Raw genomic sequence first — 115,343 nt, 5'->3', positions numbered from 1 at the left:
ATCGAGAAGACGGGCAAGATCGGCGACTACCTCCAGGTCGGACAGCAGATCATGGTCCAGGTGGCCAAGGAGGCCATTTCGACCAAGGGGCCGCGTCTGACGTCGGACATCTCGCTGGCGGGCCGCAACGTGGTGCTGGTTCCCTTCTCGTCGAAGGTCTACCTCTCGCAGAAGATCCGCTCGGCCGAGGAGAAGCGCCGTCTGAAGCGCATCGCCACGGAGGTGCTGCCGAAAAACTTCGGCGTCATCATCCGCACGGCGGCCATGGAGGCCAAGGACGAGGATGTTGCCCACGACATCCAGACCCAGATCGACCGCTGGCGCAAGACCTGCGGGGCGATCAAGCGCTGCGCGGCACAGGCTCCGGCCCAGCTGATGAACGAGATGAACCGCGCCAACACGATCATCCGCGACTCGCTGAACGGCTCCTTTTCGCAGATCGCCGTCAACGACGAGGCGATGTACAAGGAGATCCGCAACTACATCCATGAGATTGATCCCGAAAAGGAGAAGATCGTCAAACTCTACAAGGGGACGGTTCCGATCTTCGACAACTTCGACATCTCGAAACAGATCAAGTCGCTGTTTGCCAAGTACGTGTCGCTGAAGCGCGGCGCCTACCTCATCATCGAGCACACGGAGGCGATGAACGTCATCGACGTCAACTCGGGCAACCGCACCAAGGCCGAGGACAACCAGGAACAGACGGCCATGGACGTGAACCTGGCCGCCGCCAAGGAGATTGCGCGCCAGCTGCGTCTGCGCGACCTGGGCGGTATCGTCATCATCGACTTTATCGACCTGCACAAGGCGCAGAACAAGCAGGCGTTGTTCGACGAGATGGTCAAGCTCATGGCGACGGACAAGGCCAAGCATACGGTGCTGCCGCTGACGAAGTTCGGACTGATGCAGATCACGCGTCAGCGGGTGCGCCCGGTGGCCGTGGAGAATGTCTCGGATGTCTGCCCGACGTGCAACGGTACGGGGCGGATCGAGCCGACGGTGCTGCTGGACAAGAAGATCGAGAACCAGATCTCGTTCCTCACGGAGGATCGCGGCCACAAGTTCATCAAGCTGGTTGTCAGCCCCTACGTGGCTTCGTACCTGCGCAAGGGCTTCTGGTCGCTGCGCCGCCGCTGGGAGTGGAAATACAAGGTGCGGCTGAAGATCGTCGAGGATCAGAGCACCGGCATCGTCGATGTCCACTACCACGACCGCAAGGACAACGATCTGATCGAGAAATAAGGCATGGCAACCCCTCGCGAGCAGTTGGCACAGTTCGCCGCCGGATCAAAAAAACTCGACGCCCTGTGCCGCGAATACCGGAAACGGAGCACCACCGTCCATCTCCAGGAGTTGGTCGGCGGGGCTCTGTCGTTTTATGCGGCAGCGGCCATAGCCCGCTGCGGCGGCGTGCACCTCTTCGTGGCCGAGGACCGCGATGCGGCCGCCTATCTGCTCAATGACTTCTACAACCTGCTCGACGAAGAGCGGGTCTGCTTCTTTCCGTCGTCGTACAAGCACTCGGCGGCCAACGGCGCCGAGGATGCCCAGGGGGTGGTGCAGCGCACGGCCACGATGAATGCCCTGCGGGCCTTCGGCGGCGCAAAGGGGGAGTATCTGGTGGTCTGCACCTATCCCGAGGCGCTGGCCGAACGGGTGGCCGATGCCGAGGTGCTGCAGCGCAAGACGATTGCGGTGCGGGTCGGAGCCCGGATTTCGATCGAGGTGCTCGAACAGGAGCTCGTCGACGGGGGCTTTACCCGCGTCGACTTTGTCTACGAACCGGGCCAGTATTCGCTGCGCGGCGGCATCGTCGACGTCTTCTCCTACTCGGAGAGCAAACCCTACCGTCTGGATTTCTTCGGCGACGAGGTCGACTCGATCCGGCGGTTCAACATCTCGAGCCAGCTGTCGGCCGACAAGCTCGACCGCGTGGAGATCATCCCTGACCTGAACAGCGGCGAGACGGCTGCGGCACGGGTTTCGCTGGCGCGTTTTGCGGGGGCCGATGCGGCGTGGTGGTTCTACGACGCGGATTTCGTGCTGCGCCGGGTGAACGACGTGCGGCGCAAGACGCTGGGCGATCTGGAAGAGCCCGGGCTGATCGACCGGCTGCTGACGAGCCGCAACGGCCTGCTGGAGGATCTGCAGCAGAACCGGCTGTTCGTCCTGCGCGACAACCTGCCCGAACGGCCCGTGACGTCGGGTGTGAAGTTCTCGACCTCGCCGCAGCCGAAGTTCAACAAGAACTTCGAGTTGCTGGCCGACGACATGATCCGCAACGCGCTGCGGGGTTACGAGACGTGGATCCTTTCGGAAAACCGGGCGCAGGTCGAACGCCTCGAGAACATCTTCCACCAGATCGGCCGCGGACAGGCCGTCGTGCGGTCGCTGGCCGTGACGCTGCACGAGGGTTTCGTGGACAACGATCTGAAACTCTGCCTCTATACCGACCACCAGATCTTCGACCGCTATCAGCGCTACCGGATCAACGGCGAGATCCGCCGCGACGAGCAGATGACCGTGGCGGAGCTGAACCAGCTGCGTCCGGGCGACTACGTGGTCCACATCGACCACGGCGTGGGTCGTTTCGACGGACTGGTGAAGATCAACGAGGGGGGCAAGACCCACGAGGCGATCAAGCTGGTCTACAAGGATGGCGACGTGCTGTTCGTCAACGTCCACTCGCTGCACCGCATCTCGCGCTACAAGTCGGGCGACGGCGAGCCGCCGAAGATCTACAAGCTGGGGACCGGCGCCTGGCAGAAGCTGAAGAATGCCACGAAGAAGGCTGTCAAGGACATTTCGCGCCAGCTGATCGCCCTCTACGCCAAGCGCAAGGCCTCGAAGGGCTTTGCCTTCTCGCCGGACAGCTACCTGCAGCATGAGCTGGAGGCTTCGTTCCTCTGGGAGGATACGCCCGACCAGCAGGCGGCCACCGAGGCCGTCAAGCGTGACATGGAGTCCGACCAGCCGATGGACCGGCTGGTGTGCGGCGACGTGGGCTTCGGCAAGACCGAGGTGGCCATCCGTGCGGCCTTCAAGGCGGCGTGCGACGGCAAGCAGGTGGCCGTGCTGGTGCCGACGACGATCCTGGCGCTGCAGCACTACCGCTCGTTCAGCGAGCGGCTGCGCGACTTCCCGGTGCGGGTCGAGTATCTCAACCGTACGAAATCCGCCAAGGAGGTCCGGCAGATCTGCGCCGATCTGGCCTCGGGGAAGATCGACATCCTGATCGGCACGCACAAGATGCTGGGCAAACAGGTCGTTTTCCACGATCTGGGGCTGCTGATCATCGACGAGGAGCAGAAGTTCGGCGTGGCGGCCAAGGAGAAACTCACGGAGATGAGCGTCTCGGTCGATACGCTGACGCTGACGGCGACGCCCATCCCGCGTACGCTGCAGTTCTCGCTCATGGGTTCGCGCGACCTGTCGGTCATCTCGACGCCGCCGCCCAACCGACAGCCGATCATCACCGAATCGCACGTCTTCTCGGAGGAGATCATCCGCGACGCCATCGAGACGGAGCTTGCGCGCGGCGGCCAGGTCTACTTCGTCCACAACCGTGTGGAGGATCTGCCGACGCTGCAGGGGATGATCACGCGCCTCTGCCCGAAGGCCCGCGTCGGGGTGGGACACGGCAAGATGCCGGCCGAACAGCTCGAGAAGCTCATCATGGACTTCATCTACGGGGAGTTCGACGTGCTGCTGTCGACGACCATCGTCGAGAACGGCATCGACATCCCGAACGCCAATACGATCATCGTCAACAACGCCCAGCACTTCGGACTGAGCGACCTGCACCAGCTGCGCGGCCGCGTGGGACGTTCGAACCAGAAGGCCTACTGCTACCTGCTCACCCCGCCGGACGAGCTGCTGACGCCTGATGCACGGCGCCGTCTGCGGGCCATCGAGGAGTTCTCGGACCTAGGTTCGGGCTTCAATATCGCCATGCAGGACCTTGACATCCGCGGTGCGGGCAACCTGCTGGGAGCCGAACAGAGCGGCTTCATCGCCGATATCGGCTTCGAAACCTACCAGAAGATCATGAACGAGGCGATTGCCGAACTGCGCGCCGAGGGACTCCAGATGCCCGATCTGGGCCAGGAGGAGCAGCAGGTCGTCGGCCGCATGAACTTCATCGACGACGCCCACATCGACATCGAGGTCGAGGCGTCGCTGCCGGACGACTACGTTTCGCAGCAGGCCGAGCGTCTGAAGCTCTATCGCGAGCTGGACTCGACGAAGGACGAAGCGGCGCTCGAGGCCTTCGAGAGCCGGCTGGTGGACCGCTTCGGACCGCTGCCGCGTGCCGCGCGTGAGCTGCTGAATGTCGTGCGGCTGCGCTGGGAGGCCATCCGCCTGGGCATGGAGCGTGTCAAGGTCAAGAACGGCCTGATGATCGTGCAGTTCGTGGGCGAAGAGAATTCACCTTATTATAAAAGCGAAACCTTCATGACGCTGCTGCAGCGGGTGACGCAACATCCCGACCGTTTTGTGCTCAAGCAGCACAATAATCGGCTGGCGATGACCGTTAGGAATATCAAAGACGTGGAGGACGCATACAAAACCTTGCAAGAGCTTTGAATCTGCTTGTGGACATAGGCAATTCGCTGGTCAAGCTCGCCGCGTTCGACGGGGGACGGCTCATTGCCCAGACCAGTACGCGATACCTTCAGCCGTCGGTTTTCGAGGAGATCCTGCCGGGACACCGGGCCGAACGCGCCATCGTGGAGTCGACACGGGGCGATGCCGACGAGATCCTCTCACAGGTGCACGAACACGCGGATTACGTGCTGGAATTCACGCCTCAGACGCCGGTTCCGATCGCCAACGCCTACCGTACGCCCGAGACACTGGGCCGCGACCGGCTGGCGGCCGCCGTGGGTGCCACGGTGCTCTATCCGGGTCGCAACGTGCTGATCGTCGACTTCGGGACAGCCGTAACGATCGACCTGGTGACGGCTGACGCCACCTTCCGCGGCGGGTGTATTTCGCCGGGCATGCGGACCCGTTTCCGGGCGCTGCACGACTATACGGCCAAGCTGCCTCTCTGTTCGGCGACCGGGAGCGAGGAGCTGCAGGGCCTCTCCACCGAGGAGGCCATCCGGCTGGGGGTGATGAACTCGCTGACCTTCGAAATCGAGGGCTATATGAGCCGGATGCGGGAAAAAATCGACGATTTGTGCGTAATTTTTACCGGAGGAGACGCGAAATACTTTGCGAAAAGAATTAAAAACACGATATTTGCAAATTGTAATCTGGTCTTTTGCGGATTGGATCGAATTTTAGAGTACAATGCCAGTGAAGAACACCTTGAGTAAGCTACTTGTCGCAGCAGCGGCGCTGTTCCCTGTTGCCGTCGCGGCCCAGACAAGCAGTATCAATGCCTTCTCGCCCTATACGATGTACGGAATCGGTGAGGTGAATACCCCCGGAACGCTCCCGATGCGGTCGATGGGCGGCGTGGGCGTGGCCATGCGTTCGACGGGCGTGGTGAATCTGCTCAATCCCGCGGGATTCAGCGCCGCCCCGCAGAAGACCTTCCTCTTCAACTTCGGTCTCGAGGGCCAGAACTACTACAATTCGCAGAAGGTCGCCGGCGAGGCGAAGAGCACGGTTTACAATACGTTCAATTTCCACGATATCGCCTTTCAGCTGCCGGTGGCCAAGCGGCTGGGCCTGGGCTTCAGCCTGACGCCCTACAGCTCGGTGGGCTACCGCACGAAATACTACCACGAGTACGACCCGACGGATCCCGTCTACGGCAACGTGGGCAACATCCAGTACAACTACCAGGGCGACGGCGACATCACGGAGGTGAAGGTCGGTCTGGGCTGGGAGGTCTTCAAGAACTTCTCGATAGGCGTGGCCGCCCAGTACTACTGGGGCTCGATCAACCGTTCGTTCGTGATGACCCCGACGGCCATCACCGGTGACGGGACCTACGTTTCGTCGGTGGGCAGCGACGTCTACAGCGTCTCGAGCATCAAGGGACAGGTGGGCGTACAGTGGAGCCCGATTCTGAATCAGAAGCGGATCCTGACCGTGGGCGCGGCGTTCGACTTCGGCGGCGACCTGAACCCGGAGGTGACCAAGAAGATCTACGTCGGCGACCTCTACAACACGACGGTCAAGGGCGATACGACGCATCTGAAGCTGGTGCTGCCGCATCAGTTGGCCGTGGGCCTCTATTACCAGACGGCCAAATGGGCCATGGGCGTGGATTACGTCTACCAGAACTGGGGCGGACGCAACATGGCTTCTGAAATGACGGGTATGAGCGGTACGGGCGAAAACCGTACGTCGTATCTGGTCGAGTATGTCAATACGAGTACGATCAAACTGGGCGTGGAGTTTACGCCCAACCGGTATGATATTCGAAATTTCCTGCGGCGGTGGTCCTACCGTGCGGGCTTCCGCTACGGGACCTACAACCAGTCCTTCAACGGCGAACGCCTCGGACAGTGGGCCGTGACGGCGGGCTTCGGTATTCCGGTGAAGTTGTGGGCCGTATCGTCGGTCGATGTGGGGGTTGAGTACGGACGCCGCGCCTACAACGTCGCCGAACGGCTGGGACTGGTCCGTCAGCAGTATTTCAAGATTGCGGTGGGCTTCACGCTCTTCGCCGGCCAGGAGAACGGCGAGTACTGGTTCATGCGGCCCAAGTACGATTAATCCCCGGACAAAGACTCCAAAAACGATAAAGGCAAACGACAATACAACAAAAATAATCTGACCAATGAAAAACGTAAAATTCCTGCTCACCGCTGCATGCTCGCTCTTCGCGTTCGCGGCGCTGGCTCAAGATTTCAGTGATCCGAAGTACGCGATCTGGGGTGATACGCCCGAGGAGCGTCAGCAGAACATTCTGAACAGCAACTTCCTCAAGGAGTCGTGCGACAACAAGGACTACAATGCCGCCGCCCACTATCTGAAAGAGCTGCTTGACAAGTGCCCGAAGGCCTCGGAGAATACCTTCGTGCGTGGAATTACGCTTTACAAGAACAAGATCAACCGCGCCAAATCGCTTGACGAGAAGAACATGTATGTCGACTCGCTGATGCTGATCTACGATCTGCGCAACAAGTATTTCGGCGACCATCCGAAGCGCGGTACGGCCTATATCCTCGACCGCAAGGCCCGTGAATATCTGACCTACAAGCCGAGCGACCGTGCCGGTATCCGTGAGGCCTTCCGCGAGGCCATTGCCGCCGGTGGCGACAACACCGATCCGGAGACTGTCGTGGCCTATTTCTCGAACCTCTGCGACGACTACAAGAATACGGACGAGGTGATGCCGGACGAGGTGCTTGCGGAGTACGAGCGTCTGGAGCCCTTCTTCGCAAAGCATCCCGAGGCTGCCGAGTACAAGGCGCAGTTCGATGCCGCGTTCGGACTGAGCGGTGCGGCCAGCTGCGACAACCTCGAGAAGCTCTACCGGGCGAAGATCGAGGCTGCACCCGACGACGAGGCCCTGCTGGCCCAGGCCGTGGGGATGATGTCGCGGGCCAAGTGCGACGGCGACTTCTACTTCACGATCGCCGAGAAGTACTATCAGATGAAGCCCTCGTCGGAGACGGCCATGTTCCTGGCCCAGGCCTTCCAGAACAAGGGTGACTATGCCAAGGCCATGACCTACCTGAACGAGGCGCTGGCCGTCGAGCAGAATCCGACCGAGCGTCAGAAACTCCTTGTGCGCATCGCTCTGGTGGGTCTGGTTGCCAACGATATTTCGGAGGCCGCTTCGGCCGCCCGTCAGGCCCGCGATCTGAATCCGGAGGATGGCGTACCCTATTTCGTGCTGGCACAGTGCTATGCTTCGTCGGCGGCCGCCTGCGGCGGATTCGCCGGTCAGGCTACCTTCTGGGCCGCCTACGACACGATGGCCAAGGCCGTCGAGCTGCTGCCGAGCGACTCGGAGTACCTCGAGCATGCCAAGACCTCGCTTTCGGCATTCCGCAGCCGCTTCCCCAACTCGGAGGAGTGCTTCTTCAACGAGCTGCAGGAGGGTGCCCGCTATACGGTGATCTGCGGTACGGCAGCCGGCGTCACGACGACGGTCCGCACCCGCTAATTCCGCTCCGGGAGCACGAAACGCATTTCCATGAGGAAACGCATCACTCGATACGCACAGGTAGCACTCTCCGTGGTGGGGAGTGCTATCTTGCTATTCTCGTGTTCGGGCGAGGCGCAGGATACGAAGTCGGCGGCCGAAGAGGCGATGATGACCGAATACAGCGAGGATCTGTCGATTATCAATTCGCAGAACGGACGGCGTTCGTACCATTTCGTCACGCCGCTGCTCGAGGGTTATACGCTGGCGCGGGAACCCTACCGGGAGTTCCGCAAGGGAATCAAGATCACGACCTACCAGGATGATTCGCTCTCGTCGGTCGATGCGGTGCTGACGGCCAACTATGCCATCTACTACCAGAATCGCGAACTGTGGGAGGCCAAGGGCAATGTCGTGGTGGAGAAGTCCGACGGCAAGACGCTCTATACGCAGCAGCTCTTCTGGAATGCGCGTACGGGGAAGATCTATTCGAACGTCGATTCGAAAATCGTGCAGAACAACGGTCGCGACGTCTTCATCGGCGAGGGATTCGAATCGGACGAGGAGTTCAAGGACTGGCGTTTCCGCAGGATGAAGGGACGCATGGAGGTGGAGATGAAGCAGCGTGCCGATTCGACATCGGCGGACTCTTCGGCGGTACGGCCTGCGGCCGGGCGTCCGGCTCCGACTCCGGTGAAGCCCGTTCCGGAGTCGAACCCCGTCCCATCGGCCAAACCGGCTCCGGCCGGCTCCGCAGTGGAGGCTCCGCGCCCCGTGCGAAACATCAAGGCCGAATGACTACACAGAAAAGTGGAAAGCTATGGTGCAATCGCTCATACTGATCGTGGTCATGCTGCTGCTGTCGGCCTTCTTCTCGGGGATGGAGATCGCCTTTACGAGCAAGAACCGGCTCAAGCTGGAGATCGACCGCAAGCAGAACCGGATGTTTGACCGCATAGCAGAGGTCTTCGCCCGCCATCCGGGGCAGTACATCACGACGATTCTGGTCGGCAACAACATTGCGCTGGTGGTCTATTCACTGGCCATGTCAATGCTCCTGCGGGAGCTCTATGCGGCCTTCGGGTGGGAGGAGCTGGCCCGCGAGGGGTCGGTGGCCATTGATACGGCCGTTTCGACGCTGATCATCATCTTTTTTGCGGAGTTCCTGCCCAAGTCGGTTTTCCGCAACGACCCGAATTTCTACTATCGGGCACTGGCTCCGGTGATCTACTTCTTCTACATCGTGCTCTATCCCATAGCCCGTTTCACGACGCTTTTGTCGCACGGAATTCTGTGGCTTATGGGGCGACGGGTCGAGGAGAAGAACATAGCTCCGGGTTTTGACCGCGAGGATCTGGCCTCGCTGCTCGAGGCCGGGGGGCAGGAGACCCACACCGAACCCGATGCCGAACTGAAACTCTTCCAGAATGCGCTGGATTTTGCCGACCTGCGGGTACGGGACTGCATGGTGCCGCGCGTGGATGTCGAGGCTGTGGATATCGACGAGACGACGATCGACCAGCTGGCCGACCGTTTCATCGAGACGAAGTATTCGCGTATCTTCGTCTGGCGGAAGTCGATCGACAACATCATCGGATATGTCAATTCGAAGAGTCTTTTCACGCGTCCGGAACAGATCTCGGATGTGATGATGGAGGTCAATTTCGTGCCGGAGACCATGCCGCTGCAACTCGTGCTGGAGAATTTCATCAAGCACCGGACGAACATTGCCGTGGTGATTGACGAGTTCGGCGGTACGGCGGGCATCATCTCGCTGGAGGACGTGCTGGAGCAGATCTTCGGCGAGATCGAGGACGAACACGATGTGCCGGATCTGGTCGAGAAACAGGTCGGACCGGACGAATATGTCCTCTCGTGCCGTCTGGAGGTGAAGTATCTCAACGAACGCTACGGTCTGGGCATCGAGGAGAGCCGCGAATACGATACGCTGGCGGGTTTCATCATCTACAATTACGAGGGGATTCCGGCCGCCGGCGAGACGATCGTCGTCGACGGTCTCCAGGTTCGGATTCTCCGCACGACGCGTTCCCGTCTCGAACTGGCGCGGGTGAAAAAATTGTAACGCATACAGGCCTCTATTTGCGAATATTTTACTACCTTTGGCTGATCTAACGAAACAATACGAATAATTAACATTTATATGGCAAGTTTAAACACCTTACGTACCAAGTTCGGCGTCGTGCTTTCGATCATCATCGCATTCGCCCTCTTGGCCTTTATCCTCTCCCTGAAGACCGAAATGGGCTTCTCGGGCAATGATCCCCGTGTCGGCGTGATCGACGGCGAGAAGATCAACTATTCGGAGTATTACGACCAGTACGAGCAGATCAAGGCTCAGAACAACGTGCAGGAGAGCGACGAACAGCAGTCGGCCATGCTGGCCAACGCCGTCTGGCAGTCGCTGATCGCCAAGTATGTCTACACGCCGGGTTTCGAGCGTCTGGGACTGCGTGTGACCGAGTCCGAGCGTATGGCCATGGCCAGCGGTCAGCAGCCTTCGCAGACCTTCTACAACGCCTTCACCGATCCGCGTACGGGACAGTACAGCGTAGATGCCATCAACCAGTTCCTGGCCCAGGCCGAGACCAATCCGCAGGCTGCCCAGATGTGGTCGCAGCTCAACGAACAGGCCTGCATGGAGCGTGAGATGCAAAAGTTCTTCGGGCTGATCAAGGGAGGTGTTTACGTCAATTCGCTGGAGGTGGCTCAGGGTGTCAAGGGCGCCAACGAGACCTTCTCGGGCAAGTGGATCGGCAAGAAGTTCGCTTCGGTGCCCGATTCGCTGGTGTCGGTTTCGTCGAGCGACCTGAAGGCCTACTACAACAGCCACAAGGATCAGTTCAAACAGACGCCGTCGCGGACGCTGTCGTATGTCGTGTTCGAGGTTTCGCCTACGGATGACGACCTGCTGGCTCTGGAGAAGAACGCTGCGGAGGTGGGCAGGAATTTTGCCGTCGCCGAGGATGTGAAGGCCTTCGTGCGGGGCAATCGCAACGGACATGTTGCCGAGAATTACGTAACCGCCGCCCAGCTTTCCGATGAGGAGGCCAAGGCTCTGATGGCCGGTGAGATGTACGGACCGGTGCTGAAGAACAACGAGTGGACGATGGCCCGTGTGCTGGAGTCGAAAGTGGCTCCCGACTCGATCGGTATCCGCCACATCGTGCTGCCCTATACGCAGGAGGCGCTGGCCGACAGCTTGCTGACGGTGGCCCGTCAGGGCGGTGATTTTGCCGCGTTGGCTTCGCAGTACTCGGTCTATGACGCTACGGCCGCCAATGGCGGAGACGTAGGGGTGCTTCCCTTCTCGTCCTTTACGGGTGAATTCGTCGAGAAACTGGCCGGCGTGAAGACGGGTGATATCTTCAAGATCGCCTCGGGCGACGCCATCCAGCTGATGCAGATCTACCGTACCGGCAAACCCACGAAGCATCTCCAGGTGGCATCGATCACCTATCCGGTGGAGGCTTCGGCAGCAACGCGCCGTGACATCCACAACCAGGCCGGATCGTTCATGGTCAATGCCAAGGGGTCATCGGAGGCCTTTGCCGATGCCGCTTCGGAGGCTGCCGTGACGCCGCGTGTGGCTACGCTGACTCAGGGCGATCGGACGATCCGCGGTCTGGACGACTCGCGTGACGTGGCCCGCTGGGCATACGGTGCCAAGAAGGGCGATGTTTCGGAGATCTTCTCCGTAGGCAAGGATTACGTGATTGCCATGCTGACCGATATTGACGACGATGATTATGCTTCGCTGCAGAAGGTTGCGGCTCAGGTTCGGGCCCAGGTGCTGCGCGACAAGAAGTACGACTATATCCTCAACGAGCTTTCGGGCTCGACGCTCGACGAGCAGGCCAAGAGCCTCGGCTCGGAGGTCGGCGACTTCTCGGGTGTGGCTTACGGAGCATTCTATATCGACGGCATCGGTGTTGAGCCGCGTCTGGTTGGCGCGATTGCCTCTTCGGAGAAGGGTGCCTTGTCGGCACCTGTGAAGGGCCTGTCGGGTCTCTATATCTTCCAGGTGGATGATATCCAGACCTCGGAGAAGCAGACCGCCGAAGGTGAGAAGGTTCGTGCACAGGCAATGGCCGAAGGAATGGCCCAGCAGTTTGCTCTGCCGGCCGTTCAGCAGATGGCCGATATTCAGGATCTGCGCGGCAAGTACTTCTAACTGCCTGGACCGCAGAAGCCCGGGGCTGTAAAGGGGCTGCGGTAAATGGTCCGGTAACCGGGGGTGCAGTAACCGGGGCTGTAGTAATCGGGTCGCTGAAACCGGGGTGCATAAATGGTACGGTAACCGGGGCTGTAGTTATTGGGTCGCTGAAACCGGGGTGCATAAATAGTACGGTAGCGGAGGCAGTAACCGGGTCGCTGGAAACGGGCAGTAACCGGAGCCATAGTAGCTAAGACTGCCGTAAACAATACGGTAATCGGGGCGTGGTAACCGTGCAGTACCCCGAGAACTCAAATAACCGGAGAAAGGCGGGTGCGAAATCCTGTCGCTCGGTGATCCCTGAGTGGTTGGTTTGCGGGAAGAGGCATTGCCTCTTCCCGCTCTTTTATTGCCTGTATTCCAGGTATCTTTCCCGTTTCAACTATGCATCCTCGGTCCGTACCTTGACTCCTGCCACCGACGCCCTTTGTTCCTGCCACCAATGCGTTTACTCCTGTCTCGGATGTGCTCTGCACCCGTTGCCTCACCCCTATGGCCTTCTCGTCCTGCCTACAGGCGGCAGATCTCTTTTCCGGCCGCCTTTACGGACCGTTCCCGTTTGGACAGACTCTTTCCCGACCGGTTCTATGCCCGGTTGTCTGCGCGTCGCATCGTTCGGCTGCGTGGCGCCTTTCTTACGTAATCTTGCGAAAATTTGTTATCTTTGTAACAACAAACCCTCTTTTGTTATGAACAATTTCATCTATCAGAATCCGACCAAACTGGTCTTCGGCAAGGGGCAGATTGCCCGTCTTCCGGAACTCATCCCGGCCGACCGTCGTATCATGATCACCTTCGGCGGCGGAAGCGTTAAACGCAACGGCGTCTATGACCAGGTTGTCAAGGCCCTTGAAGGGCGTGATTTCATCGAATTCTGGGGAATCGAGGCCAATCCTTCGGTGGAGACGCTGCGCAAGGCCATCGCCCTTGGAAAGGAGAAGAAGGTTGACTTCCTGCTGGCTGTAGGCGGAGGATCGGTCATCGACGGTACGAAACTTGTCTCGGCGGGACTGCTCTACGATGGCGATGCTTGGGATCTCGTCCTCAAGGGCAGTTATTCGAAGACCGTGCCGCTGGCTACTGTTCTGACGATGGCCGCTACAGGCTCCGAGATGAACAGCGGTGCTGTCATTTCGCGCTACGAGACCAAGGAGAAATACGCCTTCTACAGCCACTATCCGGTCTTTTCGATTCTCGATCCCGAGACACTCTTCTCGCTTCCGAAGAGACAGATTGCCTGCGGACTGGCCGATACATTCGTGCATGTGCTCGAGCAGTATATGACCACGCCGGGTCAGTCGCTGTTGATGGACCGCTGGGCTGAGGGAATCCTCCATACGGTCGTAGAGACGGCTCCGAAGGCCCTCTCCGACGAGCGTGATTACGACACGATGTCCGAGTACATGCTCTCGGCGACGTTGGCTCTGAATGACATGATCCGCATGGGTGTGACGCAGGACTGGGCAACGCACATGATCGGCCACGAACTGACGGCCCTGCACGGGCTGACCCACGGTGCTACGCTGGCCATCGTCATCAACGGAACGCTGCGTGTGCTGCGCGACCAGAAGCACGGCAAGTTGTTGCAGTTTGGTGAGCGGATCTGGGGTATTACGGGCGGCAGCGATGAGGAGCGTATTGACCGGACACTGGTCCGTACCGAGGAGTTTTTCCGTTCGCTGGGACTCTCGACGCACCTCTCGGAGGAGGGGATCGGCCAGGAGACAATTGCCGAGGTCGAGCGCCGGTTCAATGCTTCGGGCGTCCACTACGGTGAGGCCGGGAACGTCGACGGAGCGATGGCCCGCCGCATCCTCGAGGCCTGCCTCTGACACCTCTTGTTCCTGATCCGATACCATCCCGTACGACCGCGAGTCGTGCGGGATTTTTTATCGGTGTTTCCCAAAAACACTTTCCGATTCGCCGAGCCGTCGTTCTCCTCACCGCCACAGTGGCGTCTTTCTCTGCACCAACCTTTCACGTGCCATCCTTCCCGGCGGCGTCCTTTCCCGCGTTAATCTACCCGGGAGTTTCTCTTCACAAATCCTCCCCACCTCACGAAAAATCCCCTCCGGCCGAGGGGCCGAAGGGGATCGGAAAGTCAATTCAGGGAGAAGTTACTCGCCCAGCAGGATCTCGAGGATCTTGATGGCAGCCGTGGCGATCGGCGTGCCGGGGCCGAAGATGGCGGCGGCACCGTCGCGGTAGAGCTCATCGTAATCCTGGTGAGGAATCACACCGCCGACGATGACGACGATATCCTCACGTCCGAGTTTCTTCAGCTCGGCGATGATCTGCGGCACGAGGGTGAGGTGACCGGCGGCCAGCGACGATACGCCCACTACGTGGACGTCGTTCTCGACGGCCTGCTTGGCAGCCTCCTCCGGAGTCTGGAACAGCGGACCCATGTCGACGTCGAAGCCGATGTCGGCATAACCCGTAGCAACGACCTTGGCACCGCGGTCGTGTCCGTCCTGGCCGAGCTTGGCGATCATGATACGCGGCTGACGGCCCTCTTTCTTGGCAAATTCGGCGCACAGCTCCTTGGCGTGCTCGAAGTTCTTGTCGTTTTTCACTTCCGAAGAGTAAACACCTGAGATGGAACGGATAACAGCTTTGTAGCGGCCTACGACAACCTCGCAGGCATCGGAGATCTCACCCAGCGTAGCGCGGACCTTGGCGGCCTCGACGGCCAGCTCGAGCAGGTTGCCCTGCTTGGTCTTCACGCACTCGGTGATGGCGGCCAGGGCCTTCTTCACGGCCTCGTTGTCACGCGTGGCGCGCAGCTCCTTCAGACGCTTGATCTGGCTTTCGCGCACGGCGGTGTTGTCCACAGCCAGGATGTCGATCGGGGCCTCCTTCTCCAGACGGTACTCGTTCAGACCGATAATCTTCTCCTCGCCGGAGTCGATACGGGCCTGCTTGCGGGCCGAAGCCTCCTCGATACGCATCTTCGGAATACCGGTCTCGATGGCCTTGGCCATACCGCCCAGCTTCTCGATCTCCTGGATGTGCTCCCAGGCCTTGTGCGCGATCTCGTTGGTGAGGGTCTCGACGTAGTAGGAACCTGCCCACGGATCGACCTCGCGGCAGATCGAGGTCTCCTCCTGGATGTAGATCTGCGTGTTGCGGGCGATACGTGCCGAGAAGTCGGTCGGCAGGGCGATGGCCTCGTCCAGGGCGTTGGTGTGCAGCGACTGGGTGTGTCCCAGGGCGGCGCCCATGGCCTCGATGGCCGTACGGGCCACGTTGTTGAACGGATCCTGCTCCGTGAGCGACCAGCCCGAAGTCTGCGAGTGGGTACGCAGGGCCAGCGACTTGGGGTTCTTCGGGTTGAACTGCTTGACGATCTTGGCCCACAGCATACGTGCGGCGCGCATCTTGGCGATCTCCATGAAATGATTCATGCCGATGGCCCAGAAGAACGACAGACGCGGTGCGAAGGCGTCGATCGACATGCCGGCATTGATACCGGCGCGCAGATACTCCAGACCGTCGGCCAGCGTGTAGGCCAACTCGATGTCAGCCGTAGCACCGGCCTCCTGCATGTGGTAGCCCGAGATCGAGATCGAGTTGAACTTCGGCATGTTCTTCGACGTATACTCGAAGATGTCGGCGATGATCCGCATCGAGAACTCGGGGGGATAGATATAGGTGTTGCGCACCATGAACTCCTTGAGGATGTCGTTCTGGATCGTACCCGAGAGCTGATCCAGCGTGCAACCCTGTTCGAGACCCGTGACGATGTAGAAGGCCAGAATGGGCAGCACGGCGCCATTCATGGTCATCGACACGGACATCTTGTCCAGCGGAATGCCGTTGAAGAGGACCTTCATGTCCTCGACGGAGCAGATCGAGACACCGGCCTTGCCGACGTCGCCTACGACACGCGGGTGATCGGCGTCATAGCCGCGGTGCGTAGCCAGGTCGAAGGCCACCGACAGACCCTTCTGACCGGCGGCGAGGTTGCGGCGGTAGAAGGCGTTGGACTCCTCGGCGGTCGAGAATCCGGCGTACTGACGGATCGTCCACGGACGCATCACGTACATCGTCGAATAGGGACCGCGCAGGAACGGTGCGATACCGGCGGCATAGTTCAGGTGCTCCATGCCTTCGAGGTCTTCGGCCGTATAGGTTCCCTTGACGGGAATGCGCTCGGCCGTAAGCCACGGCTCCACCTGACCGCAGCCTTTCGAGGCGCAGCAGCTCTTCTGCTGGGCGCCTTCGTATTTGAGTTCTGAAAATTTAGCTCTCATCGTTAGATTCCCATCTCTTTAAGGTAAAACTTCAGCGTTTCGAGGACATTGGACTTCACGTTGATGAAGTTCTTGATGCCCTTCTCCTCGAGTTCGGGCATGCAGGCCGGGGCACCGGCAACCACCAGGATGGCCTTGCCGCCGAGCAGTTCCTTGACTTTCGGGGCAACCTCGGCGTAGTCGTCGTCCGAAGCGCAGACCACGACGATTTCGGCTTTCGACTCGAGAGCGGCCTTGACGCCCTCCTCCACCGATTTGAAGAAGGTGTTGTCAATTACGCGGATACCGGCGCAGCCGAAGAAGTTGCACGAGAACTGGGCGCGGGCGCGGGCCATGGCCAGGCTGCCGCAGGTGAGCATGAAGGCCTTGGGCTGCTTGCCCGAGCGGTCGACGTGCAGACGCATGGCCTCGAAAGCCATGGCGCCGCGGTAGGGAGCCAGCGTGTTGCCTTCGGCCATGTGGCGCGTAACGGCCTCCTGGGTGATCTCCTTTCCGGCGACCTCCGTGAAGTTGGGGTACTGGTTGGCGCCCAGCAGGATCTGGCGGCGCGTAGCGATGGCCTTGTCCTTGGCTGCGGCCGAGGCCTCGATGCGCTCCTTGATGTAGCCGGCCTTGTAGGCTTCGGTATAACCGCCCTTCTCCTCGAGTTCGAGGAAGAGCTTCCAGGCCTCGTTGGCGATCGACTGGGTGAGGTTCTCGACGTAGTACGAACCGCCGGCCGGGTCAACGACCTGGTCGAAGTGGGCCTCGTGCTTGAGCAGCAGTTCGACGTTGCGGGCGATGCGCTTCGAGAATTCGGTAGGATCCTCGAACGAGGCGTCGAACGGCGTAACCTCGAGCGAGTGAACGCCGGCGATAGCGGCGGACATGGCCTCGGTCGTACCGCGGAGCATGTTGACATAGGGGTCGTAAACCGTCTGGTTCCAGTCGGCCGTGCGGGCGTGGATCATCATCTTGCCGGCGCACTCCTTGGCGGGGTTGTATCCCTTGACGATGTTGGCCCAGAGCATGCGGGCGGCGCGGAACTTGGCGATCTCCATGAAGTAGTTCGACGTGACGGCGAACGAGAAGCGGAGCTTGCGGGCTGCGGTGTCGGCATCCAGACCGGCGTCGGTCAGACGGGCCATGTAGTCGTTGCCGGCCGAGAGGGCGAAGGCGAGCTCCTCGACGATCGTCGAACCGGAGTTGGCGAAGATGCCGGCCGAGACGGTGACGATGCGGATATGCTTGTATTCACGGGTGCGCTCGATGAGCGACTTGATCTTGGCGAAGCACTTTTCGCCGTTGGGCGAGCAGAAGTCGCCCTTCTGGGAGAGACCCTTGACGATGGGGTCGATGCAGAAGGCGACGTTGGCCTCGGCGGCGATGCCCTCCTTTTCGAGTTTGTCGATCACCAGGCCGGCGATGCGACCGGTGTGCATGCCGCAGAAGGTGATCTCGATGGCCGGGATGTGGATTTCGGCGAGCAGCTGATCGAGGTCAGCGGCCGAGAAGTCCTCCCTGGCGATGGAGAAGCCCAGCGAGTCGACGCCCGAGTTGAGGAGCTTGAGCGCCTCGGCGTTGGCCTCCTTGGGGCACTTGACCTCGATGGTCTGATGCACGTGCCAGTGGTTGTTGGCGCGCGTACCTCTCACGTAGGGGAACTCGCCTGCCTGCGAGCCCAGGAACCGGATGCCCTCGAGGTTTTCGGCACGGTAGTAGGGGCGGACGTTGAATCCCTCGCCCGTACGCCATACCAGTTTACGCTCGTAATCGGCACCTTTCAGGTCGGCTGCGATCGCCGCTTCCCATACTTCGGTCGGGACCGGGGGGAACTCGGTGAACAGCTTTTCACGTTTGGTATTTGCCATAACTGTTTAGAGATTAGTATGAGTGTTCTTGCTCTTAGTTTCAAATTTGCACGTAAAGGTACGAAATAATTGGGGATTTGTAACAAGAAATTGTTAACAAAATAACATCACAATTGTCTCCTTATTAAATAGAGTTATGTTGCCGAAGGGGGAGGATCGGTCTTGCATCGGTGGGGGAGGAGCTTGATTGAGGAGCTTAATGGTTGAATAATGTTCTTTATATCCTCGAATTCGAGAAAAAATCAAAAAGTGCTGATTTTGGCTGTTTGTCGATTTTTTGAGGCTGTTTTTCGGAAAACTGCCCTCAAAAAACGAGTATTGCTCTGAAAAATGGGGTTATTTTCCGGAAAAATGCCTTAAAAAATGCAATTTTCTCGAAAAAATACATTTTTTGAAAAATAACGTAACGGAAATATTTTTACATTTGCATCCAGAACAACCGATATACCGGAGCGGGAGAATGCCCGGGTTAGTTAGGTCGGTGATTTCTGCCGGGAGGCAGTGGTCCGGAAAATTTCAGGTTAGGTTTTAGTTTGCAATTATCGCGTCTTTCTTCCGCTCCGTTTTTTTGAGAAAACCCATTTAAACAGATAGGTATATGTCATCATTGCTCAGATTCAAAATGGTCGATGCGGCGATCAACCATACCGCCGTTGAGGTGAAGGCCCCGGAGGGCCGTCCCTCGGACTACTTCGGAGAGAAGGTCTTCGGACGTGCCGCCATGCGCAAGTACCTCGACAAGCGGACCTACGCCGCTCTGCTCGACACGATGGAGAACCGCACGCCGCTGACGCGTGAGGTCGCCGACAGCATTGCCGCCGGTATGCGGCAGTGGGCCCTGGAGCACGGCGCCGACCACTATACGCACTGGTTCCAGCCGCTGACGGGCGGTACGGCCGAGAAACACGATGCCTTCGCCGAGCCCGACGGCAACGGAGGCGTACTGGAGGAGTTCTCCGGCAAACTGCTCGTGCAGCAGGAGCCCGATGCCTCGTCGTTCCCCAACGGAGGTATCCGCAATACGTTCGAGGCCCGCGGCTATTCGGCCTGGGATCCCACCTCGCCGGCCTTCATCGTCGACACGACGCTCTGCATCCCGACCGTCTTCATCGCCTATACGGGCGAGGCGCTCGATTACAAGGTGCCCCTGTTGCGTTCGCTGACGGCCGTCGGAACGGCTGCCACGGAGGTCTGCCACTACTTTGACAAGAATGTCGAGAAGGTCTTCTCGTATCTGGGCTGGGAGCAGGAGTATTTCCTCGTCGACGAGAGCCTGTGGGCCGTTCGTCCCGATCTGGTGCTGACGGGCCGCACGCTGATGGGCCACGAGTCGGCCAAGAACCAGCAGCTCGAAGACCACTATTTCGGCGCCATTCCGGCCCGTGTGATGGCCTTCATGAAGGATCTCGAGTATGAGTGCCTGAAGCTGGGTATTCCGGTCAAGACGCGTCATAACGAGGTGGCTCCCAATCAGTTCGAGCTGGCTCCGGTCTACGAGGAGGTCAACCTGGCCAACGACCACAACCAGCTGCTGATGACCATCATGGACAAGATTGCCCGCCGTCACCAGTTCCGCGTGCTGCTGCACGAGAAGCCCTTCAAGGGAATCAACGGTTCGGGCAAGCACAACAACTGGTCGCTCGGCACCGATACGGGTGTCAACCTGCTGGGGCCTGGCAAGACGGCCGGTGAGAATCTGCAGTTCATCACTTTTCTGGTGAATGCCATTTCGGCCGTCTACAAGCACAACGGACTGTTGAAGGCTTCGATCATGAGCGCCACGAATGCCCACCGTCTGGGCGCCAACGAGGCACCCCCGGCCATCATCTCGACCTTCCTCGGAACGCAGGTTTCGGCCGTGCTGGACAAGCTGGAGGCCTCGAAGAGCGACGACGCCATCCGTTTCGATGCGAAGAACGTCTTCAAGATGAGCGGCATTTCGCACATCCCGACGCTGCTGATCGACAATACCGACCGTAACCGCACCTCGCCGTTCGCCTTCACGGGTAACCGCTTCGAGTTCCGTGCCGTAGGTTCGTCGGACAACTGCGCCGAGGCGATGATTGTCCTCAATACGGCCATGGCCAACGAACTGACGGAGTTCAAGAAGAAGGTTGACGCCAAGATCGAAGGCGGCATGAAGAAGGAGAAGGCTATCTACGAGGTGCTCAAGGAGATGATCAAGGCCTGCAAGGCGATCCGCTTCGACGGCAACGGCTACTCGGACGAATGGAAGGAGGAGGCCGCCCGCCGCGGTCTGGACTGCGAGACCTCAACGCCCCTGATCTTCGACCGCTACCTGGATGCCGAGAGTCTGAAGATGTTCGCCGACATGGGTGTCTTCTCGAAGGTTGAACTCGAGGCCCGCACCGAGGTGAAGTGGGAGACCTATACGAAGAAGATCCAGATCGAGGGACGTGTGCTGGGCGACCTGGCGATGAACCACATCGTGCCGATCGCTTCGAAATACGAGGCCGAACTGCTGGACAAGGTCTACAAGATGTCGCAGATCCCGGGTCTGAATGCGGAACCGGACATCCGTCTGATCAAGAAGATTCAGGACCATACGGCCGAGATTCAGCGTCTGACGGGCGAGATGATCGACGCCCGCAAGGTGGCCAACAAGATCGAGGATCAGCGCGAAAAGGCGATTGCCTACCACGACACGGTATCGGTCTATTTCGATCAGATTCGTCGCCACATCGACAAATTGGAGGAGATCGTCGACGATCAGATCTGGCCGCTTCCGAAATATCGCGAACTGCTGTTCATCCGGTAATTTGCCGCAGATGGATTTTGGATCGGGTCCGGTGCTTGCACCGGGCCCTTTTTTGTGGCCGCGCGGGGACCGTGCGAAAAAGAGGCCGGCGGTGTGATGCGATGGGGACGGTGTGAAACGGTGAAGGCGGTACAAGGTGGCGGCGGGCCGTGCACAAAAAAAGGAGGGTGCAATGCCCTCCCCCCCCCGGATAAAAAAGAGGGGGGGGATGATTTTTTTCTCCCCCCCCCTGTCTCGTTGCCGAGTGCTTAATCCTGGTCGCGGTACATGTGCTCGACGTAAATGGCGTGCTGCATCGCCTCGCGCTTGGCCACCGAAGGTTTGGTGAAGTACTGGCGACGACGGAGCTCCTTGAGGACACCCGTACGCTCGTATTTACGTTTGAACTTCTTCAGGGCGCGCTCGATGTTTTCGCCCTCTTTTACCGGCATGATGATCATAGTATTCTGTGTTTTTTTGTTGTTGTAATCGTTTTTGGTCCGGCCGTTGCCGTTCCGTGTCTGTTGGTTCTGCGGGGGACGTATCCTCGATGCGTTTTTTTTTTTTCCCCCCCCCTCCCCGATGGGTTGTCTACTTGTCGGCTGATCCGCTGTGCGACCCGAATTGCAGATAGGGAGCCAGCCGTGCTGCCTCCTCGCGGGTCAATATGTTCTGTTCGATCAATTCTTCAGCGGTACTCCAACCTCCTTTCAACTGTCTTTGCTTGAGTAGTCTTCTCAACGTCTGCGGTGCGATGTAGGGATGGCGTCCCAACGTTTTCGGACTTGCAAAGTTAATATCAATTTTCCGAATTTTGCAACTGTCGCAGTAAATTTGTTTCAAAATTTTTTCGTAATTGCTCTCCGTGACTCCCGGAACCTCTGCGAGTTGCTCGACACGGACGAATCCGCCGAGGCGTTCGCGGTAGCGCATGATGGTTTCGACGGTGCGCGAGCCGATCCCCACGACGGAGCGCAGCGTGGCCGAATCGGCCGAATTGATCTCGATGGGTTCTTCGATGGGCGGGGCCTTCCGTTCGGGGAAGATGACGTAGGGCTCCAGCGCCTCGGCGACCGAATCGCTGACGACGAAGCATTCGCGCAGCTCCTCCATGTCGTAGATGCCGTGCAGATCGCGCCAGCGGATGAACGTCTCGGCCTGCCGTTTCGACAGGGCGCCGATGGCCCTCAGGTAGCGGGCCGAGACGGTGTCAATGCGGAAGGGGACGGGAGCCAGCGGTTCGGGGAGAATGCGCCCGCTGCGGAACTCCTGCGGGGCGATGGCGTATTTGCGGCCGATGCGGATCCAGGGGCGGAGCCGGCGGTAGAGCGAGTCGTTGATCCCGTAGCAGAGGGTCAGATCCTCGGGGATGCGGAAGACCTTGCCGGCGGCGCGGTACTTGAGCAGGCTTACGGCCTCGTATTTCGAGAGTCCGAGAGCGAGCAGCTCGTCGAACGAGGCCGTGTTGGGATCGAAGTGGCGCATGACGATGCTGTCGGTCGTCTGCTGCCGTTTCTCGTATTCGCGTTCGATGCGCCGGGCGGCCTCCGGATCGGCCTTCGGGCGGATCAGCACCACGGCCGCAATGACGAGGACGGCCAGCGGCAGAAAGACGGCTACGGCGCGGATCTCACGTTCGGAAAAGAATCTGGGCATGTTTGTCTCTTTTTATCGGGATTTCAGCTCTTCGATCGCGCGTTTGACCGATCCCCATCGGAGCAGTGCCCCGCGTGCCTCCTCTTCCGGAAGGCCGGTGGTTTGGGCGACCATGCGGGTTCCGCGGTCGACGAGCTTGTTGTTCGTGAGCTGCATGTTGACCATGCGGTTTCCCTCGACCCGCCCCAGGCGGATCATCACCGTGGTCGACAGCATGTTGAGCATCATTTTCTGTGCCGTTCCGGCCTTCATGCGGGTCGAGCCGGTGACGAATTCGGGCCCGACGACCGCTTCCAGCGCGTAGTCGGCCTCGGCGGCGACGGGCGAGCGAGGGTTGCAGACGACGGCTCCGGTCAGCAGGCCGTGACGCCGCGCCTCGCGAAGTCCGCCGATGACGTAGGGGGTGGTTCCCGAGGCGGCGATGCCGACGAGCGCATCGTCGGCCGTGGGGTGGTAGGGGGTCATGTCGCGCCAGGCGCCCTGCAGGTCGTCTTCGGCGTGCTCGACGGCGCGGCGCAGGGCTCCGTCGCCTCCGGCGATCAGCCCGATCACCCGATCGAACGGTATGCCGAACGTCGGCGGCAGCTCCGAGGCATCGGTTACGCCGAGACGCCCGCTCGTCCCGGCGCCGATGTAGAAGAGCCTCCCGCCGCGGCGCATCCGTTCGACGATGCGCTCGACGAGCTGCTCCATCGTGGGGATGGCCTTCCGTACGGCCTCATGCACGTGGGCATCCTCGCGGTTGATGGCGACCAGCAGGTCGTGGGTCGACATCTCCGGCAGGTTATCGTATTCCGAACTCTGTTCCGTAATTCGCTTCTCCATGGTGATAGCGGATGAGCCCTTCTGCGGGCGATTCGACAATGGTTCCGACGCGAAGACCCTCGTCGGCGAGCGCCTCGCGCAGCGGTTGCTCGAAATGGGCGGCGATGCCTCCGAGACACGCGACGGTGAGCCCTGCGGGGTAGCGTTTGAGGTTTCGGCGGGCAAACTCGCGGAATGTCTGGCTGACCATTTCCCGTATCTCGGGACACTCCATCCGGCTGTGGACAAAGGGGGCCAGCGAGGCGAGGAAACGGTTGGCCGAGGGTTCGCGGTAGACGCGGCTGATGATCTCCTCGTAGGTGAGGCGGCTCTCGGCCAGGAACTCTTCGCGCAGCGGAATGTGCCCCTTGAAGAGTCCGTTGAGCAGGGCACGCCCAAGGGCCGAGCCGCTTCCTTCGTCGCCGAGGATGTATCCGAGCGGGGGCACCTGGTTCAGGATCACTCCGTTGCGACAATGGCAGGAGTTCGATCCGGTTCCGAGGATGCAGGCGATTCCCTCGCCGTCTCCCCACAGGGCGCGGGCCGCGGCGGTCAGATCCGATTCGATCGTGATGTCGGAGATGCCGAAGCGTCGCTCCAGCTCGCGGCGGAGGCGTTGCGAGGCCTCCGGAAACGAGGCGCCGCAACCGGCGCCGTAGAAGCGGATGCCGTGCAGCGCCCCGAAGTCGGGCAGCTCGTCGAGGATGCTGCGGATCTGCACGTCGGAGTACTGTACGGCATTGATTCCGTGCGTGCGTATCTCGTACGTGCGGAGGCCGTCATCGGCAATCCACGTGCATTTGGTCGAACCGCTGTCTGCAAGAAGTATCATCGTTCGTTGGAATTCGGGCCGTAAATATCCCCGCCCGGTCCTGCAAGCGACCTTTCGGGGGCTTTTCCGCTCCTCCGTCCATCGAACAAAGATACATATATTCCATGGATTCCGGAAGAAAATGCGAAATAACTAAATTTTTTAGTTGAATAACTATAAAATATAGTTGCATGTGAATATTTTTTAGTTACCTTTGTGAAGAGGGCGGAACGGAATTGCCCGCCAACGAAACGAAGGATTGAAAAAAACAACGACCATGGAACGCTTGACACGACGTGAAGAGGAGCTGATGCACTGCTTCTGGGCCCACGGGCCGCTTTTCGTCCGGGAGCTGGTCGACCTGGCCCCCGAACCCAAACCGCACTTCAATACCTTGTCGACGATGGTCCGCGCCCTGGAGGCGAAGGGCTACGTCGGCCACCGGACATTCGGCAACACCTATCAGTATTACCCGCAGGTGAGCGAAGCGGAGTTTTCGCGACGCACGTTGGGTGGCGTGATCGACCGCTATTTCGGCCGTTCATACCTGGGGGCCGTTTCGGCGCTGGTCGAGGAGGAGAAGATCTCGGTCGAGGAGCTGCGCGAACTGATCGACCGCATCGAACGACAAAATCCGAAACAGCCATGAGCTACGCACTTCTGATCTACAGCCTCAAGGTCGGGGCGTGTCTGGCGGTATTCTACCTCTTTTTCCGGTTGCTGCTGAGCCGTGAGACTTTCCACGCTTTCAACCGTCTCGTTCTGTTGGGCGGAGTGGCCGTATCGTTTCTGCTGCCGTTGTGCGTGATCACCGTATGGCGGGAGTTGCCGCCGCTGCCGGCCGATTGGTTCACCGGGACGCTCCCCGCAGCGGAGACTCCGCAGACGCCTGGGGCGTTTGACTGGCGGAAGCTGTCGGGTGGGATTTATGCCGCCGGAGTTGTCGTAACCCTGTTGCGGATTTTGTGGTCGCTGGCTGCCGTGCGGCGGCTGATCCGTCGGGGACGCTGCGAACGACTCGATGACGGTACGATTCTCGTCCATGAGACGGAGGGCATGACACCCTTCAGCTGGGGGCATTGGGTGGTTGTTTCGGAGGAGGATCTGACCGGAGACGGCGCTGCGATTCTGGCCCACGAACGGGCCCATGTGCGTCTGCACCACACGGCAGACCTGCTTCTGATCGACCTGGCCGGCTGTCTGCAGTGGTTCAATCCGGCCGTCTGGCTGCTGCGGCGCGAACTGCGCACGATCCACGAATACGAAGCCGACGAAGCCGTGCTCCGCAGCGGAGTTGATCTGCGGAGCTACCAGCTGCTGCTGGTCCGCAGGGCTGCCGGCGGAAGAGAACTCCCGATTGCCAACCATTTCAACCCCGGTAAACTTAAAAAACGTATTGCCATGATGTTGCAAAAGAGATCGTCGCGGCGGGCTCGGGCACGCATCCTGCTGCTCCTGCCGCTTGTGGGTCTGGCATTGGGCGCCTTTGCCCGGACCCGTTATGTCATTCCGGATGAAAAAGAGACGAAAGAAGTCCGGACAGTCCGCATCGAAGGGTCGCGGATCTCAACCTCGGGGATCGAGGGACATCCGCTGATTCTGGTCGATGGCGAGCGCGTCGGTTCACTCGACTCGATCCCTCCCGGGCAGATTGTTTCGGTGACCGTCCGCAAGGACTCGCTGGCCCGGGCGACCTATGGTGAGGAGGCCCGTGACGGCGTGATCCTCGTCACGCTCCGCAAGTCCGGCAAAGAGGCTACGGGAGCTGCGGCCGACAGTCTTGCCGGCGCCCATACGTGGATAGAGAGCTCGTCCGACGGCACGACACGCCGGATCACGCTTTCGGGATCGCCGTCGACCCTCTCCGGCTCGACCTCCGCATCCGAAGGCCAACCGACGGTTCTCGTCGACGGCAAACCCTTCCACGGGGATCTCAACACCCTCTCGCCGGATCGGATCGCTCGCATAACGGTCTACAAGGGGGCGAATGTTCCGGAGGAGTATCGCCGGTACGTCGGCACCGGGACTCAGGACCTGATCGTCATCGAGATCAAATCCTCGGAGCCGTACAGCTTCGACGACGGCTACTTCCGGAGTGATGCCTGGAAGCGGGCGCAGAAGCGGTTGTCCGATCTGGAGAACTACTTCGAGAGCGATGCCTGGCAGGAGGCGCAGAAGCGCCTCTCCGAACTGGACGCGGATGACGCGGAGTGGAAGGAGGTCCAGAAGCGTCTCTCCGAACTGAATCCCGACAATGCGGAGTGGAAGGAGGCCCAGAAACGCCTCTCCGAGCTCGGAACCTATTTCCAGAGTGACGAGTGGCAGGAGGCGCAGCGCAGATTGCGTCAACTTCCCGATCGGATGCTGCCTCCTTCGGAGAGCGCTGCTCCCGGGACGGAGCCCGATTCCCGGGTTTCGTACAATACGATTGTCGGCGGTCGCGGCGGCATGGTGGTTACGGGTCCGGAGGTGATGTCGAAGAGCTGTACCGAAGAGGGCCGTTCGGTCTCGATTGCCCGCGGTCGTGTGACGGCCGACTTCTCGGAGATCGACGAGGCGGATTACCGCATCGAGATCGACGGCCGTCCTGCTACGATGGCCGATCTCGAAAGGATCGAACCCGGCAAGATCCGGCGTGTGGAGTCGACCTCGCCGGATGCGGCTTCCAACCGGAAGGGCCTTTTGCGGGTGCGGACCCGCAAGTGACGGTTGCCCGGAGAAACAAGGAGGGGGCGGAGAGATCCGTTCCCCTCGTTTTTTTGCGGACGGATGCGATGCGAAGACTCCTGCCGCCTCTACTCGAATTCCACGATTTCGGGGCGTGTCGGACGGTAGCGGTAGGGTTCGACGCGGGTATAGTTCGAGAGACGGACATATTCGCTGTCGACGGGACCGTTTTTGCCGAAGGCGATTCCCAACCGGATCTGGATCGTGTTGAAGACGAGCCGCTCGTTTCGCAGACGCACTCCGAGACCGAACGACGTGTAGAACTCGTTCTTGAAGATGTTGGGCGAATAGCCGAGCAGGCCGAAATCGGCAAATCCGAAGAAGGCGATGCGGAATCCGAGGGGCTGATAGGGGGAGAAGAGGACGGTTTCGGTGTTGAGGATCATGCGGTTGGTGCCGATGGCGTATTCATTGAGCGCCTGCAGCCCGTTCATGCGGGTGAACCGGATGCTTTCGTCGCTACCCTCCCAGCGGTTCCATCCCTGGGTGTAGTTGAACGCGAGGAACTGCCGGATCTGGCTGCGGCGCAGAAGAAAGAGGTTCGAGAACCAGCGCAGGTCGATATCGACGGCGCTGCGCTGCCACATGCCGTTGTCCGGTTCGATGTAACTGCCGAGCGTGGCGCCGCCCATGACGTAACCCAGGGAACAAAAGCCTCCAGCTTCGAAACTCAGTCCCAGATAGGCGTCGTCGCTGAACTCTCCCCAGGAGTATCCCGCCACGGCCTCGGCCTTGAATCCGGCGGCAAGGTACTCGCGGCTTCCGAATCCGTAGATCATGTTGGCGGTATAGAAGTTCTCGCGGTAGAGTCCCAGTCCGACCAGCAGCGCATCCTGATCGTGAAGGGCCGGATTGTAGCGGGGACCGACCTCGGGACGTCGGCTGACGCGGTTGTAGTTGTAGCGTCCGGTGATGTAGATGCTCGCGTTGATTCGTCGCAGGAAGTGCGAATATCCGCCCCAGGCATCGAGGTTTCGCTCCTTGACGAGCAGCGAGGTGTCCTGCTCGATCATGTAGCGTTTGTCCTTGATGTCGTTGTATGTCAGACCGATTTCGTAGTCCGTGGGACGGATGAACTCCTTGCGGATCCCCAGGTCGAGGGTCGAACTGTAGAAACTGCGCCCGGCATTGAATGAGGCCGTGTAGAAGCTCCCCAGCACGTTGGGGATCTCGTACTCGACCATGTTGCCGCCGTAGGAGAAGTCCTGGCGGTTGAAGTTGGTGATGAACTTGAGTTTGTTTCCCGTTCCGAGGATGTTGGCGTCGGACAGGGCAACCATCGTGCGGCCTTCGGAGTGAAGGGCGCCGTCGGCCGTGATGGTCCAGGCGTCGCGGGTGCGGATGACGAGGTTTACGCAGGTGGAGTCGAGAGAATCGGGCCGTACGTCGATATCGATATCCGAGACGTAGTCGCGCGAACGGATCAACTGTTTGGTGCGGACAATGGTCTGCGGGTCGAATTCATCCCCGGGTTTGAAGAGCAGGTCGCGGCGGATGACCTGTTCGCGGGTGATCATGTGCAGTTTGTTGCCGGTGCGCTCCAGCCAGTTTCCGTTTTCGTCGAAGGGTTCCTGACGGCTGATCTCGATTCCGGAGATGGTCTTGCCGGCGAAGGGCATCAGTGCGCGGGTTTCATCGAGGAACTGTCCGTTTTCGGTCGTGTCGAGTACGGGCTTGACGAAGAGCAGGTTGTAGAGCATGCGCGGAACGGCGCGGCGGCTGGTTTTCGATTCGATGCTGTCGTACAAGCGTTTATTTCGGGCCCGGGCTTTGGAATTTCGGATTCGGGCGCTGTCGGGGGTGAATCGTTCCGGGGTGTGTCTGTCCGGCCCGGCAACAGGGGTTGCCGGGTGTGCGGAGGCCAGCAGTCCCGCCAAGGCCAGAATCAGGACCAGGATGGATATGCGCAACCCGAGGAACATGTTTCAAAGATAACGTAAAAATCCCGGAAAACGTATTTGAAAAGCCTTGGAGAGGGCTTGGCGGATAGAAAAAAGGTCCACCCCGATATGGGTGAACCTTTTTTCCGGTATTGCCGGTGCGGTTGTCGGGCGGGTAGCGGATTTTTACCCTCTTGCCGTTTAGAGCGGATTGGTTTTCGGATCCTTGCTTCTCGGCCCTTGCTTCTCGGCCCTTGCTCCTTGGACCCTTTGCTTCTCGGCCCCTTGCTTCTCGGCCCCTTGCTTCTCGGCCCTTGCTTCTCACCCCCCCCCTCTCTGCGGCCCCGGGTTATTTGCGGCGCTCCTTGGCTTCGATGCATTCGGTGGCGTGGGGCACCTTCATCAGCCGCTCCTTGGGAATCAGCTTGCCGGTGGTTTTGCAGATTCCGTAGGTTTTGTTCTCGATGCGCACGAGGGCCATTTCGAGATTGCGGATGAATTTCATCTGGTGAGCCGCCAGTCGGCCACTCTCCTCCTTGGAGAGGGTTGTAGCGCCTTCTTCCAGCACCTTGAAGGTCGGCGACGTATCTTCGGTGTCGTTGTCGGCCGTGTGGGTAATCGTGGCGCGCAGCAGTTCGTAATCCGCACGCGCGTTCTCAAGCTTTTTCAGAATAAGCTGCTTGAACTCTTCGAGTTCGGCATCGCTGTATCGGGTTCTTTCGTCTGCCATAAGTCAGTCCTCTCTATTTGGTTTTATGTAAAATTAAACAAAAATTCCGATATCACCAAATTTTCCCGATCACAGATGGACTTTTATATCCTCGAAACGGCAATCTGCAGCGGCTCGTCGTCAATGTCGGAATTGACCACTACGGCACCTTGGGGTTGCGGAGCGGTGCGGACCTCGACGGCAAGGGTCTGCGAGGCGATGTAGTCGGCATAGTGGGCGATGGCATCGGCCACGAGGGGCTTCTGCTCGATCTCGACGCGGATCTTGTCGGTGACCTCGAATCCGGAATCCTTGCGGATGTTCTGGATGCGGTTGATCAATTCGCGTGCCACACCCTCGGCGCGGAGTTCGTCCGTGAGGGTGATGTCGAGGGCCACGGTGAGCTTGCCTTCCGAGGCGACGAGCCATCCGGGCATATCCTCCGAGGTGATCTCGAAGTCGGCGGGCGTGACGGTGATCTTCTCGCCGCCGACCTCCAGCGTCGATTCGGGTGCAGCCTCGATGGCGGCGATCTGCTCCTGCGAAAATCCGGCCACCAGTGCGGCGATCTGCTTCATCTGCTTGCCGTAGCGCGGGCCGAGGGTCTTGAAGTTGGGCTTGATGCGCTTGGTGATGATGCCGGTGGTCTTCTCGATGAGTTCGATCTCCTTGACGTTGACCTCGCTCATGATGAGGTTCTTCACGGCGGCGATGTGCTCGGCCATCGAGGGGTCGAGTACCGGGATGAGGATCTTCATCAGCGGCTGGCGCACCTTGATCGAGACCTTGCGGCGCAGGGCCAGCACCATCGACGAGACGCGCTGAGCGAGATCCATCATCTGCTCGAGCCGGCGGTCGATGAGCTTCTCGTCGGCCTTGGGAAAGGTCGACAGGTGGACCGACTCATCGGTGTGGCGGCCGCTGACGGCATTCAGGTCGCAGAAGATGCGGTCCATGATGAACGGTGCGAAGAGTGCCGAGAGCATCGCGACGGTCTCCAGACAGGTGTAGAGCGTCTGGTAGGCGGCGAGTTTGTCCTCGGTCATGCCGCCGCCCCAGAAGCGCTTGCGGTTCAGACGCACGTACCAGTTGGAGAGGTTCTCGCCGACGAACTCCTGAATGGCGCGGGCCGCAGGCGTCGGGTCGTAGTTTTCCAGCGAGTCGGTTACGTTCTTGACCAGCGTATTGAGCAGCGAGATGATCCAGCGGTCGATCTCGGGACGCTTCTCCATCGGCACCTCGGGCTCCTTGCCCGTGAAGCCGTCGATGTTGGCGTAGAGGGCGAAGAACGAGTAGGTGTTGTAGAGCGTGCCGAAGAACTTGCGGCGCACCTCGTCGACGCCGTCGCGGTCGAACTTCAGGTTGTCCCACGGCTGCGAGTTGGAGATCATGTACCAGCGGGTGGCGTCGGCTCCGTAGGTGTCCAGCACGTCGAACGGATCGACGGCATTGCCCAGCCGTTTCGACATCTTGTTGCCGTTCTTGTCGAGCACCAGACCGTTCGAGATGATGTTCCTGAAGGCCACCGAGTCGAAGAGCATCGAGGCGATGGCGTGCAGCGTGAAGAACCAGCCGCGGGTCTGGTCGACACCCTCGGCGATGAAGTCGGCGGGGTAGACCTTGTTGAAGTCCTCCTTGTGCTCGAACGGGTAGTGGACCTGGGCGTAGGGCATGGCTCCCGAATCGAACCAGACGTCGATCAGGTCGGGCTCGCGGCGCATCGGTTCGCCCTTCGACGAGACCAGAATGATCGAATCGACATAGGGACGGTGCAGGTCGATGTTCCTGGTCGAGTAGTTCTCCTTCGACATGTCACCGACCTTGAAATTCTTGTAGGGGTTTTCCTTCATCACGCCGGTGGCGATCGCTTTGTCGATCTCCTGCATCAGCTCCTCGACCGAACCGATGCACTTCAGCTCCGAACGGTCTTCGGTGGCCCAGATCGGGAGCGGCGTACCCCAGAAGCGTGAACGCGAGAGGTTCCAGTCGTTGAGGTTCTCGAGCCACTTGCCGAAGCGTCCCGTACCGGTCGACTCGGGCTTCCAGCGGATCGTACGGTTCAGCTCGATCATGCGCTCCTTGCAGGCCGTCGTGCGGATGAACCACGAGTCGAGCGGGTAGTAGAGCACGGGTTTGTCCGTCCGCCAGCAGTGGGGGTAGTTGTGGACGTGCTTCTCGATTTTGAAGGCCTGGCCGGCGGTCTTCATCTTCATGCAGATGTAGATGTCCAGCGACTCGGCAGCCTGGGCGGCCTTCTCGTCGTACTTGCCGTCGACGGTGAACTGCGGGTCGTAGGCATTCTTGACCCAGCGGCCCTCGTACTCCTTGTATACCTCGACGTTGACGCACTCACGGACGAAACGCTCGTCCAGCTCGTCGAGCAGGTAGAATTTTCCGGTGAGGTCGACCATCGGGCGGGTTTCGCCCTTTTTGTTGATCATGAAGAGCGAGGGGATTCCGGCGGCGCGGGCCACGAAGGCGTCGTCGGCACCGAACGTCGGGGCGATGTGGACGATACCCGTACCGTCCTCCGTGGTGACGTAGTCGCCCGAGATGACGCGGAAGGCCTTCTGTGAGGCATCGCGCCAGTTGCCCTCCTCATCCAGCTCGACGGGCTTGACCCAGGGCAGCAGCTGCTCGTAGTGCATGCCGACCAGTTCGGGGCCCTTCCACTCGCCGACCACCTCGTAGGGAACGAGCTTGTCGCCGGGTTTGTAGGCGTCGAGGGCCAGCCCTTCGGCCTTCTTGTTGAAGTGGGCGTTCAGCAGCGCCTTGGCCACCACGGCCGTCATCTTCTCGCCGGTGTAGGGGTTGTAGCTGCGCACGGCGACGTAGTCGATCTTCGGGCCGACACAGAGGGCCGTGTTCGAGGGCAGGGTCCACGGCGTGGTGGTCCAGGCCAGGAAGACGGGCGTACCCCAGCCCTCCATTTCGGGCTTCGGGTCGCGGATGCGGAACTGGGCCACGACGGTCGTATCCTTGACATCGCGGTAGCAGCCGGGCTGGTTCAGCTCGTGGGTCGACAGACCGGTTCCGGCGGCGGGCGAGTAGGGCTGAATGGTGTATCCCTTGTAGAGGAGCCCCTTGTTGTAGAGCTGCTTCAGCAGCCACCACAGCGACTCGATGTACTTGTTGTCGTAGGTGATGTAGGGGTCGTCCATGTTGACCCAGTAGCCCATCTTGCGGGTGAGGTTCTCCCACACGCCGGTGAACTCCATGACGGCCTCGCGGCACGTGCGGTTGTACTCCTCGATGGAGATCTTCTTGCCGATATCCTCCTTGGTGATTCCGAGTTTCTTCTCGACGCCCAGTTCGACGGGCAGACCGTGGGTGTCCCAACCGGCCTTGCGGTGAACGAGATATCCCTGCTGGGTTTTGTAGCGGCAGAATACGTCCTTGATGGTGCGGGCCATGACGTGGTGGATGCCGGGCATTCCGTTGGCCGAGGGGGGACCTTCGTAGAAGACGAATGTCGGGTGACCCTCGCGGGTTTCGATGCTTTTGTGGAACGTGTCGTGGGCATCCCACTCGCCGAGCACGTCGGCGGCTGTGGCGGCCAGGTCGAGGCCTTTATACTCCTTGAATTTCATATCGGCAGGTAAAAAATATCGTTTCGGTTCTGACAACTGGCAAAGATAGTAAAAAGATTGGAAAACACCGCAATTCCGGTCCGATTCCTCGCATCGGATCGCCCGTGGACGAAAAATCCGGACCGCTCCGCACGAGGGAGCCGGTCCGGATGGGGTTTTGCGGTCGGCCGGGGGTCAGTCGAACGACTGCATCTCGATGAGTTTGGCGTAGATGCCGTTTCGGGCCATCAGTTCGGCATGGGTTCCCTGTTCGGCGATGCGGCCGTGGTCGATGACGATGATCTTGTCGGCGTTGTGGATCGTCGAGAGGCGGTGGGCGATGACCACCGACGTACGTCCCACGAGCAGGTTGTTCAGGGCATCCTGGACGAGTTTTTCGCTCTCGGTATCGAGGGCCGAGGTGGCCTCGTCGAGGATCAGGATGTCGGGGTTCTTCAGCACGGCGCGGGCGATCGAGAGACGCTGGCGCTGACCGCCGGAGAGTTTCACGCCGCGGTCGCCGATGTTGGTGTCGTAGCCCTGGGGGCATTCGCGGATGAAGTCGTCGGCATTGGCCACGCGGGCGGCTTCGGCCACCTCTTCGGGCGTGGCTCCGGGGCGTCCCATGGCGATGTTGTGCTCGATGGTGTCGTTGAAGAGGACCGTATCCTGGGCCACGACGCTCATGTGGGCACGGATGCTCTCCTGCGAGTAGTCGCGCAGCGAGATGCCGTCGATCAGGATGTCGCCCGAGGTGGGGTCGTAGAAGCGGGGCAGCAGTTCGCTGAGGGTTGATTTCCCGCCGCCTGAAGGGCCCACGAGGGCGACGGTCTCTCCGTGGCGGATCTCGAACGAGATGCCGTCGATCACCTCGCGCGAACCGTCGTAGGAGAAGTGTACGTTGCGGAACTCGATCCGGTCCTTCAGACCGGTGAACTCCCTGGCGTCGGGTTTGTCCTGGATTTCGGGGCGGGTGTCGATGATCGAGAAGATGCGTTCACCGGCGGCAATACCCTGGTTGATGTTGGCGAACTGGTCGATGAAGGTTCTTACCGGGCGGGTGATCTGCGAGAAGATGGCCACGAAGGCGATGAATCCTCCGGGGTCGAGCGATCCGGCCGAGACCAACGCGCCTCCGAAGACGAGAATCACGCCGACGGCCGTGATGCCGAGAAATTCGCTCATCGGCGAGGCCAGTTGCTGACGGCGGGCCATCGAGAGGGTCAGCCGGGCGAGGTCTTCGCTGATGGCGTAGTATTTCTGCTTGATGTATTTGGTGGCGTTGTAGCTCTTGATGACCTTGATGCCGGAGAGCGACTCGTCGAGCGTGGCGACCATTTCACCCATGCGCTGCTGGTTGGTGCGGGCCGGGTGGCGGAGTTTCTTGACGATGTTTCCGATGAGCAGGGCGACCACCGGCAGGAAGAGCACCGAGAAGACGGCCAGCTTCCACGAGATGGCGATCATCATGACGATGTATCCGATGATCAGGAAGGGTTCGCGGAAGGAGACCTGCAGGGTGTTGGTGATGCAGAACTGGACGACGCTGACATCGGAGGTGATCTTCGAGATGATGTCGCCCTTGCGCTGGTCGGAGAAGTAGCCGACGTTCATGTCCATGACGCGGGAGAACATCTCGTTTCGCATCTTCTGGAGCGTGCGGGTGCGCATGTTCTCCATGGTCCAGGCCCCGAGGTAGCGGAAGAGGTTGCTCAGGAAGCTGATGATGATGGCGACGATGGCCAGCAGCAGCAGGACGTTCTGGCGGTCATACTCCTGGAAGAGGTGCGAGTAGGTGAAGTTGAAGAGCGTGGTGAGGTACTCCTGGTTGAACTCCACGGGGGGAAGCTTTTCCACATACTCGAACGAGTAGTTCACATCGAACATGGTGTTCAGGATCGGGATGATCAGCATGAACGTCAGCGAGTTGAACAGTGCGTAGAAGACCGAGTAGAAGAAGTATGGAAACGCGTATTTCTTGATCGGGCGGGCGAAGCCCATCAGCCGCAGGTAAGTTTTGAACATTCCGACGTGTTTGGAGGTTACGCAATTTCACGCCGCAGGGATGGAGCCGGAGAACGCAGGGGTCTCCGGCCGCACGAAGCGGAACGGGCCATACCGGGCGGGAAACAATTTCCTGCAAATATAAGCATAATTGCCCGAAAAGCGAAAAAAGCCCGCAAAATCTGGCAATTGTCCCGAAGAATCGGCGAATACTGTCTTTTCGGAACGGAAGTCCGGGGCCTTCGGCGCGGAGGGACAGAGGCCTCGGAGGGCGGAGTTTTCTCACTCGGGGATGTATCCCGTATCCTCGGCCCAGCGGGTGCGGTCGTTGGCGGCGGCCACGGCCAGTTGGTCGCAGCGGTTGTTCTCGACCGTTTCGGCGTGGCCCTTGACCCAGACGAAACGGACCCTGTGCCGGTTGTAGATGCGCAGGAAGCGCATCCAGAGGTCGGGATTCTTCTTGCCGGCAAAGCCCTTGCGGGCCCAGCCGAAGACCCAGCCCTTGGTGACGGCGTCGACGACATACTTCGAGTCGGAGTAGATCACCACCTCCGAGCCCTCGAACTTGAGCGTCTCGAGGGCGACGCAGATCCCCATGAGCTCCATGCGGTTGTTGGTCGTGAGGCGGAAACCCTGCGAGAGCTCCTTGCGGTGGGGGCCCGAGAGGAGGACGACGCCGTAGCCTCCGGGGCCGGGGTTTCCGAGGGACGAACCGTCGGTGTAGATGGTGATGGATGGCATCTTGCGGATGGTGGTTTTGCGGTTTGTATGATCCGTTTGCGGAACCCGTTTGCGACAAGCCCCCGCCACATGACGGGCGGGGGTTTGTACGGGATATGCATTTTTGTAAAGCGGGGCGGGTTTTTCAGGCTCGGGTGCGACCGGATATTGTCGGTTTCCGGCCGGCAGCCCTTGGAAACACACCTGCTGGCCCCCCCCCTCTCTTCAGACGGCTATTTCAGGGCGGCCAGCTGCTCCTTGAGAGCGGCGATCTTGGCCTCGGCATCGGCCTGCTTGGCGCGCTCGTTGGCTACGACCTTCTCGGGGGCCGACTGCACGAAGCGCTCGTTCGAGAGCTTCTTCATCACCGAGGCGAGGAAGCCTTCGTAGTAGGTCAGATCGTCCGAGAGCTTCTTGATTGCGGCGGCGGTGTCGATTTTGCCGGCCAGCGGCACGAAGTACTGCGTCGTCTTGACCAGGAAGGCGGCCGCTGCGGGATCCTTCTCCGTGACGGCCTCGATCGACGAGAGGTTGGCCATCTTCCGGATGACGGGGGCGAACTCGGCGGGATAGTTCTCGTCGACGATGACGTGCAGGGCCAAGGTCTCCTTCTGCGGGAGGTTCTTCTGGTTGCGGATGTTGCGCACCGAGGAGACGATCTCCTTCACCAGTTCGAAGCGGGCGAGCATCGCCTCGTCGACCTGGCCGGCCTGGGGCATCGGGGCCACACAGATCGACTCGCCGTCGCGGCGCGGGGCGAGGGCCTGCCAGATCTCCTCCGTGACGAAGGGCATGAAGGGGTGCAGCACGCGCATCAGGGCATCGAAGTATCCCTTCGTGGCCTGGAGCGTGGCGTCGTCGATCGGCTGTCCGAAGGCGGGCTTGACCATCTCGAGGTAGAGGCTCGAGAAGTCGTCCCAGAAGAGGCGGTAGACCTCCTTGAAGGCCTCCGAGATGCGGTACGAGCGGAAATCCTCGTCGATCTGGCGGAGCGAGCGCGAGAGGGCCTCGCCGAACCAGGCGACGGCCAGGCGGTTGTTTTCGCTCTGCGGGGCGGCGGTGTCGACCGACCAGCCGTTGACCAGACGATAGGCGTTCCAGATCTTGTTGCCGAAGTTGCGGCCCTGCTCGCAGAGCGCCTCGTCGAACATGACGTCGTTGCCGGCCGACGAGCTGATGAGCATGGCCATGCGGACGCCGTCGGCGCCGTACCGGGCGATCAGGTCGAGCGGATCGGGCGAGTTGCCGAGCTGCTTGGACATTTTGCGGCCGATCTTGTCGCGGACGATACCCGTGAAGTAGACGTTGGCGAAGGGCTTTTCGTGGCGGTACTCATATCCGGCCATGATCATGCGGGCGACCCAGAAGAAGATGATGTCGGGACCTGTGACCAGATCGTTGGTGGGGTAGTAGTATTCGATTTCGGGGTTGTGGGGGTTGCGGATTCCGTCGAAGACCGAGATGGGCCAGAGCCACGACGAGAACCAGGTGTCCAGCACATCCTCGTCCTGGCGCAGGTCCGCGAGCTGCAGCGAGGCGTCGCCGCTCTTGGTGCGGGCCTTTTCGAGGGCCTCTTCGGGGGTCGGGGCGACGACGAATCCGCCCTTGGGCAGATACCACGCCGGGATGCGCTGACCCCACCACAACTGACGCGAGATGCACCAGTCCTTGATGTTCTCCATCCAGTAGCGGTAGGTGTTCTTGTACTTTTCGGGGACGAAGCGGATCTCGTCCTCCATGACGGCCTTCGTGGCGGGCTCGGCCAGCTCCTTCATCGAGAGGAACCACTGCATCGAGAGTTTCGGTTCGATGGCCACGCCCGTACGCTCCGAGTAGCCGACGTTGTTCGTGTAGGCCTCGACCTTCTCGAGCAGGCCGGCCTCGTCGAGATCCTTCTCGATCTGGCGGCGGACGTCGAAACGGTCCATGCCGACATACATGCCGACCTTGTCGTTGATCGTGCCGTCGTCGTTGAAGATGTCGATGGTCTCCAGGCCGTATTTCTCGCCCAGCATGTAGTCGTTCACGTCGTGGGCCGGGGTGACCTTCAGGGCACCCGTACCGAACTCGATGTCGACGTACGTGTCGCGGATGACGGGGATCGAGCGGCCGACGAGCGGCACGATGACGCGGGCGTCGGCGGGCAGATCCTGATAACGCGGGTCATCGGGGTTGACGCAGAGGGCCGTATCGCCGAGGATGGTCTCGGGACGGGTCGTGGCGACGACGATGACGCGGTCGGAACCTTCAACACGGTAGCGCAGGTAGTAGAGCTTTCCGTGCGACTCCTTGAAGACGACCTCCTCGTCCGAGAGGGCGGTCTGTGCGGCGGGGTCCCAGTTGACCATGCGCACGCCGCGGTAGATCTTGCCCTTGTCGTAGAGGTCGCAGAAGACGCGCAGGACGCCTTCGGTGCGGATGTCGTCCATCGTGAAGCAGGTGCGGTCCCAGTCGCACGAGGCGCCGAGCTTGCGCAGTTGTTGAAGGATCACGCCGCCGTACTTCTCCTTCCACTCCCAGGCGTATTTGAGGAACTCCTCACGCGTGAGCGAGGACTTCTCGATGCCCTTTTCGCGGAGCATGGCGACGACCTTTGCCTCGGTGGCGATCGAGGCGTGGTCCATGCCGGGGACCCAGCATGCGTTCTTGCCCGACATGCGGGCGCGGCGCACCAGCACGTCCTGCAGCGTGTTGTTGAGCATGTGGCCCATGTGGAGCATGCCGGTGACGTTGGGGGGCGGGATGACGATCGTATAGGGTTGGCGCTGGTCGGGTTCCGAATGGAAGAGCTTGTGGTTGATCCAGTAGTCGTACCATTTGGCCTCGATCTGCTGGGGTGCGTATTTGTCAGCGATTTGCATGGCTGGTAGATAATTAAACGTTGTTTCCGAGGGGGCAAAGTTATCAACAATCTGTCAAAGATGAAATAAATTCTGCGAAAAAACGTTACCTTTGCGCATTGTATATAGAAAAATATGAGCAAAAAAGATAAGATCGAAACTGTAGAAGTGGACGACGTGAACCTCGTCCCCGAGCTTCTCGACGGCAAACACCGCGTGATCCCCATCGTGACGGGCGGTGACGAACCGGTCGAGGAGGTCGAAGTCCCGGAGATTCTTCCGATTCTTACGCTGCGTTCGTCGGTGCTCTTTCCGGGCGCCATCACCCCCATTACGGTCGGGCGTGACAAGAGCATCTCGCTGGTCCGCGCGGTGAATGCCGAGGGCGGGCTGCTGGGAGCCGTGCTGCAGCGCGAGAGCGAGGTGGAGGACCCCTCGCCGGACGACATGTACAAGGTCGGCACGGCAGCCCGGATCATCAAGATCCTGGAGATGCCCAACGGCAACCTGACGGTGATCCTGAATGGTCTGGAGAAGATCGAAATCACGGAATATGTCGCCACGGAGCCCTATTTCAAGGCCCGCGTGGTGGCGCTGCGCGACTCGACGCCCGATCTGAAGAGCATCGAGTTCGAAGCCCTCGTGGACTCGATCCGCGACGTGGCGCTGGGAATCATCAATATCTCGCCGTCGATGCCCAAGGAGGCGGCCTTCGCCATCAAGAACATCGACTCGAAACGCGGCTTCATCAACTTCATCTGCTCGAACATGGAGCTCACGGACGAGGACCGGCAGTCGCTGCTCGAAGCCCCCGGCCTGCTGGCCCGTGCGCGCAAGCTGCTCGAGATCCTGATCCGCGAACAGCAGCTTGCCGAGTTGAAGAACCAGATCCAGGAGCGCGTCAAGCAGGAGATCGACAAGCAGCAGCGCGACTACTACCTGCAGCAGCAGATGCGCACGATCCAGGACGAACTGGGCGACGGCCCCGATGCCGACATCGAAAAGATGCGCGAGGAGGCCGGGAAGAAGAACTGGCCGAAGGAGGTCGGCGAGACCTTCGAGAAGGAGTTGCAGAAGGTCGAGCGGCTGAACCCCGCCGTGGCGGAGTATTCGGTGCAGATGACCTACCTGCAGCTGTTGCTGGAGCTGCCTTGGAACGACGTGACGAAGGACAACCTCGACCTGAAGCAGGCCCGCGAACAGCTGGACCACGACCACTTCGGACTGGACGAGGTCAAGGAGCGTATCTTGGAACACCTGGCCGTCATCAAGCTGAAGGGCGACCTGAAGTCCCCGATCCTCTGCCTGTACGGACCTCCGGGCGTGGGCAAAACCTCGCTGGGCAAGTCGGTGGCCACGGCCCTGGGCCGCAAGTTCGGCCGTATCTCGCTGGGCGGACTGCACGACGAGTCGGAGATCCGCGGACACCGCCGTACCTACATCGGCGCCATGCCGGGCCGGATCATCCAGACGATCAAGCGGTGCGGTTCGTCCAATCCGGTGATCATCCTCGACGAGGTGGACAAGGTGACGGTCTCGAACCACGGCGACCCCTCGAGCGCGCTGCTCGAGGTGCTCGACCCGGAGCAGAACACCACCTTCCACGACAACTACATCGATATGGAGTACGACCTCTCGAAGGTGCTCTTCATCGCCACGGCCAACAACGTGGGCAACATCGCCCCGGCGTTGCGCGACCGTATGGAGATGATCAACATCCCGGGCTACCTGATCGAGGAGAAGGTGCGCATCGCCCAGGATCACCTGCTGCCGAAGCTGCGCGAGGCCCACGGCATCAAGCCCGACGAGCTGACGATGAGCGACGCGGTGATCGAACAGGTCATCTCGGACTATACGCGTGAGGCGGGCGTCCGCTCGCTGGACAAGCATCTGGCCAAGATCGCCCGGGCACGTGCCAAGCAGATCGCCTTCGACGAGGAGCCCAGGCCGGAGATCACGGCCGAGGATGTTGCGAAGATCCTCGGCATGCCGAAGTTCCTGCGCGAGGAGTACGAGGTGGGCGGCATGACGGGTGTCGTGACGGGTCTGGCATGGACCGAAGTGGGCGGTGACATCCTCTACATCGAGTCGTGCCTGACGCCCGGCAAGGGGCGCATCAGCCTGACGGGCAACCTGGGCGACGTGATGAAGGAGTCGGCGACGATTGCCCACGAGTGGGTGATGGCCCACTACAAGGAGTTGGGCATCGACCCGAAGATGTTCGAGACGAACGACATCAACATCCACGTTCCGGAGGGTGCGATCCCGAAGGACGGCCCCTCGGCGGGCATCACGATGGTCACCTCGATCGTCTCGACCTACACGGGCCGCAAGGTGAAGGAGCGGATCGCCATGACGGGCGAGACGACCCTCCGCGGACGGGTGATGCCCGTGGGCGGCGTCAGGGAGAAGATTTTGGCGGCCAAGCGGGCCGGCATCACGGAGCTGATCCTTTCGGACGAAAACCGCAAGGACATCGCCGAGATCAAGCCCGAATACGTCGAGGGTCTGACGTTCCACTACGTGCGCACGAACGACGAGGTGCTGGCGCTGGCGCTGGAGCCGAAGCCGGCCTCCGACGCAACGACCGTTAAGGAGTAAATATCCGGGAAAATGAATATCGAGGATTTCCGTCGCTATTGTCTGTCGCTGCCGGGCGTGCATGACGACTTCGCCTTCGGGAAGGCCACCTCCGAATACGACCGCAATCTGCTGGTCTTTTACGTGGTGGACAAGTGGTTCTGCTTTGTGAATGCCGAAGCGTTCGACTTCTGTACGATCCGCTGTGCTCCGGAGGAGATTCCCGTGCTGATCGATCGCTACGAGGGGATCACCCCGGGTTGGCACATGGACAAGCACCACTGGATCAGCGTTCGTTTCGACGGGGATATTCCGGCGGAGGAGATTCTCGACCTGGTAAAAAAATCGTACGGGCTTGCGAAGGCGAAACTGACGGCGCGTCAGCGCCGCGGGCTCGAGGCGGATGCAACCGAATAGCAGTGAAGGTATGAAATTCATCGCAATCATTCCGGCGCGCTACGCGTCGACGCGCTTCCCGGCCAAGCCGCTTGCCCGGCTGGGGGGCAAACCCGTCATCCAGCGGGTCTACGAACAGGTGGCCGGCGTGCTGGACGACGCCGTGGTGGCTACGGACGACGAGCGGATCTACGAGGCCGTGCGGTCGTTCGGCGGACGGGTCGAGATGACCTCGACGGCGCACCGCAGCGGCACGGACCGCTGCTGGGAGGCCTACTGCAAACAGGGCCGGACGTACGACGTGGTGGTCAACGTGCAGGGCGACGAACCCTTCATTCGCCGTGAGCAGCTCGAGGCGGTGAAGCGCTGCTTCGACGACCCCTCGACCGACATCGCCACGCTGGTGAAGCCCTTTGCGGAGTCCGACGGCCTGGAGGCGCTGGAGAATCCCAACTCGCCGAAGGTGGTGCTCGACGCGCAGTCGCGGGCGCTGTACTTTTCGCGGTCGGTGATCCCCTACCTGCGCAACGTCCCGCGCGAGGAGTGGCTCTCGCGGCATACCTTCTACAAGCACATCGGCCTCTATGCCTTCCGCACGGAGGTGCTGCGTGCGGTGACCGCGCTGCCGCAGTCGCCGCTCGAGCTGGCCGAATCGCTCGAACAGCTGCGCTGGCTGGAGAACGGCTATAAAATAGGTGTGGGCATCACGCCGGTCGAGACCGTGGGGATCGACACGCCGGAGGATCTGGTGCGCGCCGAGGAGTTTTTGAAACAACACCCCGAATTCAACCGATAACGTTATGATACTGATTGCCGGACCCTGCGTCATCGAATCCGCCGAACTGCTGGACACGGTGGCCGAACGCCTCGTGGCCATCAACCGCCGCCTGGGCACGCAGATCCTCTTCAAGGCCTCGTTCGACAAGGCCAACCGCACGTCGATAGCCTCGTTCCGGGGCCCGGGTCTCGAGAAGGGGCTTCGGATGCTTGCCGACGTGCGCGCGAAGTGGGGGTTGAAGCTCCTTACGGACATCCACGAGTCGTGGCAGGCCGCGCCGGTGGGCGAGGTGGTGGACGTGATCCAGATCCCGGCCTTCCTGTGCCGGCAGACCGACCTGGTGGTGGCCGCCGCGAAGACCGGACGCACCGTGAACATCAAGAAGGCGCAGTTCCTTTCGGGGGCCGACATGCGCTATCCCTACGAGAAGGCACTCGATGCCGGGGCCCGCGAAGTGTGGCTCACCGAACGCGGCAACTCGTTCGGCTACAACAACCTGGTGGTCGATTTCCGCAATATCCCGGACATGCTGCAGATCGCGCCGACGGTGATCATGGACTGCACCCACTCGGTGCAGCGTCCCGGTGCGGCGGGGGGCAAGACGGGCGGCAACCGCGAATTCGTTCCGGCGATGGCCCGGGCCGCGAAGGCTTTCGGCGCTACGGGCTACTTCTTCGAGGTGCACCCCGATCCGGACCGGGGTCTGAGCGATGCGGCCAACATGCTGCGGCTCGATGATCTGGAACCTTTGATCGAAACTCTGCTTTGAGCAACAATATGACCGATACAGCAAAAGAGCAAATTCTGGAGGTGGCCCGCAAGGCGGTGCATACCGAGATGTTGACGCTCCGGCATCTGGAGGAGTCGCTGGACGACTCGTTTGTCGAGGCCGTGGAGATGATTCTTTCGAGTCACGGCAAGTGCATCGTGACGGGTATGGGCAAATCGGGCCTCGTGGGGCGCAAGATCGCCGCGACGCTCGCCTCGACCGGCACGCCGAGCTTCTTCCTCCACCCGGGCGAGGCCTTCCACGGTGACTTGGGCATGATCTCGAAGGAGGATATCATCCTGGCACTCTCCTATTCGGGCGAGACGGACGAGATTCTGAAGATCGTCCCCTTCATCCACTCGAACGGCAACCGCCTGATCTCGATGACGGGTAACCCCGACTCGGCGCTGGCCAAGAATTCGGACGTGCACCTGAACGTGCGGGTCCAGAAAGAGGCCTGCATTCTGCACCTGGCCCCCACGTCGTCTACGACGGCACAGATCGCCATGGGCGATGCGCTGGCCGTCTCTCTGATGCAGCTGCGAGGCTTCACGAGCGTCGATTTCGCACGCCTGCATCCGGGCGGCAGCTTGGGACGGCGCCTGCTGATGACCGTGGGCAACGTCATGCGCGACCACGACCTGCCGGTGGTGGCTCCCGACTGCCCGGCCACGGAGATGATCCACGCCATCTCGAAGGGCGGGTTGGGACTGATCGTCATCTGCGAGGGCGACCGCATCGAGGGCATCGTCACGGATGGTGACGTGCGTCGGGCCATGGAGCGGCTGCGGGGTGAGTTCTTCAATATCAAGGCAAAAGATATCGCCACGCCGCACCCGAAGACGATTGCTCCGACCGAGAAACTGATTGAAGCCGAGAAGATGATGACGCGCAACAAGGTGACCTCGCTGCTCGTTACGGACGAGTCGGGCAAGCTGGTGGGCGTGATCCAGATCTACGACATCAAGCTCTGACCGGGGGCGGTTTTCGCCGTCAGGGGCGGGAGAGACAAAAAGGGAGGCTCGGAGATCCGGGCCTTCCTCTTTTTGGTACGGGTTCGGCGGGTCATTCACCCTCCTCCAACTGGAAGAGCATCTCAACGGGCTTGCCGAATGTCCGTGCGATTTTCAGCGCCAGCACGGTCGACGGAACGAATCTCCCGGCCTCGATGGCGTTGATCGTCTGACGGCTCACGCCCACGGCCTCGGCCAGTTGTTGCTGGGTCATGCGCACCTCGGCGCGTTCGACCCGGATCCTATTCTTCATGCGCCGCCTCCTTTCCGAGTCGCCAGAGCATCACCCGTTCGATCACGAGGAAGAGCACGGGCAGCAAGAACAGGTTGAAGATCATGAAGTTGATGTAGGCGAAGTCGTAGAGCGCCAGCGCGGAGAGTACGGAGACACCCACGGTGACATAGAGCGCCGCGAGCAGGGCGTTGAGACGGATGCGGGCGATGAGTTCGTCCTCGATGCGTTCGCGCGAGCAGCCGATGAAGAGGACACCGAGCAGGATGCCGATGATGACGATGTTGTTCCAAAGGCGGGTGAAGTCCCGGGCCGGAGCGAATGAGTCGGGCAGCAGGAACGAGGGGAATCCGTTGAATCCGTCGATGGCCATCAGCAGGCCGAAGAGTGCGGTCGGGATGAACAGCATCCATCCGATCCGTTTGAACGGGTGGGGAAGCAGCAGCATTCGATTCATGGTTGTTCGTTTTTGTCGGTCAGGCAGCCTGTCGGAGGTGCGCACTTCTCCCGACTGCTGTCGCAAATGTAAAATAAACTTTACAAAATAGCAAGTAAACGCGACAAAAAAACGAACGTACTGCCTTCCGGCTACCGTTCGGCTGGGGTCAGAGCCGGGCTGTCAGCGCGTCGATCTGCTCGTCGGTGGTGGCCCAGCTGGTGACGAACCTTACGACGGACTCCTCCTTGCCGCGCGGCCCCCACAACTCGAAGGTGGCGTACTGACTGAGTCGGTCGATCTCGCGGTTCGGCAGGACGAAGAACTGTTGGTTGGTCGGCGAGTCGATGTGGAGCCGGTATCCTTTTGCGAGCAGGGCCTCCTTCAGCCGCCGGGCTGTCGAGATGGCCTGCCGGGCAATCCGCAGGTAGAGCTCTTCGGTGAAGAGCGTCTCGAACTGCACCCCCAGCAGCCGACCCTTGGCCAGCAGGGCGCCGTGCTGCTTGACGAGGGTGAAGAAGTGCGGCAGCAGCTCGGGCCGCGTGATGACGACCGCCTCGCCGAAGAGCAGGCCGGTCTTGGTGCCGCCGATGTAGAAGACCTCGCACAGCCGGGCGATGTCGCGGAGCGTGAGGGTATTCTCCTCCGAGGCCAGGGCGTAGCCGAGCCGTGCACCGTCGAGGTAGAGCGGGATCGAGTAGCGTTGGCAGACGGCATGGATCGCCTCCATCTCACTGAGCGTGTAGAGTGTCCCGAATTCGGTCGGGTGCGAGAGGTAGAGCATCCCGGGGGCGACCATATGGGGCCACGTTTCGTCGCGGTAGAATTCCTCGATCCAGCGGTCGACCTCCTCGGCGCGGACCTTGCCTTCGTGCGAGGGGAGCGTCAGGACCTTGTGGCCGGCAGCTTCGATGGCTCCGGCCTCGTGGACGTTGATGTGACCCGATTCGGCGGCCAGCACCCCTTCGTGCCGGCGCAGCAGACCGTCGATGACGGTGGCGTTGGTCTGCGTGCCGCCGACCAGAAAATGAACCTCGGCCTGCGGGGCGCCGCATGCCTGTCGGATGAGTTCGCGGGCCCGCTCCGTATGGGGGTCGCAGCCATATCCGGGAGTCTGTTCGAGGTTGGTCTCCAGCAGGCGGCGCATCACCTCGGGGTGGGCCCCCTCCATGTAGTCGCAATCGAAATGCAGCATCTTCTTCTTACTTTAAGTGTTTTTGTCATGACCGGACGTAGTGGGGCATCTCGTCGGGGAGCTCCATCGAGAACTCCACGAGTCCGCCGATCCGTCCCTCGTCGTACCAGACGGTCTGGTAGATCAGCTTGCGGATGCCCTTTTTCTGAATGGTGTAGACGTTTCGGCCGCCGTCGTCGAGCAGCCGTCGGATGATCTCCCGCGAACGGTCGTTGTGGCAGGGGAGGAGCGAGCGGCCCCTCACGTCGCCGTTGACCTCCACGGAGCGGCGGTTCTGGTAGCAGACCATCCCTTGCGTGTCGCAGAGCGTGACGGCGCAGTCGAGCGCATCGGCCCACGAGGGGCTGTCAAAAGAGATCATGGTGTATTGTGTTGGTTTTGGGTTTTCGAGTGTATCGGAGGCGGTGAATGCCACCGGCCGCGGGGCTTCGGCCTTCCGTGTCTCCCCATCCGTCCGACGGGCCTCTTCTCCGTTGGCTCCTTCCGAGCTCCGGCTTTCCGTGTCTCCCCATCCGCCCGACGGGCTTCTCCTCCGTCGGCTCCTTCCTACTGCTGGATCTTGACCAGCTGTTCGCGGTAGGCGTTCAGGATCCGCGACTTGGAGATGAATCCCAGATAGTGGTTCTGTTTGTCGACGACGGGCAGCATCCAGGTGTGCTTGTCCTCGAACTTCTCCATGACACTCTGAATGGCCTCGTGTTCGAGAATCTTGTCCGGGGGCGGGATCATGTAGTCGGAGATCGGACGGCCGTATTTCTGGGGCTTGAACATGTCCTCACGCAGGTCGTCGAGCTGTACGACGCCCAGCAGGCGTCCGAAGTTGTCGATCACGGGGAAGATGTTGCGCCGGGCCGTGGAGATGATGTGGACGATGTCGCCCAGTGTCATGTTCTCCTTGATGCGCAGGAAATCGGTCTCCATCAGATCCTCCAGCTTCAGGAAGACGAAGACTGACTGGTCCTTGTCGTGGGTCAGCAGTTCGCCCTTCTTGCGCAGCTGCTTGGTGTAGATCGAATCGGGGTCGAGGTAGTAGTCGACGGCAAACGAGATGCAGGCCGTGATCATCAGCGGGATGAAGAGGCCGTAACCGTTCGAGAGCTCGGCGATCAGGAAGATCGAGGTCAGCGGGGCGTTCATCACGCCGGACATGACGCCGGCCATGCCCACGAGTGTGAACGAGACGATCGAGACCTCCCAGTGGAACAGCAGATTGCAGATGAGCGCCAGCGAGGCTCCGGTGAAGGCCCCGACGAAAAGCGAGGGGGCGAACGTACCGCCGACACCGCCTGCAGCGTTGGTCGAGGCCATGGCGATGACCTTGAAGAACATCGTGGCGATGACGAAGAGGACGACGACCCAGTCGATGTCGCGGAAGCGGTAGAAGAGCGAGTTGTCGAACAGTTCCTGCTCGTTGCCGTGCATGAGTGAGGTAAATCCTTCGTAGCCTTCGCCGTAGAGGGGCGGGAAGACGAAGATCAGGATGCCGAGGATGGCGCCGCCCAGAATCCACTTCTTGTATTGCCTGTCGATGCGTTTGAAGAAGTCGCCGATGCGGGCGTTCATCGAGGTGAAGTACCAGGCCATCAGACCGCACAGCACGCCGAGGAGGATGAAGAGCGGGATCTGCCACAGTTCGAAGGCATCCTCGGGCGCCAGCGTCACGGCCAGAATGGGGTCAAACCCGCGGAACGTGAAGGCGATCGTCGTGGCGGTGATCGAGGCGATGAGCAGCGGGATGACCGATGCGGCGGTGATGTCGAGCATGAGGATCTCCAGCACGAAGACCACACCGGTGATCGGGGCCTTGAAGATGGCGGCCAGGGCGGCACCGGCGCCGCAGCAGAGCAGCAGCGTGGAGTGTTTGTAGTTGAGGTGCACCAGCCGGCTGATGTTCGAGCCGATGGCGGCTCCGGTCAGCACGATCGGGGCCTCAGGACCGACCGAACCGCCGAATCCGATGGTCGTGGCACCTCCGACGATCGAGGTCCAGCAGTTGTGGGCGGCGATGCGGGAGTTGCGGCTCGACATGGCGTAGAGGACGCGCGTAACGCCTTCGGAGATGTTGTCGCGCACGATGTAACGGACGAACAGCGTGGCCAGGATGATACCCACGGCGGGGTAGATCAGGAAGAGGAAGTGGGCGCTGTCGACCGGGAACCAGTTTGTCAGACCGGTTTTGATGGCGTAGAGCAGCATCTCGAAGAGATAGGTGCCCAGTCCGGCGAGCGCACCGACCACCACCGCCAGCAGCATCATCATCTGGCGGTTTGAAAGACGCCGTGTCAGTCTGAGAAAGGCGGCGTAGATACGGTCGGCGCGGAGTTCCATGCGGCGTACGGCAAGATCAGTGTTTGAGTTTCTCGGCGTACTGGCGGGCCTGCTCGTCGATGAGCTGCTGGTCCTCGAAGTAGTTGATCTTCATGGCGCGGCGCACCTCGGCCAGGGTTTCGGCCGCAGCGGCACGTGCCGTTTCCGACCCTTTGCGCAGCACGTCGTAGACCTCGCCGATGCGGGCCTCGTAGTAGTGGCGGCGTTCGCGGATGGGGTTGAGCGTCTCGTTGAGGATCGCGATGAGCAGCCGTTTGACCTTCACGTCGCCCAGACCGCCGCGGCGGTAATGAGCCTTCAACTCGTCGAGCGAGGCGTATTCGGGGAGGTATTTGGCGAAGTGTTCCGGGCGGCTGAAGGCGTCGAGGTAGGTGAAGACCGTGTTGCCCTCGACCTTGCCGGGATCCTCGACGCGCAGGTGGTCGGGATCGGTGTACATGCCCATGACCTTTTTCTTGACCTCGTCGGCCGTATCGGAAAGGTAGATGCAGTTGCCCAGCGACTTGGACATCTTGGCCTTGCCGTCCGTTCCGGGCAGGCGCAGGCAGGCGGCGTTGTCCGGCAGCAGGATTTCGGGCATGGTGAGCGTCTGGCCGTAGACCGAGTTGAACTTGTGGACGATTTCGCGTGTCTGTTCGATCATCGGCTCCTGGTCCTCGCCCACGGGGACGGTCGTGGCCTTGAAGGCGGTGATGTCCGAGGCCTGGCTGATCGGGTAGGTGAAGAATCCGACGGGGATGCCCTGCCGCTGGGTGGTGTCGCCCTCGACGGCCCCTTCGGCGAATCCGCGCAGCTGGATTTCGGCCTTGACGGTGGGGTTCCGCTGCAGGCGCTGCACGGTGACCAGATTCATGTAGTAGAACGACAGTTCGCACAGTTCGGGGACCTGCGACTGGATGAAGAGGGTCGACTTTTCGGGATCGAGGCCTACGGAGAGGTAGTCCAATGCCACCTCGATGATGTTCTGGCGCACCTTTTCGGGATTGTCGGCGTTGTCGGTCAGGGCCTGGGCGTCGGCGATCATGATGAATATGCGGTCGAAGAGTCCGGAGTTCTGCAGCTCCACGCGGCGGCGCAGCGAGCCCACGAAGTGTCCCAGATGGAGGCGGCCCGTGGGACGGTCGCCGGTGAGGATGATTTTTGCCATAGCGGTATAACTGTTCTGAATGGTATTTGGGAGACAAACATACGAAAAACAGCGCGGGGCTTCAAAAAAAGTTGTAGGATATAGATTAATTTTATATCTTCGTTCTGAGAAATAAATGTCTGTTATAAAAAATACCTGTTATGACAATCATCCAACTCGAGTATCTGTTGGCGGTGGCCAACTGCGGCAGTTTTTCGCAGGCTGCCGAACATTGCTTCGTCACGCAGCCGTCGTTGAGCATGCAGATCAAGTCGCTGGAGGAGGAGTTGGGGGTTGTGCTGCTTGACCGGTCGAAGAAGCCGGTGATTCCGACCGAAGCGGGGGCTGTGGTTTTGGACCGGGCCCAGGAGACGATCAAGGCCTACAACTGCATCCGCGAGGCGGTGGCCGAACTCAAGGGCGAGACGGCCGGCAAACTGCGTCTGGGCGTGATTCCGACCATTGCGCCCTATTTGCTGCACAAGTTCATTCCGTCGTTCGTGCACGACTACCCGAAGGTGGAACTGGAGATTTCGGAGATGATCACCTCGGATATCGTCGAGGCTTTGAAGCGGGACCGGATCGATGCGGCGCTGGTGGCCAGCGGGACGTGCGGCGAGGGGATCCTCGAGCAGGAGCTCTTCAACGACCGCTTCTACGTCTACGTTTCGCCCGAGAATCCGCTCTACGAACGGCAGAATATCCGCATCGAGGATATCGACCTGAAGGATCTGGTGATTCTGAGCCCGGGCAACTGCATGCGTGACCAGATCATCGAACTGTGCCAGGCTCGGCGGTCGATGCCTTCGCACTACTCGTTCGAGTCGGGGTCGCTCGATACGCTGATGCGCATCGTCGACTGTACGCCGTGTCTGACGATCATTCCCGAGATGGCTGTCGAGTACATTCCGGCCGAACATCGCGACCAGTTGAAGACCCTCTGCAAGGGGGCCACTTCGCGCAAGATCGCCATTGCCGTCCGGCGCACCTACGTGAAGAGTTCGATCATCAAGGCACTGACCGACACGATTCTGGCGAGCGTCGGGGTGCATCCTCAGGCATAGTTTCGGAAGCCGGCTGCAGGCAGGTATGGTTCCGAAGGCCGGCTGCAGGCATGGTCCCGAGGGGGCATTCGGCCGCAGACATAATCTCCGGCCGGGTGCGAAGAAGGGAGATTATGTCGGTTGGCGGCTCAGGGTGCGGTCTCCTGACGGCCGTTCCGGCCCACTCGACCTGCAGGCTGTTTCCGTCCGCACAGTTCAGCGAGATCCGGATGTCGAAGCGATCGCCGTTACGGGAGACCGTCAACGATCCTTTGCTGACCACTTCGGCGACGGGGTCTTCATCGTAATCGACCGTGAACCGGTCCGATCCGTTGCGTGCACTAAAATTCCGGAGAATCGGGTGTCGGGGTGGAAAAGGGGCCTCGTTACGCGATTTTTAACCGGTAATTTTCAAATCTCATTCTCTTTTCATACCTTTGCAAGGTTATAGACATCTATTGGAAATTATGGACAAACTGATCGAAACGATCGTCAGCGCGATTGAAGATAAGAAGGGAAAGAATATTGTATCGTTGGACCTTCGGGGGTTCGACGGTGCAATCTGTTCGTACTTCGTGGTCTGCAACGCCGATTCCACGACGCAGGTGGCGGCCATCGCCGACGGTATTGAAGAGAAGGTGCTTGAGACGCTGGGTGAAAAGGTCTGGCGCATCGAGGGTCAACAGAACGCCGTATGGATTGCCATGGACTATGTGGATGTAGTGGTTCACATCTTCCAGACGGAGCTTCGCAGCTTCTACCGGCTCGAAGAGCTGTGGGCCGACGCCCCGATGGTGAAATACGAATACGAGGAGTAATATGGCACAGAATCAGAACAAACGCAGCAATAATCCGAAAATGAACATGCCGCGGCCCTCGCTGCTGTGGGTCTACGGCGTGATTGCGGCGCTGATCGTCGGCTATTACCTGTTCAATCCGTCGAACGACCGGCCGCTCGAGAGCGACTGGTCGACGGTCCGGGAGATGGTCGAGCGGGGCGACGTGACGAAAATCCAGGTCATCAACCGCGACGAGGCGCAGGTCTTCCTTTCGAAGGAGGCCGCCGACCGTTACCGGAACGACTCGGTGGACAAACGCTTCCGCCGACTGCCCGAATCGGGTGCGCAGCTGACCTTTACGATCGGCTCGGTGGATTCGTTCCGCGAGGATCTGCAGGCTGCCGAGGCGCAGTCGGGACAGGATGTTCCGGTCGTCTATCAGAACGAGCGCAACGACTGGACGTCGCTGCTGGTCAACCTGCTGCCGTGGATCCTCATCATCGGCGTATGGATCTTCGTCATGCGTTCGATGGCGCGCGGTGCGGGCGCCGGGGGCGGAGGCGGCATCATGAATGTCGGCAAGGCCAAGGCGCAGGTCTTCGACAAGGACAACTCCAAACGGGTGACATTCAAGGATGTGGCCGGACTGGAGGAGGCCAAGGTCGAGATTATGGAGATCGTCGACTTCCTGAAGAAGGCCGACAAATACAAGGAGCTGGGCGCCAAGATTCCGAAGGGAGCGCTGCTGGTGGGCCCTCCGGGAACGGGCAAGACGCTCCTGGCGAAGGCCGTGGCCGGCGAGGCCAACGTGCCGTTCCTTTCGATCTCGGGTTCGGACTTCGTTGAGATGTTCGTCGGGGTGGGCGCCTCGCGCGTGCGTGACCTCTTCGAACAGGCCAAGCAGAAGGCTCCGTGCATCGTCTTCATCGACGAGATCGACGCCATCGGCCGGGCTCGCGGCAAGAATGCCGGCTTCTCGGGCAACGACGAACGCGAAAATACGCTGAACCAGCTGCTTACGGAGATGGACGGCTTCCAGACCAATACGGGCGTCATCGTGCTGGCGGCGACGAACCGTGCCGATATTCTGGACAAGGCGCTGATGCGCGCCGGACGTTTCGACCGTCAGATCGAGGTGGGACTCCCCGACGTGAAGGAGCGTGAGGAGATCTTCAACGTGCACCTGCGTCCGCTGAAACTCGATCCGCAGCTCGACCGCTCGTTCCTGGCGCGCCAGACCCCGGGCTTCTCGGGTGCCGACATCGCCAACGTCTGCAACGAGGCGGCGCTGATTGCGGCCCGTCACAACAAGAAATTCATCTCGAAGGAGGACTTCCTGGCCGCCATCGACCGCATCGTGGGCGGTCTGGAGCGCAAGAACAAGATCATCACCGACGACGAGAAGCGCGTGATCGCCTACCACGAGGCGGGCCACGCCACGGTGAGCTGGATTCTGGAGAACGCCAGCCCGCTGATCAAGGTGACGATCATCCCGCGCGGCAAGGCGCTCGGAGCGGCGTGGTACCTGCCCGAGGAACGTCAGATCACCACGCGCGAGCAGATGATGGACGAACTGGCCGCCACGCTGGGCGGCCGCGTCTCGGAGCAGCTGACCTTCGGCGAAGTGTCGACCGGTGCGCTGAACGATCTGGAGCGCGTGACCAAACAGGCCTACGCCATGGTGGCCTACTACGGCATGAGCGACCAGGTGGGGACGCTCTCCTACTACGATTCGACGGGCCAGAGCGACATGTCTTTCACGAAACCCTACTCCGAGGAGACGGCCCGGCAGATCGACGCCGAGGCGCGCCGGGTGATCAGCGAGGCCTACCGCATGGCCGAGAAGGTGCTCAAGGAGCACAAGGAGGGATTGAAGGAGCTGGCCGAACTGCTGTTGCAGCGCGAGGTGGTCTTCACGGAGGATGTGGAGCGGATCTTTGGCAAGCGGAAGAAGGATATCGAGCGCGAACGCCGTGAGGCGGAGGCCAAGGCCAAGGCTGCGGAGGGAACGGCTCCGACTGCTGCGACGGATTCGACCGCCGCTGCAAGCGGAGCGGCTTCGTCCGAAACGGCAGCACAGGGAGCGGCTGCGGAGAAGCCGGCAACGGCTGCTGATACGACCGCCGCGACCGACACCGCGGCATCGGATGCCGCGACGAAGGGTCCGGAGCATCCGGCCTCGGGGGAGAAATAAGCGGAACAACCTGTAACGACCTGACTACTGAAACCGATGAATGAAAAACTGAAGAATCTGCTGGTCCGAACGTTGAGCGGAGCGGTCCTTGCCGTGGTTGTCCTGGGGGCCATTGCGTGGTCACAATGGAGCTTCGGCGCGTTGCTGGCGCTGTTGCTGATCGTGGGAATGCGTGAATTCTACACCCTGACCGAGGCGCGGGGAGCGGCTCCGCAACGGATCGTCGGTCTGGTTGCGGGGTTGGTGCTGTTGGCGCTGAATTTCACCGTCGTGTGCGACGACATCCAGATTCTGGGGAGTGCCAACCGGACCTTTGCCTTCGGCATGGCCTTTCTGCTGTTGCTGCTTCCGGTGATGTTCATCTGCGAACTCTTCCGCCGCCGGGAGAATCCCGCGGTCAATATCGCCACCACATTGCTGGGGGTCGTTTACGTGGCGCTTCCCTTCTCGCTGATGTGCTATTTCCCGATCATCGCCAGCGAGGAGTGGAGCCCCGGCGTGATGATGTTCTACATCTTCATCATCTGGGCCAACGACGTCTTCGCCTATCTGGTGGGGATGAGTCTGGGACGGCACCGCCTCTGCGAACGCCTCTCGCCCAAGAAATCGTGGGAAGGCTTCTTCGGGGGCGTCATCGGTGCCATGGCTATGGGACTGGTTGCGGCATGGGCGCTCAAGGGCAACTATGCGGCATGGGCCGGACTGGCCTTCGTGGCCTCGATCACCGGCGTACTGGGCGATCTGGTGGAGTCGATGTTCAAGCGGGCGGCCGGCGTCAAGGATTCCGGTCGGCTGATCCCCGGCCACGGCGGTGTGCTCGACCGTTTCGATGCCGAACTGCTTTCGGCGCCGTTCGTCTTCGTCTATATGCTTTATGTGATGTAACTCCAAATCGTACCGAAATATGAGAATCAACAAGGAAGGATACAAGATCATCGGAGTTTCGGGCGCCGTGTGCCTGCTGATCTGGTGGCTCTTCTACCGGATGCTGGTCAACGAGTCGGGTACGGCTCTGCTGTGGGGCGGGACGATCTTCCTGCTGCTCTTCTGGTTCTTCATCGTGGCCTTTTTCCGCGAGCCGCGTCGGGTCCGCATCCACGACAACGATCTGGTCTTCGCACCGTGCGACGGCCGTGTGGTGGTGACCGAGGTGGTGCGCGAGAACGAGTACCTCCAGGAGGAGATGATGCAGATCTCGATCTTCATGTCGATCACCAACGTCCACATGAACTGGGTGCCCGTCGGGGGCGAGGTGGAGTATTTCAAATACCATCCGGGCCGTTTTCTGGTGGCGTGGCACCCGAAGTCGTCGACCGAGAACGAACGGACGACCACGGTGGTGCGGATGCCCTCGGGCCAGCGGGTGCTGTTCCGCCAGATTGCGGGGCTCATCGCGCGGCGGATCGTCTCCTACATGAAGGTGGGCCATCAGGTGGAGCAGAACAGCGTCTGCGGCTTCATCAAGTTCGGATCGCGCATCGACGTGCTGGTTCCGAAGGACAGCGAACTGCTGGTGGAGATCGGCGATCCGACAATCGGTTCGCAGACGCCGATCGCCCGTCTGCGCAAGGTGGAGGAGTAGAGCCATGAAGACGACGCCACAGACGGTTCTGAAGTTCATCGTGGGTGCGGTCATCGTCACGGCCGTGCTCTTTCTGGTGTGGTACTTCTCGTCGATCGTCGTCTATATATTGGTATCGGCCGTTCTGGCCGTCATGGGGCGACCGCTGGTGAAGCGGCTGTCGGATCTTCGCATCCGGGGCTGGCGGGTTCCGCGCTGGCTGGCGGCGCTGGTGACGCTCGTGGTGATCTGGGCGATCTTCGCGGCCTGCTTTTCGCTCTTCGTGCCGCTGGTCTTCAACAAGATCAACCAGTTTGCCCATGTGGACTTCACGGTCGTCATGTCGAGCATCAGCGAACCCGTAGCGCGGGCGCAGCATGATCTGCAGCGCCTCTTCGCGCTGCCCGAGAGCACCTTCTCGCTCTCCGATGAGCTGACGACGGCCATGCGTCAGATCATCGACCTCGATTCATTGAACCGTCTCTTCTCGTCGGTCATCGGCGTGGTGGTCTCGCTGGTCATCGCCGTCTTCTCGATCTCGTTCATCACCTTCTTCTTCCTCAAGGAGGAGGGGCTCTTCTACGCCATGGTCACGGCGGTCTTCCCCGAACACTACCACGAAAATATCACCCGCGCGCTGGATTCGGTGACGCTGCTGCTGGGCCGCTACTTCACGGGCATCCTCACGGAGAGCCTGCTGCTGATGATTGCCGTCTCGCTGGTGATGATGGCCTTCGGGATGACGATGGCCGATGCGGCCTTCATCGGGCTGATCATGGGGGCGATGAATGTCGTGCCCTACGCCGGACCGCTGATCGGCGGCATTCTGTCGGTGCTGGTGGGTATCGTGACGCCGATCGAGGGGATGCCAGTCGGGTATACGGTGCTGGTGATCGTCTGCACGCTGCTGGTCATCAAGGGAATGGATGACTTCATCCTCCAGCCGACGCTCTACTCGAAGCGGGTCAAGGCCCATCCGCTGGAGGTCTTTCTGGTGATCCTGATTGCCGGATCGCTGGCCGGGATTCTGGGCATGCTGCTGGCCATCCCCTCGTATACGGTGCTGCGGGTCTTCGCCAAGGAGTTCTTCTCGCAGTTCAGCCTGGTGCGCAAACTGACCGAAAAGATCTGATGGAGCGGGTGGTGATCGAAGGGGTGGTGGAGCATGGACGGCGCCTGGGCCGGGAGTTGGGCTTTCCGACGGCCAATCTGGCCGTGGCGGCGGACCTTCCGCTGACGGATGGGGTCTATCGCTCGCGGGTCGAGATCGACGGCCGCTGGTACGACGCCATGTCGAACCTGGGCTGCAACCCTTCGGTGGGGGGATCGGAACGCCGCCTCGAGACCCATGTCTTCGACCTGACGGAGTCGCTCTACGGACGCCGCCTGCGGGTCGAACTCGTGGAGAAGATCCGCGACGAACGGCGTTTTGCCACGGTGGAGGAGCTCCGCGAACAGATCGCCCGCGACCGGGAGCGGATCCTCGAGCTGATCGCCGCCGAGGGGGCCGCCGAGAGGGTTTGAATGGCCGCCTGGGGGCTGCCGTGGGGGATGACCGAGGAAGTTGAATAGCCGCTGCGGGGGGGGGAAAAAAAAAGACGAAGGAGAAATAATGCGGTTGCGACTGCGGCGGAGGCTGCGGTACGGCGACCGAAACGGATACAACACTTAAAATTGAAACGATATGTTTTTGGACACAACGCTTCCCTATAAGGTAGCCGACCTGTCGCTGGCCGAGTGGGGACGCAAGGAGATCGAGATCTCCGAGCACGAAATGCCGGGCCTGATGGCCGTACGACGCAAATATGGCCCCAGGAAACCGCTGAAAGGGGTCCGCATCATGGGCTCGCTGCACATGACGATCCAGACGGCGGTGCTGATCGAGACGCTCGTCGAACTGGGCGCCGAGGTGCGCTGGTGCTCGTGCAACATCTTCTCGACGCAGGACCACGCCGCGGCGGCCATCGCCAAGGAGGGGATTCCGGTCTTCGCCTGGAAGGGCGAGACCCTGCCCGAGTACTGGTGGTGCACGGCCATGGCGATGTCGTTCCCGGGCGGCAAGGGCCCGCAGCTGGTTGTCGACGACGGAGGCGATGCCACGCTGCTGATCCACAAGGGCTTCAAGGCCGAAAACGACGCCTCGACGCTTGACTGTGCCCCCTCGTCCTATGAGGAGGAGGTGATCCTTTCGACGCTCCGGCAGGTACTGGCCGAGGATCCGCAGAAATGGCACCGCACGGTGGCCGAGTGGAAGGGCGTGAGCGAGGAGACCACGACGGGTGTACACCGCCTCTACCAGATGCAGGCCGCCGGCGAGCTGCTTGTTCCGGCCATCAACGTCAACGATTCGTGCACCAAGTCGAAGTTCGACAACCTCTATGGCTGCCGTGAATCGCTGGCCGACGGCATCAAGCGCGCCACGGACGTCATGATCGCCGGCAAGGTGGTAGTCGTGTGTGGCTACGGCGACGTGGGCAAGGGTTGCGCACGCTCGATGCGCTCGTACGGCGCACGGGTAATCGTCACGGAGATCGACCCGATCTGCGCACTGCAGGCCGCCATGGAGGGCTTCGAGGTGAAGACCGTCGAGAGCGCCCTGGCCGAGGGCAACATCTATGTCACCTGCACGGGCAACTGCGACATCATCACGCTCGAACACATGGAGCGGATGCGTGACCAGGCGATCGTCTGCAACATCGGCCACTTCGACAACGAGATCCAGATGGCGCGACTGGAGAAGTCCGATGCCGTGAAGACGAACATCAAGCCGCAGGTCGACAAGTACACCTTCCCCGACGGCCACTCGATCTTCATCCTGGCCGAGGGACGACTGGTCAACCTGGGTTGCGCCACGGGGCACCCGTCGTTCGTCATGTCGAACTCCTTTACGAACCAGTGCCTGGCTCAGATGGAGCTGTGGCAGGAGGATCTGAAGGTGGATGTCTACCGCCTGCCGAAACACCTCGACGAGGAGGTGGCGCGCCTCCACCTGGACAACCTGGGAGTCGAGCTGACCCACCTGACGCAGAAGCAGGCCGACTACATCGGCGTACCGGTCGAGGGCCCCTACAAGGCCGATCACTACCGCTATTGATGCGGCGGCGGACTCGCTCCGTCGCATTTTCAACAAGCGAAGCCCCTGCATGCTGAAAGGCATGCAGGGGCTTCGCTTGTGTGCCGAGACCGCTTCGCTCGCGGAGGAGCGTTACGGTTCTACGAGGGCGTGCCGGTATCCGTCGATTTTGTTCCATTCGCCGCGCGTAAAGTCCGGAACGGTCACCGGGGTGTTGTTGTGCTCGAGCGAGAGGGCCGTCAAGGCTCCGATGCACGACCATTCGGCGGCGTCGTAGACATCCTGATCGAGCGGCAGACCGTTGTGCAGACAGTAGATCAACCGGTAATCCATGATGAAGTCCATACCTCCGTGTCCGCCGACTTCGCGGGCTTTTGCCTCGAGTTCGCGGGTGATCGGGTGCTTGTACTGCTCCATCAGGGCGGTCCGTACCTCGTCCGAAACGAAGCTGTGGGCGCTCAGATTCTCATGATCGGGGATTCCGGAACCGGAGAGCTGTTCCGGCTGGAAGGCGTACCCCTCGATCGGATATTTGTTGGCAAATCCCTTTGTGCCGGTCACCTGGTACATCCGGCTGTAGGGGCGCGGCGTGTAGACGTTGTGCTCGAGCAGGATCGTGCGTCCCCGCTGGGTCTGGATCAGCGTCAGGGTGTGGTCTCCGTTGGCGAACTGTTCGGCTCCCATCTTTTTGCGGGCCAGGGCCAGACCATTGACCGAGGGGGTGTCCATCGATACCAGCCGGGTCATCCGGTCGCCGCGATGGATGTCAAGGAGCTGGCAGGCCGGTCCCAGACCGTGTGTGGCGTAGACATCGCCGCGGTGCTGCTGGTTGAATGCCAGACGCCAGTTCCCCTGGTAGTAGTCCCAGAACTCCTCGAGGTTGTGGATGTAGGAGCCTTCGGCATGCAGGAGCTCACCGAAGAGCCCTTGCTGAGCCATGTTCAGCGTGGTGAGTTCGAAGAAGTCGTAGACGCAGTTTTCGAGCATCATGCAGTGGCGTTGTGTCTGCTCGGCGGTATTGACCAGTTGCCAGCACTCCTCGAGCGAGGTTGCGGCCGGTACCTCCACGGCGACATGCTTGCCCTGATGCATGGCGTAAACCGCCATCGGAACGTGCAGCTGCCACGGCGTACAGATGTAGACCAGGTCCAGATCCGACCGGTTGCAAAGCTCTTTCCAGCCCTCCTCGCCGCTGTATGAAGCGGCCTGGGGAAGCCCCCGGCGTGTCAGGATGGCCTGAGCGCTGTCGACCCGCTCGGGATAGAGGTCGCAGAGGGCGCGGATCTCGACGCCGTCGAGGTGGGTGAACCGCTCGACAGCCCCCGGACCGCGCATGCCGAGTCCGATGAACCCGACGCGTACGGTATCGATCGGCTCGCAGCGGAGTCCCAGTACGGATTGTTGCCCGTCCTGACGGGGCGGGGTCTCGGTGACGATCACGCCGTCGACGATGCGGTAATTTTTCGGTGATTGCGTGCAGGAGGCGGCGCCGAAGGCCGCCAGAGCACAGAGAGTCCAAAGCAGTTGTTTCATGATGGATAGTGTGATTAGTTTCCGGCAGCGATAATGAGAGCGAGACCTCCGATAAAGAGCAGGAACATCAGGGTCAGCAGCCCGTTGACCAGTCTGGAGGCTCCCTTGAACTCTTTCCAGATGAAGACCCCCCAGATGGCGGCGATCATCGGGGCACCCTGTCCCAGGGCATAGGAGATGGCCGGGCCCGCCTCTCCGGAGGCGATGTAGCTGAAGGCCGTACCCAGACACCAGATGGCACCGCCCAGCATGCCGACCATGTGAGTGGAAAGGGATCCCTTGAAATAGGTGCCATAGCCGACGGGTTCGCCGACGAAAGGCCAGCGCATGACCAGCGTATTGAAGAGCAGGTTGCTGACCAGTACGCCGAGCGAGAAGATGAAGATGGCCGAATAGGGCGTCAGCATTCCCTCGGCCGGGGCCTGGAAGTTCTCGACATCCATGCCCATGACGACAAAGCGGTAGAAGAGCGACATCAGAATACCGGCAACGAGGGCGAGGATCAACCCCTTTCGGTTGTTCTTCCGGTTCTCCTCGCCGTGCTGCATCCGACCCGAGGCGATGCCGTTGCAGATGATGGCCAGCACGATGAGGGACACTCCGAGGAAGAGGATGAGCGGATTTCCCGCAGGGGCTCCGACGTAGTTGATGATAACGCCCAGCACCAGGGCGATTCCGACGCCCAGCGGGAAAGCGACGGCCATGCCGGCCAGCGATACGGAGGCCGAAAGCAGGATGTTCGAGGCGTTGAAGATCACGCCGCCGAGCAGTACCCAGCCGATGGATGCTGCGGCGGCCTGTCCGAGATCCGTGAGGAAGGGCCGGCCCGCATCGCCGATGCTGCCCATCGTCAACCCGAGCAGGAGTGCGAAGATGACCATGCCGATGACATAGTCCCAGTAGAAGAGCTCGTATCTCCAGCTCTTCGAGGCCAATTTCTGGGTGTTGCCCCAGGAACCCCAACACAGCATCGTAATCAGACAGAAGACGACAGCCGTGAAATAACTACCGACAATATACATAAGAATCAGTTTTTAGGATGAGAGGTCTGTTTGGGGGTGATGACGGCCGAGAAGCCGCCTCCGGGAGCCAGCCGGACGGGGATCTGCCGCGAGGAGTCCACCTCTTCGACCGTGCGGCTGAAGTCCTTGCCGTTGACATCGGCATTCATCCCGTCGCGGAAGGCGGTCATGAGGTAACTTCCCGCTCCGAGGAACGAGAGGTCGAGACGGAGTTGCCGGGGGTCGTTTCCTCCCATAATCCCGACGAACCACCGCTCTCCGCTGCGACGGGCAATGCCGATGTATTCGCCGATCTGGCCGAACAACGGACGGGTTTCGTCCCAGACGGTCGGGACCTGTTTGAGGAACTCGAAGCATTCCGGATTCTCGAGGTACTTGGTCGGACTGTCCGAGAGCATCTGGAGCGGGCTTTCGTAGACGACGTACATGGCCAGCTGATGGACGCGGGTCCCCTGGCTCATGGGCTCCACGGCGTTGATGCGGAACGACTCCTTCTGGGCGTTGAGCATGGCTCCCGGGGTGTAGTCCATCGGTCCGACCCACATGCGGAGGAAGGGGATGATCAGGTCATGTCGCGGTGTGGCCCGATCGCTCCATTTGTTGTATTCGAGTCCCACGACCCCCTCGCGGGTCATCAGCAGCGAGTATTTCGCCCGCATGCCCTCGTTGGGATACGATCCGTGGAAGTCGACCAGGAACCGGCACTCCCGGGCCTTGCGGGCCACACGCTCGTAGAAATTGACCATCTTGGCATCATTGCGGTCCATGAAGTCGATCTTCACCCCCTTGACGCCCCACGATTTCATGCATTCGAAGGCTTCGTCGAGCTGTCGGTCGACGTTGATCCACTTGGCCCAGAGCAGGACTCCGATCCCTTTGTCGGTGGCATGGCGGCAGATCGCGGGCATGTCCACTTCGGGGTTGAGGGTCAACAGATCGTCGCGGGCCGACCATCCCTCGTCGATGAGCAGGTATTCGATGCCGTGTTCGGCGGCGAAGTCGATCATGTAGCAGTAGGTCTGCGTATTGATTCCGGCCTTGAAATCCACGCCATAGATGTTGTTGTGGTTCCACCAGTCCCAGAGGACCTTGCCGGGACGTATCCACGAATAATCCTCCGAACTCTTCTCCGAGAGCAGGTAGATCAGTTCGCTGCCGAGGATCGCCGCATCGTTGTCGAAGAGTCCCGTCACGCGCCACGGGAATGCGCGGTCGAGGCGGCATTTCACCAGATAGGGTTCGCGCTCGGTTGCGTAGATTTTGTTCGTGCCGTCGAAAAACTCCTCCTTGCGGGGATAAGCCGCCTGAACCCCTTCGAATCCCGCTCCCGTGGGGCGCAGATAGAGTCCCGGATAGTTGTAGAGACTGGCTTCGGCCAGCAGTACGTTGCACTCCCCGACGCGCACCAGAACCGGAGCTATCGAGATGCTGTCGGCGGGCAGATGGTTCAACGGCCTTTCGGTGTAATTCTCTTCGAACCAGTTCTGCAGATTGCGGGTCAACAGCGTGAAGGAGGGGTAGTCTCCGGCAAACTCGTAGCTCACCCGTTCGTGTTCGACGGATCCCTCGACGGGACTGGTTCCGACGAACCGGTAGGCAACACCGTCGGCGTAGGCGCGCACTTCGATCCGGTAATCCGCATAATGCAGTTGCACTTCCCGGAAGTTGTCGCGCACGGAGGGGTATTTCCGGGCCACGACGAAGTGCTCCGTACGATCGACCTCCCGGCGCGTGATCTTTCGGGGGCGGGCGTCGGAGCCCCACGTCCGGCCGTCGACCGTCATGGCGAGCGGCGACGGAGCCAGAATCCGTTCTCCGCGGCGGAACACCTCGTAGCGGAGGCACTCTCCGTCGTAGAGGAGATTGACCGTGTTGCTACCGTCGGGCGACTCCACGCTTGCCACGCGGCGCTCCCTGGCCGAGACCGGGAGCAATACGAGCAGGGCTGCCGTTGCCGTCAGCAATTGATTCCGTATCATGGCTTCTGATTTTCAATTGGTTTTCCCGTGGTTCGAGCTACCAGCGCTCCGAGCGTGGCGGCCACTCTCTCCTGAGGAATGGTCAGGTAATTCTGCAGTCCGTTTTCGGAGGGTTCGAACGAACTCCTTCCGTCTTCGGCGATACGGATTGTCCCCTGCTCCGAGGTCCCGAACCATTGACCGGGCTCCACGGCCTCGAGGACGGCCGTCAGATCCCAGGTCTGGCGGTCGTAGGGCATCTCCATGTAGTGGCAGTAGGCCACCGCAAGGGGATGTGCCTGCGGGTCTCCGAAATCGCTAAGAATGCTCTTGTGAGGATAGAGCAGCCGGTTGCCGACCTCCCAGCCGGTGGTTGTCAGGGGCACGGGACACGACTCGAAGGTGCGGTGGGCCGCCTCGATATCACAGACGACGTTGTACTCCGGGAAATCGAACTCATCGCTGAACAGTCCGGCCATGGTGACCACGCGGCTGACCTTGGCGGCGACCAGTTCGCGCCCCGTGAGCGGCGAGATCTCGTCGCCCGGGCTGACAAGCAGGTTGCCGATGTTGGTCAGCGGGCCTATGGCAATCAGTACGACCGATCCGTCGGGTTGTGCGGCCAACAGCTGCCGCAGCAACTTGTATCCTTCGGGGAGGGCGCTGTCGATGGTCCGGGCAGGTTGCAGAAGCGGTTTTCCATTGTTCGAGGCCTCGAGCGTGGGCAGCAGGTAGGTGCCGTCTTCGGGGGTGACTCCGTGATAGGCATATCCCAGCGGGATCTCCTCGAACCCGTTGAACCGGCAGAAGCCGTCGGTGAAGGCGATCGTGGCCGGGTTGGCCTTGCAGAGCGTGATGCCCAGCAGATCGATTTTGCCCTCTTTCTGGTAGTTGAGCAGCATCTGCAGGGCAAGGACATCGTCGATGTCATTGCCCAGGTCCGTGTCGAAGATGATCCGCTGCGGCTCGTCGGCCTGTTTGGTCGTCTGCGGGCCGCAGGCGACACTCAGGGACAACAGGGTGAAGATCAGAATCCGTTTCATGAAGGTGGAAGGTTGTTTAGTGTTTGTAGTTCAGGGAGGTGTCGCCTTGCAGATCGTCGAAATCCTTCGGGTCGAGGGCCGGTTGCTGCTCCTGGATCCCGACTCCGACATATCCCAGTGGATGATATCCTCCGTTGTAGTAGTTCGTATTGGCGAAGCGGACCGTCGGACGGCCGCAGCCCGGATCCAGAATTCCCAGAGCCAGGATATACCGTCCGGTGGGGATCGATGCGTCGAGACTCGGGTGTGATTCTATCCGAACGGTCTCGGCCGGAGTGCGATAGGCCTCCAGATCCATGTCCCAGTCGTCGCCGGGCATCCACTGCGAGATTTGCACGTTGTCGAGTACCGTGCCCCAGACCTTTTCCCGAGTCTGGACATCCAGCAGCGCCACCTCGACGGGCCAATCGTAGTAGAAGGGCGAGGATCCGGTATTCTGAACCTCGAACTCCAGCTGGAAGGCCTGTCCGGGGTCGATTCTGCAGGGGTAGGAGGCTTTCGAGAGGACGAAACGGTAGCCCATGGCCTTCTGCAGTTCGGCGGCGTTCCGGGCGAATTGCGGGTCGTTGAAATCGGCCCATGTGATTCCTCCGAGGTGGTTGCAGTGGAGGTTGCGAATCTGTTCGATGACGATCCGGCGCGTCGTGTCGTCGGCCACGACCTCCTCGAAGCCGGGGTATTTGCCCAGATCGCCCCAGTTCCAGGTGATCTCGCCGCCGACGGGCTGCGTCCGCCAGTAGTCGCCCCGGGCCCGCATCGCATGGTATCCGCGGTCGATCTCCTGAGGCTGGGCCCACGAATCCCAGTAGATGCCGAAGTCGTACTCCTTGAACTCGTAGGCATAGCGGACCATCACCTTCTTGTTGTGGAACGCCTCGCTGAAGGCATCGCCGAGGACCTTCTCCATTCCTGGGATCCAGGTCCGACCGGCGACGTGCTTCGGTTCATCGTGCGGCGGGAAGACGGTCGACAGATCGGGGTCGTGATGTTCGCCCCATTCGCCGATAATTCCCATCTCGACATAGGCTACGCGGGGATCGTTGTCCCACGCCTCACCCAACTTGCGCACCAGCTTGCGCACCCGATCCGGGAACGAGGGGTCGAAATAGCCGCCCTGAATGACGGTAAGCGAGTCCTGAGACTCGACGTAGGCGCCGACCGATCCTGGAATCTGCTTGTAGGGACCGGTTTCGCCGGGCAGATCCGAGGGCCAGTGCCAGCCGTTCAGATCGTCGGGATTGTCGGGATCCTTGGCCCAACCGCCGTGCCAGGGTTCGAGCCAGACGATGAATACGCGGGGAATCACCTTGACATTCTGCTCCTCGACTCCCTCCCAGCGATGGTTGCTGTAGGCGACGATCTTCTCCACTCCGTCCGAGGCGACGTTTTCCAGCATGTTCCACGGCATGTACTCCTTGATGAGCGAGCCGTACGGATAGGGGTACTCGGGCCGACGCGTGTCGGTCCCGATCATGAAGTACTCGCGGAATCCCTTCAGCGGGTTTCTCAGGGCGGGTTCGTACTCGGCCATGGAGACATGGACGTTCTGACCGTCGGATTTTGCCGAATAGGTTGCCGGGCGCTGCCCGTCGCCGCAGGCTGCGCAAATCAATGCGCCGAGAAGCGGACAGAGTAGGTGTCGGATCTGCATGGGAGCTCTATTCTACGATGTATTTCAGGGACTTGTCGCTTTGAATGTCGTCGAACTTGACATCCGAGAGGGCGTATGCGTCGCAGTCGGCACCGACCCCGATGTATCCCATCGGATGGCGTCCGCCGTTGAAGTAGTTCATGGCGGCAAAGCGCAGCGAAGGCAGCATGCCGGCCGGATCGAGCACGGCCACCGAGATGATGTACTTTTCGGGATCGAGATCCTTGTCGAGCGTCAGTGTCGCCGTGACCTCGTTCTCCTGGGCGGGGATGCGGTAGACGCTGTTGTTGGCATCCCAGTCGTCGCCGGGCATCCATTGCGAGATGTGCACGTCATCGAGTGTCGTCGACCATACCTTCCGGTGCGAAGAGGCGTTGAGCAGGGCGATCTCGACGGGCCAGTCGTAATAGAAGGGCGAAGAGCCCGTATTGACGACCTTGAGGCGGATGTCGAAGGGTTTTCCCTTTTCGATGCGCGTCGGGTAGGAGAACTCCTTGATGACGAAGCGATAGCCCAGCACCTTTTGCACCAGGGCGGCATTGATCTGGAAGATCGGGTCCTGGAAGTTGGCCCAGGTGACACCTCCCAGGTGGTTGCCGTGCAGGGCGCGGATCTGGTTGATAACCTTCGTACGGGTCTCGGTGTTGGCCAGACAGTCTTCCATGCTGCGATACCCCTTGTTGTAGAGGTCGCCCCAGCCCCAGGTGATCTCGCCGCCGACGGGCTGTGTGCGCCAGTAGTCGCCGCGGCGCATCATGGCGTTGTACCCGCGCTCCTCCTCCTCTTCGATGGCCCACGAATCCCAATAGATTCCGAAGTCGTAGTCCTCGAATTCATAGGCGTAGCGGATCATGACCTTCTTGTTCTTGAAAGCCTCCTTGAAGGCATCGCCGAGCACCTTTTCGATTCCGGGAATCCAGGTCCGGTTGGCCACATGGAACGATTGGCTGTGAGGCTGCCAGTAGGTGGTGATGTTGGGGTCGTGGTGCTCGCCCCACTCGCCGATCAACCCCATCTCGACATAGGCCACACGGGGATCGTTGTCCCAGGCTTCGCCGAGCTTGACGATGAGTTTCTTGATGCGGTCCTGGAACGTCGGGTCGAAGTATCCGCCCGTGGAGGGGGTGTTGTCGTCGTCCGAACGCACTTCACGGGGGAAGTCCGAGGGCCAGTGCCAGCCGTTCAGATCGTCGGGGTTGTCCGTGTAGGTGTTCTTTTCGACTCCGCCTTCATAGGCCTCCATCCAGACGATGAAGGGGCGCGGAACGACCTTGACGTTGATATCCTCAACCCCCTCCCAGCGGTGGTTGCTGTAGGCGATAACCTTGTCCACGCCGTCCGATTCGACGTTCTCCATCATGTTCCATTGCATGTACTCCTTGATAAGCGAGCCGTACGGGTAGGGATATTCGTCCCGTTTCTTGTCGATTCCGGGGCCGAAGAACTCCCGGAACCCCTTCATGGGGTTCCGGAAGGCCTGGTAGTACTCATAGGGAACGACCTTTACGACGCCATTTTCGACGGTCGTGATGCCTGAACTTCCCGTGGCGGGGAAGTGTTCACCGTTGTCCTTGGCGCAGCCTGCGGCCAAGAGGGCCAACAGCAGGCCCAAACCTGTTTGAAGAGTCGTTTTCATAATCAGTAACCGGGATTGTTTTCCGTAATGGCGTCGTTGGCATCCATGGCGCTTTGCGGAATGGGGTAAAGTACGTGATAATCCTTGATGCCGATGTTGTCGTCCGGGTAGGCGGCCTTGACCTGATCGATGAGTTTTCCGAAGCGGATCAGGTCGAAGCGCCGCAGATGCTCGCAGCAGAGCTCCTTGAGACGCTCGAGCAGAATGGCATCGGCAAAAGCCTGCTTCGAGAGTTTGTCCTGCTTGGTGATCAGTCTCAGACCGGCTCTGGCCCGCACTTCGTTGATGCAGTCGTACTTGGCATCGGTCTGGTCATCGACGGCATTGAGCGCCTCGGCACGCATCAGCAGCACGTCGGCATAACGGATGTAGATGAAATTCAGATCGTCGTTTTCGATCTCGTTGCCGTATTTCGAATCCCAGAACTTCTTGATGGCCGGAGGCGTCTGCGGAATGCCGGCGTATTCGGTCCAGAAGAAGTCCTCTTTGCGGCGGTCGTTCGTGACGGTCGCTCCGTCGAAGTCCTTGTCATAGCTGTCGTAGAGATACTGTGACGGGCCGAAGCCGCCCCAGCCTCCGAATGCCGTGGTGCTGCCGGGAATGTTGCGCGGGCCCCAGTAGCTGTGCTGCAGCGAACCCTCTTCGCCCCACTTCCCCGAGTGCTTGAACTGCACTTCGAAGATATTCTCATACTCTTCGTTCTTGTGGTCGGGGGAGAAGATGTCGGCATAGTTGTCGTAGAGGTGGAACTTGCCGTAGACTTGATTGAGGGCCGTCAGCGCCTCGGCGGGATTTCCTCTCTGGAGCTGGACACGTCCGAGCAGGGCGTTTGCCGCCAGACTGGTGGCCCTTCCCTTGTCGGTCGATGCCTCCCACGAGGCGGGAAGAATCGACGCAGCTTCCTGCAGATCCTGAATGATTGTCTGGTAGACCGCTTCGGCCGACGAGCGCGGTTTCATGATCTGCTCCTTGTCGACCGAGGCCGAGGTCCAGAGGGGTACGCCACCGTACATGCGGACCAGATCGAAGTAGAGCAGTGCCCGTACGAACTTGGCCTGGGCGATCATCAGATTGCGGGCCTGGCCGCTGACGGGAGCCTCGGCGGGCATGTCGATGACGATGTTGCATCGTTTGATTCCGTCGTAGCAAAGCGTGTAGTGGTTGTCCAGGAAGACATGCGAGGGGGAGAAGGTGTAGTAGTGGAGTTCGGCGTAGGCGGCCCAGCCCAGATCGATGGGCTTGACCTCGTCGGTGCCGAACTCACCGAGCGTAATGGCGTATTTGGCCTCGAAACCTGCGGTGATGTTCTGCAGGGCGCCGTAGGCGGCCGTCAGGGTGCTGTTCCAGTCGCCTTCGGTCTTGAACGAGTTTTCGGGGGTGAGGTTGCTTTGCGGGGTCTCTTCGAGGAAGCTTTCGCAGGAGGATGCTCCCAGCAACAGCAGGCAACCTGCGAGATATATCAATTTTTTCATGATTGGACTCTTTTTCGGGTTGAACGATTAGAAATTGATGGAGACTCCGCCGATGAAGCTTCGCGAACCGGGATAGGGGTTCGTGTTGTCCCAGGCTTCGACATCGTAGCCGGTGTAGGCGGTGAAGGTGGCCAGATTCTGAACCGAGAAGAAGAGGCGGACGCTGTTGGCGCGGATGGCATCGGTCCACCGTTTGGGGAGCGTGTAGCCGATCTCGAGGTTCTTGATCCGGAGGTATTTTCCGTCCTGGAGGTTGGCGTCCGTGCCGTCACCGTTGGCGTATGCGCTGCCGACGCGCGGGGCGGGATAGATGTTGCTCGGGCGGTCGATGCGCCAGTATCCGTTGTAGTAGTCCTCGCTCATGTTTCCCCAGACGTTGTAGGAGTTCTGCGAACGCAGGAGCGTGTTGTTGATCTTGTGGCCGCCGGCAAAGTTCATGAAGAGCGTGACGTCGACGCCGTAGAAGCGGAACGTGTTCGAGAATCCGCCGTACCAGGTCGGCGTGCTCTGCCCGGCGAACTGACGGTCGTCGCCGTTGATGACGTTGTCGGGCTTGAGATCCTGAATCTTGCGGTCGCCGGGATAGGCTCCGTAGACGGCTGCCCGGTCGGCCTCGTCGAGTTGCCAGATCCCTTCGGCGTGGAGCAGATAGTACTCACCGAGCGAGTGCCCCACGAAGAGCGACTTGTTCACATCCTGCTTGCCGTCGTAGAGCTCGACGATCTCGTTGCGGTTGTAGGAGATGTTGAACGAGGTGGTCCACTGGAAGTTGCGCAGGTTGAGGTTGACCGTGTTGAGGGTGAACTCCACACCCTTGTTGTCGAGGATGCCGACGTTGGTCAGCGAGCTCGTATAGCCGGACTCCTTGGGCAGCGGAACGGTCCAGAGCAGGTCGCTCGTGCGTTTGTAGTAGGCTTCGATGGTACCGGCGATGCGGTTTCCGAAGAATCCGAAGTCGATGCCCAGATCGAGCTGTTTGGCCTTTTCCCAGGTCAGTTCCGGATTGCTGATGCTGCTGTAGACGGCGCCCGATGCGAGCGTATTGCCGAAGACGTAGTCGAGACCCGAGCCGCCCTGGCTGATCTGAGCCGTGTAGGCATAGTCACCGATGTTCTGGTTTCCGAGCATACCGGCGCTGACTCTCAGCTTGAGGTTGTCGATCCAGGAGACCTTCTGCATGAACTTCTCTTCGGAGATGCGCCATGCCGCAGCCAGCGAGGGGAAGTAACCCCAGCGGTGTCCGGGGGCGAAGCGCGAGGAGCCGTCGCCGCGCATGGTGAAGGTGAACAGATAGCGTTCGTCGAAGTTGTAGGTGGCCCGGGCATAGAACGAGACGAGCGTCGAAGCCGAGGCGTACGAGCCGTTCGGTCCGTGGGTGGTTGCGCCGCCGAGGTTGTTGTATTTGGTGGTGGCGTTCAGCCCCTTGGAGTCGGCCGTCACCTCCTCGTAGTCGGTTTTCGAGGCGGAGAAACCTCCCATGACGGTGAGTTTGTGGCGGTTGCGGATGAAGTCGTAGGTGACGGTGTTTTCGCTCTGCCAGTAGCGTTTTTTGTTGAACATGATTCGGGCGTGTCCATCGGCTGCGTAGTGCTGACCCATGCGGCCGTCCTCGTATTCATTGACCTTGAAGAAGACCAGTTCGCCGCCGTTGTCCGAGCGGATCCGCAGGTTCTTGACGGGCTCCAGTTCGAGGTAGAACGAACCTACGACACGGGTCTTCTTGGTAGGCTTGTCCAGCAGGTCGACGATGGCCACGGGGTTTGCCTTCGTGTTGAGGAAGCCGTCGAAATAGCTGCCGTCGGCGTTGTAGATGGGGGCTGTCGGCTGGGCGGTGATGGCGCTGTGCATGGTTCCGTAGCCGGAATCGGACTCTTCGTTGATGTTCATCAGTTTGGATTCGATGACATTCATGCGGACCCCCGAACGCAGCCACTTGTTGAGCGTAGCGTCCATGTTGTAGCGGACGGTGAGCTTGTTGAACGACGAGCGTTTGACGGTACCCTGCTGGTCGTAGTAATCGAGACCCAGGTAGTGGGTGGTCGTTTTGCCGCCGCCCGATACCGAGAAGTTGTAATTCTGGAAGCTGCCGTCCTGCGTGACTGCATCCTGCCAGTCGGTCGATTCTCCGCGGCTGAGCTGTCGCAGTTCGGCCGAGGTCCAGGTGTAGGCCTGGCCGGTGGATTCGATCAGGTCGTAGTATTGCTGGGCGTTCATCATCTTCTGCTTGTTCATCAGTTTCTGGATGCCGCCCGTGGCGTTGAACGATACGCGGGTCTTGCCGGCCGTACCCTTTTTGGTGGTGACGAGCACCACGCCGTTCGAACCGCGCGATCCGTAGATCGAGGCCGACGAGGCATCCTTGAGAATCTCGATGGACTGAATGTCGCTGGCCGAGAGGTCCTGCAGACCGCCCTGAACGGGCACTCCGTCGACGATGTAGAGGGGTTCGGTTCCGGCGTTGATCGAACCGGCGCCGCGGATCAGGATGCTGGCGTCGGCACCTGGTTTCATGTTGCCCTGGGTCACCTGTACGCCTGCAGCCGATCCCTGAAGGGCCGAGGATACCATGCCGATCTTGCTGTTTTTCAGTACTTCGGGCTTGATCGAGGCGACGGATCCGGTCAGGTCGCTTTTCTTGGCCGATCCGTAGCCGATGACCACCACGTCATCCATGTTGTAGTTGTCGGGTACCATGCGGATCTCCATGCGGGTGAGGGCGTCGCTGACGGTGACGCTTTTGTCGATCATGCCGATGTAGGAGAAGGTGAGGATGTCGCCTTTGCGGACATCGATTGAGAATCGTCCGTTTGCATCGGTCGAGACCCCCTTCTGGGTTTCACCCCCCCCCCTTCTGAGTTCCCTTCACGAGTACGGCGACGCCGGCCAGCGGCTCCGAGTTGTCATCCATGACCACGCCCGAGACCTTGTTCTGCGCAAAGCCGACGGTGGTCAGCAGTATGGCTGCCAGTATAAGCAATATCTTTTTCATCGTTGGATTCGGTTAGTAGTGGTTTGACGCTAAAATTGCCGGATTGCGCGGATGCCGATGGTCCATCCCTCCTTGTCGGCGATGTCGGTCACCAGGTTTTCGGGCTCGTAGAAATTCACGTAGTAGGCGCTCCAGACGGCCGCCGTGTCGTCCGTGTCGCCTTCGGTAGAGGACCAGTAGTTGTTGTCGGGCAGGCCGGCCCCCTTTTCGGCGAGCATGTTTTTCTGGTAGAACAGCTGTACGAGCTCCTCCTGCGAGGGCAGGAACCAGTCGTCGTAGATGATTCCGTCGACGGTTTCGGTCTCGGCATCGCACTGTTCGGCAGCCGATTTCTTCGACGAGGGCCAGGTGGCGAACTGCTGGTGGAAGTTCTTCATGGCCTCGACGCAGAGCCGCGTGTTCTCCTTACCGGTGTAGATCCCCTTCTGGGTGCCGCCGTGTTCGGAGGTGGGGCCCCATTGTTCGGTCGCCGAACCCGTATTGGCACGTTTGGCGATCAGTCCGTGAATGCCTTCGTCGGAGGTGTAGTAGACGATTCCGCCGCCGACCTCATCGCCGACTGCGACGGCTACATTGACCGTTCCGAGCCGCCCCTGACGGTTTTCGCGCACGAGCGTAAGGGTGTTCACGCCGTAGCATCCGTCGGGAATCACGATGTCGATACCCTCTTCGGTCAGTGAGACGTCGGTGGTGTAGGATGCGTTCGAGGGGTAGGCGTCGGAGGTGAACACGGCCTTGTCACCGGCCGCAAAGCCGGTCCCGGCGATCGAGAGGATTGCGCCGCGCGAGGTGTTGCCGGTCGGCATGACCAGGTCTTCGATCGTGATGACGTAGGCGACCTTGAGCAGTTCGGGCAGTGTGGTCACCTTGCCTGCGCGTTCGACATCGACCTCATAGGTTCCCGCGGCCTCTTTCGGGATGGCAATCGAGATGCCGTAATCGGTGACGTCGACCACTTCGGGTGTAAAATCCTTCTCCTGGGAGAGCGAGGTGCAGTAGAGAATGTCTCCGAAATCGAATCCCTTGCCGGAGATCGTAACCGTCGTGCCTGGAATCGTATTGCTTTCCGAGGGCATGACCACTTCTTTCAGAATCGGGGCAATGGGTTGTGCCTTCCGATCGGTCTCGTCGTTGCAGCCCGCAGAGGCGAGGGCGAGGGACGAGAGGAGAATCATGAAGTTCAGTTTTCTCATGGAAGTTTGGGTTTTAGGGTTCAGTTTGGTTCTTTCAGTAGCGTTAACCGATGCAGGCGGCCTCCTGCATTTCGTCGATCTCCCTGCGATAGGGGACCGAATTCTGGGCCCCGAGTCGGGTTACCGAGATCGAGGCGACCCGCGAAGCGAAGCGGGCGGCCCGGGTCAGATTCTCTCCCTCGGAGAGGGCGACGCACAGGGCGCCGCAGAAGGTATCTCCGGCGGCGGTGGTGTCGATGGCCCGGACCTTGTAGGCCTTGATGCGGGTGAACGAGGCCCCGTCGTAGCAGAGGGATCCGAGCGAGCCGAGGGTGACGAGGATGTTCTTCGTTCCCCGCCCATGGAGTATTCGGGCGGCTTCTTCGGCCGAATCCCAGTCGGAGACCTTCATGCCGGCCAAAATTCCGGCTTCACAGCGGTTCGGGATCAGGATGTCGATCATGGCGAGCAATTCGTCGGGAAGCGGCGCGGAGGGAGCGGGGGCGGGGTTCAGAATGACCGTGACTCCGTTCTGGTGGGCGATTCGGGCTGCAGCGACGACGGTTTCCAGCGGAATCTCGAGCTGCATGATGAGCAGCCTTGCCGAGGTAATTTCGTCCCGGGCGTATTCGATATCCGCGGGGGTGAGGGTGTCGTTGGCCCCCGGAGCAACGACGATGCAGTTTTCTCCGGCTTCGTCGACGGTCACCAAGGCGATTCCCGAGGGTACTTCATCGTTGCGGAGGATGAACTTCGTATTGATACCCTCCTGGCGATATCCTTCCGTGGCTCTGTTTGCGAACAGATCGTTTCCGGTTTTGCAGATGAAGGTGACGTTTCCGCCCAGGCGGGCGGCGGCGACAGCTTGATTGGCCCCTTTGCCACCTGGGTTCATGAGGAATGTTCCGCCCAGGACGGTTTCTCCCGGAGCCGGCAGTTTACTGGACTTGATGACCATGTCCGTATTGCTGCTGCCGATGACAACAATTTTGTAGGGATTCATGATGGAAAAGTTTTAGGTTCGGCGGCTGTTTGCTGGAGGTGGTTGGTCTCGTCTTGCGCAAACGTTTGTGCAAATATAAATAAAAATATTCCGAATTGTCAAATTATTTTGAATGTTTTTTTCAAAAAAAGTATCTTTGTAGAGAAAATTTACTTGATTATGCAAAAGGAGACGCTTATAACGATTGCCGAGAGGACTGGATTTTCCATATCTACGGTATCTCGGGTTCTGAATGGGAAGGCGCAAAAATATCGGATTGGAGCAAAAACGGTCGAAATCATCACCGAAGAGGCCCGAAAATGCAACTATCAGCCCAATGTGACTGCGCAAAGTCTGCGGACGAGGCGCACAAATACGATCGGACTGGTCGTCCCGAACATCGACAACCCTTTTTTCGCCAATATTGCCAACGTCATCATCCACGAAGCACGGTTGTATCACTATACGGTGATTCTGATCGATTCGATGGAGAACGAGCGGGACGAACGGGAGGGAATCGACTCGCTGATGAGCCGGAATATAGACGGGATCATTGTGGTCCCGTGCGGAGGCGATTCGCGGATGCTCGAGCAGGCGGCCCAGCGGACTCCGATTGTATTGATCGACCGTTATTTCTCCGATACGACGCTGCCATACGTGTCGACCGACAACTACCTGGGCAGTTACAATGCGACGCGGATGCTTCTGGAGATGGGACACCGCCGGATCTGCTGTATTCAGGGTCCCCCCTCGTCCATTACGACCATCGAGCGGGTGCGCGGTTATCGGGAGGCGCTGCAGTCGTACGGACTGGAGGATCAGGCGCGAGTCTCGGGAACCGACTTTACGATCCAGAACGGTTACGTCGAGGCGAAGCTTGCCTTTGCCCGGGCGGAACCGCCGACGGCGATCTTTGCCTTGAGCAACACGATTCTCCTGGGTACGATCAAGGCGGCTGCGGAGTCGGGTTTGAGGATTCCGGACGATTTGTCGGTTATCTCGTTTGACAACTATACCTACCTGGATTTTCTTTCGCCGGCCATTACGCGCGTCAATCAGCCGATTGAGGAGATGGGGATCCTGGCCGTCAAGATGTTGTTCCAGATTCTCCGGAAGCAGGATCCGGGACGGGCCCAGATTCTGCTGCCGCCGAGTCTGATTGTCCGGGACTCGGTCCGCTCCCTGCATGAGCCGTGAGCCGGACCGTGGGAACCGCCCCCATGCAAAACGCCCCGACCGAATGAGCGGTCGGGGCGTTTTTTGTATGGCGGATGCCGAATGGTTGGTGACGGGGCGGCTTGGTGCCGGCCGTCGGAATGATGCCCTGCGGGTCAATATCCGAAGAGCTCCTCCTGCGAAACGGTGGTGATGGGGCCGAGCGTCTTGAGGAAGTTCAGGTCGAGATCCTGAATGTTGCCCAGAATACCGTAGGTGTAGGGGCGATCCTTGACCCATTTCTGCTGGGCGGCCTTCACGTCGTCGAGCGTCATCGACTGCACCTTCTCGAAGATCTGCCGGTTGCGGTCCTCCGTGAGTCCCAGACGGCGCAGGGCAACGTAGGAGTTCAGCACATGGCCCCCCGTGGTGCGATCGGTGCGCAGACGGGTCAGGATGGCGTCCTTGGCGATCTGGAAGGCGGCCTGCGATTCGGGCATCTGGTTGATGATCTCGTCGAAGGCCTCGATGGCGGTCTTCATCTTGTCGTTCTGCGTGGCGATGAAGGCGATGTAGCTGTAGCTCGCGTCGGCGAAAGCGGGCGTCGCGAGGAAAGCCTGGGCCGTGTAGGCCAGACCGCGGGCTTCGCGCATCTCCTGGAAGCAGATCGAGTTCATGCTGCCGCCGAAATATTCATTGTAGAGCGTGATCTCGGGATCGGTCTTCACGTCGAAGGTCTCGCCGCGGTTCGAGTACTGCAGGTAGTAGAGCTGGTTGGCATCGTACTGGGCCAGCACGACGCTGCTCTTGTCCGTACGCAGTATCTGCGCGTGGTTCTCCTCGAGGGGCTCGAGTACGTCGGCCGCCTTGTGGTAGTCGGCCAGACATTTTTTGGTGTCGGGCTCGGTCATCGGGCCGTAGTAGAAGATCTCGTGGCTCTTGTTCAACAGCTCCTGAACGCTGGCGATGAGTTCCTCCGAGCTGAGGGCCTGCAACTGTTCGTTGGTCAGCGTCGTGCGGCGGATGTACTCCTTGCCGTAGAACATGTAGCGCTGCAGGGCGGCGAAGTTCCTCGACTGGCTGAGTTTGGCGTCGGCGCGCGACTTGATCATGTCCTGCTTGAGGTTCTCGAGGATGGCCTCGTCGGCCTCGGCACCGGCGATCAGCCCCTCGACGATCTGCATGGCCTTGGGCATGTTTTCGCTCAGACCCGCGATCGTGATGGTGCTCAGGTTGCCGCCGGCGTACATCTTGAAGGAGCAGGCGATGTCGTACATCTCTGAGGCGATCTGCTCGGCCGACATGGCTTCGGTTCCGAGGTAGCTCAGGTAGTCGAAGGCCAGTCCGAGGGCGGGATCGTTCTCGGTTCCCTTGTTGAAGACATACTGCAGTTCGAAGATATCGTTCAACTCGTTCTTCTTGTAGAGGACGTGGATTCCCTCGCGCAGGTCGAACTGCGACATCTCCTTCTGATAGTCGACGAATACCGGCTCGATGGGCTTCACGGGGGTATTCTGGATCTCGGTCAGGAAGGCGCTCTGCTTGTCGCGGTTCGTGACGATGGGGGTGATCTTCGGGGCGGCGATCTTCTGTACGCTCTTGTCCTCGCCCTCACGCTTGTAGACGATGGCATAGCTTTCGGGGCCGAGGTACTTGTTGGCCCAGTCGACGACGTCCTGCTTGGTGATCCGGGCCATGCGGTCGAGTTGTGCCACCTCGTCGGCCCAGTCGGTCCCGGCGATGAACGACTGCACGTACATGTCGGCGCGCGAGTCGTTGTTCTCGAGGGCGCGCATCATGTAGAGCTTGAAGTTGTTGATCGAGGCCTGGATGAGCTCCTCGTCGAAATCGCCCGAGCGGAGCTTGGCCACTTCGCCCAGCAGCAGGTCGCGGACCTCTTCGAGCGACTGTCCGGCCTTGGGGCTTCCGCCGAGCAGGAAGGTGCTGTAGTCGGGCTGGCTCGAGTAGCCGCCGTAAGCGGAGAGGACCTTCTGCTGCTGGTTGAGATCCAGGTCGATCAGGCCGGCCTGTCCGTTGTTGAGAATGGCGCTGGCAATCTGGGCCACGTCGTTCGGATCGGACGACGAGCCCGGCAGCCGCCAACCCATCAGGACGTTGGCCGCCTCCAGCCCGTAGACCTCGCGCACGATGGGCTCCGTAATGGGCTCTTCGGGCTGGAACTCCAGCTTGGGCAGATTCTCGTTGGGCTGCATGTCGCCGAAGTACTTGTCGATGGTGGCGATCACCTCGTCTGGATTCAGATCACCCGACAGACAGATCGCCATGTTGTTCGGGACGTAGTAGGTCTTGTGGTAATTCTTGACGTTGGTGATCGAGGGGTTCTTCAGGTGCTCCTGCGTACCGAGTACGGTCTGCGTACCGTAGGGATGGTGGGGGAACAATGCGGCATCGAGCGCCTCCCAGACCTTGCGGTTATCCTTCGTCAGGGACATGTTCTTCTCCTCGTAGATGGTCTCCAGCTCGGTGTGGAAGCCGCGGATCACGGGGTTGCGGAAGCGGTCGGCCTCGATCTTCGCCCAGTTTTCGACCTCGTTCGAGGGGATATCCTCGACGTAGACGGTCATATCCTGCGACGTGTAGGCGTTGGTTCCGTTGGCGCCGATGGCGGCCATCAACTTGTCGTACTCGTTCGGGATGGCGAGTTTCGAGGCTTCGTAGCTGATCGAGTCGATGCGGCGGTAGATGGTCTCCCGTTCGACTTCGTCCTCGGTCTGGCGGTAGACCTCGAAGAGCTGTTCGATCTCGTCGAGCATCGGCTTCTCGGCGGCGTAGTCCGAGGTTCCGAAGTTGGGCGTGCCCTTGAACATGAGGTGTTCGAAGTAGTGGGCCAGACCGGTGGTTTCGGCGGGGTCGTTCTTGCCGCCGACGCGCACGGCGATGTAGGTCTGGATACGAGGCGTCTCCTTGTTGACGCTCATGTAGACCTTCAGACCGTTGGGGAGGGTGTAGATCCGGGTGTTCATCGGATCTCCTTCGACCGTTTCGTACTTGTACTTGCTGCACGACGCGGCGAGCAGCGTCAGGATGACGACGGTCAGAGCCAGTAGTTTTTTCATAATATTTGATTTAGAAAGCGTTAGCAACCCAGTTTCGCAGCGTGGGCCACGTGTCGACCAGGATATGGATGAAGATGCCGATCGAGGCGATGAGCTTCAGCCCGGTTCCGACGATGAACGAGAGGAACGACCCGCAGCCGACGACCAGTGCCTTGGCGAAGTCCCGGCGGTCGTTGATCAGCTCGCCGACGACGGCGCCGAGGAAGGGGCCGAGGATGATCCCGATGGGGGGCAGGAGGAAGAATCCGACGAAGATGCCGACCGTGGCGCCGATCGATCCGGCGCGCGAACCGCCGAAACGTTTGGTCATCCAGGCGGGGAGGAAGTAGTCGGCCGCGCTGACGGCCACGCAGACGGCGAGCCAGATCCAGATGGCGGCGGCCCCCATCTGCGACCAGGAGGTGAAGTAGGCGCAGAGCAGCCCCGCGTAGGAGAGGATGGTTCCCGGCAGGGCCGGGACGATACATCCGGCGATGCCCAGGATGGCCAGTACGAAGGCGCTTATCGACAAGGTAATATCCATAGTAGGAGGCGGGTAGTCCGATGGAGACAAAGATAGGACTAAAAATGGAAAAATCTCCCATTCGAGGGAGATTTTTCGAATTTTGGCGGCGCTGGAGTCCGTTTTGCCGTATGTCGGACTATTCGACGAGCCGGTTGGTTGCCGTGTCGGGGAAGATGACCCAGGGACGGAACTGCTTGGCATCCTCGAAATCCATCAGGGCGTAGGAGGCGATGATGATGATGTCGCCGACCTGTACGCGGCGGGCTGCGGCGCCGTTCAGGCAGATGCAGCCGCTGTTGCGGGGGCCCTTGATGATGTAGGTTTCGAATCGTTCGCCGTTGTTGTTGTCCATGATCTGGACCTTTTCACCCTCGATCATGTTGGCGGCCTCGAGCAGCGCCTCGTCGATGGTGATACTGCCCACGTAGTTGAGATCGGCCTGCGTGACCGTCACACGGTGGATCTTCGATTTGATGACTTCGATCTGGAATTTCATTATCGGATACGGATGTTGTCGATTAAACGGATATCACCGGCCTGTACGGCGATGCAGCCCTGAATGCGGTCGCAGTCGTTCCAGCTGTGGACCTCCTGCATCGTGCGGGCGTCGACCGACTGGTAGTAGATGACCTTGAGCAGGGGATTGCTCTCGACCTCATGCACGACCCACTCCTTGAGGGCCTGGGGGTCGAGCGTCTTCGACATCTCGACGGCCTTGCGGAGCGTGGCGTAGATATGGGGGGCCGCGGCGCGGTGGGGGGCATCGAGCAGCTGGTTGCGCGACGAGAGGGCCAGTCCGTCCTCACCGCGGACGATGGGGCACTCGACGATCTGAACGGGCAGACGGAGCTGCTCGACCATGGCGCGGATGACGGCGATCTGCTGGAAGTCCTTTTCGCCGAAGTAGGCGCGAGCCGGGCGTACGATGTCGAACAGGCGGCTGACGACCTGGGCCACGCCGTTGAAGTGTCCGGGACGCGTGGCGCCCTCCATGACCTTGTCGATCTGACCGAAATCGAACTGGCGGGTATCGGGTTCGGGATAGATCTCCTCGACCGAGGGCATCAGGACGAAGTCGGCGCCTGCGTCGCGCAGCAGCGCCTCGTCGGCCTCCGGGGTGCGGGGGTAGTGTTTCAGATCGTTTTTGTCGTTGAACTGCGTGGGGTTGACGAAAACGCTGACGACAACGGTCTTGTTTTCACGCCGGGCTCGTTCGACCAGCGAGCGGTGACCTGCGTGGAGGGCACCCATCGTGGGAACGAATCCGATCCCGGACTGCTCCGTGCGATCGAGTTCGGCGCGAAGCTCTTTGACACTGGTAAATACTTTCATCTCTTTCGAATGAATGGTCTCACTCAGAAAATGAATTCGTTTCACTCTGAAACGGATTGCGGGGCAAAGGTAGAAATTCCCGCAGACATAACGAAGGAAAATTTCAAAAAATGCACTATCTTTGGCGGAAACTAACGCCATATAGCGCATGAAAAGGCTTTTTACCATTGCATCCATGACAATTGTTCTACCCGTCATGACCTCGTGCGGCGACGCCTCGCAGAAGGCTGCCGCACCGTGGATCGTCGACCGTTTCGACGACATCAAGGTCATTCGTTATGAAGTTCCGGGCTTCGAGACGCTTCCGCTCGAGCAGAAGGAGCTGATCTACTATCTTTCGGAGGCGGCCAAGTGCGGTCGGGACATTCTCTTCGACCAGAACTGCGTGATGAACCTGCCGGTGCGGCGGACCCTCGAGGTGGTCTACGAGAACTACGCCGGAGACCGTACGACGCCCGAGTGGAAGGCGCTGGAGAAGTACCTCAAGAAGGTCTGGTTCGCCAACGGCATCCACCATCACTATTCGAACGACAAATTCACGCCCGAATTCTCGGAGGGCTACCTGCTGGACGTCATCGAGACGATCCCCGAGGAGAAGTTCGGCGAGCTGAACGCTCTGCGGCGGGATGTCTGCCTGGCGATCTTCGATCCGTCGATGTATCCCACGCGGTTGAACCAGCGTGCGGGCGACGATCTGCTGCTCACCTCGTCGAGCAACTATTATAAGGGTGTTTCGCAGGCCGAGGCCGAGAGTTTCTACGCCGGGATGGCGGCGGCCGATGCCGCGGATCCCGAACCGGTCTCCTACGGTCTGAACAGCCAACTGACGAAGGATGACGGGGGGAAACTCTTCGAGCGGACGTGGATGGTCGGCGGCATGTATTCGGCGGCCATCGAGCGGATCGTCTACTGGCTGGAGAAGGCCGAGGCCGTAGCCCGCGAGCCGCAGAAGTCGAACATCGCGGCGCTGATCGCCTACTACCGCACGGGTGACCTGAAGGAGTTCGACCGCTACAACATCGGCTGGGTGCGCGATACGGTTTCGAACGTCGATTTCGTCAACGGCTTCATCGAGACCTACGGCGACCCGCTGGGTTTCAAGGCGTCGTGGGAGGCCAACGTGAATTTCGTCGATTCGGCGGCCTGCCACCGCACGGAGGCCATCTCGTCGAACGCGCAGTGGTTCGAGGACCACTCGCCCGTCGATCCGCAGTACCGCAAGGCAAAGGTCAAGGGCGTCTCGGCCAAGGTCATTACGGTGGCGATGCTGGGTGGTGACTGCTACCCCTCGACGCCCATCGGCATCAACCTGCCGAATGCCGACTGGATCCGCAAGGAGTATGGCTCGAAATCCGTAACGATCGACAACATCACCTACGCCTACGACCAGGCGGCACACGGTAACGGCTTCAACGAGGAGTTCGTGCTGCGGGCCGAGGACCGCGAGCGGATGGACAAGTACGGCAAACTGGCCGACGACCTGCATACCGACCTGCACGAGTGCCTGGGCCACGGCTCGGGCCAGCTGGCACCGGGTGTGACGGGCTCCGAGCTGCGCAGCTACGGCTCGACGCTCGAGGAGGCGCGTGCCGATCTGTTCGGCCTCTACTACCTGGGCGATGAGAAGCTCGTCGAACTGGGGCTCGTTCCGTCGTTCGACGTGGCGAAGGCCGGTTATGCCAACTACGTGATGAATGGTCTGATGACGCAGCTGGCGCGCATCGAGCCGGGCAAGAACATCGAGGAGTCGCACATGCGCAACCGCAAGCTGATTTCGGAGTGGTGCTACGAGCACGGCAAGGCCGACAACGTGATCGAACTGGTCCGGCAGGACGGCAAGACCTACGTGGTGGTCAACGACTTCGGGAAGCTGCGCGCGCTCTTCGGCGAACTGCTCCGCGAGGTGCAGCGCATCAAGTCGGAGGGTGACTACGAAGCGGGCAGGGAGCTCGTCGAGCGTTACGGCGTGCAGGTCGATCCGACGCTTCACAACGAGGTGCTGGAGCGCTATGCGGCGCTGCACATCGAACCCTACGGCGGCTTCGTCAATCCCGAATACAAGCTGGTCGAGAAGGAGGGCAAGGTGGTCGACGTGAAGATCAGCTATCCGGCCAACTACGTGGAGCAGATGCTCAACTATTCGAAGAACTACTCCTTCCTGCCGAACGTCAACTGACCTTGGATTCGGACTCCGGGTCGTGGCGCATGATCCGGCAACGAACACATCGTGAGAGGGCAGACTTTGAGTCTGCCCTCTTTTTTTGTGGCGTTGTCGGGTTGCGGCATAGAGTCGGGACGGAGCTGCGGCCCCTCCCTGCAGAAATCTGGTGGCGGATGGCAAACAGAAGAGGCGCACCCCGACCGGGGATGCGCCTCTTCGCCTTGTGGCACGAAGAATTACTCGGCCACCTCTACGAACTGGTCCTTGCCGACGCCACAGACGGGGCAAACCCAATCTTCGGGAATCTCCTCAAAGGGGGTTCCGGGGGCGATGCCGCCATCGGGATCGCCGACTGCGGGGTCATATACCCAGTCGCAGACTTCACAACGATACTTTTTCATCTTTTTCTTCGTCTTTTTTTAGAGTGAATAAAGGTTTGATATGCAAATTGATTGCCGGAACTACTCCGGCTGTTTGTCCTGCGTGTCACCTTTGGCTCTTTCGATACAGCCGGCCGTTTCAGCTGCTCCGGCGACCCCGTTCCATGGCTTCAGGTCTCCGACCGTCTCGTTGCGGGCCTTCTCGTTTGCAGCCGCCGCGCCTTCCTCTTCCTCCTCTTCCTCCTCTTCCTCCTCCTCATCGAGCCGGTTTCCACCGGGGGGCATCAGCTCGGCGACGAGCCGGTCGGCCTCCGAGCAGGAGACATAGAGCCGATCTTCGTAGATGTCGGTGATCTCGACGAAGTTGCGCCATTCGGAGGCGTAGATCCGCACGCGGTCCAGGCGCCGCAGGTCGAGGAAGTGGCCGTAGTAGCCGAAGAAACCGTACCCTCCGAAGATTGGGATGAGCCACTTCATGCGGCGGTTTTCGACGCGGCGCACCGAGGCGATTTCGTCGCGGCGGATCTCGGTGATGTCGAGCAGACAGCGGATCTCGACGCGGTCGTCCATGACGACGATCTTTCGCGGGATCGAGAGGGCCATCAGGGCAATCAGCGCGACGATGAACGAAGTGAACCACGCCGAGAGATATCCGCCCTCGTAGAGGTGGTAGAGGGCCCATCCGAGCAGTACGAATACGATCAGGTAGACGATCGAAACGTAGATCGTATGGCGGGAGAATCGGTATTTGTAGATGCTTTGCATCGCTTTTCTGCGGCTCTAATTTCTGCGGTTCTAAACGGGATTCGAACGGAGTGCGTCGTTGGTTTATTGTCTTTTTGGGGGCCTGCTGTTTGTCTGCGTGGGTGTATCGTGTGGCCGTTTATGTCCGGAGGAGAGGATCGCTCCTGTCGACCTTCCCTGTCGGAGCCTTACCCCTTGTCGGATTGTCCGCCTCCTCTCCGTGCTGCGTCGCCTCCTCCCTGCGTTGGGCCTCTTCCTCTTCGCGGGCGGAGAGCAGCGCTTCGGCGATGATGAAATCCTCGGGGGTGGTGAGCTTGAGATTCGAGCGTTCGCCCCGGGCCAGCGAAACGGGATATCCGGCGGCCTCCACCACCGAGGCATCGTCGGTGAACTCCCGCCGGTAGGGTTGCGCGTAGGCTTCTCGCAGCAGCCAGCTGCGGAAGATCTGCGGGGTCTGGACGATGCGCAGCCGGCTGCGATCCAGGGGATGTGATCGGGGATCCTCCGAGTCGCTGTTGGCGTTGGCCGGACTGGTTGGATTCGTTGCCGTTTCGGCGGCTTCTACCTCCCGGAACGAATCGGCCGGCTCCACGACGGGTATGGCGGCACCGTACCGGAGGGCGGTCTGGGCCACGCGGCGGATCATCTCCACCGATCCCAGAGGGCGTACGCCATCCTGTACGGCGATCAGATCGGGATCGCTCCGCAGGGCGGAGAGTCCGCAGCGCACCGAGTCGAACCGTTCCGCGCCACCGGCCACAACCTGGTGGCGGGCCACTTCGAAGCGGGCTGCGAAATCCTTCCAGAAGGCGATGTGGCTCTCGGGGAGGACGACGACGATCTCCGCTCCGGGCCACGCGGCGGCGAAGTTGCCGATCGTGCGGGCCAGTACGGGCTGTCCGCCCAGCAGCCGGAACTGCTTGGGAATGGAGCCGCCCATGCGGCGGCCGCTTCCTCCGGCTACGATAATGACTCCGATGCGTTCCATGGGAAGTGTCTCTTTTGGCTGCGAAATGGTTATGGATTGCGGATGTTTTCTGCCGGCGATGGCTTGCGGCCGGGTCGACTGTTCGGAATTTTCCGGTTCGGGGTGTTATTTTTCGCTCTTCTTCTCTTCGGTGGCGGGAGCGGCGGAGACTGCCGTTGCGGCTGGCAGCTGCAGCGAATCGAGCTGCGTGATGCGCTCCTCGGGTTTTACGTCGCCGTTGAGTTCGGCGATGATGCGGTCACGGACGAACTCGAAGAGGGCGCGGTTCTCCTTCGAGATGGGCTCGGCGGGCTCCGAGGGGATCTTCAGCGGATCGATCGGCGTGCCGTTTTTCCAGATACGGTAGTCGAGGTGGGGCCCCGTCGAGGCGCCCGTCGAACCGACGTATCCGATCAACTGTCCCTGCGAGACGCGTGAACCCTTCGAGATGCCCTTGGCAAAGCGGCTCAGGTGGAGATACCCGGTCTGCAGGTTGCCGGCATGCTTGATCTTGAGGGTGTTTCCGCCACCGCCGCCCCAGCCCTTGAAGATCACCACGCCGTCGGCCACGGCATGTATGGGCGTACCCTTCGGCGCGGCGTAGTCGACGCCGGTGTGCGGACGGTAGACCTTATAAATAGGGTGCTTGCGGGCGTAGGTGAAGCGCGAACTGATGCGCGAATACTTGAGCGGGGCCTTGAGCAGCTGTTTGCGCAGGCTTCCGCCGTCGGCCTCCCAGTACTGGATCTTGCCGCCCTGGCGGAACGGAATGGCATAGAACTCCTTGCCGCTCTGGATGAACTTGGCGCCCCAGATGCGTCCGATGCCGGCCGAGACCGTATCGTCGATGAATCGTTCGTCGTAGATGACCGTGAAGCTGTCGCCCTTCTGGATGCCGAAGAAATCGACCGTCCACTGGTAGATATCCTCCAGATCGGCGGCCAGGGCGTAGGGGAGGTTCTGCTCCATGATGGCACCCCAGAGCGAGGAGTTGATCACGGCGCTCTTCTTCGTACGGCGCAGGGTGTACTGCTTGCAGTCCTTGCGCACCGAGACGGAGTCGTTGTCGTGGAATCCGAAGACGACGTAGTCGGTGACCGAAGTCTCGTAGACGAGCCAGTCGAGGTGCGGGGCGTAGAGCGAGTCTTCGTGGATGAAGGCCGTGTATTTGTGTCCGGCGCGGATGTTCCGCAGGGGGAAGACCTCCCTGGAGGCCTTGTCCAGGCGGTCGACCACCAGCGCCGAGATGCCGTATCGGTTGAGGATGCCGCCCATGGTTTCGCCGTTGCCGACCTCACCGGTTTCGGTGCGATAGTCGTCGACGTTGATCCCGTAGAGAAGGTTTTCGGGGGCTTCGGGCTCCGCCTCCCCGGTATTGGCCGACTGGCGGCCGCAGGCTGTGGCCCCGACCAGGAGCAGGGCACAGAGGAGTGTTTTCAGATTCTTCATAATCGAAGCAAAGATAGTAAAAAAAACGGTACGGGAGTCGCCGTTTCGACCGCTTTTCGAGTCGCTTCGCCGAAAAACCGTTTGCCGGATTCATACAAACGGGTTGCGGAGGGGTTTTGGTATCCGGAGCGGCGGGCTCGACCCGTATTTGGGTGGGTGAAGCCAGAATTGCGGCTCCGGGTTTGGCGATCCGGAGAATAATTGTTATCTTTGAAGGTTGTCTGTTCAAACCGGTAGAAAGATGCTCAAAAGCCTGCTCGCACCTGCAGCCTTCCTCTATAAAATGGGGGTGACCCTGCGTCACCGCCTCTTCGACTGGGGCATCCTCAAGAGCGAGAAGTTCGACATCCCGATCATCTGCATCGGCAACATCACCGTGGGCGGCACGGGCAAGACCCCGATGGCCGAGATGCTGATCGCCTACATGTCGCAGATGCACCGCGTGGCGCTGTTGTCGCGGGGCTACGGCCGCCGTACGCGGGGCTACCTCGAGGTGCAGTGCGATTCACACTACCGCGACGTGGGGGACGAACCCCTGCAGATCAAGCTGAAGTTTCCCGATACGCTGGTGGTGGTGTGCGAGAAGCGGGCCGACGCCATCCGCCGCATCCGGGCCGAACACCCCGAGGTGGATCTGATCATCATGGACGACGGTTTCCAGCACCGTTACGTGGAGCCGAAGATCAACGTGGTGATGATCGACGCCACGCGACCGGTCCAGCACGACCGGATGCTGCCCGCGGGGACGCTGCGCGACCTTCCGGAGGAGCTGCACCGCGCCCACTATTTCATCGTCACGAAGTGCCCCGAACACATGGCGCCGATCGACCGTCGGATTCTGCGCAAGGTGCTGATTCAGGTGGCCTACCAGCGGGTCTATTTCACGCGTTTCGAGAGCTTCATGCCCCAGCCGCTCTACACGGAGGAGGCCGATCCGGAGCCGCTGGCCCATGGCCGCGAGGTGATCGCTCTGTCGGGGATCGGCAACCCGGGACCCTTCGTGCGGTCGCTGCGCGAACGCTACCGAGTGGTCGAGGAGATGACGCTCGACGACCACCACATCTACCGCGTGCGGGACATGCACGCGCTGCAGGCGCTGCTTGCGAAGCATCCCGGGGCGGTGATCGTCACCACCGAGAAGGATGCCGTGAAGATGACCAACCGGGCGAAGGTTCCCGACGAAGTTCGCCGGGCGCTCTACTACCAACCGATCAATATTTCATTCATAGAGGATTCGGCAACGGATTTTCTGCAAAAACTGGAACAAGATGTTAGAGGAAATTAAGAAAACCGCAGCCTTCATCAAGGCACATACGGAGGGTTTCACCCCCGAAGTGGGCATTGTCCTGGGTACGGGTCTGGGCGGCTTCGCCGACACGATCGACACGGCCTGGACGCTCGAATACAAGGATATCCCGGGCTTCCCGGTCTCGACGGTCGAGGGGCACAAGGGACGGCTGATCTTCGGTGAGGTCGAGGGTCGCCGGGTGGTGGCCATGCAGGGCCGCTTCCACTACTACGAGGGCTACACGATGCAGCAGGTGACCTTCCCGATCCGGGTGATGCAGCAGCTGGGTATCCGCTGGCTTTTCGTGTCGAACGCCTCGGGGGGCATCAACCCGACGTTCCGCGTCGGTGACCTGATGGTCATCACGGACCACATCAACCTGCTGCCCAATCCGCTCATCGGACGCAATCTGGACGAACTGGGCCCCCGCTTCCCGGACATGCACAACTGCTACGACCGCGAACTGGTGGCCGCGGCGACGCGCATTGCCGAGGAGGAGCACATCAAACTGCAGTACGGCGTCTATGTGGGCGGTACGGGCCCGACGTTTGAGACGCAGGCCGAGTACCGCTTCTATAAGGCCATCGGGGGCGATGCGGCGGGCATGTCGACCGTCCCGGAGGTAATCGTGGCACGACATATGTCGATTCCGGTCTTCGGGGTTTCGGTGATTACGAACTGCGGCCTTTCGGACGAAGTGGGCGACCACGAGGATGTGCAGCTTCAGGGTCGGAAGGCCGGCGCGAGGATGGAGCTGCTGTTTAAACGCATGATCAAAAATCTGAAATAAGAAGATGGTAAACAAGGTAATCCTGATCGGCAACGTGGGCATGGACCCCGAGGTGCGCACGCTGGAGGGCGGCGCAAAGGTGGCCCGTATCCGCCTGGCCACGACCGAGCGGCTCTATGACCGTCAGTCGAACGAGACGAAGGAGCACACCGAATGGCATACGATCACGCTGTGGCGGGGTCTGGCCGATGTGGTGGACCGCTACGTGCGCAAGGGCTCACAGATCTATATCGAGGGGCGTCTGCGCACGCGCGAATGGATGGACAAGGACAACAACAAACGCTATACGACGGAGATTCTGGCCGACGTGATGAATCTGCTGGGTCGTCGTTCGGACAATCCGGCGACCGACAACTCCCAGACGGGCTACCAGCAGGGCGGCTACCAGCAAGGGGGGTATCAGCAGGGCGGCTCGCATCAGGCGGGCGCCTCGACGGGCGGATATTCGCAACCGGCCTCTTCGGGCGCTTCCTACCAGCAGCCGCAGCCGGCCGCAGCCTCGACGCCGGCTGCTCCGGCCGATGATCCGGACGATCTGCCGTTCTGATCGGCCGGCCGTGATCCGCAAATCAGCACCCCCGGGCCCTTTCGGTCCGGGGTTGCTTTCGTGTGTGGAGGCAGATCCGTGGAGAGGACGGGAGCTGTCGACGGCGATAGAAACGGTGCAGAGTCCGATGCCGGGGGCGGATTTTGTGCCCGTTGCTGCTTGGCCCGGGGCCTTGTGATCTGCTGCTGCCGGGGTCGGGATTCTGTGCCCGTTGCTGCCGGGCCCGGGGCCTTGTGACTTGCTGTTGTAGGGGGCGTGTTATCGGGTTGCGGGGCGCGTCAGCGGTTGAGCCACTGGCGGAACTCCTGCACGCGGTCGGTGCTGACCAGCGCCTCCTCCCCTTCGGGCAGCGGAGGCTGGAGCACCACCTTGATGCGGCTTCCCGAGTAGCGGACCATCTCGCGGATCGACTCGAAGGAGATGATCAGGCGGCGGTTGATACGGAAGAAATACCGGGGCGAGAGCTTTTCGCCCACCTCGGTGAGCGTACGGTCGAGGAGGTAGTCCTTGCCGTCATGTGTCACCAGATGGAGGTACTTTCCGTCGGCCATGAAGTAGGCGATCTCGGCGGTGGTTACCGAGCGCATCCGGGCCCCGATCTGGACGAGGAAACGCTCCTGCCAGGCCTCCTCGGGCGCTGAGGCCGGATCGGAGCTGCCGGCCGTCGGGCCTGTGCCGACGCGTGCCAGCAACCCGAGCTTGTCGATGGCGCGTCGGAGATCCTCGCGGCCGAAGGGCTTGAGCAGATAGTCGATCCCCTTGTTTTCGAAGGCTCGCATGGCATAGGTGTCGTAGGCGGTGATGAAGATCACCGGGACGTTGACCGGTGTGCGGCGGAAGATGTCGAATCCGTTGCCGTCGCCCAGATGGATGTCCATGAAGAGCAGGTCGTGGTCGATGCGGGGCAGCAACTCCACGGCTTCGGCTACCGAGGAGGCCGTAGCGACAATTTCGATATGCGGGGCAACTTCGGAGAGCGTATTGCGCAGTTCGGCAACCGACAGGGGCTCGTCTTCGATGATGATGGCTTTCATGGGACGTAAAATTACAAAAAAAAGAGTCCGGAGCAAAAACCGGACTCTTTTTCGTGTCGGGACCGCACCGATCAGTTGTTCAGATCGGGGTTGCTGTTGACGGCCGACTGCGGGAAGGGGAGCGTGTAGCGCGAATCCCCGGCCTGCAGGGTGTAGGAAGAGCCTTCGTAGCGGTGGGTGATCGCGGGACGCGTCGTGCGCCGCAGGTCGAACCAGCGGTGCCCTTCGAGCGGGAATTCGCGGGCCCGTTCATCGGCCACCTCCTGGCGCAGCGCCTCGGCATCCATCGCCTCGACGCGGGCCCGCTGGGCCTCCATGGCCTCGTTCTTCATCCGTTTGGACTGCAGCTCGAGCAACAGGGTCCGGGCCTGCTCCAGTTCCGAGGGGAGGTACGACCCGGCCTCGGCAGCGATGAGATACATCTCGGCCACACGGATCGAGATGCGGTCCGACGACGAGCGGTCGACGCCGTATCCCGAGAGAGCCGATTCGCCCTCTCCGGACTTGATCTCCTTGAGGTAGGTGCGGCGGCAGTCGTTTGCCGGATCGAAGAGCGCAAGGAGACTCTCGGAGAGGAGCGCTCCGCACACCAGATCGCCTCCCGAGTAGGAGAAGGGACGGTCGAGTGCCAGAATGGCCTCCGAAGAGTCGGCCTTCCAGGGGCGCGTGGTTGCGTCGCCGAGGGCGTTCAGGTCGAGCAGCTCATACTTCGGCAACAACCCGACGGCCAGCTCGTAGGCCTGCTGCCACTGCCGGGTGTAGAGCAGGACACGGGCCTTGAAGGCGGCCAGCGCATTGAGCGAGAAGCGGTAGTTGTGCGTGGCATCGGGCTGTTTTTCGACGCTCATCAACGCTTCGGCACGGGAGATGTCTTCGAGAATCGAGCGGTAGGCGGCCTCGACGGTCGAGGGCCGGTACTGCTGTTCGATGTCGATGTGGTCGGAGAGGACGATTCCGCGGTCCGACGACGCCGTGGCGGGGTTGTAGGGGCGGCCGTAGAGGTTCACCAGCTCGAAGTGGTTGTAGGCGCGCAGGGCGTAGGCCTCGCCGAGGATCTGATCGCTCGGTTCGCCGGCGTCGTCGACATCGGCAGCGCCGATGTTCTCGATGACGGCGTTGGCGTAGAAGATCGACTGGTAGAAGTACTGGTAGGGATACTCCTGCATCTGCCCGCCGTACTGCCACGTGTAGTTGTAGCCCAGCGGGACGACCTCGCTGGCGTTCAAGAAGGCGCTGGCGTCGATGGCTCCGACCTCGTCGGAGAGCAGCGCCGTGAACGAACGGGCCGATCCGAAGGGGTAGGCGTTGTAGCCGCTGGTCAGCAGCGCCCGGAACTCGGAGGTCTTGTGGGGGATGACCTGCCCGACGGGCTCGATCTCGAGGTAGTTGCAGCCGCTCGCGGCGAGGGCTGCCAGAAGGATATATGCTCGTTTTTTCATCGTGGGGAACGTGTTAGAAGGTGATGTTCAGACCGACGGAGTAACTGCGGGACAGCGGCTGTGCGTAGATGTTTCCGTAGGTCTCGGGGTCGAAGTATCCGTCGTAGTTCGAGGCGAGGACCAGCGGGTTGCGGGCCTCGAAGTGCAGGCGCAGCGACGCCATGCGGAGTTTGCGCGCAATGCGTTCGGGGAATGTGTAGCCCAGGCGGATGCTGTTCACGCGCAGGTAGCTGATCTTGTGGTACCAGATGTCGAGGTTCTCGAAGAGCGAGCTGGCGCCCCACGCGTCGCTCTGGTCGAGGATCCAGTAGTAGACGCGGTAGGGGTCGGGATTGGCATCCCAGGCGTCCCACTCCGAACCGTCGGCCTGACGGCTTCCGGCCAGCGCGGGATAGAGGCCTGCGGGGTTCTCCGGCGACCAGATCTGCTGCACGGCCGTGGTGGTGTTCTGTCCGGGGCTGGTCTTGTGAGGGGTGTAGAAGGGGGTCTCCTTGACCAGCTGGCCGATGACGAAGTTGCACGATACGGTCAGATCGAATCCCTTGAAGAGGAAGCGGTTGTTGAACCCGCCCGTCAGATCGGGATTGAGTGAACCGATGTAGGAGAGGCGGTTGCGCACGTCGCTCTGCGACTGATCCATGACGGGCCCGTACTCGAAATATTCGGGAATGCCGAGTCCCCAGGGGTCGGTCTGTTCGATGCGGAAGTTGACCAGCTGCTGCAGCGAGACGCGTTCGCCGCCGCTCCAGAACATCGGGATGCCGTTTTCGTCCAGCCCGGCGGTGCGCAGGGCGAAGATGCCGGCCGAGGAGTGTCCCTCGAGCGAGGGGGTCCAGGCGTTCTCGTCGATCAGCACGCGCTCGACGCGGTCGGTGTTTCGAGCGATGTTGAACTGGGTCTCCCAGCGGAAGTTGCGCGTGCGGATGTTGACGGTGTTGAGCGAGAACTCGATACCGCGGCTCGATATCTCGCCGTAGTTGCTCGACGTGGTGTTGAAGCCGGTCTCCGTGGGGATCATGCGCGTGGTGATGAGGTCCTTGCTGTGGCGGCCGTAGATCTCGAACGTAAAGCCGATGCGGTTGTCCAGGGCGGCGAAATCCAGCGCGGTGTTCCACGTGTAGGTGGTCTCCCAGCGAAGGTTCTGGTTGGGGGGTGAGCTGACGTTGATGCCGTCCTCGTTCACGCCGCCCGGGTTGCGGATGACCCACGACCCGAGGATGTAGGGCGAGGTGGTGCGGTCGATGTTGCCCTGCGCACCGTAGGAGAGGCGCAGACGCAGGTTGTCGAGCCAGCGCAGGTCACGCAGCCCCCGTTCGCGGTTGATGTTCCAGGCGCCGGAGATCGACCACATGGGGTTGAACTTGTACTTCGGATCGACGCCGAAGAGGTTCGTGCCGTCGTAGCGCATCGAGCCGAAGAGCGTGTAGCGGTTGTCGAAGGTGTACGAGGCGGTGAGGAAGTAGGAGAGGTAGCGGTTCTCGTAGAACGACTTCTGATACTGCGTGAAGTAGGGGCTGTTGGCCAGATTCGATCCGCTGTCGCCGGCCGGGAAGACCATCGGTTCGTTGGTCATCGTGCGGGGGTCGTAGCCGAAACCCTTGGTGTGGATCGAGGTGTTGGTCGTCCCGCGCATCTCGAGACCGGCCATCAGGTCGACCTCGTGACGCTCGGCGAACGAGCCCGAATACTCGGCCTGGGCCTTCCAGGTGTACTGCGACATGTCGGCGTTCCAGTTCTGGATCACGCCGCCCTTGGGCATGTAGGTCACGCCGTCGACCACCGAATAGAGGGCATACTTGCGGGTGAAGTAGGTCTCTTCGGAGGCCATCTTTTCGGTGGCCGAGTTGTCGACCTGCAGACCGAACTGCGTGTAGAGGCGCAGCCCCCTGACGGGACGGTAGTCGAGGTCGAAGATCGTCTTCATCGACCGCGTGCGCAACATGTAATCCGTGTTGGCGCGCTCCTCGAGGATGTTGAAGTCGAGGACGTTGTCGTTGTTGCCCTGATAGGTGTTCATGTCGGGGTCGTAGGCGTAGCTGCCGTCGGGGTTCCGGGCCTCGAAGTAGGGGTTGACGGTGCGTGTGTAGCGCGAGGGGTTGGCAAAGACGTCGGTGTCCGAAACGTAGGAGTCGTTGCGGTTCTGGCCGACGAAGAGCGAAGCCCCGAAGCGGAGGTTCTTCAGCAGATCGTAGTCGGTCTTCATCGTGAGGTTCAGACGCTCGAACCCGGTGCCGACGGTCGTGCCTTGTTCGTTGTAGTAACCGCCCGAGAGGTAGTAGCTGGCGCGGTTTCCGCCGCCCGAGACGCTGAAGCTGTACTGCTGGTTGAGGGCTACGCGGTAGATCTCGCGGCCCCAGTCGGTGGCATCCTTCCGCAGGGCGTCGATCGCCGTGCGGGTTTCGGGGCTGAGGGCCGCCAGCCCGCCGCTGACCAGCGCACTGCGCTCGCCGGCCCGGTCCAGAATGCGGGCTACGCCGCCCATCCCCGAGAGGTAGTTCAGGCGGCCGTTTGCGGCCAGCGCCAGCTCGAAGTCGACCTTCTGCGAGGCGTTCATCAGATTGAGTTTTCCGAGATCGGGACGGTCCGTGACGAAGAGCGACGCCGTGACGTTGACGCGCGTCGGCTGGTTGCGGGCTCCCTTCTTGGTGGTGATGACGATCACGCCGTTGGCGGCCCGTGCGCCGTAGATGGCCGTGGCGGCGGCATCCTTCAGCACGGTGATATCCTCGATGTCGGCGGGGTTCAGACCGGCGATCGACATGTTGTAGAGGTTGTCGATGTTCTCCTTCGACGACCAGTCGGAGGGGATATCGTTGCCCTCGAGCGGAATGCCGTCGAGCACCCACAGCGGATCGGTGTTTCCGTTCAGCGTGACCGTGCTTCGGATCTTGATCTTGTTGGCGCCGCCCGGGGCTCCGGAGGTGGGCGTGGAGGTCAGACCGGCGATCGAGCCCGAGAGCATGCCGTCGACGCTGGCCACACCGTCGCGCGAGATGTCGGCCATCTTGACGCTGGCGATCGAGGAGGTGAGTTTTCGCTTCTCGATGCGCTGGTATCCCGTCACGACGACGGCATCGACCTGGTTCGACGAAGCGTCGAGACGGATCGTAAAGATGCTTTTGCCCTCGATGTCGACGGTCTGGGCCTCATAGCCGAGGTAGCTGACGACCACACGACGGACCGAGGTCGGGAGGGTGAACTCGAAACGCCCCTCGTTGTAGGCGATGGTTCCCTGCGGATTGTAGTCTTTGGCCTGGGTCTCCTCGGGGGCGATGAAGACGGTGGCGCCGACGAGCGGTTCACCGGTGGCCCGATCGAGCACCTGGCCCGTGATCCTGCGGGTCGTCTGGGCGAAAACCAGCGCCGGGGCGATCAGCAGCAGTAACGTAAGGAATCTGTTCATGGCTTGTGAAACTATAAGTATGTGTTGTGATTCTGTTTGGATTCGGAATCGATTTCGGGTTTTCGGTTTCGGATTGTAAGCGGTCGGGGGCGACCCCTGAAGTCGGGCAAAGCCGTCTTTCCAGCGGGTGGAAGACGGCTTTGCGGCTTTTGTTCTACAACATCCTCAGGGCCTCCCTGAGCCGGAGTTCGAGATCCCGGTAGTGGTTCCGGGTGGCTGTGTCGCCGCTTTGGAGGCGGCCCTGGACGATCGTGAGCAGCCGCCTCATCTCGGCGCGCTTGGCCGACGGCGTCTCGCTCACGCGCTGCATCAGTTCGTAGTTGCGCTGGGTCTGCAGTTTCAGATCCTCGGGGCGGGGCAGCGGTTCGAGGTTGAGCTCCGGGGCCTCGTGCATCAGCTGACAGCTGCAGCCGCCGGCAAGATGCGCCGCGTGGTCGTGCAGCGCTGCGCCCATCTTGGTGGTCTTGACCATGGTGATGTTCGACGAGACGATCAGCGCGTCGACGTAGTTCTTCTGACTCATCCGCTCGTAGAGCGAGAGGGTGCGGCTGCCCGGACGGATGAACACGGCACGCGTAATGCGGTCGAGCATCTCCTCAGGCGAGAAGGTCTCTTCGCCGCGTCCCTGCCGGGCCTCGACCTCGTACATGCGGACCATGCGGCGGTCGTCGAGCAGTTCGTAGTAGACCTTGTACTGGAGTTCGCGGGCGAAGTTGTAGGGCGAGTACTCCATCTGCCCGACGGGCGACGTGCGGTGGGGGTAGCTCCGCTTCCAGGCCTCGGCGCCGAAGAGCCACTCGGGCAGCTGGAAGACCTCCTCGATCAGGAAGTCGACGCTGCGGCGCTGCATCTCGGCCGGGACGGGGATGTAGCGGTCGATCCGATGGCCGGCGACGACCTGGTTGAGGTAGAAACCGCCGACGTTGGTCTTTACGTGGTCGGCATAGGTCAGCCACTGGAAGAGGATCGACATCAGGAAGCGTCCGGCTTCGTACTGCAGTTCGCCCTCCTGGTCGGTCCACTCCTCGACGTGGGGGATGATCCGCCGCAGGTTGGCCAACCCGTAGCGGCCGGCGCGCACGGCGTCATCGCCCAGATCCTCCGACTGTGCCCGGGGGTCGACACCCTCGCGCGTCTGCTCGCCGTAGCGGTAGACGGGATCGTCCTCGTGTTCGCGCAGCCAGCTATTCAGCGTCGGCAGCTCCTCGTGGGGATCCTTGACGTCGAGCCAGCGGTAGCCCCAGCGGATGGCGTGGAGGTCGTAGGCTCCGATCTTGGGGGTGAGCTGCGTAACGCCGTCCCCGGGTTGTGCGACATAGTTGAAGCGGGCGTAGTCCATGATCGAGCTGGCCGTGCCGTGGCGGTCGGTGTAGTGCTTCGAGCGCAGCGAGTCGACCGGTACGGAGTACGAGGCGGCGAAGTTGTGCTTCAGTCCGAGGCTGTGGCCCAGCTCGTGCGACGAGACGAAGCGCACGGCGTTGCCCATCAGCTCCGTGGGCAGGACGTTGGCGCGGGCCGCCGGATCGACGGCGCCGGTCTGCAGCCGGATCCACGAGTGGAGGATGCTCATCACGTTGTGCCACCAGATGATGTCGGCCTCGATGATCTCGCCGCTGCGGGGGTCGATGACCGAAGGGCCCATGGCGTTGGCCAGCTCCGAGGCGGCGTAGGTGACCACCGAGTAGCGGACGTCGTCGATGTCGAAGTCGGCCTCGTCGTCGGGTCCGACCTCGCGGGCGACGATTGCCTGCTTGAACCCGGCGGCCTCGAAGGCCTCCTGCCACTCCTCGATTCCCTTTTTGATGTAGGGGACCCAGACGGGCGGCGTCGCGGGGTCGATCCACAGCACGATGGGCTTGGCCGGCACGACGAGTTCGCCGCGCAGGTAGCGTTCGCGGTCTTCGGGGCGGGGCTCCAGCCGCCAGCGGTTGATCAGCCCTCGCTCTTCGGCCTTCTGCTGCGTGTCGTTGAAGTAGAGGTGGCCGATCTCGAAATACCCGACGCGATCGTCGGAGAAACGCGGACGCATCGGTTCCCGGTCGAGCAGCACGAGGTTCGAGGTGATCTCGACCGTCAGGGGTGTTGCGCCGCTCTCCTCGCCCGAAAGGCTCCCCGAGAGGAGCGACTTGACGAGGATGTTGCGCGGGAAGGCCTTCACCTGCCCGATCTTCGAGAGGCTGCGGTTGACGCTTCCCGAGCGGAGTTCGCCGAAGAGGTTGTTGAAGCTCTTCTCGCTGCCGTCGAAGACCTTGTTGACGCGAATGACGGCCGTGGTCGAATCGGCATTGTAGGCCTCGATCGGGAACTGTTCGATGACCGTTTCGCGGTAGTTGTCCTTCACCGAACGGGCGATCCGGTCGGTCGCCGGGGCGGAGATGCGCGGATCACGGGTTGTGACCCACACCTTTTTATAAAGCGTATCCTTGTGGAAGCGGATGAGTTTCTCGCCGAATCCCATTCCCTTGTTGATTCCGGCATCATTGAGTGCATAGGGAACCCCCGATATCTTGTTGACGACCAGCATGTCGCGGTCGAGCAGCGAATCGGGGATCTCGAACCAGAGGTCGGTTCCCTTGCGCAGGACGCGGAAGAATCCCTCGTCGGCCGATGCACCGTCGAGGATTTTGTCGTATGCCTTCGTCGCGTTCCGGGTCGAATCCGTCTGTTCGACGGCAGCGGCCTCTTTTGCCTTGCGCGAAGGGCGCTTCCGGGCTTCGGCCGATGGTGCCGCCAGCAGGAGTGCTGCGGCCAGGAGTGCCGACCCGATGAATCCTTTCGTATTTCTCATCTTTTATTGTCTTTTTTCGTGCGGGTACGGAATCCGCACGATGCAATAATAAATTTTTTTGGAAACTCCGGGAAACCATCGGGAACGAATGCCCGAATCGGGGGTATGAATGGCGGAAAAAGGCGGATTATTTTTCGGGCGGAAGCAGCGGTAGCGAGCAGCGGAAAGTCATCGGGTCGATCGTGATTTCGAGGTTGCGGTCGGTGTAGAAGCGGTAGATCGAACGGATGCGTTCCAGTCCTACGCCCAGCGACTCGGTGTTTTCGTTTTCGTGGGGCGTGCGGTTGTTCTCGATCACGAGCGAGTCGCCCTCGGTGCGGATGTCGATATGCAGGGGGGTGCGTGTCGAGACGCGGTTGTGCTTGACGGCATTCTCGACCAGCGTCTGCAGACTCATGGCCGGAATGCGGTGTCGGCGCAGCGAGGTGTCGATGGTTGTGGTGAGCGTCAGGTTTTCGCCGAAGCGGATCTGCTGCAGCGTGTGGTACTGCCACGTGAAGTCGATCTCTTCGGTCAGCGAGGCGAGGATTTGCTTGCGGCGTTCGAGCACACGGCGGTAGACGCGCGAGAGGGTGAGTGTGAATTCACGGGCCTGCTCCGGGTTGCAGCGGATCAGGGCGTAGAGCGAGTTGAGCGAATTGAAGAGGAAGTGGGGGTCGATCTGATCGATCACCTGCTGCAGTTGCAACTGGGCCGATTCGCGTTCGGAGAGACGCCTCAGGGCGTATTCGCGGCGCCAGCGCCGTTGGGCCGCAACGAGCAGCGTGGCGAAGAGCAGCACCGAGACGGCCGCCGTCAGAATCGTGTAGAGGTGGAAGTCGTCGATCTCCTGCTCGATCACCAGCCGCGGGATTCCGATTCCGGCGACCCATCGCTGCCCGGCCAGCTGGATCGGATAGTAGATGCGTTGCTCCTCCATGCCGAGGTAATCGGAGAAGGTCTCCATGATGACGCTCTGCCCTGTGGCAAGGACCCGCCGGAAGGCCTTGGCCTCGGAGCCAGTGAAGTCTCCGTTCTTGCCGCCTGTGCCGTGTTCCGACCCGATCCGCTGTCCCAGTTTCAGACTGTCGGGGTGGTAGACGATCACCCCTTCGGGGTTGAGCAGGATGGCCGAACTGCGGCTGTGTGGATTCTGCTCGCTCATGTAGGTGTAGAGTTCCGGCAGCGGATAGTCGATGCCGCAGAGACAACGCTTGCCGGCCGGATCGCGGACCGTGCAGGCGAGCACCCAGACGGGCGTACCCTCTTCAGAGACGATCGTACTCACGACCGAGTCCTCTTTGGCCGGGCAGATGGCCGCTGTTGGCTCCATGAGCAGCGTGCCGTTGCGCAGACAACGTCTTCTCTTCGCATCCCCCTCTCGTGAGAACCAGATCTCGCGGGCCTTCGAGTCGACATCCAGCAGCGTAGTTGCCAGTGTCTGCAGCTCCGGTCCGGAGGGGGTGTCGTGCCGCTGCAGGAAGCGAGTTGCCGCGGTGAGAATCCCCTCGGTGCGATCGACTTCGTTCTGCAGCAGCAGGCAGTGCGATTCGCTGATCTGCGTGACGATGCGGTCGCTCATCTGAGCGGCCCGGCGGTTGATGATGCGTCCGGAGACAATGACTCCGGCGGCCAGCAGCAGAAGCAGCACGCCGCCCGTGACGAACAGCCGTTCGCGCGAGGTATGTCTCTTGCGTTGCATCTATTTTTCGCGGGGTCGGATTTTCAGGCGTTCCCATATCCCCTGCGGAATCAGCCTCCAGAGGAGCACCAGCAGGGCGTAACGACGGTCGATGACGACCCTTCGGCGGGGTTTGCGCAGCACCTGCATGATGCGGCGCACTACCTTTTCGGTCTGCATCAGCATCGGATAGCGGGGCTCGCGGGCCAGCAGCGGGGTGGCGATGAATCCCGGGCGGATGTCCGTGAAGCGGATTCGGTCGTGTCCCTCCATGCGGGCCAGCTGGGCGAGGGCGTCGATGTAGGTGTTCTGCATGCGTTTGGTGGCCGAGTAGGCGGGTGCGGCGCCGAGTCCGCGTGTGCCGGCAATCGAACTGATGACGGCCAGATGTCCGCCACCCTGTTTGCGGAAGCAGGCGTAGGCTGCGGTCACCATGCGGACGAACCCTTCGCCATTGGTGCGCAGGGTCTCCACCTCGATGTCGGGCCTCAGTTCGAAGTTGCGGCTTCCGATGCCCGAGACATGAAGGTAGGTGTCCATGCCTCCGAGACGTTGGATGAGTCTGTCGAGGTGTTCCGGGGCATCGTCGCGTGTGACATCCAGCGGTTCGATCTCGACCTGTTCGGGGGCTTCGGCCCGCAGGGCTTCGAGGGCTTCCAGCCGACGCCCGGCAGCCCCTAAGCGCCACCCTTCGCGGATGCAGGCTCGGGCGGTCGCGAACCCTATGCCCGAGGTGGCTCCGACGATGACGATGCGTTTCATCTCACACTTCGTTTTTCAGGTTTTTTCGGCGGCAGTGTACGACCTCCTGCCGGGTTTGCGCACCGGGGCTAACCGATCACCCCGATCTCCTCGAATTTGTATTGGACACATTCGATGCCGACGCGGCGCAGCAGATCGAGCCCTTCTTCCGAACGGTAATCTTCGGAGTAGACGACGCGTTTGATACCGGCCTGAATGATGAGTTTCGAACACTCGATGCAGGGGGCCGCCGTGATGTAGAGGGTCGAACCGTCGCAGTTGTTGGCCGACTTGGCGACCTTCGTGATGGCATTGGCTTCGGCATGGAGGACGTAGGACTTGGTCTTCCCGTTTTCATCCTCGCAGATGTTCTCGAAACCCGAGGGGGTTCCGTTGTAGCCGTCCGAAATGATCATCTTGTCCTTGACGATCAGTGCCCCGACCTTGCGTCGTACGCAGTAGGAATTTTCGGCCCAGATACGTGCCATGCGCAGATAGCGCAGATCGAGTTGGTGCTGTTTTTCTTCCTGATAGCCCATGGTGTTCGGTTTGTCGTTTTTATGAAGAGGCCCGGAATGTGCCGTTTACCGAGACATTCCGGACCGTACTTGCCTGGGTTGAAGGGCCGCAGCCGGGTCTAAATCCCGTCCCGGTAGCCGTCCTTCATAGGGAGGCTTGAGGTTCCTTGGCAGGGCAGCGTCCGGGTCGGATCCTCCCCAAACTACTGTCATCTCCCAAGGGAGAACTTCCGGAGTCCTCGGGTTGCAGCTGCCGTTGCTCTCCACCGAAGCCCCCCCATAGAGGGCTTTCTTAAAACCCTTAGAGCCCTTTGCCGTGGCAGTTCTTGTACTTCTTGCCCGAACCGCAGGGGCAGGGATCGTTGCGGCCGACCTTCTTTTCGACGTGCAGCGGCATGGGCTTCTGACGCTCCTGCTGGCCGGCCTGGGCGGCAGCCTGCATGCGCGAAGCCTGCAGTTTGTTGACGTCGACCTTGGCCCGGCGCTCACGCTCCTGCTGCAGCCGCTGGGCCTCCTCGGCGCTCTGCTCGCGCACGGGGATGTAGGCGCGGTCGAGGATCGAGAGCACCTCGCGGTTGACCTTGATGAGCATCTTCGAGAAGAGCCCGAAGGATTCGAACTTGTAGATCAGCAGCGGGTCCTTCTGCTCGTAGGTGGCGTTCTGCACGCTTTGGCGCAGGTCGTCCATCTCGCGCAGATGCTCCCGCCAGGCATCGTCGATGGTCGTGAACATGACGATCTTCGAGAAGACCTTGTAGATTTCGGCTCCGTCCGACTCCTTGCACCGGCGCAGGTTGACCGGGACGTTGTATCCGAGGTGGCCGTCCGTGATCGGGAAGTAGATGTTCGAGTCGAGCTGGTCCTTGCGATCCTCATAGATGCGCTCCATGACAGGACGCACGGTGTCGGCCACAGCCTTGGCGCGGCGGGCGTAGGCCTCCTTGAGGGCCTTGACGATGGCCTCGACCAGTTCGGCGGTTTTTGCATTCTTGTACGTTGCCTCGTCCATCGGCAGCTCGACGGCCACCTGACGGATCAGCTCCATGCGGAAATCCTCGTATTCGATGCCGCGGTTCTCCTCGACGAAGTTGTCGGCGAAGTCGTACATGATGTTGTTCAGGTCGATTTCGATCCGCTCGCCGTAGAGGGCGTGGCGGCGGCGCGTGTAGATCACCTCGCGCTGCGAGTTCATCACGTCGTCGTACTCGAGCAGCCGCTTGCGGATGCCGAAGTTGTTCTCCTCGACCTTCTTCTGGGCGCGCTCGATGGCCTTGGTCATCATCTTGGACTGGATCACCTCGCCGTCCTTCAGACCCATGCGGTCCATCATCGTGGCGATCCGCCCCGAACCGAACAGACGCATCAGGTCATCTTCGAGCGAGACGAAGAACTGCGACGATCCGGGGTCGCCCTGACGTCCGGCACGACCTCTCAGCTGACGGTCGACGCGGCGGCTTTCGTGGCGCTCCGTACCGATGATGGCCAGACCGCCGGCCTCCTTCACTTCGGGCGTGAGCTTGATGTCGGTACCACGGCCGGCCATGTTGGTGGCGATGGTCACCTGACCCGAACGTCCGGCTTCGGCCACGACCTGAGCCTCCAGGGCGTGCTGCTTGGCGTTGAGGACGTTGTGCTTGATTCCGCGCAGCTTGAGCATGCGGCTCAGCAGTTCGGAGATCTCGACCGACGTCGTGCCGACCAGCACCGGACGGCCCTCGCCGACCAGGCGGACGATCTCTTCGATGACGGCGTTGTACTTTTCGCGCTTGGTTTTGTAGATGAGGTCCTGGCGGTCGTCGCGGATGACGGGACGGTTCGTCGGGATCACCACCACGTCGAGTTTGTAGATGCTCCAGAACTCCGAGGCCTCGGTTTCGGCCGTACCGGTCATACCGGCCAGCTTGTGGTACATGCGGAAGTAGTTCTGCAGCGTGATGGTGGCGAAGGTCTGCGTGGCGGCCTCGACCTTGACGTGCTCCTTGGCCTCGATGGCCTGGTGCAGGCCGTCCGAATAGCGGCGTCCTTCGAGGATACGGCCGGTCTGCTCGTCGACGATCTTCACCTTGTTGTCCATCACCACGTACTCGATGTCCTTCTCGAACATGGCATAGGCCTTGAGCAGCTGGTTGACCGTGTGGACACGCTCCGACTTGATGGCGTAGTCGTTGATCACCTCGTCGCGCTTTTTGGCCTTCTCATCGGGCTCGAGCTGGCTCTTTTCGAGTTCGGCCACCTCGGCGCCGATGTCCGGCAGGACGAAGAAGCCGTCCTCGTTGAAGTATTTCGAGAGCACCTCATGACCCTTGTCCGTGAGTTCGACCGAATTGAGCTTCTCGTCGATGACGAAGAAGAGGTCGTCCGTGATCTCGGGCATGCGGCGGTTGTTGTCCTGCATGTAGATGTTCTCGGTCTTCTGCATCAGCGCCTTGACGCCCTGCTCGGAGAGGTACTTGATCAGCGGCTTGTATTTCGGAAGACCCTTGTGCGCGCGGTAGAGCTTGATGCCGCCCTCGTCGGTCTTGCCGGCCGAGATCAGCTGCCGGGCCTCGGCCAGCAGCTGCGTGACGAGGTTTTTCTGCAGGTTGTAGAGGTGTTCGATGGCGGGGTTGTACTGCTCGAACATCTGGTCGTCGCCCTTGGGAACGGGGCCCGAGATGATGAGCGGCGTACGGGCGTCGTCGATCAGCACGGAGTCGACCTCGTCGACGATGGCGAAGTGGTGCTTGCGCTGGACGAGGTCCTTGGGCGACGAAGCCATGTTGTCGCGCAGGTAGTCGAAACCGTACTCGTTGTTCGTGCCGAAGGTGATGTCGGCCATGTAGGCTTTGCGGCGGGCTTCGGAGTTGGGCTGCGTGTCGTCGATGCAGGCGACCGACAGTCCGTGGAACTCGTACATCGGGCCCATCCATTCGGAGTCACGCTTGGCCAGGTAGTTGTTCACCGTGACCATGTGCACGCCCTTCTTGGCCAGGGCGTTGAGGAATACGGGGAGCGTTGCCACGAGGGTTTTGCCTTCACCCGTTGCCATTTCGGCGATCTTGCCCTGATGGAGCACCACGCCGCCGAAGAGCTGGACGTCGTAGTGGATCATGTCCCACTTGACGTCGTTGCCGCCGGCCATCCAGTGGGTGGCATAGACGGCCTTGTCGCCGTCGATGGTGACGAAGTCCTTCGTAGCAGCGAGTTCGCGGTCGAAGTCGTTGGCCGTGACGACGACGGTGTCGTTCTGGGCGAAGCGTCGTGCCGTATCCTTCATGATGGCGAAGGCCTCGGGGAGGATGCGGTCGAGGATCTCCTCGATGCGGTCGTCGATACGCTTGGTGGTGGAGTCGATCTCCTTGGAGATCTTCTCCTTCTCTTCGAGCGACGTTTCGGGTTTTTCGAGCTGGGCCTTGAGTTCGACGATGCGGGCCTCGTCCTGGGCGATGTAGTCGGCGATCTGTTTTTTGAGATCCTCGCTGCGGGCGCGGAGTTCGTCGTTCGAAAGGGCCTCGATCGACGGGTATACGGCCTTGATCTTCTGCAGATAGGGCTCGATCAGTTTGCGGTCCTTGTCGGCTTTCGAGCCGAAGAGGGCTTTGATGATGCTGGCAACTATATCCATACGGTCTGTCGTGATTTTCGGGTTTTGGTTGTAAAGCCTACAAAGATAGGCATTTTTCCGTGAATTACGCAAAAAATGGAGCTCAAACCCGCGAACTTTTCCACGGGATGGGGATTGGCGGGTGTGTCGGGCCTTCGGGAACGGGTGCCGAGGGGTGTTTTCGGGCGGATGAATGCCGCTTGGCGGATCAATGGAACAGCAGAGCGATCCGGAAGAGGCGCTTTTGCAGCCAGACCTTCCACGAAGGGTTGAAACGCCGGTAGAAGTAGATGAAGCGGTTGCGCAGCATCCGTTCGAAGTGTTTCGGCCTGTAGGGTTCCCGTTGTCGGTAGGCATGGTGGAAGCGGAACAGGAATTGCCGGAAGAAGGGGAGGTCGCCGCGTTCGACCAGTTCGGGCTGGTGGATGAAGCGGGACAGCCTTCGGGCTTCGTCGTCCGAGAGGACGATGCCCGTTCTTCGAGCGAGCAGTTCGCGTTGAATCTCCAGGGCACTCTCCACCTGACGCTGCTGGTGCCGGGCTGAAGTCTGCTCCTCCCATTGGCGGTAGAGGATCAGACACTCGGGGATGTTGGCCATGGCGAGCCGGTCCGAGAGATCGGCCCACAGCTTGTAGTCTTCGCAGACGCAGTTCCGGAACCGAATTCCGGTTTTCCGGAGGGCTTCGGCCCGCAGCATGATGGTGGACATGCCCAGCGGATTGAAAAAGAAGACTTGGCAGCGAATCTCCTCCGGGGTGAGCGGAAGATGGCCGTAATGGCCGTGATTGCGACCGTCACGGTCGTTGAAAATCAGATAGTAGCTGCCGCAGACATCCACTTCGGGGTGGGCTTTCAGAAAGGCGATCTGCTTTTCGAAACGCCTCGGGACGCAGATGTCGTCGGCATCGAGGAAGGCGATGAATTCGCCGCGGGCCGCATCCATTCCGTGATTCCGGGTTTCGGCCGCACCGGCATTGTGTTCGTTGCGCAGCAGGACGATCCGCGGGTCGCGTCGTTGGAGTTGCTCGACCACGGCCGCCGAGCCGTCGGTTGAGCAGTCGTCGATGACGATCAGTTCGAAATCGGAGAGCGTCTGAGCCATCAGGCTTTCGATGCTTTCGCCGACGAATCGCTCTGCGTTGTAGAGCGGCATGACAACGCTGATCAGGGGGCGTTTGGAGCTGTTTTCCATGGCGGGAAGGGTTGTGCGCTCTTGGGCTGTGAGCGGTTTCCGGCAAAGTTACTCTTTTGGGGGAGCTATTGCATTTCCGGGATCGATTTTGCGATCCGGCGTCCGACGGGACACTCCGCGCAGCGCCGCTCCGGACAGTATTCGGTCGCGAGTTGCAGCAGGGCCTGACTTTCGAAGGCGTTGCGCGGGCGCACGCCGGCTGCCGCCCAGTCACGCATGTAGCGGTTGTCCTCGGCCGGGAGTCTTTCGAGCAGCGAGAGGGCGCTGTCGCGCAATCGTTCGTTGGCCATGAAGCTGCCGTAGGCGAACTGCAGCACGACGACCAGATTGATGCCGATGATGTTGGCCTTGAAGGCGCCGATGCGCTTGGGCCGCGAGTCGCTTTCGGCAGCGGGGACGAAGTGGGTGCGCCAGTAGTCGGCGGCTTCGATACCGAACAGACGGCGGACATCCTCCTCGCTGCGGCAGGCCATCGTGCGGTCCATGACGAATTCGTCCTGGGCGAAGAACTCCGCGGCCTGCGCCAGCCGCAGCACGGGGTGGTTGGCCGGACGGATTTCGGCGAGTTCCCACACTGCGGCCTTCATCGGGCGGATATCGTATTTGGCCGCCAGGTGTTCGAAGTTGCGGCGCAGATTGAGCGTATATTCGTCGTTGCGGTAGAGGTCGAGCAGTCCCGAGGCGCCGAAGAGCATCGCCTCGATGGCGTGGGGCACCCGACGTTCGCGCAACACGACACGGTAGGGGACCCTCCGCGCCAGTTCGAGATAGGCCTCCTGGTTGCGGCGGTCGCCCAGCGTGCGGAAGTAGAGCAGGTAGAAGGTCTGGTTCCAGTTGTCGGCGGCCTCGCGGCGCAGAGCCTCGACGGTGCGCATCTTGCGTTGCAGCCGGTCGAAGATCAGCGTCGTGAAGAGCTCCGTGCGCTGCAGATCGTCGAGTGCCGCGAGGAATCCGCCGCAGGCGTGTTCGCCGGCCCGGGCTTCGAGCCGTTCGATCGTGCGGGACCTCTGCTCCGTGTTTGCACCCTTAGCCTCCGCCATTCCTACAGCATGTTGAGTTCCAGCAGCGCCTCCTCGGACATCATGCTCTTGTCCCACACGGGGTCGAACGTGAGGATGACGTTCACCGACTTGACGCCCTTGACCTTGGCGACCTGCTGGTTGACATCCTCGACGAGCATGTCGGCCATCGGGCAGTTGGGGGCGGTGAGGGTCATGCGGATCGTGGCCACGCCGTCGGGCGTGTAGTCGATTTCGTAGACCAGACCGAGATCGTAGATGTTGACCGGGATTTCCGGGTCGTATATGTTCTTGAGCGTCGCGACGATCTCCTTTTCAACCTCAAGAATCTCTTCGGGAGTCATTGTTTTCTGTGTTTCCATCCTGTTTCGTGCCGGTCGTGCGGCAGCATCGGCCTCTTCGCACCTGCACATCCTGCCGGCCGGGCCATTTAGCCTGCCGGGGCGGTCAGTTCGCCCCGTTGCCGCTGTTTTCCGTTTTCGTTTTCTCTTCTTTCTCTTCTTTCTCTTCGGCCTCGACCTTGGTCTCGAAGGCCAGGGCGTAGAGTCTCATCTGCTTGATCATCGCCACCAGTCCGTTGGCCCGTGTGGGCGAGAGGTTGGCGCTCAGACCGATGCGGTCGACGAAGTAGAGCTCCGTATCGAGGATCTCCTTCGGGGTCCGGCCGTTGAGCACCCGGATCAGTAACGCGATAATCCCCTTGGTTATTATGGCGTCGCTGTCGGCCGAGTAGTAGACGCGGCCGTTTTCCAGCCGGGCGTCGACCCACACCCGCGACTGGCACCCCTGAATGAGGTACTGTTCGGTGCGGTGTTCCGGGGCGATCGGGGGGAGCGTCTCGCTCAGACCGATCAGATAGTCGTATTTGTCGAGCCAGTCGTCGAAAACCGAGAACTCCTCGATGATTTCCTCCTGTATCTTGTCCATGTTCGTATGGTATTTAACGTCATTTTCGCAGCCATCCGTACGCCGGCCCCTACAGGTCGACGATCTCTTCGAGGACCGTGCCCTCCGTGGCGGCGGGTTCGCGCACACCGGCCACGCGGGCCAGTGTCGGGGTCACGGCGGTCATCTCCACGCGGCGGTTGACGCGCAACGGTCCGGCCCCCTGTCCGTAGAAGATCAGCGGCACCTCGGTGTCGTAGCCGTACATCGAGCCCGACATCGACCAGCAGCGCTCCTGCTCCTCGATCCAGCCGGGCATCAGATTGAGAATCACGTCGCCCGAACGGCGCGGGTAGAAGCTGTTCTGCATCTTGCGGGCGTATCCGCTGCCGAAGTAGCTCGTGCGCATGGCCGTGGCGGCCAGAGCGTGCGACACGCCGCTGAACTGCATGGCGAAGATGGCCACCTCGTTCTGCACCTCGGCCAGATTCAATCCGCGTTCGTAGATGAGGTTGTGGTTCAGCCAGAGCGACTTGTCGCCGTAGGCCGCCACCCAGTCGCCCGTGCCGTAGCGGACGTTCAGAAAGCCGTTGACAATCACCTCGAACTGGCGGCTGTTGAAGCGTTCGGCCTCCTGCTGCCCGGCGTCGTACGAAGGGCTTGTGCCGTGGTCGGAGGTGACGACCACCAGCACGTTTCCATCCTTGACCTGTGCGAAGAGGAAGGTCAGGAAGTCGGCCAGATCGCGGTCCAGCCGGTAGTACATGTCCTCGACCTCGATCGACTCGGGACCGTAGGCCTCGGCGATGCGGCGCGGCGAGTCGAGGCAGATGTTCAGCAGGTCGGGCGTCCGGTCGGCGCCCAGACGGTATTGGGCGATAGCCTGTTTGGCCAGCCCCAGCACGGCGGTATTCCCGGCCGGCGTGTAGAGCAGCCGTTCGTAGTCGCTTGTCAGTTTCAGACGCCCTTGTCCGTTGGTGTCCTCCTTTTTGTTGCGGCCCAAGAGGACGATGTCGTGCTGACGGGTGTTCAGATAGCGACTCTTTTCGAGCAGCGACCGCCATTCGAGACCGATGTAGGAGAGGTTGTAACGTTCGCGGTTGCTGCGCTCGATCCATTCGGGGAGCTGCTCGGTGTAATAGGGCGACGAGATCCAGTCGCAGCGCGTGGAGTCGAGCCAGAAGACTTCGCCGCCGCGTCCGGCCATCACGACGGCCGACATGGCTTCGGCGGCAATCGTCACGGCCTGGCTCTCGGGAGACTGGTCGAGGAGCGTCTCGGCCAGCGTCGGGGCGATGCGGTGATAGGCTCCGGGGCCGCGGCGGCCGTCGATCAGGCTGACCGTGCGGTTGGTGGTGTAGTCGACCCAGCGGGGGCCGATCACGCCGTGGGTCGAGGGCATGGCTCCGGTGACGAGCGTGGCCAGCGAGACGGGGGTCGTGGTCTGCAGGTAGTCGTAGCGGGCATCCGAATAGACCGTGCCGCGTTCCGTAAGACGGAGGAATCCGCCCTCGTCGAAATTGACGGCGTAGCGGTCCAGATCGCCGGCGCGCATCGATCCGACGACGATCTGAACGATCAGACGGGGCTGTGCGGCGGCGGGTGCGAAGGCCGTCAGGGCGGCTATGGCGAGCAGAATAAGACGCTTGTTCATGGTTGCGGTTCGTATGAGCGCAAATTTACGAATTTATTTCGATACATTGTCTGAAAAGCGCGCTTTCGGTCCGAAAATCGAGCCCGGGGAGGGCGGCAATCCGTTCGAGCTGGCGGCGGCAGAAGACGCGGTGGGCTTCGCTGCGGGGGTTGCGGGGACGGTGGGCCGCCGCCGCAACGATCGACTCGACCTCGGGGAGCAGCCGCCGGGCCTCGTCGTCGAGCAGCGCCTCGGTGAAACGTTCCCAGAGGTAGTCGACGGCCTTCGGCGCGGGGTGGACCAGATCGTCGGCATAGAAACGGTAGTCGCGCAGGTCGTCCGTCAGGATCTCGAAGGCGGGGAAGTAGAGCGCCTGCGGAAAGCGTTCGGTGAGCTCCTCGATCGCCACCCGCAGCGTGGCCTTGCTCGCGGCATTCCCCAAAAGCCCGTCGCCCAGGTGCCGCACGGGACTCACCGTCAGCAGGATCCGCTTGCCGGCCAGCGGTCCGTCGAAGAGTTCGGCAAGGGTGCCGACAATCTCCTCGACGCTTAGTCGCCGTCTCGTGAATTCCGATGCCGGCTGCCGGTGGCAGTTGGCTACCACGCGCCCCCGGTGTTCGTAGACCCAGGCCGTGCCGAAGGTCAGGATCACGCGGTCGGAGCGGCGGAGCGCCTCGGCGCCCAGCTGCCGGGCGCGGTTCATGCGCTGCAGGGCCTCGTCGGGGGTCGGGGCCGAGAGGTCGCCGTGGAAGTCGAAGTGGTACCAGAGTTCGCCGTCGAAGCCCAGCTCTTCGCGGGTGACGGGCTGCTGTGCGGCATAGCTGCGTATCGCCCCGGCGATCGACAGCGGGTTGAAGAGGATGCCCGAGGGGTTCTTCACGACGGGGAATTTCGCCGCTTCGAGCCGTTCGGCCATCTGTGTGGCGAAGCACGACCCGAGGCTCAGAATGTGGTTGCGATAGCCGATCGTCAGATCGGTGTGCAGGGGTTCGATTTCGGTGCGGAATTTCATGCCGTAAAAATACGAAATTTGTTGCTTTTCGGAAAACCGGATGCATCGGGTGAAAATATCGGGCGCATGCGCTGTTTTGCGTCTGCCTTTTCGTATCTTTGGTGCATGATTCTGCGCGCAAACTGCAAAATAAACCTGGGCCTGGATATCCTCCGCCGCCGGGCCGACGGTTATCACGATCTGGAGACGGTGATGTTTCCCGTGCGGGGGCTTTACGATGAGGTGGAGGTTGAACGCACCGACGCTCCGGGTGCAGTGTTTCGTTCCGAGGGGCTCGCGGTGGATTGCCCCGACGAGGCGAACCTCTGTCTGAAGGCTTTTCGTCTGATGCGCGACCGCTACGGTGTGGACGGCGTGCGGATCCGCCTCGCGAAGCACGTGCCCTTCGGTGCGGGGCTGGGCGGTGGATCGGCTGATGCCACGGCGGTGGTTGTGGCGCTCGACCGGCTCTTTGCGCTCGGTCTTTCGGAGGCGGAGCTCATCGACCGGGCCGCCGAGCTGGGCAGCGATACGGCCTTCTTCGTGCGGAACACCCCGCAGTTGTGCACGGGCCGCGGTGAGGTGATGATCCCCTTCCCGCTGGATCTGTCGGGGCTGACGCTCGTGGTGGTGAAGCCCGACGAGGGGGTCTCGACGCGCGAGGCCTATGCCGGCGTGCGGCCGCGGGTGCCGGACGTGTCGCTTGCCGAGCGGTTGCGGCGCCCGGTAACCGAGTGGCAGGGGCTGGTGACCAACGACTTCGAGGCGTCGGTCTTTGCCGCCCATCCCGCCATTCGCGCTGTCAAGGAGCGGCTTCTTGCAGAGGGGGCGCTCTACGCTTCGATGTCGGGAAGCGGTTCGGCCGTCTTCGGCCTCTTCGCCGGGCACGAAAAAGGCGAGGAGCTGCGTGCTCTCTCGCCCTTTGTCTTCCAACTCTGATCCGGTCGGAGCCGAAACCCTCCGGCCTTCCGGGAATCCGCTTGCCCCGGTCTTGCCCCGGTCTTGCCTTGTCGGCCCCGTCGGCTCCCGGCAGATGTCCGCGGTGCCTCCCGAAAATCCTCGGGTCTTTCGCGTCTCCGGCCTCTGTTCGCCCCGTCGGCTCCCGGCAGATGTCCGCGGTGCCTTCCGGAAATCCGGGAGACCTTTACGCCCCCCCCCTCCGGTTGACGGCCTCTGCGGCGCCTCCCGGAAGCCTTCGGACCCCTTCCCGGCCCTTGCAGCCCCTTTGGGCTATTTTTTGCCCTCGCTGCTCTGGGCGGCAGGAACCGGAATCTTGGCAACCCGCTTTGCATGGCGGCCTCCCTCGAACTCGGCTGCAAAGAAGGCGTCGAGCATCTGCACCGCCTCGTCGTTGGTGATGAAGCGCGCCGGAAAGACGATGATGTTGGCGTCGTTGTGACGGCGGATCAGCGAAGCGATCTCCGGATCCCAGCACAACCCAGCCCGGATACCCTGGTGTTTGTTGAGCGTGATGGCCATCCCTTCGCCCGAGCCGCAGAGACCTACGCCGAAGGCCACTTCTCCCTGCTCGACAGCCTCGGCCAGCGGATGGGCAAGGTCCGGATAGTCGACACTCTCGGGAGAGTCCGTTCCGAAATCCAGCACCTCGTAACCCATGGCGTCGAGGTAGCCTACGAGAAATTCTTTCATTTCATAGCCGGCGTGGTCGCTGGCGATACCGATTTTCGTCATCGTATCCTGTGTTTTTGAGGTTTTTGTCGTCTCCGACTTCGTTTCGGAAGACAAAGTTAACGAAATATTCGTCTCGGCCTTGTTTCAAAGCGTCGGATTTGCCTATTTTTGCGGCGTGAAGACACTTTTCATGCTCCTCGGTGCCGTGGCCCTTGTGTTGGGACTGGTCGGAATCTTCGTTCCGCTGCTTCCGACGACCCCCTTTCTGCTGTTGGCCGCAGCCCTCTGGGTACGCTCTTCGCCGCGGCTCTACGGCTGGCTGGTCTCGCATCGCCGGCTGGGACCCTACATCCGCCAGTTCCGCGAGCACCGCGCCATTCCGCTCCGAGCCAAGGTGATCTCCGTTGTGCTGCTCTGGGCCACGCTGCTCTATTGCATCGTGGCGGTGGTCGACCGGCTGTGGTGGGCGCAGCTCCTGCTGCTGGCCGTGGCCGTCGAGGTGACGTGGCACATCCTTTCGTTTGCTACGCTGCGCCGGTAGGAGGCGCGTCCGGAGCCGTCGGCCGCGCTCCGGGCCCTTTTCGTTCTGCGCTTCTATTCCTGCGGTCCTTCTATTCCGGTTCTATTCCGGCAGCCCTTCGGACTCCTTCACCTCGTCGGAGAGCAGCTCCCGCAAACGGTATTTCACCGACCACGAATCGTTGTCGATCCGGTCGCTTTTCGCTTCGTCATACACGGCGACAGGCTGGATGCGCAGGCGGTATTCGTGTCCGGGCTTGAAGTCGAAACCCTCGATCTCCGACGGAAAGGCCTGCCATTGCGGCGTGTCGTAACGCAGGTCCTGGATCCAGTAGGCGGCTATCTGCGCATCGGCCCGCCGCGAGGCGACGCGGATCTCCAGTTCGGGGCTGAAGGTCAGCGGATCGACGGGGGATGTGGTTTCTGTGCGTGCGAGCTGCTCCTCCATCGTGTAGCGTTCACTGCTGCCGTCGGCCGGCGGGTTGGCGATCCGGTCGATTCGTACGCGCAGGGTCGTCTGCCAGCCCTCCTCGAACGAGAAGCCTTCGATGGGACCGGGAACGATCTCCCATGAGGCGTTGGCCCCTTTTTGGACGATGTAGGCCGGTATGTAACCGAAGCCCATGGTGATGCCTGCCACGCCCTTTTCGGGGGCAATGGTCCAGATTTCGGTGCGCGATGTGTCGTCCTTGTCGCAGGCGCCCAATACGAGAGGCGTCATCAGCAGAAGCAGCCATTTTTTCATAGTCGTTTGGTGGTTTGGGTGTGAAGTTTTCCTATAAACGGTTGTCGGACTGCAATACTGCGCCGGACGGCAAACAAAAAAACGGACCGAAGTCCGTTTTTTTTTGTGTATGGGTGTGGTTTCGCGCCGCTTCTCCCGTTTCGCGCCGCTTCTCCCGTTTCGCGCCGCTTCTCCCGTTTCGCGCCGCTCCTCCCGGGTCATGCTCTCCTCCCGGGTCAGGCTGCCCCCCCCCTCTCAGCCTCCCCCCCCCCGGTCAGGCCAGATAGTGTTCGGCCATGCTCAGGAGAAATCCGAAGAGCAGGGCATTGAACAGAATCAGCGGAATCGACTTCTGCTCCTTGCCCGAGGCGGCGAAGAGCGTCGGCACGGTCAGCATGACCGTTATGCCCATGCCGTCGGCCCACCAGGGCAGGTAGGGCAGGTTGCCGTAGAAAATGATCACCCCGGCGAAGAGGTAGATCAGAAACGAGGCGATGCAGCTGCGCGCCGAGAATCGCTGGAAGATCATCGGAATGACGACCAGGGCTCCGGCAATGGCTCCTGCTGCCAGTGACAGGGTGAAGTGATTCATCGTGAGGTCTCTTTGCAATCGGGTTTTCGGCTTGCAGCTTTCAGTCTCCGGCTCCGGGTTATTTGGCGGCGCGCTTGCGGTCGGTTTCGTGGAGCAGGATCTTGCGCAGACGGATGGCGTGGGGCGTTACCTCGACGTATTCGTCCTCCTTGATGTATTCGAGGGCCTCCTCCAGCGTGAAGACCTTCGGCGGAACGATCACCGCCTTGTCGTCCGACCCCGAAGCACGCATGTTGGTCAGCTGTTTGGCCTTGGTGACGTTGACCGTGATGTCGTTCTGGCGCGTGTGCTCGCCGATGACCTGACCTTCGTAGACCTGATCCATCGGGCTGATGAAGAAACGGCCGCGATCCTGCAGCTTGTCGATCGAGTAGGCGTAGGCCGTGCCGGTCTCGCCCGAGATGATCGAGCCGTTGGTGCGCATCTCGATGTCGCCGGCCCAGGGCTCGAAATCCTTGAAGCGGTGGGTCATGATCGCCTCGCCGGCCGTAGCCGTCAGCATGTTCGAACGCAGTCCGATGATGCCGCGCGACGGAATGTCGAACAGCAGCCGCACGCGTTCGCCGTCCGAAGACATGTCACGCAGCGTACCCTTGCGGCGCGTCGTCATGTCGATCACCGTGCCGGAGTGCTCCTCGGGACAGTCGACCGTCAGCTCCTCGACCGGTTCGCACTTCTTGCCGTCGATGATTTTGGTGATGACCTGCGGCTGTCCGACCTGCAGTTCGTAGCCCTCGCGGCGCATCGTCTCGATCAGCACCGAGAGGTGCAGCACGCCGCGGCCGAAGACGTTGAACGAATCGGCCGACGGACCGGGCGTCACGCGCAGCGCCAGGTTCTTCTCCAGCTCGCGGTCCAGACGCTCCTTGATGTGGCGCGAGGTGACATATTTGCCGTCCTTGCCGAAGAAGGGCGAGTTGTTGATCGTGAAGAGCATCGACATCGTCGGTTCGTCGATGGCGATCGGGGGCAGCGGCTCGGGGTTGTCGTAGTCGCAGATCGTGTCGCCGATCTCGAAGCCGTCGATACCCATGATGGCGCAGATCTCGCCGCACGGAACCTCGCCGACCTTCTTCTTGCCCAACCCCTCGAAGACCATCAGATCCTTGATCTTGCACTTCTGCATCGTCACGCCGTCGCGCTTGGCCAGCGTGACGTTCTCGCCGGCGTGCAGCGTGCCGCGCGTGAGCTTGCCCACGGCGATACGCCCCGTGTAGGAGGAGTACTCGAGCGAGGTGATCAGCAGCTGCGGCGTACCCTCGACCTGGGCCGGTTCGGGGATCTCGTCGATGATCGTATCGAGCAGCGGGACGATCGAATTGGTGCGTTCGTTCCACTTGTGCGACATCCACCCCTGCTTGGCCGAGCCGTAGATGGTCTTGTAGTCGAGCTGCTCCTCGGTGGCGTTGAGCGAGAACATCAGGTCAAAGACCTGTTCGTTGACCACTTCGGGGCGGCAGTTGGGCTTGTCCACCTTGTTGATCACCACGATGGGCTTCTTGCCCAGCGCCAGGGCCTTCTGCAGCACGAACCGCGTCTGGGGCATCGTCCCTTCGAAGGCGTCGACCAGCAGCAGCACACCGTCGCACATGTTGAGCACGCGCTCCACTTCGCCGCCGAAATCGGCGTGGCCCGGGGTGTCGATGATGTTGATCTTGTAGTCCTTGTAGATCACCGAAACGTTCTTCGAGAGAATCGTGATTCCCCGTTCGCGCTCCAGGTCGTTGTTGTCCAGAATCAGGTCGCCCGTCTGCTGGTTGTCACGCAGCACGTGGCCTGCCAGGATCATCTTGTCGACCAGCGTCGTCTTGCCGTGGTCGACGTGGGCTATGATCGCGATATTGCGCAGTTTTTGCATAAATCTGTATTTTGTCGTGCAAAGGTAACAATTTCTCCGGAAAATGTACTACATTTGCTTACTTCTTAAAAAAGTTAAATAATGGAACCCGCTTTTAACCTTCGCAGCAGTCAGGTATATATCGGTTCGGCCGTCGAGTTGCTCCCCGAACTTCTTCCCGAGGGGCGAGTGGTCGTCGTTTCGGATGCCACGATCGACCGGCTCTACCACTCGTTCGTGGCCCCTTACGATGCGGTGCTCATCGGTTTGGGCGAAAGCATCAAGACGCTGCAGACGGTCGAGACCCTCTACCGCCGCTTCATCGAGCTGGGCGTCGACCGTTCGACCTTCGTACTGGCCATCGGCGGCGGCATTGTCACCGACGTGGCGGGTTTTGCCGCCTCGACCTACATGCGTGGGGTGAAGTTCGGATTTGTCTCCACAACCCTTCTGGGACAGGTCGACGCCTCGGTAGGCGGCAAGAACGGCGTCAATGTCGACGGCTACAAGAACATGGCCGGAACCTTCACCCAGCCGCAGTTCGTCATTTGCGACCCCTCGCTGCTGCGTTCGCTCCCCGACCGTGAGTTCCGCGCCGGACTGGCCGAAGTGGTCAAGGCGGCCGTCATTGCCGATCCGGAGCTGTTTGCCCGTCTGGAGCAGACCTCGTTCGAGGCGCTGCGTCAGGATACGGACCTGCTCTCCGACATCATCTCGGCGGCCATCCGGGTCAAGGCCGACATCGTCGAACGCGACGAACGCGAAGCGGGCGAACGCCGCAAACTCAACCTCGGCCATACGCTGGCGCACGCCATCGAGAAGTCCTCGAACCGCATGAACCACGGTGAGGCCGTAGCCGTCGGAACGGCACTGATTGCCGGGGCCGCCGTACGGTTGGGGGTGCTCGGCGAGGAGGATCG

General features: G+C 60.9%; 87 protein-coding genes and 1 pseudogene (2 of these 88 only partly in view). 33 read left to right on the top strand and 55 right to left on the bottom strand.

Translation table 11 applies throughout. From position 1 onward, the window contains the following. The 9 genes from B5G09_RS01295 to B5G09_RS01255 all read left to right on the top strand — a co-directional run. A protein-coding gene (locus B5G09_RS01295) for an Rne/Rng family ribonuclease (RefSeq protein WP_087309474.1) crosses the window boundary here: on the top strand, positions 1 to 1,245 show its 3' portion. It extends 312 nt beyond the left edge of the window; 1,245 of the gene's 1,557 nt are visible here — the last part of the coding sequence; its start codon lies off the left edge, out of view; its stop codon occupies positions 1,243 to 1,245. A gap of 3 nt (positions 1,246 to 1,248) precedes the next feature. Then, a complete protein-coding gene (gene mfd, locus B5G09_RS01290) occupies positions 1,249 to 4,590 on the top strand; it encodes a transcription-repair coupling factor (RefSeq protein WP_087403696.1) in 3,342 nt (1,113 codons plus the stop codon). Next, complete coding sequence (locus B5G09_RS01285) at positions 4,587 to 5,327, top strand: type III pantothenate kinase (protein WP_087309476.1); 741 nt, start codon at positions 4,587 to 4,589, stop codon at positions 5,325 to 5,327. The genes mfd and B5G09_RS01285 overlap by 4 nt, the downstream gene beginning before the upstream one ends. Next, the gene (locus tag B5G09_RS01280; RefSeq protein ID WP_206384396.1) at positions 5,302 to 6,681 is read left to right on the top strand and encodes a hypothetical protein; all 1,380 of its coding nucleotides are present in this window, start codon (positions 5,302 to 5,304) and stop codon (positions 6,679 to 6,681) included. The genes B5G09_RS01285 and B5G09_RS01280 overlap by 26 nt, the downstream gene beginning before the upstream one ends. Positions 6,682 to 6,745: 64 nt before the next feature. Next, the gene (locus tag B5G09_RS01275) at positions 6,746 to 8,080 is read left to right on the top strand and encodes an enzyme of heme biosynthesis (protein ID WP_087403694.1); all 1,335 of its coding nucleotides are present in this window, start codon (positions 6,746 to 6,748) and stop codon (positions 8,078 to 8,080) included. Positions 8,081 to 8,110: 30 nt separating this feature from the next. Beyond that, positions 8,111 to 8,857, top strand: a complete 747-nt coding sequence (gene lptC, locus B5G09_RS01270; RefSeq protein ID WP_087403693.1) for an LPS export ABC transporter periplasmic protein LptC — start codon at positions 8,111 to 8,113, stop codon at positions 8,855 to 8,857. Positions 8,858 to 8,879: 22 nt separating this feature from the next. After that, positions 8,880 to 10,142, top strand: coding sequence for a hemolysin family protein (locus B5G09_RS01265; RefSeq protein ID WP_087309480.1), 1,263 nt, complete (start codon positions 8,880 to 8,882; stop codon positions 10,140 to 10,142). A 78-nt stretch (positions 10,143 to 10,220) separates the two neighbouring features. Further along, entirely contained in the window at positions 10,221 to 12,251 is a 2,031-nt protein-coding gene (locus B5G09_RS01260) for a peptidylprolyl isomerase (RefSeq protein WP_087403692.1), read from the top strand. Between the two features lie 731 nt (positions 12,252 to 12,982). After that, positions 12,983 to 14,125: an iron-containing alcohol dehydrogenase gene (locus tag B5G09_RS01255; RefSeq protein WP_087403691.1), complete on the top strand. Its 1,143-nt coding sequence runs from the start codon at positions 12,983 to 12,985 to the stop codon at positions 14,123 to 14,125. 285 nt (positions 14,126 to 14,410) lie between these two features. Here B5G09_RS01255 and scpA read toward each other — a convergent pair whose 3' ends face one another. Together scpA and B5G09_RS01245 are read right to left on the bottom strand one after the other, a co-directional pair. After that, positions 14,411 to 16,549: a methylmalonyl-CoA mutase gene (scpA, locus tag B5G09_RS01250; RefSeq protein WP_087309483.1), complete on the bottom strand. Its 2,139-nt coding sequence runs from the start codon at positions 16,547 to 16,549 to the stop codon at positions 14,411 to 14,413. Positions 16,550 to 16,551: 2 nt separating this feature from the next. After that, complete coding sequence (locus B5G09_RS01245; RefSeq protein ID WP_087309484.1) at positions 16,552 to 18,399, bottom strand: methylmalonyl-CoA mutase family protein; 1,848 nt, start codon at positions 18,397 to 18,399, stop codon at positions 16,552 to 16,554. 622 nt (positions 18,400 to 19,021) lie between these two features. On the opposite strand from B5G09_RS01245, the gene B5G09_RS01240 reads away from it, so the two are divergent. After that, positions 19,022 to 21,178 (top strand): glutamine synthetase III, encoded by a 2,157-nt coding sequence (locus tag B5G09_RS01240; RefSeq protein WP_087309485.1) that lies wholly within the window; start codon positions 19,022 to 19,024, stop codon positions 21,176 to 21,178. Between the two features lie 248 nt (positions 21,179 to 21,426). On the opposite strand, the gene rpsU is transcribed toward B5G09_RS01240, so the two are convergent. The 4 genes from rpsU to B5G09_RS01220 form a co-directional block, all read right to left on the bottom strand. Further along, positions 21,427 to 21,618 (bottom strand): 30S ribosomal protein S21, encoded by a 192-nt coding sequence (gene rpsU, locus B5G09_RS01235; protein WP_087309486.1) that lies wholly within the window; start codon positions 21,616 to 21,618, stop codon positions 21,427 to 21,429. A 130-nt stretch (positions 21,619 to 21,748) separates the two neighbouring features. Further along, positions 21,749 to 22,813, bottom strand: coding sequence for a helix-hairpin-helix domain-containing protein (locus B5G09_RS01230; RefSeq protein WP_087309487.1), 1,065 nt, complete (start codon positions 22,811 to 22,813; stop codon positions 21,749 to 21,751). A 12-nt stretch (positions 22,814 to 22,825) separates the two neighbouring features. Further along, a complete protein-coding gene (locus tag B5G09_RS01225; protein ID WP_087403690.1) occupies positions 22,826 to 23,638 on the bottom strand; it encodes an N-acetylmuramic acid 6-phosphate etherase in 813 nt (270 codons plus the stop codon). Then, positions 23,598 to 24,449, bottom strand: a complete 852-nt coding sequence (locus B5G09_RS01220) for an ATPase (protein WP_087403689.1) — start codon at positions 24,447 to 24,449, stop codon at positions 23,598 to 23,600. Before B5G09_RS01220 ends, B5G09_RS01225 begins: the two co-directional genes overlap by 41 nt. A 256-nt stretch (positions 24,450 to 24,705) precedes the next feature. Here B5G09_RS01220 and B5G09_RS01215 point away from each other — a divergent pair, with 256 nt between their 5' ends. Together B5G09_RS01215 and B5G09_RS01210 are read left to right on the top strand one after the other, a co-directional pair. Continuing rightward, positions 24,706 to 25,077 (top strand): BlaI/MecI/CopY family transcriptional regulator, encoded by a 372-nt coding sequence (locus B5G09_RS01215; RefSeq protein ID WP_087403688.1) that lies wholly within the window; start codon positions 24,706 to 24,708, stop codon positions 25,075 to 25,077. Beyond that, positions 25,074 to 27,134: a M56 family metallopeptidase gene (locus B5G09_RS01210; RefSeq protein ID WP_087403687.1), complete on the top strand. Its 2,061-nt coding sequence runs from the start codon at positions 25,074 to 25,076 to the stop codon at positions 27,132 to 27,134. The genes B5G09_RS01215 and B5G09_RS01210 overlap by 4 nt, the downstream gene beginning before the upstream one ends. A gap of 89 nt (positions 27,135 to 27,223) precedes the next feature. Here the strand turns inward: B5G09_RS01210 and B5G09_RS01205 are convergent, their stop codons facing one another. The 6 genes from B5G09_RS01205 to B5G09_RS01180 form a co-directional block, all read right to left on the bottom strand. Then, positions 27,224 to 28,903: a POTRA domain-containing protein gene (locus B5G09_RS01205; RefSeq protein WP_241147521.1), complete on the bottom strand. Its 1,680-nt coding sequence runs from the start codon at positions 28,901 to 28,903 to the stop codon at positions 27,224 to 27,226. 481 nt (positions 28,904 to 29,384) lie between these two features. Then, on the bottom strand, positions 29,385 to 29,765 hold the full coding sequence (locus B5G09_RS01200; protein ID WP_087403686.1) for a TraR/DksA C4-type zinc finger protein: 381 nt from the start codon (positions 29,763 to 29,765) through the stop codon (positions 29,385 to 29,387). A gap of 83 nt (positions 29,766 to 29,848) precedes the next feature. Further along, the gene (gene ileS, locus B5G09_RS01195; protein WP_087403685.1) at positions 29,849 to 33,334 is read right to left on the bottom strand and encodes an isoleucine--tRNA ligase; all 3,486 of its coding nucleotides are present in this window, start codon (positions 33,332 to 33,334) and stop codon (positions 29,849 to 29,851) included. 174 nt (positions 33,335 to 33,508) lie between these two features. Then, the gene (locus tag B5G09_RS01190) at positions 33,509 to 35,338 is read right to left on the bottom strand and encodes an ABC transporter ATP-binding protein (RefSeq protein ID WP_087403684.1); all 1,830 of its coding nucleotides are present in this window, start codon (positions 35,336 to 35,338) and stop codon (positions 33,509 to 33,511) included. Between the two features lie 261 nt (positions 35,339 to 35,599). After that, positions 35,600 to 36,058, bottom strand: coding sequence for a ribonuclease HI (gene rnhA, locus B5G09_RS01185; protein WP_087403683.1), 459 nt, complete (start codon positions 36,056 to 36,058; stop codon positions 35,600 to 35,602). Positions 36,059 to 36,270: 212 nt separating this feature from the next. Beyond that, complete coding sequence (locus tag B5G09_RS01180; RefSeq protein WP_087309496.1) at positions 36,271 to 38,898, bottom strand: valine--tRNA ligase; 2,628 nt, start codon at positions 38,896 to 38,898, stop codon at positions 36,271 to 36,273. A gap of 114 nt (positions 38,899 to 39,012) precedes the next feature. Here B5G09_RS01180 and lon point away from each other — a divergent pair, with 114 nt between their 5' ends. Genes lon through B5G09_RS01155 form a run of 5 tightly spaced genes read left to right on the top strand, consistent with a single transcriptional unit; the run spans position 39,013 to position 44,374 of the window. Next, positions 39,013 to 41,478, top strand: a complete 2,466-nt coding sequence (lon, locus tag B5G09_RS01175) for an endopeptidase La (protein WP_087403682.1) — start codon at positions 39,013 to 39,015, stop codon at positions 41,476 to 41,478. 12 nt (positions 41,479 to 41,490) lie between these two features. Continuing rightward, complete coding sequence (locus tag B5G09_RS01170) at positions 41,491 to 41,874, top strand: MmcQ/YjbR family DNA-binding protein (protein ID WP_087309498.1); 384 nt, start codon at positions 41,491 to 41,493, stop codon at positions 41,872 to 41,874. 10 nt (positions 41,875 to 41,884) lie between these two features. After that, a complete protein-coding gene (gene kdsB / locus B5G09_RS01165; RefSeq protein ID WP_087403681.1) occupies positions 41,885 to 42,649 on the top strand; it encodes a 3-deoxy-manno-octulosonate cytidylyltransferase in 765 nt (254 codons plus the stop codon). 4 nt (positions 42,650 to 42,653) lie between these two features. Next, positions 42,654 to 43,400 carry a 3-deoxy-8-phosphooctulonate synthase gene (gene kdsA, locus B5G09_RS01160; RefSeq protein WP_087309500.1) on the top strand — a complete coding sequence of 249 codons (747 nt, stop codon included), beginning with the start codon at positions 42,654 to 42,656 and terminating at the stop codon, positions 43,398 to 43,400. Between the two features lie 8 nt (positions 43,401 to 43,408). Then, on the top strand, positions 43,409 to 44,374 hold the full coding sequence (locus B5G09_RS01155; RefSeq protein WP_087309524.1) for a KpsF/GutQ family sugar-phosphate isomerase: 966 nt from the start codon (positions 43,409 to 43,411) through the stop codon (positions 44,372 to 44,374). Between the two features lie 91 nt (positions 44,375 to 44,465). Here B5G09_RS01155 and B5G09_RS01150 read toward each other — a convergent pair whose 3' ends face one another. The 6 genes from B5G09_RS01150 to trpS all read right to left on the bottom strand — a co-directional run bounded on the left by B5G09_RS01150 (position 44,466) and on the right by trpS (position 49,751). Next, positions 44,466 to 44,666 (bottom strand): helix-turn-helix transcriptional regulator, encoded by a 201-nt coding sequence (locus B5G09_RS01150; protein ID WP_087403680.1) that lies wholly within the window; start codon positions 44,664 to 44,666, stop codon positions 44,466 to 44,468. Beyond that, positions 44,656 to 45,102, bottom strand: a complete 447-nt coding sequence (locus B5G09_RS01145; RefSeq protein ID WP_143256445.1) for a hypothetical protein — start codon at positions 45,100 to 45,102, stop codon at positions 44,656 to 44,658. Before B5G09_RS01145 ends, B5G09_RS01150 begins: the two co-directional genes overlap by 11 nt. 148 nt (positions 45,103 to 45,250) lie before the next feature. Then, complete coding sequence (locus tag B5G09_RS01140) at positions 45,251 to 46,276, bottom strand: beta-eliminating lyase-related protein (RefSeq protein ID WP_087403678.1); 1,026 nt, start codon at positions 46,274 to 46,276, stop codon at positions 45,251 to 45,253. A gap of 25 nt (positions 46,277 to 46,301) precedes the next feature. Next, the gene (locus B5G09_RS01135; RefSeq protein ID WP_087403677.1) at positions 46,302 to 46,637 is read right to left on the bottom strand and encodes a PAS sensor protein; all 336 of its coding nucleotides are present in this window, start codon (positions 46,635 to 46,637) and stop codon (positions 46,302 to 46,304) included. A 185-nt stretch (positions 46,638 to 46,822) separates the two neighbouring features. Continuing rightward, positions 46,823 to 48,604 (bottom strand): chloride channel protein, encoded by a 1,782-nt coding sequence (locus B5G09_RS01130; protein ID WP_087403676.1) that lies wholly within the window; start codon positions 48,602 to 48,604, stop codon positions 46,823 to 46,825. Positions 48,605 to 48,620: 16 nt separating this feature from the next. Continuing rightward, a complete protein-coding gene (gene trpS, locus B5G09_RS01125) occupies positions 48,621 to 49,751 on the bottom strand; it encodes a tryptophan--tRNA ligase (protein WP_087308846.1) in 1,131 nt (376 codons plus the stop codon). Between the two features lie 140 nt (positions 49,752 to 49,891). Here trpS and B5G09_RS01120 point away from each other — a divergent pair, with 140 nt between their 5' ends. The 8 genes from B5G09_RS01120 (at position 49,892) to ahcY (ending at position 58,401) form a co-directional block, all read left to right on the top strand. Then, a complete protein-coding gene (locus tag B5G09_RS01120; RefSeq protein WP_087403675.1) occupies positions 49,892 to 50,794 on the top strand; it encodes a hydrogen peroxide-inducible genes activator in 903 nt (300 codons plus the stop codon). A 446-nt stretch (positions 50,795 to 51,240) separates the two neighbouring features. Beyond that, a complete protein-coding gene (gene rsfS, locus B5G09_RS01115) occupies positions 51,241 to 51,591 on the top strand; it encodes a ribosome silencing factor (protein WP_087308849.1) in 351 nt (116 codons plus the stop codon). A gap of 1 nt (position 51,592) precedes the next feature. After that, positions 51,593 to 53,746, top strand: coding sequence for an ATP-dependent zinc metalloprotease FtsH (ftsH, locus tag B5G09_RS01110; protein WP_087403674.1), 2,154 nt, complete (start codon positions 51,593 to 51,595; stop codon positions 53,744 to 53,746). Between the two features lie 36 nt (positions 53,747 to 53,782). Then, positions 53,783 to 54,631 (top strand): phosphatidate cytidylyltransferase, encoded by an 849-nt coding sequence (locus B5G09_RS01105; protein ID WP_087403673.1) that lies wholly within the window; start codon positions 53,783 to 53,785, stop codon positions 54,629 to 54,631. Between the two features lie 19 nt (positions 54,632 to 54,650). Further along, positions 54,651 to 55,328: a phosphatidylserine decarboxylase family protein gene (locus tag B5G09_RS01100; RefSeq protein ID WP_087308852.1), complete on the top strand. Its 678-nt coding sequence runs from the start codon at positions 54,651 to 54,653 to the stop codon at positions 55,326 to 55,328. Positions 55,329 to 55,332: 4 nt separating this feature from the next. Further along, positions 55,333 to 56,439, top strand: coding sequence for an AI-2E family transporter (locus B5G09_RS01095; protein WP_087403672.1), 1,107 nt, complete (start codon positions 55,333 to 55,335; stop codon positions 56,437 to 56,439). Continuing rightward, positions 56,439 to 56,831, top strand: a complete 393-nt coding sequence (locus B5G09_RS01090) for a riboflavin kinase (protein WP_087403671.1) — start codon at positions 56,439 to 56,441, stop codon at positions 56,829 to 56,831. The genes B5G09_RS01095 and B5G09_RS01090 overlap by 1 nt, the downstream gene beginning before the upstream one ends. A 160-nt stretch (positions 56,832 to 56,991) precedes the next feature. Next, a complete protein-coding gene (gene ahcY / locus B5G09_RS01085) occupies positions 56,992 to 58,401 on the top strand; it encodes an adenosylhomocysteinase (RefSeq protein ID WP_087403670.1) in 1,410 nt (469 codons plus the stop codon). A 111-nt stretch (positions 58,402 to 58,512) separates the two neighbouring features. Here ahcY and B5G09_RS01080 read toward each other — a convergent pair whose 3' ends face one another. The 11 genes from B5G09_RS01080 to rbsK are packed head-to-tail and all read right to left on the bottom strand — an operon-like array spanning position 58,513 to position 73,859. Then, positions 58,513 to 59,913, bottom strand: coding sequence for a Gfo/Idh/MocA family oxidoreductase (locus B5G09_RS01080; RefSeq protein ID WP_087403669.1), 1,401 nt, complete (start codon positions 59,911 to 59,913; stop codon positions 58,513 to 58,515). Positions 59,914 to 59,927: 14 nt separating this feature from the next. Continuing rightward, positions 59,928 to 60,935, bottom strand: a complete 1,008-nt coding sequence (locus B5G09_RS01075) for a GRP family sugar transporter (RefSeq protein WP_087403668.1) — start codon at positions 60,933 to 60,935, stop codon at positions 59,928 to 59,930. 5 nt (positions 60,936 to 60,940) lie between these two features. Next, on the bottom strand, positions 60,941 to 62,914 hold the full coding sequence (locus B5G09_RS01070) for a glycoside hydrolase family 97 protein (protein WP_087403667.1): 1,974 nt from the start codon (positions 62,912 to 62,914) through the stop codon (positions 60,941 to 60,943). After that, positions 62,911 to 63,936: a nucleoside hydrolase gene (locus B5G09_RS01065; RefSeq protein WP_087403666.1), complete on the bottom strand. Its 1,026-nt coding sequence runs from the start codon at positions 63,934 to 63,936 to the stop codon at positions 62,911 to 62,913. The genes B5G09_RS01070 and B5G09_RS01065 overlap by 4 nt, the downstream gene beginning before the upstream one ends. Positions 63,937 to 63,952: 16 nt before the next feature. Then, positions 63,953 to 65,587, bottom strand: a complete 1,635-nt coding sequence (locus B5G09_RS01060; protein WP_087403665.1) for a DUF4832 domain-containing protein — start codon at positions 65,585 to 65,587, stop codon at positions 63,953 to 63,955. Positions 65,588 to 65,594: 7 nt separating this feature from the next. Next, positions 65,595 to 67,223 carry a DUF4832 domain-containing protein gene (locus B5G09_RS01055; protein WP_087403664.1) on the bottom strand — a complete coding sequence of 543 codons (1,629 nt, stop codon included), beginning with the start codon at positions 67,221 to 67,223 and terminating at the stop codon, positions 65,595 to 65,597. Positions 67,224 to 67,225: 2 nt separating this feature from the next. Then, complete coding sequence (locus B5G09_RS01050) at positions 67,226 to 68,695, bottom strand: RagB/SusD family nutrient uptake outer membrane protein (RefSeq protein ID WP_087403663.1); 1,470 nt, start codon at positions 68,693 to 68,695, stop codon at positions 67,226 to 67,228. A gap of 27 nt (positions 68,696 to 68,722) precedes the next feature. Continuing rightward, positions 68,723 to 71,488, bottom strand: coding sequence for a TonB-dependent receptor (locus B5G09_RS01045; RefSeq protein ID WP_241147536.1), 2,766 nt, complete (start codon positions 71,486 to 71,488; stop codon positions 68,723 to 68,725). A gap of 43 nt (positions 71,489 to 71,531) precedes the next feature. Next, positions 71,532 to 71,684 (bottom strand): carboxypeptidase-like regulatory domain-containing protein, encoded by a 153-nt coding sequence (locus B5G09_RS14265; protein ID WP_241147520.1) that lies wholly within the window; start codon positions 71,682 to 71,684, stop codon positions 71,532 to 71,534. 29 nt (positions 71,685 to 71,713) lie between these two features. Beyond that, positions 71,714 to 72,877, bottom strand: coding sequence for an IPT/TIG domain-containing protein (locus B5G09_RS01040; protein WP_087403662.1), 1,164 nt, complete (start codon positions 72,875 to 72,877; stop codon positions 71,714 to 71,716). 43 nt (positions 72,878 to 72,920) lie between these two features. After that, complete coding sequence (gene rbsK, locus B5G09_RS01035; protein WP_087403661.1) at positions 72,921 to 73,859, bottom strand: ribokinase; 939 nt, start codon at positions 73,857 to 73,859, stop codon at positions 72,921 to 72,923. Positions 73,860 to 74,018: 159 nt separating this feature from the next. On the opposite strand from rbsK, the gene B5G09_RS01030 reads away from it, so the two are divergent. Continuing rightward, a complete protein-coding gene (locus B5G09_RS01030; RefSeq protein WP_087403660.1) occupies positions 74,019 to 75,035 on the top strand; it encodes a LacI family DNA-binding transcriptional regulator in 1,017 nt (338 codons plus the stop codon). Positions 75,036 to 75,169: 134 nt separating this feature from the next. On the opposite strand, the gene B5G09_RS01025 is transcribed toward B5G09_RS01030, so the two are convergent. The 4 genes from B5G09_RS01025 to panC all read right to left on the bottom strand — a co-directional run bounded on the left by B5G09_RS01025 (position 75,170) and on the right by panC (position 79,907). Further along, complete coding sequence (locus B5G09_RS01025) at positions 75,170 to 78,070, bottom strand: insulinase family protein (RefSeq protein WP_164496855.1); 2,901 nt, start codon at positions 78,068 to 78,070, stop codon at positions 75,170 to 75,172. A 10-nt stretch (positions 78,071 to 78,080) separates the two neighbouring features. Continuing rightward, positions 78,081 to 78,593: a DUF456 domain-containing protein gene (locus B5G09_RS01020; RefSeq protein ID WP_087403659.1), complete on the bottom strand. Its 513-nt coding sequence runs from the start codon at positions 78,591 to 78,593 to the stop codon at positions 78,081 to 78,083. A 118-nt stretch (positions 78,594 to 78,711) separates the two neighbouring features. Continuing rightward, positions 78,712 to 79,071 (bottom strand): aspartate 1-decarboxylase, encoded by a 360-nt coding sequence (panD, locus tag B5G09_RS01015; protein WP_087308857.1) that lies wholly within the window; start codon positions 79,069 to 79,071, stop codon positions 78,712 to 78,714. Continuing rightward, positions 79,071 to 79,907 carry a pantoate--beta-alanine ligase gene (gene panC / locus B5G09_RS01010; RefSeq protein WP_087403658.1) on the bottom strand — a complete coding sequence of 279 codons (837 nt, stop codon included), beginning with the start codon at positions 79,905 to 79,907 and terminating at the stop codon, positions 79,071 to 79,073. The genes panD and panC overlap by 1 nt, the downstream gene beginning before the upstream one ends. Positions 79,908 to 80,082: 175 nt before the next feature. Here panC and B5G09_RS01005 point away from each other — a divergent pair, with 175 nt between their 5' ends. After that, a complete protein-coding gene (locus B5G09_RS01005; protein ID WP_087403657.1) occupies positions 80,083 to 82,083 on the top strand; it encodes a dihydrofolate reductase in 2,001 nt (666 codons plus the stop codon). A 221-nt stretch (positions 82,084 to 82,304) separates the two neighbouring features. Here B5G09_RS01005 and rd read toward each other — a convergent pair whose 3' ends face one another. From rd to B5G09_RS00985, 4 genes and pseudogenes are all read right to left on the bottom strand, one after another. Next, positions 82,305 to 82,469, bottom strand: a complete 165-nt coding sequence (gene rd / locus B5G09_RS01000) for a rubredoxin (protein WP_087308860.1) — start codon at positions 82,467 to 82,469, stop codon at positions 82,305 to 82,307. A gap of 219 nt (positions 82,470 to 82,688) precedes the next feature. Next, positions 82,689 to 83,213: pseudogene (locus B5G09_RS00995) on the bottom strand (PH domain-containing protein); the annotation flags it as partial. A 118-nt stretch (positions 83,214 to 83,331) separates the two neighbouring features. Further along, positions 83,332 to 84,180 (bottom strand): 2-C-methyl-D-erythritol 4-phosphate cytidylyltransferase, encoded by an 849-nt coding sequence (locus tag B5G09_RS00990; protein WP_087403655.1) that lies wholly within the window; start codon positions 84,178 to 84,180, stop codon positions 83,332 to 83,334. A 105-nt stretch (positions 84,181 to 84,285) separates the two neighbouring features. Beyond that, on the bottom strand, positions 84,286 to 85,608 hold the full coding sequence (locus tag B5G09_RS00985; protein WP_087403654.1) for a M23 family metallopeptidase: 1,323 nt from the start codon (positions 85,606 to 85,608) through the stop codon (positions 84,286 to 84,288). 241 nt (positions 85,609 to 85,849) lie between these two features. On the opposite strand from B5G09_RS00985, the gene lpxK reads away from it, so the two are divergent. From lpxK to ssb, 3 genes are read left to right on the top strand one after another with little or no spacing between them, the layout of a single operon-like run. Beyond that, positions 85,850 to 86,893 (top strand): tetraacyldisaccharide 4'-kinase, encoded by a 1,044-nt coding sequence (gene lpxK / locus B5G09_RS00980; RefSeq protein WP_087403653.1) that lies wholly within the window; start codon positions 85,850 to 85,852, stop codon positions 86,891 to 86,893. Next, complete coding sequence (locus B5G09_RS00975; RefSeq protein ID WP_087309067.1) at positions 86,877 to 87,686, top strand: purine-nucleoside phosphorylase; 810 nt, start codon at positions 86,877 to 86,879, stop codon at positions 87,684 to 87,686. The genes lpxK and B5G09_RS00975 overlap by 17 nt, the downstream gene beginning before the upstream one ends. A 4-nt stretch (positions 87,687 to 87,690) precedes the next feature. Continuing rightward, positions 87,691 to 88,233 (top strand): single-stranded DNA-binding protein, encoded by a 543-nt coding sequence (ssb, locus tag B5G09_RS00970; protein ID WP_087403652.1) that lies wholly within the window; start codon positions 87,691 to 87,693, stop codon positions 88,231 to 88,233. A 278-nt stretch (positions 88,234 to 88,511) separates the two neighbouring features. On the opposite strand, the gene B5G09_RS00965 is transcribed toward ssb, so the two are convergent. The 14 genes from B5G09_RS00965 to B5G09_RS00900 form a co-directional block, all read right to left on the bottom strand. Then, positions 88,512 to 89,267 carry a LytTR family DNA-binding domain-containing protein gene (locus tag B5G09_RS00965; RefSeq protein ID WP_087403651.1) on the bottom strand — a complete coding sequence of 252 codons (756 nt, stop codon included), beginning with the start codon at positions 89,265 to 89,267 and terminating at the stop codon, positions 88,512 to 88,514. A gap of 71 nt (positions 89,268 to 89,338) precedes the next feature. After that, positions 89,339 to 90,706, bottom strand: a complete 1,368-nt coding sequence (locus tag B5G09_RS00960) for a RagB/SusD family nutrient uptake outer membrane protein (protein ID WP_087403650.1) — start codon at positions 90,704 to 90,706, stop codon at positions 89,339 to 89,341. Between the two features lie 13 nt (positions 90,707 to 90,719). Continuing rightward, entirely contained in the window at positions 90,720 to 94,109 is a 3,390-nt protein-coding gene (locus B5G09_RS00955; protein WP_087403649.1) for a SusC/RagA family TonB-linked outer membrane protein, read from the bottom strand. 154 nt (positions 94,110 to 94,263) lie between these two features. Further along, positions 94,264 to 96,897 carry a zinc-dependent metalloprotease gene (locus B5G09_RS00950; protein ID WP_087308868.1) on the bottom strand — a complete coding sequence of 878 codons (2,634 nt, stop codon included), beginning with the start codon at positions 96,895 to 96,897 and terminating at the stop codon, positions 94,264 to 94,266. A gap of 127 nt (positions 96,898 to 97,024) precedes the next feature. After that, a complete protein-coding gene (locus B5G09_RS00945; RefSeq protein ID WP_087403648.1) occupies positions 97,025 to 98,578 on the bottom strand; it encodes a histidine kinase in 1,554 nt (517 codons plus the stop codon). Continuing rightward, positions 98,579 to 99,319 (bottom strand): SDR family NAD(P)-dependent oxidoreductase, encoded by a 741-nt coding sequence (locus B5G09_RS00940; protein ID WP_087403647.1) that lies wholly within the window; start codon positions 99,317 to 99,319, stop codon positions 98,579 to 98,581. A 68-nt stretch (positions 99,320 to 99,387) separates the two neighbouring features. Next, positions 99,388 to 99,837 (bottom strand): dCMP deaminase family protein, encoded by a 450-nt coding sequence (locus tag B5G09_RS00935; protein WP_087403646.1) that lies wholly within the window; start codon positions 99,835 to 99,837, stop codon positions 99,388 to 99,390. Between the two features lie 280 nt (positions 99,838 to 100,117). Then, the gene (gene secA, locus B5G09_RS00930; protein WP_087308872.1) at positions 100,118 to 103,420 is read right to left on the bottom strand and encodes a preprotein translocase subunit SecA; all 3,303 of its coding nucleotides are present in this window, start codon (positions 103,418 to 103,420) and stop codon (positions 100,118 to 100,120) included. Between the two features lie 187 nt (positions 103,421 to 103,607). Next, positions 103,608 to 104,591, bottom strand: coding sequence for a glycosyltransferase family 2 protein (locus tag B5G09_RS00925; RefSeq protein ID WP_087403645.1), 984 nt, complete (start codon positions 104,589 to 104,591; stop codon positions 103,608 to 103,610). A 65-nt stretch (positions 104,592 to 104,656) separates the two neighbouring features. Further along, positions 104,657 to 105,631 (bottom strand): DUF2851 family protein, encoded by a 975-nt coding sequence (locus tag B5G09_RS00920; RefSeq protein ID WP_087308874.1) that lies wholly within the window; start codon positions 105,629 to 105,631, stop codon positions 104,657 to 104,659. A gap of 2 nt (positions 105,632 to 105,633) precedes the next feature. Next, positions 105,634 to 105,954, bottom strand: coding sequence for an iron-sulfur cluster assembly protein (locus B5G09_RS00915; protein WP_087309068.1), 321 nt, complete (start codon positions 105,952 to 105,954; stop codon positions 105,634 to 105,636). Positions 105,955 to 106,057: 103 nt separating this feature from the next. Further along, positions 106,058 to 106,537, bottom strand: a complete 480-nt coding sequence (locus B5G09_RS00910; RefSeq protein ID WP_087308875.1) for a SufE family protein — start codon at positions 106,535 to 106,537, stop codon at positions 106,058 to 106,060. 49 nt (positions 106,538 to 106,586) lie between these two features. Next, positions 106,587 to 108,149: an alkaline phosphatase family protein gene (locus B5G09_RS00905; RefSeq protein WP_087403644.1), complete on the bottom strand. Its 1,563-nt coding sequence runs from the start codon at positions 108,147 to 108,149 to the stop codon at positions 106,587 to 106,589. Positions 108,150 to 108,174: 25 nt separating this feature from the next. Further along, entirely contained in the window at positions 108,175 to 109,140 is a 966-nt protein-coding gene (locus tag B5G09_RS00900; protein ID WP_087403643.1) for a GSCFA domain-containing protein, read from the bottom strand. 105 nt (positions 109,141 to 109,245) lie between these two features. Between B5G09_RS00900 and ispE the strand changes: the two genes are divergently transcribed. Then, positions 109,246 to 110,058 (top strand): 4-(cytidine 5'-diphospho)-2-C-methyl-D-erythritol kinase, encoded by an 813-nt coding sequence (ispE, locus tag B5G09_RS00895; RefSeq protein ID WP_087403869.1) that lies wholly within the window; start codon positions 109,246 to 109,248, stop codon positions 110,056 to 110,058. A 291-nt stretch (positions 110,059 to 110,349) separates the two neighbouring features. Here the strand turns inward: ispE and rpiB are convergent, their stop codons facing one another. Continuing rightward, positions 110,350 to 110,811 carry a ribose 5-phosphate isomerase B gene (rpiB, locus tag B5G09_RS00890; RefSeq protein WP_087403642.1) on the bottom strand — a complete coding sequence of 154 codons (462 nt, stop codon included), beginning with the start codon at positions 110,809 to 110,811 and terminating at the stop codon, positions 110,350 to 110,352. Between the two features lie 115 nt (positions 110,812 to 110,926). On the opposite strand from rpiB, the gene B5G09_RS00885 reads away from it, so the two are divergent. After that, positions 110,927 to 111,292: a YbaN family protein gene (locus tag B5G09_RS00885; protein WP_087403868.1), complete on the top strand. Its 366-nt coding sequence runs from the start codon at positions 110,927 to 110,929 to the stop codon at positions 111,290 to 111,292. 81 nt (positions 111,293 to 111,373) lie between these two features. Here the strand turns inward: B5G09_RS00885 and B5G09_RS00880 are convergent, their stop codons facing one another. The 3 genes from B5G09_RS00880 to typA all read right to left on the bottom strand — a co-directional run bounded on the left by B5G09_RS00880 (position 111,374) and on the right by typA (position 114,444). Next, the gene (locus B5G09_RS00880; protein ID WP_087403641.1) at positions 111,374 to 112,015 is read right to left on the bottom strand and encodes a DUF4377 domain-containing protein; all 642 of its coding nucleotides are present in this window, start codon (positions 112,013 to 112,015) and stop codon (positions 111,374 to 111,376) included. A 253-nt stretch (positions 112,016 to 112,268) separates the two neighbouring features. Then, positions 112,269 to 112,586: a hypothetical protein gene (locus B5G09_RS00875; RefSeq protein WP_087403640.1), complete on the bottom strand. Its 318-nt coding sequence runs from the start codon at positions 112,584 to 112,586 to the stop codon at positions 112,269 to 112,271. Between the two features lie 58 nt (positions 112,587 to 112,644). Next, entirely contained in the window at positions 112,645 to 114,444 is a 1,800-nt protein-coding gene (gene typA, locus B5G09_RS00870; RefSeq protein ID WP_087403639.1) for a translational GTPase TypA, read from the bottom strand. Positions 114,445 to 114,525: 81 nt separating this feature from the next. Between typA and aroB the strand changes: the two genes are divergently transcribed. Then, positions 114,526 to 115,343, top strand: partial view of a 3-dehydroquinate synthase gene (gene aroB, locus B5G09_RS00865; RefSeq protein ID WP_087308883.1) — the 5' portion only. The gene runs 196 nt beyond the window's last position; only the first 818 of its 1,014 coding nucleotides appear in the window; it begins with the start codon at positions 114,526 to 114,528; its stop codon lies beyond the right edge, outside the window.

The organism is Alistipes sp. An54 (genome assembly GCF_002159375.1).
Lineage (GTDB): Bacteria > Bacteroidota > Bacteroidia > Bacteroidales > Rikenellaceae > Alistipes > Alistipes megaguti.
Note: the sequence above shows the minus strand (reverse complement) of the source record. Positions and strands in the feature narration are given on the sequence as shown.

Excerpts from the sequence above, each read along its gene's own strand:
- mfd (WP_087403696.1), top strand. The coding sequence starts at position 1,249 with ATGGCAACCCCTCGCGAGCAGTTGGCACAGTTCGCCGCCGGATCAAAA.
- B5G09_RS01280 (WP_206384396.1), top strand. The coding sequence starts at position 5,302 with ATGCCAGTGAAGAACACCTTGAGTAAGCTACTTGTCGCAGCAGCGGCG.
- B5G09_RS01275 (WP_087403694.1), top strand. The coding sequence starts at position 6,746 with ATGAAAAACGTAAAATTCCTGCTCACCGCTGCATGCTCGCTCTTCGCG.
- lptC (WP_087403693.1), top strand. The coding sequence starts at position 8,111 with ATGAGGAAACGCATCACTCGATACGCACAGGTAGCACTCTCCGTGGTG.
- B5G09_RS01265 (WP_087309480.1), top strand. The coding sequence starts at position 8,880 with ATGGTGCAATCGCTCATACTGATCGTGGTCATGCTGCTGCTGTCGGCC.
- B5G09_RS01260 (WP_087403692.1), top strand. The coding sequence starts at position 10,221 with ATGGCAAGTTTAAACACCTTACGTACCAAGTTCGGCGTCGTGCTTTCG.
- B5G09_RS01255 (WP_087403691.1), top strand. The coding sequence starts at position 12,983 with ATGAACAATTTCATCTATCAGAATCCGACCAAACTGGTCTTCGGCAAG.
- scpA (WP_087309483.1), bottom strand. The coding sequence starts at position 16,549 with ATGAGAGCTAAATTTTCAGAACTCAAATACGAAGGCGCCCAGCAGAAG.
- B5G09_RS01245 (WP_087309484.1), bottom strand. The coding sequence starts at position 18,399 with ATGGCAAATACCAAACGTGAAAAGCTGTTCACCGAGTTCCCCCCGGTC.
- B5G09_RS01240 (WP_087309485.1), top strand. The coding sequence starts at position 19,022 with ATGGTCGATGCGGCGATCAACCATACCGCCGTTGAGGTGAAGGCCCCG.
- rpsU (WP_087309486.1), bottom strand. The coding sequence starts at position 21,618 with ATGATCATCATGCCGGTAAAAGAGGGCGAAAACATCGAGCGCGCCCTG.
- B5G09_RS01230 (WP_087309487.1), bottom strand. The coding sequence starts at position 22,813 with ATGCCCAGATTCTTTTCCGAACGTGAGATCCGCGCCGTAGCCGTCTTT.
- B5G09_RS01225 (WP_087403690.1), bottom strand. The coding sequence starts at position 23,638 with ATGGAGAAGCGAATTACGGAACAGAGTTCGGAATACGATAACCTGCCG.
- B5G09_RS01220 (WP_087403689.1), bottom strand. The coding sequence starts at position 24,449 with ATGATACTTCTTGCAGACAGCGGTTCGACCAAATGCACGTGGATTGCC.
- B5G09_RS01215 (WP_087403688.1), top strand. The coding sequence starts at position 24,706 with ATGGAACGCTTGACACGACGTGAAGAGGAGCTGATGCACTGCTTCTGG.
- B5G09_RS01210 (WP_087403687.1), top strand. The coding sequence starts at position 25,074 with ATGAGCTACGCACTTCTGATCTACAGCCTCAAGGTCGGGGCGTGTCTG.
- B5G09_RS01200 (WP_087403686.1), bottom strand. The coding sequence starts at position 29,765 with ATGGCAGACGAAAGAACCCGATACAGCGATGCCGAACTCGAAGAGTTC.
- ileS (WP_087403685.1), bottom strand. The coding sequence starts at position 33,334 with ATGAAATTCAAGGAGTATAAAGGCCTCGACCTGGCCGCCACAGCCGCC.
- B5G09_RS01190 (WP_087403684.1), bottom strand. The coding sequence starts at position 35,338 with ATGTTCAAAACTTACCTGCGGCTGATGGGCTTCGCCCGCCCGATCAAG.
- rnhA (WP_087403683.1), bottom strand. The coding sequence starts at position 36,058 with ATGCCATCCATCACCATCTACACCGACGGTTCGTCCCTCGGAAACCCC.
- B5G09_RS01180 (WP_087309496.1), bottom strand. The coding sequence starts at position 38,898 with ATGCAAATCGCTGACAAATACGCACCCCAGCAGATCGAGGCCAAATGG.
- lon (WP_087403682.1), top strand. The coding sequence starts at position 39,013 with ATGAGCAAAAAAGATAAGATCGAAACTGTAGAAGTGGACGACGTGAAC.
- B5G09_RS01170 (WP_087309498.1), top strand. The coding sequence starts at position 41,491 with ATGAATATCGAGGATTTCCGTCGCTATTGTCTGTCGCTGCCGGGCGTG.
- kdsB (WP_087403681.1), top strand. The coding sequence starts at position 41,885 with ATGAAATTCATCGCAATCATTCCGGCGCGCTACGCGTCGACGCGCTTC.
- kdsA (WP_087309500.1), top strand. The coding sequence starts at position 42,654 with ATGATACTGATTGCCGGACCCTGCGTCATCGAATCCGCCGAACTGCTG.
- B5G09_RS01155 (WP_087309524.1), top strand. The coding sequence starts at position 43,409 with ATGACCGATACAGCAAAAGAGCAAATTCTGGAGGTGGCCCGCAAGGCG.
- B5G09_RS01150 (WP_087403680.1), bottom strand. The coding sequence starts at position 44,666 with ATGAAGAATAGGATCCGGGTCGAACGCGCCGAGGTGCGCATGACCCAG.
- B5G09_RS01145 (WP_143256445.1), bottom strand. The coding sequence starts at position 45,102 with ATGAATCGAATGCTGCTGCTTCCCCACCCGTTCAAACGGATCGGATGG.
- B5G09_RS01140 (WP_087403678.1), bottom strand. The coding sequence starts at position 46,276 with ATGCTGCATTTCGATTGCGACTACATGGAGGGGGCCCACCCCGAGGTG.
- B5G09_RS01135 (WP_087403677.1), bottom strand. The coding sequence starts at position 46,637 with ATGATCTCTTTTGACAGCCCCTCGTGGGCCGATGCGCTCGACTGCGCC.
- B5G09_RS01130 (WP_087403676.1), bottom strand. The coding sequence starts at position 48,604 with ATGGAACTCCGCGCCGACCGTATCTACGCCGCCTTTCTCAGACTGACA.
- trpS (WP_087308846.1), bottom strand. The coding sequence starts at position 49,751 with ATGGCAAAAATCATCCTCACCGGCGACCGTCCCACGGGCCGCCTCCAT.
- B5G09_RS01120 (WP_087403675.1), top strand. The coding sequence starts at position 49,892 with ATGACAATCATCCAACTCGAGTATCTGTTGGCGGTGGCCAACTGCGGC.
- rsfS (WP_087308849.1), top strand. The coding sequence starts at position 51,241 with ATGGACAAACTGATCGAAACGATCGTCAGCGCGATTGAAGATAAGAAG.
- ftsH (WP_087403674.1), top strand. The coding sequence starts at position 51,593 with ATGGCACAGAATCAGAACAAACGCAGCAATAATCCGAAAATGAACATG.
- B5G09_RS01105 (WP_087403673.1), top strand. The coding sequence starts at position 53,783 with ATGAATGAAAAACTGAAGAATCTGCTGGTCCGAACGTTGAGCGGAGCG.
- B5G09_RS01100 (WP_087308852.1), top strand. The coding sequence starts at position 54,651 with ATGAGAATCAACAAGGAAGGATACAAGATCATCGGAGTTTCGGGCGCC.
- B5G09_RS01095 (WP_087403672.1), top strand. The coding sequence starts at position 55,333 with ATGAAGACGACGCCACAGACGGTTCTGAAGTTCATCGTGGGTGCGGTC.
- B5G09_RS01090 (WP_087403671.1), top strand. The coding sequence starts at position 56,439 with ATGGAGCGGGTGGTGATCGAAGGGGTGGTGGAGCATGGACGGCGCCTG.
- ahcY (WP_087403670.1), top strand. The coding sequence starts at position 56,992 with ATGTTTTTGGACACAACGCTTCCCTATAAGGTAGCCGACCTGTCGCTG.
- B5G09_RS01080 (WP_087403669.1), bottom strand. The coding sequence starts at position 59,913 with ATGAAACAACTGCTTTGGACTCTCTGTGCTCTGGCGGCCTTCGGCGCC.
- B5G09_RS01075 (WP_087403668.1), bottom strand. The coding sequence starts at position 60,935 with ATGTATATTGTCGGTAGTTATTTCACGGCTGTCGTCTTCTGTCTGATT.
- B5G09_RS01070 (WP_087403667.1), bottom strand. The coding sequence starts at position 62,914 with ATGATACGGAATCAATTGCTGACGGCAACGGCAGCCCTGCTCGTATTG.
- B5G09_RS01065 (WP_087403666.1), bottom strand. The coding sequence starts at position 63,936 with ATGAAACGGATTCTGATCTTCACCCTGTTGTCCCTGAGTGTCGCCTGC.
- B5G09_RS01060 (WP_087403665.1), bottom strand. The coding sequence starts at position 65,587 with ATGCAGATCCGACACCTACTCTGTCCGCTTCTCGGCGCATTGATTTGC.
- B5G09_RS01055 (WP_087403664.1), bottom strand. The coding sequence starts at position 67,223 with ATGAAAACGACTCTTCAAACAGGTTTGGGCCTGCTGTTGGCCCTCTTG.
- B5G09_RS01050 (WP_087403663.1), bottom strand. The coding sequence starts at position 68,695 with ATGAAAAAATTGATATATCTCGCAGGTTGCCTGCTGTTGCTGGGAGCA.
- B5G09_RS14265 (WP_241147520.1), bottom strand. The coding sequence starts at position 71,684 with ATGAAAAAGATATTGCTTATACTGGCAGCCATACTGCTGACCACCGTC.
- B5G09_RS01040 (WP_087403662.1), bottom strand. The coding sequence starts at position 72,877 with ATGAGAAAACTGAACTTCATGATTCTCCTCTCGTCCCTCGCCCTCGCC.
- rbsK (WP_087403661.1), bottom strand. The coding sequence starts at position 73,859 with ATGAATCCCTACAAAATTGTTGTCATCGGCAGCAGCAATACGGACATG.
- B5G09_RS01030 (WP_087403660.1), top strand. The coding sequence starts at position 74,019 with ATGCAAAAGGAGACGCTTATAACGATTGCCGAGAGGACTGGATTTTCC.
- B5G09_RS01025 (WP_164496855.1), bottom strand. The coding sequence starts at position 78,070 with ATGAAAAAACTACTGGCTCTGACCGTCGTCATCCTGACGCTGCTCGCC.
- B5G09_RS01020 (WP_087403659.1), bottom strand. The coding sequence starts at position 78,593 with ATGGATATTACCTTGTCGATAAGCGCCTTCGTACTGGCCATCCTGGGC.
- panD (WP_087308857.1), bottom strand. The coding sequence starts at position 79,071 with ATGAAATTCCAGATCGAAGTCATCAAATCGAAGATCCACCGTGTGACG.
- panC (WP_087403658.1), bottom strand. The coding sequence starts at position 79,907 with ATGAAAGTATTTACCAGTGTCAAAGAGCTTCGCGCCGAACTCGATCGC.
- B5G09_RS01005 (WP_087403657.1), top strand. The coding sequence starts at position 80,083 with ATGACAATTGTTCTACCCGTCATGACCTCGTGCGGCGACGCCTCGCAG.
- rd (WP_087308860.1), bottom strand. The coding sequence starts at position 82,469 with ATGAAAAAGTATCGTTGTGAAGTCTGCGACTGGGTATATGACCCCGCA.
- B5G09_RS00990 (WP_087403655.1), bottom strand. The coding sequence starts at position 84,180 with ATGGAACGCATCGGAGTCATTATCGTAGCCGGAGGAAGCGGCCGCCGC.
- B5G09_RS00985 (WP_087403654.1), bottom strand. The coding sequence starts at position 85,608 with ATGAAGAATCTGAAAACACTCCTCTGTGCCCTGCTCCTGGTCGGGGCC.
- lpxK (WP_087403653.1), top strand. The coding sequence starts at position 85,850 with ATGCTCAAAAGCCTGCTCGCACCTGCAGCCTTCCTCTATAAAATGGGG.
- B5G09_RS00975 (WP_087309067.1), top strand. The coding sequence starts at position 86,877 with ATGTTAGAGGAAATTAAGAAAACCGCAGCCTTCATCAAGGCACATACG.
- ssb (WP_087403652.1), top strand. The coding sequence starts at position 87,691 with ATGGTAAACAAGGTAATCCTGATCGGCAACGTGGGCATGGACCCCGAG.
- B5G09_RS00965 (WP_087403651.1), bottom strand. The coding sequence starts at position 89,267 with ATGAAAGCCATCATCATCGAAGACGAGCCCCTGTCGGTTGCCGAACTG.
- B5G09_RS00960 (WP_087403650.1), bottom strand. The coding sequence starts at position 90,706 with ATGAAAAAACGAGCATATATCCTTCTGGCAGCCCTCGCCGCGAGCGGC.
- B5G09_RS00955 (WP_087403649.1), bottom strand. The coding sequence starts at position 94,109 with ATGAACAGATTCCTTACGTTACTGCTGCTGATCGCCCCGGCGCTGGTT.
- B5G09_RS00950 (WP_087308868.1), bottom strand. The coding sequence starts at position 96,897 with ATGAGAAATACGAAAGGATTCATCGGGTCGGCACTCCTGGCCGCAGCA.
- B5G09_RS00945 (WP_087403648.1), bottom strand. The coding sequence starts at position 98,578 with ATGCAACGCAAGAGACATACCTCGCGCGAACGGCTGTTCGTCACGGGC.
- B5G09_RS00940 (WP_087403647.1), bottom strand. The coding sequence starts at position 99,319 with ATGAAACGCATCGTCATCGTCGGAGCCACCTCGGGCATAGGGTTCGCG.
- B5G09_RS00935 (WP_087403646.1), bottom strand. The coding sequence starts at position 99,837 with ATGGGCTATCAGGAAGAAAAACAGCACCAACTCGATCTGCGCTATCTG.
- secA (WP_087308872.1), bottom strand. The coding sequence starts at position 103,420 with ATGGATATAGTTGCCAGCATCATCAAAGCCCTCTTCGGCTCGAAAGCC.
- B5G09_RS00925 (WP_087403645.1), bottom strand. The coding sequence starts at position 104,591 with ATGGAAAACAGCTCCAAACGCCCCCTGATCAGCGTTGTCATGCCGCTC.
- B5G09_RS00920 (WP_087308874.1), bottom strand. The coding sequence starts at position 105,631 with ATGGCGGAGGCTAAGGGTGCAAACACGGAGCAGAGGTCCCGCACGATC.
- B5G09_RS00915 (WP_087309068.1), bottom strand. The coding sequence starts at position 105,954 with ATGACTCCCGAAGAGATTCTTGAGGTTGAAAAGGAGATCGTCGCGACG.
- B5G09_RS00910 (WP_087308875.1), bottom strand. The coding sequence starts at position 106,537 with ATGGACAAGATACAGGAGGAAATCATCGAGGAGTTCTCGGTTTTCGAC.
- B5G09_RS00905 (WP_087403644.1), bottom strand. The coding sequence starts at position 108,149 with ATGAACAAGCGTCTTATTCTGCTCGCCATAGCCGCCCTGACGGCCTTC.
- B5G09_RS00900 (WP_087403643.1), bottom strand. The coding sequence starts at position 109,140 with ATGAAATTCCGCACCGAAATCGAACCCCTGCACACCGATCTGACGATC.
- ispE (WP_087403869.1), top strand. The coding sequence starts at position 109,246 with ATGATTCTGCGCGCAAACTGCAAAATAAACCTGGGCCTGGATATCCTC.
- rpiB (WP_087403642.1), bottom strand. The coding sequence starts at position 110,811 with ATGACGAAAATCGGTATCGCCAGCGACCACGCCGGCTATGAAATGAAA.
- B5G09_RS00880 (WP_087403641.1), bottom strand. The coding sequence starts at position 112,015 with ATGAAAAAATGGCTGCTTCTGCTGATGACGCCTCTCGTATTGGGCGCC.
- B5G09_RS00875 (WP_087403640.1), bottom strand. The coding sequence starts at position 112,586 with ATGAATCACTTCACCCTGTCACTGGCAGCAGGAGCCATTGCCGGAGCC.
- typA (WP_087403639.1), bottom strand. The coding sequence starts at position 114,444 with ATGCAAAAACTGCGCAATATCGCGATCATAGCCCACGTCGACCACGGC.